Here is a 92,048-nt window from a genome sequence, read left to right on the forward strand (position 1 = left end):
GACCGGAGGTTTGCCGCTCGCTTCCTTCAGATTCCACGTCACCATGGACACCCTTGCGTTGAGCTAACTGTTACTTCTGCCTTCACAGTTCGGGACTTGCACCCTATAGACTACACCCATGCTGGGCGCACATTTAAAAAGAGACTCCCTTTAGGAAGTCTCTTTTTGTGAGCCGAAAGTTCTATTAACGTAGTAGTTGTAGAACGCCCTGCGGCTGCTGATTGGCTTGCGTCGCCCCTAATTATTTCCAATTAGGTCTAGACTATATCTCCATCCTTGTACCTAAATACCTAGGATGCTGGGCACTTCGAACGTCAATTGACGCCCTACGGATTTCATCGTCATAGCGATTTGCCTTAGACGGTATATCCTAGTCGTTGAACCTTCTCCAGAGTTTCCTCACAGGAGCTTGGCTGCTGATTGTCCAATTCCACTTTTTTTCAACCGTTCACGTTTGCCGTTTCCAGCTGCGTTGTCGGAAAGTGGACTTCAGGAGGTTCCAGCAATTCACCCAGTTATGCGTCCTATCCGTTACCGAATAGGCGTCCCTGAATCGTTTACCGTAGGAGTTGTAATACTCCGTTTGGAAGCTGATTCGATTGAGAAAGCATTGCTTGTGCTGCTTGAGTTAAGATGTTGTTCTTCGTAAAGTCCATCATCTCTTTCGCCATCGTGCGAACATTAGCTTTCACTAATGACTAGACTATATCTTCACCCTCCACTCTCGGTAGGGGCCGGGCACTTCGGATTCACAAGCTACTCAGTCTTGTGTTTCCTACGGATTTCATCACCATAGCTTGCGCCTTAGATGGTCTATCCTAGTCGTTGAACCTTCTCCACTCTTTCGAGACAGGAGCTTGGCTGCTGATTGCCCAATCTGTTCTTTTTTCAAGCATTCACGCTGACCGTTTCCAGTTACGTTGTAGCAAGAACAGTTTCAGGGGTTTCCAGCAATTCACCCGGTCGTACTCTCTGACCGTTACCAGTCAGGACGACTGTGTCTGTTACTGCTTAAGCAGCTAAGACATAATCCACGTCGCGGATACGTGATTCCGCAGCCGTTAAGTTTTCGGAAGAAGTTCCAAGGTTGTTGATTGTGTGTTCTAGACGGTTTTGGTTTGCACCTAGTTTAGAACGTTCTGCAGAAACTTTATCAATTGCATCTTGAATTATCGTTACAGCCTGTGCTGCCTGGGCATGAGTTGAAACGTCTAAAGCTTGCTCTGATGTGGCATTGCTTGTACCATCTGTAACTGCTAATTTGTCTCCAGAGCCAGCTGTTGTCAACCCTAAGGCAGAAGCCCTCATATCTGCAATATCCAGTGATAAACTTTGGTCCTGATTTGCACCTATTTGAAGCTTAAGTGTTTTGCTATCATCCGCTACTACAGCTGCTTTTGCTACAACTCCAGCAGTATTGGTAGTTACAGAACCACCTGCATTTATCACAGGAGCACTTGCTGATTCACTACCACTATTTTGAGTCAGTATCAATTTACCACTAGCAACAGATGCAGTGTAAGCACCACTTAAACCAGAAGTTCCATTAATTGCAGTAGCAAGTCCAGATAAAGTCATTGACCCGGAGCCAGCAACCGCTTTTCCGTCAATTGTAACTCCAGCAGATAGACTAGTTACACCGATTTCGAATTCACCTTGAACAGCTGTTACTGCTGCTGACCCTGCTCCATCTTTAGTACCGTTAAGTAATTTCTGAGTATTAAATTCAGTAGTATTACCAATTCTATTAATTTCAGAAGTTAAAGAGTTAAGCTCCTTCTGGATTTCTCCGCGATCCGATTCTGTATTCGTATCGTTACCTGCTTGGACAGCTAATTCCCGCATACGTTGAAGTATATCATGCGTTTCATTCAAAGAACCTTCAGCTGTTTGAATTAGAGAAATTCCATCTTGAGAGTTCTTAGCTGCCATATCCAATCCACGAATCTGTCCACGCATTTTCTCAGAGATTGCTAGACCTGCTGCATCGTCTCCTGCACGGTTAATCTTCAAACCTGAAGATAATTTCTCAATGTTGTTAGCTGCTGCTGCGTTGTTTGAACCTAGTTGGCGGTGCGTGTTCATCGCTGCCATGTTGTGGTTAATAATCATGTTAATTTCCTCCTTGAGTGTTTGTTGGGTACACGTCCTTGTGTCCCTTATTTGTACTACGGTTTTGAGTGCCGGCCGGACGCTCTCTGCCGCTTACACTACTAATATCGGATGAGTGACTAGAGTGTTTAGTAGTTTATTGAAATCTTTTTTCTATTTATTTGAAATGTGGAGATCACGTGACTTGCACTCACTTTTTGATTATTGACTTACGATTCACTTTTTATCTTTTAAATTTGTATACCAGTCCATATCCAGTTTCAATGATTCGGCATTCGTATCCTTAATAGACTGAATCAGTTCACCCCGTACAATATCCACTGATTTAGGCGCTTCAATCCCTATCCGCACCGTATCGCCTTTTACTTCCAAAATCTTCACTTCTATATTATCTGCGATTTTAATCGTATCGCCCGCTTTGCGTGAGAGTACTAACATATTATTCACTCTTTCCGCTAGTTGTTTTTTCTTTCATTTCATCCAATTTCTTTTTATCGATTGGATGTTTGATAAGATAGCGCTTATCATTCAATACCATTTGTTTGGCTTTTCTGTTATTTGTTTGGAATAGAAGAGGTGCTTGTAAATTGATTGTGGATTCTTCAAATGGTTCTTTAATGAAGACAATACCGAGTACCATCAATTCTTCTGGGCTTTTCACTTCTAGTAAATCAATTGTCGGATCATCTACTTTGAAGTCATACTCTTTCACAATTTTGTATGGATTCGCTACGACGAATGCTACAGCGGCATCTTTCGTCGACTGCAATACTTGAAATTGTTCATTCTCTCCGATTGGCAAGATGACGAATTCTTCTTCCTCTTCGAATCCTGGAAGTCCTTTCGGAAAGTGCCATGCTTTCGATAGATCGACTTCTATTTTACCGTGGAATTTTGTTGCGATTTCTTTTAGTGGTTGTGTCACTAGGTCTCTCTCCTTTTCAACATTTTGCTAGTTTATATTTTTCGTTCTATTTATTAAACTTTCCAATCAATTTGGATCGATCCGTACTGTTGCATCTCTACAGATACTTTCCCTGGTGTGTAATTATGGATTGGTTTATTTATTTGTGCGTCGATTTTCGGCTTCTGCGGTGTCACATTAATATCCAGTGAACCTTCTGAAAAACTCATTTTGATTTTGGTACGGTCACCTACGAATTTCACTTGAAGTTCGGCCATCGGTTTCTCTGTGTTCTGTTTCACGATATCTGCTATCGTTGAACCGTTCTCAATTTTCATCAGTTGCATACCTTCTTGCGCCCGACGAGCTGTTCCTTCTTGCACTTTTTGTATGCCGTATTGTGCATTTTCAGCCGTTCGACGAAATACACTTTTCAAATCGAGATCTGCACGATTCTCTGTTGTGTCGAGTGATAGTTGCGGTCGGGTTGTTGACATTTCCAATATGGCTGCTGGTTGTTCAATACTCAGCGTCGCTTTAGGTTGCTGAATTTCTTGAACAGGTTTCGTCACTTGTAGGTCAATCTTTGCCGGTGTCGTTTGAATTTGAAGCTGTGGAATGTTCACGTCAATCACTTCCTTACTTTCTTATATAAAAATAGCGGACACTTGCTTAGTGTCCGCCACGTCTTTTAGCGTAGGAAATCCATTAAAGAAGGCTGCATAATTCTAGCACCAACTGACAATGTTGCACGATGGATCGATTCTGATGTAATCAAGTCCGTAATCGTTTTTTCATAATCCACATCTTCGTTTTGAGAACGTTGCTTTTTCGCAGCGCCTTCTTGCATTTCCAGACGATTATGCATAAGTTCTGCACGATTGGAACGGGCACCGATGTCTGCACGTTTTGAAAGAACAACATCCATATGACCGTCAATATCCCCAATCAGTTTACCAAAACTTTCTCCTGTAGCCGTGGAACCTGTAGCTGTGAGGTCTTTTACTTTATCAAGCATCATATCAATATCTTTAAACATTTCACTTACATCTGTACTGACTCGTAAGTTTATGCCGTCGAATACTTCAATTTCTACATTATTCTTAAATGATTGTCCCTGTTCGTAACCGATAACATTTCCGTCTTTATCCTTTTCTTTATTGTACAGGGGTTTATCCGTCATACTTCCGCTGAATATGTGCTTGTCGCCCACTTTAGTATTGGCGACATCTTGCAAGTGTTCACGGAGCTGACCAATCTCTGTTGCAATTGCGTTCCGGTCTGTCTCTGTCATCGTGCCAGTATTAGAAGCATTTGTAGCTAGTTCTTTCATTCGATGCAATACTTGTCCTACCCCATCTAGCGCATCATCCGAACTATCCAGCCAGTTATTCACTTCGCCCATATTCTTTTGGTATTGTTCCACTTTGTTCACTTGCATACCGTAGCCCATGCCTTTCATGACGACGACGGGATTATCGGACGGGCGATTGACTTTTTTTCCTGTATTCAATTGTTCTTGTAGTTTTCCCATATTATTATAACTGCTTGATAAGTTGCGCAGCATGTTTTGCGATAGCATCGATTGTGTTACACGCATGAGAATTCCCCCTTCATTATCTGCCGGCTATACCCATTCCGTTGATGATTTTGTCGAGTGCTTCGTCCATCACGGTGATCATGCGGGCAGATGCGTTGTATGCTTGCTGGAAGCGGATCATGTCGGTCATTTCTTCGTCAAGCGAGACGGAGCTGATGGAGTCTCGGCGATTTGATACCGCTAATAGTAAAACACCTGAGCTTTCCGTCATTTTGATTGCTTGCTGTCCTTCGACTCCAAGTTGGCCGATCGTTTGCGCATAGTAGCTCTGAACGCTTGAGCCGTCTAGTCCGGGTAACTTCGCAAAAAATACATCGCCTAGTTTTTTAGCGTTTTGACCGTTACCGACTTCCGCACCCGTTTTTGCATCCGAGGCTGCCAGTTTATTCGGGTCTTTTCTAATTGCATCATTTACGGCGATGTTACTTGCAGAAAATTCGGTTGCGCCAGCTGGTAAGACAAAGAATGGCTCGCCTTTTACACCTTTTGAGTCCGTCCCATCTTCATGAACGGCATTAAACGCTTTCGCAAACTCATTCGCCATTTTATCCAGTTTTTCCATCATTTCTGGGTAAAGACCTTTTTCTTTTCCATCTAAATCTATATATCCATACGAATCCACAAGCGACTTCAATTCACCGCTTTTGACCATTTCGTTTACAGACAACTTACCGTCAGCAGGATCCGCAATCGGTCCGCCTTTGAATGTAAAACCTGTCATCAAATTTGGAAACGGCTTATCCGGATCCTTGCCGTCTACAGTAAGTTCAGCGACTTTGTCTTTTTGTACTACCGTGATCGTTTTTCCTGGAACATTCGTTTTAATTTTAATCGTCACCGTACCTTCTGCAATAGCAAGTGAACGTCCCCCCGATTTCTCATAGCTCGTTTCAATCGGTACATAACTAGACAACTTGTCCAGTAAGCTGTCACGCGTATCATAGAGATCGTTTGGCAAGTAGCCATTCGGTTCGACGTTGGCGATTTGTTTGTTTAATTCTCCAATTTGAGTTAGCAACGAGTTAATATCATTTGTACTAAAGTCAATTTGGTCGCCTAGATTTCCTTTAATTCCAGAAACAGACTTGTGAATATAGTTAAACGAGTCAGCTACCGCCACCCCGCGTTCCACAACAACCGCACGCGCCCCACCATTCTCCGGACTCGTCGCCAGTGTCTGCAATGATTGCCAAAAGTCGCTCATCGATTGCTGTAAACCATACTCTGAAGGTTCGCCAATCGCGTCTTCCATTTGTGCAATGGCATTCGTACGCGATTCCCAATACCCAAGCTTCGTTGATTCACTACGAAACTGATGATCGACAAATGAATCCCGAATACGCTGAATGCTCCCCGCTTCTACACCCGTCCCGAGAAATCCCGGAACCGTTCCCGCGTTCAGCCCAACGCCTGGAAAGCCAGACGTCGCCTGCATGTTGACACGCTGACGTGAGTAACCGGGTGTGTTCGCGTTCCCAATATTATGCCCTGTCGTATAAAGAGCGGATTGCTGTGTGTACAATCCGCGTTTGCTAGTTTCTAGTCCCATGAATGTCGAGCGCATGTTGTGTCCTCCTTAAGCTTGGGAGTCGAATGAGGAGAGCTTGGTTTTGGCTCCGCTTTGTGACTGCCCTTGTACTTCGTTTTTCGAATAGTTGACGGTTTCCGGACGCGGACGGACCATGTCCAGCGATAGATTCACAAATTGAAGAGATTGATAGGTCAGTTGCTGATTAAGTTCATTCTGCTGTTTCAACTCATGAATCGCATGCAGGAGACGGTCCCTCGCCTCTGCTAACTGTTCTTTGTCCGGAATGTTTGCTAGTTCGATTAATTGCGTCATTGTCGGTTCAGCAAGTACTGCACATCCTTGTGCGGCTATGTACTGCTTCACTTCCTGTACACGCTTTTGGTCCATTTGCATAATAGCTGCTAAGTGAGCTTGCTCCTCCTTCAACAGCTGGTCAATCCCGTCGACGTCGCCGCTTTTTAGCAATGCGGTCTTATCGTTCGACAGACGGAGCAAGCTCGTATGCAGTTTTTCTAAGTGATTGAGCGTTGTCAAAATTGGTTCAATGGACATGTGGAACCCTACTTTCCTTATAGCTTATTGAAATACGACAGCATAGTGGAAGCGAGTTTACCCGCATCTACTTGATATTCTCCAGATTGCACTTGCGCTTTTAATTCCTGTACACGCTGTTGTCTAGCCGATTCAACCGGTGAAGTAGCGGATAACTTTTTCGCCTCTGATGAAATCTCGAGCTTATCCGTTTTCACTTGTGCTGCTTGCTTCGTTTGATCGACTTTCATTTGTTGATTGCGGTACGGGTTGACGGCTTGTGGTTTAAATCCTTCTATTTTCATACGTCTCGCTCCTTTCGATTCTTATGTTGGATTTGGGTCCTACTCTTTACTTCGGCAGATTTCATGAAGTTTTTAGAGGCTTTTGTACGAAAAAACGAGCAGTACGAACTGCTCGTTTCGTATTTCATCATCTACCGTCTTTTTGCGTGTAGTATGTGCCTCTATCTTGTGCTTTGATCGCTTCACGAAGCTCTTGCGCCGCGTCAAATGTTCGTAAATCGGATTGAATCTCTTCCATACATTTGGCACAGATCTTACCTGTCGATGTTAATGCGCCACATTTATCACACGGATAGCCCAGGTTCGGGAACAATGCCGGTTGCAGTCTTCCTTTACGCACCCAGCGATGCAGTAATTCCTGTGTCACGCCTGTTACTTCCACAATTCGCTCGATATTCGCTGCACGGTTCTCTCGTTTGCGTAAAAATCGATAGACTGTTTCATACATTTCCTCTTCCGCTTGCGCGCACGTGCCACATACGTCCCGAAGTCCTGTGTAATTAAACATACTGCCACATGTCGGACAATTTCGTACTTCCGCCATCTCCATCACTTCTCTCTAATAGGTCTAAATAACGTCACTGCTTCCACTCGGTGTACACCGCGCTGTTTCAACGCTTCCGCTGCGTGACGCAATGTGGTGCCGGTCGTATAAATATCGTCAACGAGCACGTACACTGCTTCATAATAAAGTATATCGGCTGATACGTGGAATAGTTCAGTCATTGCGAGCCGTTCGCTGCGAGATTTTTCACCCATGACGGATTCCGTTGTTTTTTCAAGTAGCGATTGATACGAAATATTCGCGGCTTCTAATAACGCATCCACTTGCGAAAAGGTTCGTTTCTTTTTATTGAAAGGATGCATCGGAATCGGTACAACGATCTTTTTGGAATCGTTCAACACGTTACGTAATGTGGAGGCGAAAATTTGTGCGAGCGCGACGTCTTGCATGAACTTGAACTGATGCAAGTACTCTCTCGCTGCTTCATTATATGCATAGATGGAATGAACAGAATCGAGTACGTCATCTTGTATGACACTGTCGATGCGTTCGAATTTATCCATACAGATTGGACAGGCGGACGTGTCTTTTTGAATTCCGAGGAAGTGTTGCCAAGTGGGCTGGTCGTGTAGTGGTTTATCGCATAGTAAGCACGTCATTGCGGCACCTCTGTATTGTTTAGCTTGCGAATTTCTCGCTTCGCTTCGTCCATAGCATATGTGATGCCTTGATGGAATAGTACAAAGTCGCCCGACGTGTTCGGTACAGAGCGCCCCACTCGCCCACCGATTTGGATGAGTGCGCCTTTATTGAAAATCGTTTGCTCCGCTCCGACAACCGCCACTTGCACATTCGGAATGGTAATGCCTCGCTCGAGTATCGTAGTCGTCAGCAATCCAGGGACTGCTTTCTGTCTGAGTAACTGCACCCGTTCTTTCCGATCTTCATGTTCCGCATGGACTGCACAAATTCGCTCATCGAGTTTCTGGAATAACGGTTCTGCAATTTCCATCAGTTCAATCTGATGAAAGAAGATGAGAAACGGTTGCTGTTTCTCAAGACGTTCGGTTGTCCAGCGCAGTAATTTCGCCGGAATCCGTTTCTTTTTCAGCTGTTTCTCGTAATTCCATAGCGCAACGCTTCGCGGTACCGGTAACGGCTGACCATGATAGCGACGTGCGAGGACCGAAATATTGCCTTGCTTTTTATTCATAGCAAGCAACTGACGAGAAGGCGTTGCCGTCACGAAATGAATCGGTGCGTTCGGTTTTACCGCTTTCCTGACGGCTTGCTGTAACGTTTCATCCGCTGTGTAAGGAAACGCATCGGCTTCATCGACAAAGACCGCATCGAACGCCTCGTGAAAACGATAGAGCTGATGAGTCGTCGCAAGGATTAGCTGTGCGTCAAAGTGTTCTACTTCTGCCCCGCCATATAATGCTTCTACTTTCGTATCAGGAAAAGCGATCGTTAACCGCGGCAATAGTTCTAAGATGACGTCCACACGAGGCGCCGCCAGACAAACTCGCTTGCCTTCTTGTAATACATAATGAATCGGTTGAAACAGCATTTCCGTCTTGCCCGATCCGCACACTGCGTAGAGTAAATGAGATATGCCTTGTTTCGTACTTTCCAACAATTCACTCGTCGCTTTCTGTTGAGAAGGCGTCAAATTTCCTTGCCAGTTCATACGGTGGCTCGTTGGGAAAGTCGGCGGTGTGCCTGTCCACGTGAGTAAATTTGTACAACACGACACCCGTCCCATGTTGAGACAATTTCTACAGTAGGCGCAAGGTGCTTCGCATTGAGCGCACGTGAATACGGTGAAGCGTGCTTGATTTTCATTATGGCAACGCTGGCAAGCATAGTGTTTACCATGCCACGTCTTTTTTGTAGTAACACCTGGTTTTATATGAATATCACCTTGACGAATCGCTTCGTCAACGACTTCTTCCGAGAATGGCAAAAGATGACGCAACCAAATGCGGCCCGCCAAAAATTGCTTAAGTTGGTCTCGTTCGGACATGCAGTTCCCCCTGTTCAGGTTCCGCGTCGTTTCACCCAACCGAGCCCCATGGCCCCTTCACCAAGATGCGTGCCGATCACTGGACCAAAGTGGCTGATCGTGAAATCGACGTTCGGATGTTTTTCTTCTAATTGTTTCTTCCATTCTACTGCGTCGTCATAGCGATTCGCATGGATCACTACTGCGTCGAGCAATTGATTTTTCGCATCTTCCGACAGCAAGTCCGAAATACGTTTCATCGCTTTTCTAGACGTACGGATTTTTTCGAACGGCACGATAACTTTGTCTACGAAATGCAAAACCGGTTTCACTTGCAACAATCCGCCAACTAGCGCTTGTGCACCGGATAAACGACCGCCACGTTGCAGATGCGATAAATCGTCCACCATGAAATAGGCTTTGACGTCTTTCTGCATGTCATTTAATTCTTCGATGATCGCACGCGGATGTACGCCTTCATTCGCAAGCTGTGCTGCCCGGATCGCGTAAAAGCCTTGGGGATAGGCTGAAACTTCCGAATCAAACGCCAGCACTTCTAATTCCGGCACGAGCTCGGCAGCCTGTAACGCGCCCATGTAGGTTCCGCTAATGCCGCTCGACAAGTGGATCGTAATGACCGCGTCGTAGTCTTTTGCCAGTTCGCTAAATAATGCTTCGAAGTCTCCGATTGCGGGTTGTGATGTCTTTGGTAGCGGACCTTTGCCGCGGACCATTTCGTAGAATGCTTCGGTCGTAATGTCGACATCTTCTTTGAATTCTTTGCCGTCGATAGTAACGAGTAACGGGATCGTGTGAATCCCGAGTTCCGCTTTTATGTCATCCGGCAAATACGCCGTCGTGTCTGTCACAATCGCTGTTTTCAATATGATCAACTCCTGTAACTTATTCTACCTGAAATTGGTGGAGTTGGCATCTGTGAAGAGAGGATTGGTGAGGATGAATTGCGGGATGGGGGGGGATGGGGGATAGAGCGGATGAATGTCTTCATAGAGCGGTTAAGTGGTTGGATAGAGCGCCCACGGTAAAGTATGAGCGGGTAACACGCTACATAGAGCGGTAACCGAGCTGGGTAGAGCGGATCTCGGCCAACTATGAGCGCGGCTCAGCCATCGCCCCTTTTTAGTGAAGCAAGTGTTTTCAGGGATCATGTGAGATAGTTCGGGCTTCACAGCGTGGTCGATAGAGCGGCTAAACGTCTTCATTGAGCGGGTAAACGGTTGGATAGAGCGTTCGATCGGAATAATAGAGCGGAAAACTCACTTCATAGAGCGGTAACCGAGCTGGATAGAGCGGATCTCGACCATCTATGAGCGCGGCGCGGCCCGACCCAGCCACCGTCACCCCCATAAACAACAAATCCGTCCAACAGCATGAGTATTTCAATAAAAAAACCCTTCCGAATCACTCGGAAGGGTTTTTCATATTGTCGCATCGTGGGTTTCGCCCAACGATTCCCGCAGCCCACGCGACTTTTGTCAAGATGGCAGTGGCCCCTTGACGATCCGCTTCATGGACGGCACGGATATACGCACTGTTTGCTTCATCAACGACATATTGAGGTTTTACATTATTCAACGTCATCGCGAGTACGTCGTTCAAGCAATGCTCGCATGTACACGGTAAATGCAACTCGTCTTTATATTTGGATATCACGTCGCGTACTACGACTTCCATAATATTATGCACTTTCATAGTCGAATACTCCTTTGCGTCACTACGCAGGGTTTACGGATTGGTGACATGAGATAAGTAGAGACTGCACATACTCAACGTTGATTTCAATGTGTAGTTCACTAGCCCTAAATTTCTCTATACTAAGCCTAGCACGAAAAGTTCTAGTACATTCAATGAGTGTCTTCAGCTATCCACCTAGGGAATGGGGCGTAAGACGGGCGACTCCCGCGGGAATAGCAATTACTTCTGCGATTAAAAGCGAAGCGTTATGAGCATGAGCCTTGAGATCCCGCAGGTAGCGAAGCGGACGAGGAAGCTCAAGCCATGCCCGCAGGAAAGCGTCCCGTCTGGAGCCCCATTCCCAGAACCACAATCCCAGCCTTACTTAGAAAGAATAATTTTCTTCTTCAACAACTCTTTACCCGAAATACCAGGCTTTGTCATCTCGAATGGATGTAGAATCGTATCCAACTCTTCTGTCGACAAGATATTTCTCTCGATACAAATTTCACGGATCGACTTGTTTGTTAACAATGCTTCTTTCGCAATCTCTGACGCGACTTCATACCCAACGTGCGGATTGATCGCTGTGATGATTCCGATACTCTTCTCCACATACTCCGACAAGTGCTCGACGTTTGCCGTGATTCCATCTAAACAATAATCGCGGAATGCACCGAATACGTTGGTCATGATTTTCAGTGACTGTAGCAAGTTGAACACCAGCACTGGCTCCATGACGTTCAATTCGAACTGCCCCGCTTCCGATGCCAACGCAATCGTCATATCGTTACCCACTACTTGGAACGACACTTGATTCATGACTTCTGCCATAACCGGGTTCACTTTTCCTGGCATGATAGACGATCCTGGCTGTCTTGCAGGTAATGCAATTTCAGAGAGACCTGTGCGTGGGCCAGATGCCATCAAACGCAAGTCATTACAAATTTTAGACTGGTTCAGCATCGTGCCGCGTAGTGCTGCCGATACTTGCACGTACGAATCCGTATTTTGTGTAGCGTCCACTAAGTGTGTGGAAGACTTTAATTCAAAACCACTGTTTTCTGACAGGTAGCTCGCCACTTTTTTGATATATAGTGGATCAGCGTTCAAGCCTGTTCCGACAGCTGTTGCGCCCATATTGATTTCGTACAAGTAGACGCGTGATACACGAACGCGTTCAATGTCGCGACGTAACACCATTGCGTATGCTTCAAATTCTTGTCCAAGACGAATTGGTACTGCGTCTTGTAAGTGTGTACGGCCCATTTTCAAGACTGATTGGAATTCGATCGATTTTTTCAAGTAGGTTTTATGAAGGGATTCCATCACGCCAAGTAGCTTATCTACTTTCATTAGTGTAGCGATATGGATCGCAGTCGGGAACGCGTCATTTGTCGACTGTGCCATGTTGACATGCGTATTCGGGCTAATGATGTCGTATTCACCTTTTTTGTGGCCGAGAATTTCGAGTGCACGGTTGGCGATGACTTCGTTTGCGTTCATATTCACTGACGTTCCTGCTCCACCTTGGATTGGATCCACGAGGAACTGATCGCGCAATGCGCCATTGATCACTTCTTCAGACGCCTGGATGATTGCTTCTGCAATGTTCGCGTCCAATTGACCGATGTCACGGTTAGCTTGTGCTGCAGATTTTTTGACGATTGCAATCGCACGGATCAAGTCGCTATTGACGCGGTAGCCAGTGATAGGAAAGTTTTCCGCTGCGCGTAGTGTTTGTATACCGTAATACGCGTCTTGCGGCACCTTCTTCTCTCCGATAAAATCCGACTCTATTCTGTACAGTAATTGTTCTTCCATCATGCAGAACCTCTTCTCAAGTAGTTTTTATAAGTTTAATTCGTCTATCATTATACACACAATATTTCTCATGTATAGCCGTTTAGGCATACCTTCTCATCTTACCTTATAGATACCGTTTAAACCACCCGGTAATCTCTTCTAATCTCGCAATTCGCAAATTCGGTTTCCCTGTTCTCGACATATTATGATCGGATTCGGGGAAGCGAACAAATTCGGTTTCTTTGCCCAAATCTTTTAGTGTAATAAATAATTGTTCAGCTTGCTCGATTGGACAGACGAAATCACGTTCGGCATGAAGGATTAATAGAGGTGTTTCGATGTTCTCTGCATACTTTAACGGGGACTGATTCCACAGCGTATCGACATCTGTCATTCCAGCCTTCAGGTGCCAGTCAGTGAAGTAATAGCCTATATTGGAGACACCGAAGAAACTAATCCAGTTGCTGATCGAGCGTTGTGTGACGGCTGCTTTGAAACGGTTCGTATGCCCGACAATCCAGTTCGTCATGAAGCCACCGTAGCTACCACCTGTCACGCCAAGGCGCGTTTCATCAATCCAGTTTTCGGTTTTCAGTACTTCGTCCAGTCCTGCCATGATATCTTCGTACCCACCGCCACCATAATCGCCACGCACTGCGTCAACAAACGCCTGACTGTAGCCGTGACTGCCACGTGGATTGACATAGAGAACGCCATAACCTTGCGCCGCTAACACTTGCATTTCATGGAAATACGTATAGCCGTACATCGCATGCGGTCCACCGTGAATTTCCACAATGAGCGGATACGTTTTACCTTCTGTAAAGTTCGCAGGCTTCATTAGCCACCCTTGGATATTTACATGATCATTCGTATAATGAATCGTTTCCGGTTCAACTAACTCGACTCTCTTCAACCAGTCTTCATTAAATGAAGTGAGTTTTGTCCGTTCACCAGTCGCTATCGTTTGGCGATACAGTTCTCCGGGATTCGTCATCGTGCTAACCGCGAGCAACGCAAATTCCGCGTCTCCGGCTACATCATACCCGTAAACATGCTCTTCTTCACCTGTCGCGGGATAAATCGCGCCGTCCAGTGTAGCCGCGTATAAACGCACTTCTCCCATACTTGATAATTGGAAATACAGTTGCTCGTCTTCCGTCCACATTACGCCTGGCGCAATCACTTGTTGCAAGTGATCGGAAATACTTTCGTCTCCAACCGGCGCGTCAATTCCCGCTGTCAAATTCATCGTCTGACCATTCGTTTGGTCATAGACGAAAACATCTGCCTGCGTAACGTTTTGGAACGTCATGTCATACCCTGTATACGCAATATAGCGGTCGTCTTTAGAGAAAGCTACATCGCCGAAAAAGCCTTGTTCATTGAGAATGACTGTCTCTTTTTTAGTCTCTACATCCAACAGCACGAACGAAGTACTGAAATCATAATCGAGCTGCTCGTTGCGATTGATCCCGACTACCAATTGCTTGCCGTCATGTGAAACCGCCTTTAGCGAATGATCAAATGGTTCCATTGTGAAATTGCAAATAGTGCACGTGGCCAGTTCGACATAACCGATTTGTGTATATTCGTCTTGCGGTATTACGCCAATGAAATCTGCTTTGTATTTCATTTTCGTTACACGGATCGGTTGCGGTAATCCTTTCTCCTTCTGTACTGTAGTAGAAAATGTTTCGCCTGTTTTCAGCGTGCCTGTAAACCAAATTTTCTTACCGCACGGCGACCATTCGAATGAATCGATTCCTTTTTTACAGTCCGTTAGCGCATAGGCTTCCCCGCCCGCTTTTTGTATAATGTATAGTTGATTCGTTTCGCTGCGATTTGATAAAAACACTAATTTCTTGCCGTCAGGAGACCATTTTGGCGCACTAACTTGATGCTTACCATATGTCCACCGCGTAACATCACCCGTTTGCAAATCGATATGATGGATGGCTGAGTGATACGCATTGTCCTTTTTATTTAATTCCGTCACCGTAAACACCGCTTCTTGATCGTTAGGTGCCAATACGGGATTCGTTACAGACTTCGTTTCAAATAAATCTTCAATCGTTACAACTCGTTTATTCATCTCATACCTCCTGTTTTCCTACTATTCTCTCTAAACCATAACAAGTCCGTACTTGCTTTGGCAATACATGCGTAAAAAAAGAGTGACGGGTTATAATTCCCATCACTCCTTTCCACTATCAATAACTCTTAATTTGATCTTTCAATGAACGTCTTAAAATCTTACCTGTCGTATTTTTCGGTAATTCATCCAAGAACTCAATATACTTTGGTACTTTATACTTCACGAGACGCTTCCCACAATAATTAAGCAGTGAATGTTCCGTAGCATCCGAACCTTCCTTCAACACAACATAGGCTTGTACTTCTTCACCGAAGTTCGCGTCTGGCACGCCAACGACTGCTGCTTCTACAATATCACGGTGACTAAACAGCACTTCCTCTACTTCCCGAGGATACACGTTGAATCCGCCAACGATGATCATATCTTTCTTGCGATCTACAATATAAAAGTAACCGTTTTCATCTCGTCGCGCCAAGTCGCCTGTATAGAGCCAACCGTCACGTAGAACAGCCGCAGTTTCTTCTGGCATTTTATAATACCCTTTCATGACGTTGGGGCCGCGTACAATTAATTCACCGACTTCATTGACAGGAACTTCTTCACCATTTTCATCAACGACTTTATTCTCGACATTCATAATATTTGTTCCGATGGATCCAGGCACACGTTCACGATCTAACGGGTTGAAACAGGTCACTGGTGATGCTTCTGACAAGCCATACCCTTCCGAAACACGCACATCGAATTTCTCTTCAAAGTCATGAAGCAAGGATACAGGCAATGAAGATCCACCTGAAACTGCCAATCTGATGGATTCAAAGTCTTCTGTTTTACCTTCCGGATATTGATAAAGGAAGTTATACATAGTAGGAACTCCGGCAAATATCGTGGCCTTTTGTTCACGAATGATGTGGAATATTTCACCCGGACTAAAGCGTGGCTCAAGTAATATAGTAGCGCCTTTAACGAGTGGTGCGTTCGCTACAACCGTTAAGGCAAATACGTGGAATAAAGGCAATGTCGCCACCACTTTATCATTTTCCGAGAAGCTTAAATAGTCTCCTACGTCACGTGCATTGGAGTAGATATTCTTATGTGTTAACATCGCACCTTTTGGCTGTCCCGTTGTTCCTGACGTATAAAGTATGACAGCGCTTTCATTTTCGTCAACTGCTACCGCTTCCATCATCGGTTTCGATTGCTTGATGAGCAAGCTAAATGGATGCACCTTCGCCTTCACTGTGTCATTCAGCGTAGCTAATTTCTCTCCTGCATCCGGACTCATTTCACAGACGACATAGTTCTCAATCGTCGGGAAAGACTGGCTGGCTACTTCTACAAGTGGTAATAATTGATCGATCGCAATAACGGCTTTGGCTTCACTGTTTTCTAAAATATAGGAAATCTCGTCAGGTGTATAGAGTGGATTGATCGGCACAGCTGTGGCTCCGATGCGCATAGTCGCATAGAGAGAGATCAGGTAATGCGGCGTATTACCAAGTAAAAATGCCACTTTGTCCCCTTTGTTAACCCCTAGGTTTTGTAGCGCGTTGGCGAACATGGATACGGACATGTCGAACTCTGCGTACGTCGTGTCTTTTCCCATAAAACGATAGGCAATTTTACTTGGCTTGCTCTGTGCTGTCTGTTGAACACTAGAAACTAAATTCATGCTTTCATCTCCCTAACAAGTGAATGAATAACCATTCAGTATTTTGTTCATTATACTGACAAAATAATTAATTGGCAAGAGTTTACTGGGAATTTTGTTTATTTACTTTATTGGGATAGGCTGGCAGGGTGTGGGGTTGGGGATTTGCGCTCTAGGCGGACGCTTTCCCATGGGCCCGCGGTGAGCCAACTAGGTCGCAAGCTCCCTTTAGTTGTCTCACCTGTCGAGCTGATCCATTGGGAGTCGCCGCCTGCCGCTCCAAACCCTTGCAATGTTAGTGGGTGATACTTATTGTTGTGCATTGAAGTTTGGCTAGTAATCAGTGAATCACTAAAACTTGAATTAGATTTGAACTTGAACTACATAACGTGTAAAGACAATACAATTCACACACTAGCTGCAGTGATTGACCTACGTACCTCCCCTATCAATGTAGGATTGAGGCGGAGGCTGGGGCGACTCCGGGAGGATAAGCGTGCGCCTTGAGACCCCGCAGGGAGCGAAGCGGACGAGGAGGCTCAAGCCACGCCCTCCGGAAAGCGTCCCCAGCTGGAGCTTCAATCCCCTTATGCTAACTACGCTCACTCCCACTAGAACTAGAACTAGAACTAGAACTTCAACAAGTTCTAAGACAACAACAATTCACACACTATCTACAATGATTGACCTACGTACCTCCACATCAACGTAGGATTGAAGCGGAAGCTGACGGGGAGTGCAAAGATGTGCTCCTAACGCTGCGCTTTTACTCGCAAAAGCCGTTCTTCGTTACGGCTCTTCCCGCAGGATCAGCGAAAGCTTGAGACCCTAGACTGAACGTAGTGAGGGAAGCGGCTCAAGCCGAGCCCATGGGAAAGCGTCCGGCAGCTGGAGCTTCAATCCCCACCCACTCACTCCTTCCACTAATACTTGAACTTGAACTTGTACTTGAACTTGAAATTAAATAAGTTCAATCCCCTTATACTCACCACGTAACTCACCAGTCAAAAAAGACACCCCTCCCTAGGAAGTAGGTGCCTTAATATGTGATATATAGCGCCAGCGGATCAGATAGAAATAGCAAATCTGCATCAGCGCAAAGCCCGCCAGCACAAGCGCCAGCTCCTTGACAATGGAAATCTCAGCAAGCGCATCCCAAATCACCTGCAACGCCATAAACGCAAACACGCTGTGGATGAACGACACACCCCACGGAAAGAAAAACTGTGGAATCAACTGCCGGTTGACGATCTTCGTAAACTCTCTATCCGTCATTCCAATCCGCTGCAACACCGCATACTGCCGTCGATCATGACTAAGCGATGTATACAACCGGAAGTAGATGAAGCTGCCAGACGCAAGGAAAAATACACCCGCAAGTAATAATCCAATAAACAACAGTAACGAAAACGTCATCCGGATATGCGAATAATTTAACCCAGGATTCTCAAACTCGTAGCGCACGGGATCACGGTGTTCGAGCATAAGCCCCGCCAACACTTGGGCATGGATAGACAATCCGATTTCCCTCGTCTTCTGCCAATCCCTTACGTTAAACGCATAATAATTAAACGCCAGTGCATTGACATGTGCTTGTTCTTCAATGCGATCGAAATCCAAATGATTCACAACGATCGTATTGAGCCCAAGTGCGTTTGGCGGAAACAATTTATACGTATACACGCCTTCAATCTTGAGTGAGACGCCACTGTCACCTAGTTCGGTGCTGACCGATTCCGTCGACAACTGATTGGCCGCAGCAGCTGTTGCGGGTAAGAACAACGCATGTCCTCTGTGTAATGAAAGTGGCTTTTCTCCGAAAGTTGCGGCCAGTTCATTCAGATCAGACAGCTTGACGATATTAACTTTATTCTTCGTGTAAGAAGATTGCTGTTCCAGCACACGAAAACGTACAGCCCAGTAATCAAGACCCGCTTGATCGAGTTCATTGGTCAATTGTGCGATATGTGGATACTCGAATTCATTATGTGGCAAACTTTTATAAATGAGCCCGAGCGGATTTACTTCCCGATATTGCGAAGCGAATGACGTTAACGATGCCAAAATGCCGACGGACATGAACGCTATCGTCGAAACGAGCGTGACAATGAAGAACATCCGCGCATTTTCTTTTAAACGTACGATGCTTTCCGAAATCGAGATCATCCAATAGTCGCGCCAGAAGATATTCTTTTGCCGTCGCAATGCATGCAATACGAGCGGCAAGGTATCGGTGAAAAAGTAATAGGTCCCGATTGTGATAAGTGGCGGTAGTAGGAAGAACAGACTGATGATGCTTGAACGTGATACGAAAGCCGCCATGGCGTAGGCGAGCAACAACAGCACCACTCCGAAGATCCCACGGCTTTTCGAGTACGAATACACCGATTGTACGGCTATATCCCCATGTAACAAATCCGATACTTGTCCTTGCTGAATGAATACAGGAGCGATATATGAAATGATAGCGAATAAACTGAGGAATGCCCCCATCGTCAGCACGAATGGTTTCCAGGATAAATAAAGCGGTAATACCGGAATTTGCACGATCGCTTTGACGATCATGAAAAAGAATTTCGAAAACATGAAGCCGAGGAAAATTCCACTTATGATTGATGCGAAGCCAAGCAACATCGTTTCGATGAAAATGAGTCGATGCAACTGACGCTTTGCCATTCCGAGAAGCAACAGCACCCCAAACTCTTTCGATCGCGCCTGCAAAAATGCACGCATCGAATAGAATAGGAAAAACAGCGTAAATATGAATAGGATGATTTCCGCTATTCCCATCCCGAGAGCTGAGATCTCTTTTAGGAACGTGTTTTCAATCGATGGATGGAACAGCAGCATCGAGTAAAGGAAAAACACCATGACGGAAAACACACTAGCCATGAAGAAGGCTGCATAAACCCGGCGGTTACGAACGACATTACGGTAAGCGAACTGTCGAAAAGTCATTCACATTACCTCCAAGTAATGACAACACATTCAAGATACGCTGGAAAAATGTTTGCCGGCGTTCATCTTTATAGATTTCATTGAAAAACTCTCCATCTTTAATAAACAGGACACGGTCACAATAGCTCGCAGCAATCGGGTCGTGCGTCACCATAATAATGGATGTCTGTTCATGTTGGTTAATATGTTCAAGTAATTCGAGCACATCTTTCGCTGAGGTTGAATCAAGATTCCCTGTCGGCTCGTCCGCTAACAGAATGCTCGGTTGATGGATGAGCGCCCGTCCTATCGCGGTTCGCTGTGCTTGTCCACCCGATAGTTCATCCGGTCTGCGTTCCAAAATATCTTCCAAATTCAACTTTTGCGCCATATCTTCAACTCGTTTTTTCATTTCTTCAACAAGTAATCCGTCAAGAGTTAACGGTAACACCAAATTTTCTTCCACCGTCAACATTTGCAGTAAATTGATTTCCTGAAAGACGAAACCAATTTGCCGTCTACGGAATAAGGCGATTTCGTTTTGACTGAGCTTTTCCGGTTCCACGCCTCCGATGACAATCTTGCCATAGGTCGGAATATCCGTGGCCATCAATAAGTTCAACAACGTCGTCTTACCACTTCCGGACGGCCCCATAATTGCAACGAACTCCCCTTCTTGCACATCGAAGTCTAATTTATTCAATGCACGATGTATGACTTTTCCTTCATAGATTTTCGTGACATCTTCCATCTTAACGACCGGTTGCGTCATCTACTTTTTCACCCGCCTCTCCGTCTTTAAATAATAATGCGATTGTCGTGCCTTCTCCTTGTTTCGAGGAAATCGTCAGTTCGTGACCGAGTTTCTCACAGACTTCGGATGCGATATACAGTCCCATACCCGTCGATTCTCCAGATAATCTACCGTTTTCTCCTGTGAAGAAAGCTTTCGTCACCCGGTGTATATCAGATGCCGGTATGCCGATTCCCTCATCCTTAATTTCAAGACACAGTCCTTCTGGTAGCTGGACTGCATTCACATGTATTTTCTTACCTTTTTCAAATGTATATTTCACTGCATTCGTAATGAATTGATTGAGCATAAACTTGATCCACTTTCGATCCGTCGCGACGGTTAAGTGTTCATCCACATTCAGCACAGGAAACAGACCGTTCGCAATGAAAAGTCGTTTGTTCTCATTTAGCACTTCTTGCAAAATTTGTCTCAGCAATAGCCGCTCAATTTGCATATCTTCTTCAAATGTTTCAAGCCGTGCATTGACAAGGACGATATCCAATCCATTTTGGATGCGTCCCACTTCCTGCTCGAGACTCTTCTTGTCCACTTCCTCTTCTTGCAATAATAAATTAATGACCGAAATCGGTGTTTTCATTTGATGCACCCATTGATTCATGAAATGTAAATGACGATTTTGTCTATCATATAATGTCTGTACTTCATGTTGGTACAGGCGATATAATTCACGCGTAAATGCTGTCGTCTGTCGATGTTCGGGCGTCATAATGTGCCGTATCAAAGCATCTTCCATTTGCTTCGGTTTTTCGACGATCTTTGCATAATACGTACGCCGCATGATGAACTTCGCTCCCAAATAGCCCGCCGTAAGTAAAATACTCATCGCGACCGAATAGATGGCCGTATTCGGATTGCGAAAGCCGTCAAGCCAAAACAATAGTAGTATGAACGATACGAGTCCGATCTGAAACAACATGAACGATACATGCTCTTTAACGAACAGTGTAAATGCCTTCATTTGACTTCTGATTCCGGCATGAAACGATACCCCGCGCCACGCACCGTTTCAATCCAAGAGTGCACATCGTAATCGGTCAATTTCTTACGCACACGAGCCATATTAACGTTAAGCGTATTTTCGTCGACAAATGATTGATCATCCCACAATTCTTCGAGTAACTTTTCGCGCGATACGACTTTCGGCGACTCGCCCATCAGCAATTCTAGAATGACGCATTCTTTCTTCTGAAGTGGAATTTCTTCTTTGCCTTTTTGTAACGTCATTCGTTCTATATATAACGTCAAATCACCCGATACAATCATGCGCTCCGACTGATTTGGTGAATACTCACCGAATGATCGACGCAAATGGCTTTTAATTTTCGCCAATACAATTTCATAATGGAATGGCTTCGTTATAAAATCATCGCCTCCATTTTCAAGCGCAAACACTTGATCCATATCACCTGAGCGCGCCGAAATAAAAATAATCGGACACACCGTATGCTGTCGTAGCTGACGGCACCAATAGTAGCCGTCATAAATCGGCAAGTTAATATCTAAAAGCACCAGATGTGGATTATACGCATTGCATTCTTCCACGACTCGATCAAAATCCTGTATAATTGCGACTTCATATTGATATTTCTCAAGCGTTCCCGCTAACAATTTCGCGATTTTTATATCATCTTCTACAATAAATATTCGATGTTTCACCGTGACCCCTCACTTTCTGATTATGTTAAGTATAGCGCATTTCCCACCACACATAAATGAATCCTCGTACACAAAAGCGCATGCCCCGCAAGACATGCGCTTCCCCTTAATAGATTACATTTACAAATTCTTCGAGCTGAATACCACCAAGGATTTTTTCAACGTCCATAGACTCCATTGCGTCTGTGATCGCCTTGCGCTCATATTTCACACCTTTTAAACGATTTTCAATTTCTTGGACATCGCCCACACCGAAAAAGTCCCCGTATATATTCACGTTCTCTATACTACCTTTTTCCACTTGCAAGCGAACATCAATTCCACCAACAGGAAAACGTTTAGTCTGCTGCAAGTTGAACTTCGGTGAACGGCCGTAATTCCACTCCCAGTTGCCATAGCGCTCCGCAGACAATTCACGGATTTTTGTCCAGTCTTCATCCGTCAACACACGATACTCAATATTTTCTTCACCGTCGAACATCGAATTCAAGATTTCTTGTCTAAACTGTTCAATTGAAATAGGCTCTTCCAAGAATTCCGAAATATTCGCGACACGGCTACGAATCGACTTGATCCCTTTTGACTCAATTTTGTCTTTCTTCACTTTGAGTGAATTCACGACACCTTCCATATCTGTATCAAACAACAACGTCCCATGGCTAAACATGCGATCCTTTGTTGCGAATTGTGCATTTCCGGAGATTTTGCGTCCATCAATCAAAATGTCGTTACGCCCAAGCAACTCTGCTTTAATCCCCATTTTCGCAAGCGCATCTGTTACAGGTTCCGTGAACTTTTTAAAATTACGGAACGACTCCCCATCATCTTTCGTAATGAAACTAAAATTCAAGTTTCCTTTATCATGATACACCGCACCGCCACCTGACAGTCTTCGTACGACGTGGATACCATGACGATCGACAAACTCTGTATTGATTTCTTCCACTGTATTCTGGTTTTTCCCAATAATGATGGAAGGTTCATTGATATAAAACAGCAAATACGAATCTTTGTCTACGTCCATCGTGTTGAGTACATATTCCTCAATCGCCAAGTTAATACGTGGATCTGTAATGCCTTGATTATCAATAAATTTCATATTTCTTCTCTCCTCACAAAATTGTCACAATTTATTTTCAGTCAATTCTCACAATTGGAAGCACTAAAATAGCTCAAAAGCGCGTCATAATGGGCCTGAATCCATTTTAACAGAAAAATAAATGAAATGTTGACTTCTGATATCTGTTATAATACAATGTGTATATACCAAATAGTTATACAACAAACAAAAGGGGATGGATGGATATGGTAGAAAGCATCGTAGAGTTTTTCAAGAACTTGCCGGCGAAGGTTTGTGCGACATGTGGAACTGAAATTGAAGAGCAGCACGAGTGTTACTCTAATCAATGTAATCATTGCAACGTAAAATAAAAAACTTTCATTCGGCGAATATTCCTATATTCGCTTTTTTTTTTGCGTAGATACATAGATGTGGTATTTTTCGCAGTTTGCTAGGCAAACCGCGCCATTGTGGTGAAACATTGCGCTAAAACAAACGATGACCGCGCTATTCCTCTAGCAAACCGCGCTAAACTCACCGACAACCGCGCTATTCCTCTGACAAACCGCGCCTTACTCGCTGACAACCGCGCTATTCTCCTGACAAACCGCGCCATAATCGCCGACAACCGCGCCATTCCCCTAACAAACCGCGCCTCCCACTCAAATCCACTTACTATACAACATAAAAAATCCGTACAACGAGTGTTGTACGGATTTTATCATGTTACGTAAATAGCTTCGCCAGCACTTGATCTTTCGCTGCGACTCCTTGATCGATACAGTCAGGTAAACCGACTCCATTATAGGATGCACCCGCAAGCTCGACCATCGGGAACGCGAATTGCATTTCCTCCCGCGCGCGTAAGACTTTCTCTTTATGGCCAACGCGGTATTGCGGTCTGTCCTCTTTCCAGCGTGTTATGATACAGAAATCCGGTTCACCTTCAAGCTTGAGAATATCTTCCAAATCTTTTCGAACGATTTTCTCTATTTCAGCATCTGGTAAGTCGACAATCGCTTCTTCCCCAACGCGTCCGACGAATGCACGCACCATCACTTTTTCGTCAGGCGTAGTTGTCGGCCATTTACGGTCGACAAGTGTACAAGCCGTAATGGAATGATTGCTACTGCGTGGTACTAAGAAACCCGTCCCATCAATATCGCTTTTCATCGCCTTTTTTGGATAACCTAAAGCGACAGTTGCGACCGATGTCGTCGGAATCGTTCCTAGCTCTTTCAACAGACCATGTGGTTCAAACAAATGGCTCGCTACGGTATGGCTCGTTGACATGATGACCGCATCCGCTACGATTTGCTGTTGATCATTCAATGTCAGAACGGCGCGGTCGCCTTGTTTCATTACGCTAGTGACACGCGTACCTTTCATAACGTGGACATCTGTCAACTGTTCTTCGAGGGCTATTACCAATGAATCCAGACCATTTTTAAGAGTATGGAAAGCTCCCGTTTTCTTCGAACTATGACTGTTCTTTTGCGGCAGTTGTTTGGGAGTGGTCTTTCTCATTCCTAAAATTAAGCTGCGGTGATTTTTTTCCACTTCATAGAACTGTGGAAAAGTTGATTCCAGACTCATATGATCGATATCGCCTGCATAGACGCCCGACAATAATGGCTCGATTAGATTTTCCACCACTTCAGTACCAAAGCGACGCCGGAAAAACTTGCCGAGCGACTGATCTCCAGTTATTTCAGAACGTGGTAATACAAAGTCGCCCGCCGCACGTATTTTACCGCTCAAACTAAATAAACCGGATGTAATGAAAGGTTTGATTTCTGTCGGTACACCCATAACAGCACCTGCTGGGATTTTGTGCATTTGATTATGCAGATAGATATACGCTTGCCCTGTTGCGTTGCGAACAAGCTGATCTCCAATACCCAGTTCAGTCGCTAATTGGTCTACACTTTGTTTACGGATCAAAAAGGAGTCCGGACCGCGTTCGATTACATAGCCATCTCGACGGACTGTTTGGATTTTTCCACCAAGTTCTGTTGATGCTTCGATCATGATGATATCTATGGGAAGTCCTTGTTCACGGGCATCTTTTTGCATATAGTACGCTGCAGCGAGACCCGTGATTCCGCCGCCGATTATGACTACTTTTTTTCGTTCACTCATGTCCTTTTTCACTCCGATCCAATTGAATTCATTTTGTTGCGTGTAATTGATCCATTACAGCATCAGCCATCGCATCAATGAATAAAGGATCGGTATTCGGCATGGCAGGTCGGTGGTACGCTGCGCCGATATCGTCACATACTACTTTACACTCGTAGTCGTTATCGTATAGAACTTCCAAGTGGTCCGATACGAAACCAACTGGTGTGTAAACGAATGATGTATATCCTTTTGTTTCAAACAAGTCACGTGTTAAGTCTTGTACGTCCGGACCTAACCAAGGTTCAGGTGTTTGCCCTTCACTTTGCCAACCGAGTGCATATGTTTTAACGCCTGCTGCTTGTGTGATCATTTCTGCTGTTTCTTTCAACTGATCAGCATATGGGTCACCATTAGCCAGAATCTTTTCTGGTAACGAGTGAGCAGACACGATCAAGCAAGAATTCTTACGCTCTGTCTCGTCCATCGCATCATAGGTTTGACGCAATTGGTTCGCCCAGTACTCGATGAATTTTGGTTGCTTATACCAACTTTCAACAGAAGTAAGTGTAATCCCGTGCTTGTCCGCTTCCTCTTGTGCACGACCGTTGTATGATTTAACGGAGAACGTAGAGAAATGTGGTGCCAATACAATAGATACTGCTTCAGTAATCCCATCATCATGCATTTCTTGTATTGCATCTTCGACGAATGGCGCAATATGCTTTAGACCGACATAGACTTTAAATTCTATTTCGTCTTGTGCTTCATTCAAACGTGCGCCTAATGCATCCGCTTGATCATCTGTAATCCGCGCAAGTGGTGAAATGCCTCCGATTGCTTCATAGCGATTGCGAAGATCTTCCACTTGTTCCGGAGCCGGCGGACGGCCTCTACGGATATGCGTGTAATACGGAACTAGATCGTCATAGGAGTTTGGCGTTCCATACGCCATAACGAGTAAGCCCATTTTCTTTTTCGTCATCATTTTCACCTCATGGTTGGATTGTTATTTCGAACGTAATTCTCTACTATAGTCATGTACGAAAGCTGTTAAGCGTTTCAATGTTGCAGGTTGTACTTGAGGGAATACGCCGTGACCTAAGTTGAAGATGTGGCTACCGTGCTCTACACCTTGTTCAACAATAAGCTTTGCACGTTCTTCGATGACTGACCAGTCCGCTAGTAACATCGATGGATCCAAGTTACCTTGCACTGGTTTTGTGATACCGCGTTCACCAGCTTCTTTTATAGACAAGCGCCAATCCAATCCAACTACGTCGACTGGTAGGTCATGCCATTCATTCGCCAAGTGGCTTGCACCTACTCCGAATGTAATCAATGGAATATTTAATTTACGAAGTTCTGAGAAAATACGAGTCATAGTAGGTTTAATGAAGATTCGGTAATCCGATACATTCAATGCGCCTACCCATGAGTCGAATATTTGCACGGCTTTCACGCCCGCTTTAACTTGTGCTTGGATATAACTAATCGTCATATCGGCTAATTTATCCATTAGTGCAAACCAAGCTTGTGGCTCAGATACCATGAAGGATTTTGTCAGGTTATAGCTCTTTGAAGGGCCGCCTTCGATCATATAACTCGCAAGTGTAAACGGTGCGCCTGCAAAACCGATCAAAGGTACATTCAATTGTTCTTGTGTCAGCATTTTGATCGTATCCAAAACATAAGGAACTTGCTCCTCTGCTGAAAACTCACCTAAGTTTGCGATGTCTTGTGCAGAACGAATTGGATTGGAAATAACAGGGCCTACGCCTGATTTAATCTTTACGTCTACTCCAATACCTACAAGTGGTGTAACAATATCTTTATATAAAATAGCTGCATCTACATCATATTGATCTACTGGAAGTTTTGTTACATACGCACATAGTTCTGGCTGATGCGTAATTTCTTCCAAGGAGTATTTTTCTTTGATTTTAAGATATTCCGGCTGTGAACGTCCTGCTTGACGCATGAACCAAACTGGCGTGTGTTCAATTTCTTCGCCTCTCGCAGCACGTAATAGCGTATCGTTAAAAGTTGACATATTCAGAGATACCTCTTTCCATATTTTTAATTTCTTTCACGTAACTCTTATACGTTCTCATGATAAACCGTTGACAGGTCAATGTATAGTGAATTGCGCCTTTGTCATAATTTTGTGCTAGGATACCCCTCACTTCTGCCATGCTTTAGACAATCATTCCTAACTTGCTTGCAATTAGTGTTTGATTCGGGAGATTTAAGGGAATTACTCTAGGTAGAATCATACACTGGTAAAGAGTGCTTTTAATCAAACTTAGCACACAGACGATCGTTACTAGCCAAAGGAGGAATTTTATATGAATATTTATATGACAACTGGCACGATGGGTTTTATGGAGAAAATCAAAAACCAACATGCTGATGAGTCAATACTTTTAATGAATGGCGGCGGCAATACGCTGTTGCTACATGAGACGAACGGCAAGAGCATATTTCAAACGCCGAGGAAGTTCGAAGTGGTAGGTTCTTACGGTAGCCTGACAGAACCTGGATTCTTCGCAATGGACAACGTCGCGGTGACAGATGAAGGCAAACCTATTTTCGAACATCAGTACAAGCACCTAGGAGAAAAACTGCAAAACATGCCCGGTTTCGTAGCATACCGCTTACTGCGTCCAATCGGATCAGATACGTATACATTGCTGACACAATGGACAGAGCGACGTTTGTATGACATCTGGTATAACTCCCCTGGTAATCAATTATCCGATAAGACGGTTTTTAAGGATGCAGGTGGTGCTACACAACATATCTTCACAAGCGCTCCATATACTACACATTATAAAACACCTACTGAGGAGGTTTGACGTTTTGACGTCAGACCTTCTTTTTTATGTTGAAAGTTGTCAACCCTATAATTTACACACTCTATTTAGTCACTTCATTTACCCAAAAGTTTAAAACACGTAGTTTGCGATGTGGCCTACTGCTTGCTATACTGAACGAGTTGATTGACTTATTTGTCTATTTGAAAGGGGTTTTATTAATGAGAGAACAATTATTTCAGAAACTAGAACAATCTTATGACGATATGGTAGAGATCCGCCGATATTTACATATGAACCCCGAAGTGTCATTTAAAGAAACGAAAACCGCAGCTTATATCGCTGACTTTTATAAACGTCTCGGAGTAGAAGTACGTACTGGAGTAGGCGGCAATGGTGTCGTAGCAAGAGTCAAAGGTACAAAGCCAGGAAAAACAGTTGCTTTGCGAGCAGACTTTGACGCATTACCTATTCAAGATCAAAAAGATACATCATATGCATCCACTATACCTGGTGTCATGCATGCATGTGGACACGATGGTCATACCGCCACGCTCCTTCAATTAGCAAAAGCTATGAATGAAATGCGTGATGAGCTTTCTGGCGAATACGTATTTATCCATCAACACGCAGAAGAATTGGCTCCAGGTGGCGCCATTGCAATGATCGAAGACGGTTGTTTAGAAGGAGTCGATGTCATTTTCGGCACGCATCTGTGGTCACTTTTCGAATCAGGTGTCATCTATTATGCTTCAGGCCCGATCATGGCTGCAGCGGATCGATTCAATATTACCATTCAAGGAGCTGGCGGCCACGGTGCATCTCCCCATCAAACGAAAGACGCTATCGTAATCGGTTCACAGCTTGTGATGAACTTACAACAAGTCGTCTCAAGACGTGTTGACCCCATCGAATCAGCTGTACTATCCATCGGCTCATTCGTCGCAGAAAACGCTTTTAATGTCATCGCTGACCAAGCTGTTCTGGGCGGAACTGTTCGTACATTCACCAATGATGTACGCAACCTCATGGAATACGAAATAAAGCGTGTAGCTGAAGGTACAGCCTTGGCTCACGATTGTGAAATTACTGTAGAATACTTCCGTGGATATCCGGCAGTGATCAATCACGAAAAAGAAACAACCTACCTGAAAACTGTTGCTGAATCCATTGCGGATCTAAGTGGTGTAGAAGAAATGCAACCACAAATGGGTGGAGAAGATTTCGCCTACTACCTTGAAAAAGTTCCGGGTACTTTCTTCTTCACAGGTGCCCGTCCGGCAGAAGCCTATCCTCACCACCATCCACGTTTTGACATTGATGAAAAAGCTATGATTGCAGCAGCTAAGACGTTAGGCGCAGCGGCTATTGAGTATCAAAACTGAAGTGAAGTCATACACTGAAGATCACGCCTACGAAGGTAGCGTTGTCTTCAGTTTTTTTAATTTCACTGTACGATTACTATTTGAATTGGCTCACCGCAGTATTTCCCAAACGCGTCCGCCTGCTACATCAATCCACATCATTTCTTCACCTATCCATTACTAATCGATAAAATTCACCATATTAATAGAGTATTTACTATTTTCCAACATTACAGTTGATTTTAGTTTTTTCTATACTATAATTAATACGTATATGGTCCTATAAAACTGGGGGGAACAACATGGCTAATCCACATTATCTATCATCTTATATTGTTACATTTCATACTTTTGCATTACTTCATGGACAACATGCAAATCCGTACTATACAAAAGTAGTAGAAAGCGACCGGACTTTTATTGTCGAGAAAACACCACTAGAAATTATGAGAGATTCTTGTGCACATTACCGTTCCAACTTTGAATCCATTATTAACAGTTCCAAAATTGATTTGAAAAATCGTCCAAAGCCACCGATCATGCTGACCCATTCAAATGACCGGCCTTTATTATTTTTCCCTTTGCTGTCCCCCACTTTACATAAAAACTCATGGGTAGCTTATCATGCAGTAAAAGACGTTGTTCAACACGAGGACGGCGTGACCGTTATGTTAAAAAATGATACGCAAATGCAATTGGATACTTCGATAGCTACTGTTTATCGCCAAATGGCGCTATCACATATTTTGTTTCAACGATTTGAAAACGCTCAAGAGGAATTGCGAAGTTCCTATTATATGATCATGGAGCCGAAGAGTTCTGATTCGACAATTTCCTAATATACAGATTCAGTAACTCTTCTGACCGGTTACGTAAGCGAACATTTAAATAACGACGCATATCTTGATAGCCATCATATAAAAATACATATTCCGTAAATAGTTCATCTGTTGAATGGCGTATCACTCGCATTTTATGCTCTTGTAAATACAAAGCAGTGGTTCGTAAATCAGCAGAAACTGTGTTCATCGTTTCGTCTAACAAATTAAGATATGGACTTTTCAATTTAAACGGAACCTCCTCCAGTAACCGACGGTCTCGTTCCATAATCGTCAATAACATAGGAAGGTAAATGTAGTTTTCCAAATATGGCATTGCCTCTGCGGGGATCAAAGGCATTGATATCGCCTCCTAATAGAACATATGTTCCTAAAATGATTATAATTCCTTTAGCGAAGAAAAGCAAGCGCTATTAGTATGGCTTTTTCGCATAAAAAAACTCCCAGTTGTACGAACTGGAAGTTTTGACACTCAATCGATAGTTAAAACAAGTTTATTCGTTTCCTGGTTCATCACCAATAAAGTGGATAGAGAACACTTTCCATGTCCCATCTTCTTTCGTGAAAACAGTTACTTGGCGACCTTCGGGTGCATTTTCTACTCCTGTCTCACTGTCCGTGAATGTCGTTTTCAACGTAGAAAATACCTGTGCGCTATCCTTTGAATACTTTACAATCGTTTCATTATCTGTTTCACGTTTCATCGTAGTATTCTCAAGCATTTCTTCCATAGCCTGACGCTCTTCTTCCAGATCATAGCCTTCGGTAGAAAGCGTAGCAAGATAACCTTCTACGTCTTGATTGTTCAATGTTTCGATATAGCGTTCAAAAGCCGCTAGAATTTCATCTTTATCTTCTTTTGGCACATCTATAGCTTCTTCCACTTGGTCGCCTGACATGCTGAACCCTACTTTTTTATCGTCTACTCCATGATCGATAGCACCATTGCCCGGTGCAGCTTCGCTAGTTTCTGGATGGTTCTCGTTTGTTTCATCTGGGTTATTACATGCGCCTAATACGAACGCTAAAGCCATGGACGCGACTGCCACTTTTTTCTTCATATGCTCCTCCTACGTAGAGAAAAAGGCCTTCTACGTACAAAGACCTTTTTCATTCTATTATTATTTTACTTCTACCCAACCATTTTTGATTGCTGTAACAACAGCTTGTGTCCGGTCATTTACGCTCATTTTTTGCAAAATGCTGGAAACGTGGTTTTTCACCGTTTTTTCCGAGATGAAGAGCGTTTCACCAATCGTCCGGTTACTCTGGCCATCTGTTAATAATTGTAGAACTTCACACTCACGCTTCGTCAATAAATGAAGGGGGCGACGAATGTCGTTCTGCTGGAAGGATCCTTTATGTTCTCTCTCACTCAAACGTCGGAATTCTGTTACTAGATTATGCGTGATTTTTGGATGTAAGTATGATCCACCATTTGCTACTACTTTGATTGCTTGAATAATTGCGTCTGCATCCATTTCTTTTAGCATGTAGCCGAGAGCGCCTGTTTTCAAAGCATGTGTAACATAGGACTCGTCGTCGTGAATGGATAGCATGATAACGCGCGCATTTGGAAACTCTTTCACTAATTGCTCCGTCGCGTCTACACCATTCATGCGTGGCATATTAATATCCATCAGCACTACATCTGGCTCATACTCTCTATACAATTCAACTACTTCGACACCATCGTCGCCTTCTGCTACTACGTTAAACGATTCTTCAAAATCCAAAATTCGTTTAACTCCTTCACGGAATAATTGGTGATCATCTACTATCAAAATTTTTGTCGCTTCCATTTCCTATTCCTCCCAGTAATTACCTTACTTACAGATCTTCGTCCAATGGAATTTGAAAAAGAATCGAAGTGCCTTCCCCGACTTTCGAGGTGACTTTCATTTTTCCTTTCAATAACTCCACACGTTCTTGCATTCCAATGAGACCGAATGATTTCTCTTTTACTTCATTTGTATCAAAGCCGAGGCCTTGGTCTTTAATCAATATATTAACCGATTCACGTAACCATTCGATTTTCACCCATATTTCATCAGTTTTCGCATGTTTAATACTGTTATTTACTGATTCTTGTATGAGACGGAAAATACCTACTTCAAAATTGGAAGCAAATCTTTTTTCTGCTCCGTTACTTTGAAAATGAATGATTAGCGGCGCCTCGTACTCGCTAATGGTCAATAAATACTTTCGCAATGTCGGAACAAGCCCTAAGTCATCCAAAGCCATTGGTCGCAAATTATAAATGATACGACGTACTTCAGATAACGCTCCCCTAACCATTTCTTTTAGGTAAGACAGCTCTTGCATTGCTTCTTCAGGACCTTGCCGAACAAACGTTTTTTCGATTAAACCGGAACGCATCAAGACATTGGCTAGCATTTGCGCGGGTCCATCATGAATATCACGTGATAAACGTTTACGCTCTTCTTCTTGGGCCTGGATAATCTGAATTGCAAAGTCTTGTTTATGGCGTGCAGTTTCCAGTGCTGTAGTTACATTTTTCAAATCAGATGTTAAATATGTCATCACAGTGGTTACTTGGTTAACAAGCTGGTCTGCCCTTTCAATTGTCGAGAGCAGCAACATAAGTCGACGTTCAAGTTCATCCCGTCTTTCACGAAGTTGTTTCTCTTCCATTTTATTAATGGAGGCGCGTACAAGCAAGTCATTTGCCACACCATAAGCTTGTTTAACTTCTTCTTCACTATATGTTACAAAGTCTTTTGATACAGTAGCAAGACGCTTTCTAGAATGGCGTGATAGGTTCTCTAGAGAATCCCCTTCAGTTATCACATGAGAAATACTTTCTTTCACTTCTGCTAACTCTGTTTGCATTTCTTCATAACTTCTGCGGCTTTGTTCACTAATTAAGAAGATATCGCCTTTTGAACGATCCATTACATTAACCATGTTGCCAAATATTTTCTCCATCTGTTGAATGTCAATTGCCTTGTCGTTCAAATAACTCCCTCCCGCACTTGTTTATGTGAAAATTTGCAAAGTGAGCATTATTGCAGTTTAGCCTAAATACTTATACACTTCTTATACAGTATATCATTTTAATGATGAGAAAGTATTATAAGTATATTACAAATGTAGGGGGAACGACAAATGCGAGCTAATTATAAAACCGTAAAACTGTACGGAGAGAGTGAATTCGTCATCCAAAAATCCCGTTTTCTGTCATTTGTCAAGAGAGTCGAGACAGAACAAGAGGCATTGGACTTTATTCAGGACATCAAAAAGGACCATCATACAGCTACACATAATTGTTCAGCTTATATCATAGGAGAACATGACCAGATCCAAAAAGCGAACGATGACGGTGAACCTTCTGGTACAGCCGGCTTTCCTATTTTAGAAGTTCTAAAAAAGCAACACCTAAAAGATACCGTGATTGTCGTCACTCGCTATTTCGGTGGCATCAAACTCGGTGGTGGCGGATTAATCCGCGCTTATGGCAAAGCAGCTTCTGAAGGCATTGCCGCAACAGGTGTTGTGGAAAGAAAATTACAAGCACAAGTTAAAGTTTCTATTGATTATACATGGCTAGGTAAAGTAGAAAACGAAGTAAGGCAATCCGACTACCCGTTAAACGACATCATCTATGAAGAGGACGTTGAACTCTTTTTATATGTTCCTGAAGAAGATCAAGAGATTTTTGTGAAATGGATGATGGAATTAACGAACGGCCAGGCAATCATCGCCACAACCGGACATAAATTCCTAGAGTTCGACATCTGACTATACGTCCAATCGAAAAGCGGGTATAATGGTAGAAGGTGGATCCTATGAGCATTAGGTCTAATTTTATTTGGTCACTATGGATTTTTATGTGAAGATGTGTAACTTATCACCAGAATCAACTTCCCATAGATTCGCCATTGACGGTTTTTTTCTGCCGTACACCCTGGAGGTTTAAAATGAAAAGAGAAGAATATCGGAAAATGAAGGTTTCTAAAACGAAGCGCTTTTTAAAAATAGCATTTTGTACGTTCATTATCGCAGCCGTAGTTATTTCTACTTATGCATTCAAGCTTCATAACCAAGCAATGAATGTACTAGATCGTTCGTATGAACCTATCGCCAAGCAAGATCCGCCAGAAATATATGTAGAACCTGCAAAAGATAAAGTGTCGATTCTATTGATTGGCGTAGACGAAAGCGAAGCACGCCAGGATCATGAAGTGCACGGAAGATCAGATGCTTTAGTGCTTGCAACTTTGAATCCTAGAACCAAAAGCATCAAACTCGTCAGCATACCTCGTGACTCCTATGTTTATATTCCACAGGTAAACTATAAAGATAAAATTACACACGCCCATGCGTACGGTGGAACGAAAGCTTCTATTGATACAGTTGAAGAACTATTTGATGTTCCAGTCAACTATTACGTCAAAATGAACTTTAATGCATTCATCGATGTTGTAGATGCACTTGGCGGTGTAGAAGTTGAAGTTCCATACGAGCGTATCGAGAAAGATGAAAATGATAAAAATGCGATTCATCTAATGCCAGGACTTCATCGCCTGGACGGGCGCCACACATTGGCTTTAGCACGTACTCGTAAACTAGATAATGATATCGAGCGCGGTAAACGTCAGCAAATGATTCTTCAAGCCATGATCAAAGAAGCGACATCGATTACATCCATTACAAAGTACGGGGACGTCATCAATGCACTTGGCGATAACATGAAGACCGATATGACATCCAAGCAAATATTGTCGTTTATTCAGTATATAAAAAGCGGACTACCGGACGTGGATACCATCACATTAACAGGCTATGACGATATGTCGACAGGTACGTACTATTACAAATTAGATGAGCAGAAGCTAGAAGAAGTAAAGCAGATTTTAAAATCCCACTTAGGGTTCATCCCTGACTCCTCTTCTCTAACCGAGCTAGACACGGATCAATCCTCCGCATCCGTTTACACCAATTATCAATAGCTTATTCAGAAGCGATGAAGCCCTTTCCGGTTTCATCGCTTTTTTGTGGAGAATGAAAGGTAGGGGGTTGTGGAATCTAGGAGAGTTAGTAAAGGAAACTTAAGGTTTTGATTTTACATCTTTAAATCCAGAAAACACCACAAAGTTAGTCGTATGCGTTAGTTTTTCACTTATTACATTCAAGTTCATATGACTAGGACCGTGATATCTTAATCTAAAATCATTAATTTCAGAAAACCACACTAGTTGATCGTAAGTGGAAGGCGGCGAGTGCAAAGATGTGCTCCTAACGCTTCGCTTTTACTCGCAAAAGCCGTTCTTCGTTACGGCTCTTCCCGCAGGATCAGCGTGCGCCTTGAGACCCTGGACTGAACGAAGTGAGGGAAGCGGCTCAAGCCACGCCCTCGGGAAAGCGTCCGCCTGGAACGTCGATCAACGGTACCCTCCCCCTCAACAATCACTTCTTCTTTAAACATTTCAGCATAAAAAAAAGCCCTCATCCGCTTCGCAGCAGACAAGGACACGTTTTTCTTATTTACCAATCATGCGTACTAAATTTAACAACGGACGATAATTCGCTCCTGCCAGACCAATCAACTCTACAAACAGTTCAATCACAATCAGCATGACGAAGACCAGAAGCAATGCGCCCCACACTGTTGCTTGTGAGAACAATACAGCGGCTGCTCCGAAAAGAATTGCAATACCATAAATCGTAAGCACAGCTTGTCTATGCGAGAAACCTACGCGCAATAAACAGTGATGCAAATGCGACTTATCTGCTGCTGTAATAGACTGTTTCATGCGAACGCGTCTAACAATCGCGAAGAATGTGTCTGAAATCGGAACGCCTAGCATGATAATAGGAATAACAAGTGATACAACGGCGACATTCTTAAAGCCGAGTAATGCCAGTACCGAAATCATAAATCCGAGGAACAGCGATCCAGTGTCGCCCATAAAAATTTTCGCTGGATGAAAGTTGAACACTAAGAATCCAAGCGAACTAGCTGCCAATATGGAAGCTGTTGCAGCAACAAAGACATCTCCCATTAATAAAGCCATTACCGTAATGGCAATGAGCGCAATAGTGGAAACACCTGCTGCTAAACCATCTAATCCATCAATCAAATTGACAGCGTTCGTGATTCCGATGATCCAAATGATCGTGATCGGAATACTGAAATAACCAAAGTCAAGCTGACCTAGAAACGGCAAGTTGATGAATTCAATTTGTAATCCGCCCCATAGAACCACAACTAACGCAGCCGCTAGTTGGCCTAACATTTTTGCTTTTGCTGTGATTTCCAGCATATCGTCTAAAAAGCCAATCATGACGATCAGTACCGCACCGATTAGGATGCTTACTGCGTGCTCGTCTTTCGGCAATAATATAGCATATCCAATAATAAACGCTCCGAAGATTGCGAGCCCGCCGATTCTAGGCATGATTCTCGCGTGAACTTTCCGATAATTGGGGCGGTCAACCGCACCGATCCGATACGCGAATTTGATGACTAGCGGTGTTAGTATGATTGCAGCGATAAAAGCTACAGACATTGCAATGAATAACATGTCTTTCCTCCCCAAATAGCATTAAGTACATATCTCCTTGTAGTATAACATAATTTTTGCTAGAGTTCATCATTTAGCATGCATTACTCATCTATTCCCTTACTCGCTTACTTGCAAACCCTAATTAATACCGCCACAACGAGGATTTAACCATTTTACATGTGGTACATTGTGATCAATCTATTGTTCTTCTCTATCTATATATAGATAGTCTTTTATCGATCCTTTTGGTAAAATAGATAGGAATCTCTCATTTAAGATAGAGATTTATAAAGGAGCGTCTAATTCATGTTAAAAATCTTTAAACGTAGAACTGGAACGAGTGAACGACAATTGCGTAAATACCGCAAAATTGTGGAGCAGATTAATTCACTAGAACCTAAATATATCGCTATGTCTGATGATGATCTATCTGGAATGACAGATCAATTCAAACAACAGTTGGAAGACGGCGCAACTGTCGAGACCATTATGCCGGATGCATTCGCAGTCGTACGTGAAGCATCTAAACGGGTTCTCGGTATGCGCCATTTTGATGTGCAACTAATCGGTGGTGCTGTATTAACAGAAGGTAATATTGCTGAAATGCCGACCGGTGAAGGGAAAACACTCGTCGCTTCTCTCCCATCCTATGTACGCGCGCTTGAAGGTAAAGGCGTTCACGTCATTACAGTCAATGATTATCTGGCAAAACGAGACTTTGATCAAATCGGTCAAATTCATCGCTTCCTTGGATTGACTGTTGGATTGAATGTTCCGATGATGCAAGGACCAGCGAAGCAAGCCGCCTACGAAGCAGATATTACGTACGGTGTTGGAACAGAATTCGGCTTTGACTATTTACGGGATAACATGGTGCAACACACTTCTCAAAAAGTGCAGCGGCCTTATCACTTCGCTATTATCGATGAAGTCGACAGCGTCTTGATCGACGAAGCGAAAACACCATTGATTGTAGCAGGCAAAACGCAAGCCGATGCGGATCTTCACCATATCGCAGCTCGCCTAGCCAAACGCTTTAAAGTAGATGAAGATTTTGACTTTGACGAAGCAACAAAGGCAACTTCCCTTACCGAAAAAGGTATTGAAAAAGTCGAGAAAGCATTCGGTATTGGGAACTTGTACGATTTAGATCACCAAACACTTTACCACTACGTCATCCAGGCTGTCCGTGCGTTCGTCATCTTCAAGCGTGATGTCGATTACATCGTACGAGACGGAAAAATTGAATTGGTAGATATGTTCACTGGCCGCATTATGGAAGGTAGAACCTTATCAGATGGTCTTCACCAAGCAATTGAAGCAAAAGAAGGCGTCGATATTACAGACGAAAATAAAGCACAAGCTCAAATTACCATTCAAAATTATTTCCGTATGTATCCAAAGCTTTGCGGAATGACAGGTACTGCAAAAACTCAGGAGAAGGAATTCCGTGAAGTCTATAATATGGATGTAATCCAAATCCCGACGAACCGCCCACGTGCACGAATCGATGCTCCTGATTGCGTTTTCAGAACGACAGAGGAAAAGTATAAAGCAGTAGCAAAAGAAGTAGCCTCTCGTCACGCAAAGGGACAACCTGTATTGGTCGGTACTACATCTATTCTCCAGTCCGAAGCAGTCGCCAAGTATTTACGTGATGAAGGATTGAAGTTCCATCTATTAAATGCGAAAAGTGTCGAACAGGAAGTTTCATTGATTTCCGAGTCTGGACAAGCGGGCAATATTACCGTCGCTACGAATATGGCAGGTCGCGGAACGGATATCGTCCTAGGTGAAGGCGTGGAAGAAAACGGTGGACTATTTGTATTAGGTACAGAAAAACATGAAAGTCGTCGTGTAGATAATCAGTTACGAGGCCGTTCAGGTCGTCAAGGTGACCATGGAGAAAGTCAATTCTATCTTTCTTTAGAAGATGAAATGTACATACGCTTCTCTCCTGAAGAACTCGAGAAATTCTTGACGAAAGTCCGTACGGATGAGAATGGTAAAGTACTAAACCCTGAAGTAGATGAACTAACGGAACGCACACAACGTATCGTGGAAGGCGCGCACTTCTCAATGCGTGAGTATAATCTAAAATTAGATGATGTCATTAATGATCAACGTGAAGTAATCTACTCTTTACGCAATCGCGTACTTGAAGGCGAGGACATTTTCGATAAACTCAAGACGATGTTGTCAGAAACAGTGGAGTTCGTTGTGTTAGATAGTTGCCCAGATAATGAAATTGCCGATAACTGGGATTTTGATCGTATCGAGCGGACTATGAACGCACTTTTACTGACGCCTGTAAGTCTTCCCAATTCATTAGATAGAACCGCAGATATAATGAAAGAGTACGATGAAGAAATGGCAGAGTTGTTTGCATTTATTGACACTTTCACTGATAATGAACAAGTGAGCCAACTGTTGCCACAAGTCATGTTGAGCTATATTGACACGATGTGGGTTAAGCATTTGGAAGTAATGACTCGTCTAAAAGAAGGAATTGGATTGCGTTCATACGGACAAGAAGATCCTATGCGTATTTACCAGCGTGAAGGCTTGCAATTATTCGCCAAGCACTATCAACGCCTACGCCGGGATATTGCGTCTGAGATTATCGCATTCATGAAGCAACTCAATACAGAACAGGAGGTTTCCCAATGAAACTCTTCAATTTATTCAAAAAAACCGAAAAAACCGGATTGGACAGTACAGTTGAATCCGAAGAAATTTTAGAAAATAGTCAAGCTGTTTCAGGCGATGAAGATATCGAAACAGAACTATCTCTTCATGAGCAATGGAATCTTACACAGGAGCAGGAATATGTTTTTCGTTTCCTAGCAAATGAACTAGAGCCTTTAAAACCAAATCAAATCTCCTTATCAGGTATCGATATCGATTTGGAACCTGCAAACGGTAGCTGGTTAGTTAAAGCATTCTTCCGTTCTTCCCTTGATCAAGCGATCACTGTAGGCGAAATCGAGTTATTATTACTTGATGAAGAGGGCAATACAGCCGCATCTGCGGAGTTCGATTTGAATGAGTTAGGTGAAATCCCAGCGCGCAGCGCACGTCCATGGGTATTCGTTTTCGAAAAGAAAGATCAATTAGTAGAAGAAATCCCTGCAGCGAATTGGAAGCTTGCATTCAACGTTCACTCGATGATGCCACATCAATTAGAATTAGCACCAACATGGGAAGAACAACTCCCTACTGAGCAAAAAGAAGCGTTATCAAAAATAGTCAACGATCTTCCGAAATTAAAGCCACGCGAAGTAAATATCGCCGGTTTCCAAATCCAATCACAAGATGAAGGTACGATTGCAGCATCCGTTTTCGTTCGTAACGGCCACTCTAAACAAATCAATATTGAAAAGTTACCGCTTGAATTGATTGACGCAACAGGAGAATTGGTAGCTCGGGGAACATTCGACCTTAATCCTCCACTTTCCGTGAAAGCAAACAGCACAACTCCTTGGACATTCATCTACCCTAAGGAATTAGTGAAGAAAGAAGAACCGGATTTCTCTCGTTGGACAATCCGCGTTCCACAAGACGCAACTAATTAATACTTGCCGGATAAGATGGGGACTCCCCCTCTCTATCCGGTATTTTTTCGCAAAAAAAATCGATCCTCCAGGTAGGAGGATCGATGTCTCTTCTATTAAATACCCGCAACACGCTTCGCACCTATATAGCGCTTGCCCCAATACGTATCATTTACTCTATCAACACGCACACCTTTTGATGTAGAAGCATGTGCGAACTTGCCATTTCCAACATAAATTCCAACGTGAGAAACACCGCGTCCTGTCGTGTTAAAGAAAACTAAATCACCATTACGAAGGTTTGATTTCTTTACAGCACGCCCTGATGCATACATCGCGCTTGAAGTTCTTGCTACTTTTAAACCATTTTGCTTGAATACATACCCAACATAACCTGAGCAATCAAACCCTGCTCTAGTCGTACCGCCATAGCGATATTTGATTCCCGTTAAACTAGTTGCTGTCTTTGTGATATTTGTTGTTTTACCCGCTGCATCTGCTTGTCCCGCAAATGGTGAGACGATTAAAAGTGTGGAAAGTGCTAGGACTGAAATAATTTTTTGTAATAGATTCATAAGTTCCTCCATAATAGTATGTATTTTCCATTGTGTACTTGTTTATTTATGTATCCATATCTTAGCATTTTCCAAACTCTAGATTTATTACAGTAATGTAACAATATTATTTCAAAAACAAACACTATGTTACGCTTGAAATATACATGTCTAAAATTGGCAAAGCCATGTACCAGGTTGATTGTATTGTACAAAAAAAGACTACCCTAGAAGTCAGCTTGCACTTCCAGGATAGTCTCTAATAATACTCTATTCTACTCAATCAAGCTGTAAATCAGTGATCACAACTACATCCTTATGACGCAATAGCTTTGTAATCGGCCACTCCGTTGTGACCTCTCCAGCTTTCAATTTCTCCATCGCCGGACGCTTCTTCTCACCAAACGCCACCATGATCAACTTCTTCGACTTTACAATAGAAGAGATCCCCATCGTTAATGCGTTATTCGGAATCTTATCATCGTTTTCGAAGTACTGACTATTAACGCCCAGTGTAGAGTCTGTCAGCGTCGCAACATGTGTTACAGAATCAAATGGTGTTCCTGGTTCGTTGAACGCGATATGACCATTCTCCCCTACTCCAAGAAGTTGAATATCTAGCGGGTGAGAATTCAATTTATTCTCGTAATCTTTACACTCCTGATCTAAATCTTCAGCCATGCCATTCGGAATATGCGTTTCTTTGAACGGCTTTTTACTGAATAGATGCTGATTCATAAAGTATGCATAGCTATTCGGGTTTTCCGCGTCAATACCGACGTATTCATCTAAATTGAATGCAGTAATATTTGAAAAGTCTAACGACGAATTAGTCCATTCATTGTAAATCGGAATCATCGTGCTGCCTGTAGCCAATCCCAGTACATGCAATCTATTATTATGAAGTTCTTCAGAAATCAGTTTAAATACTTCTTTGGCCCCTTCATTGGGGTTTTCTACTGTTATCCATTTCACATTTTCCATTTCACACACCGGCTTCCTAGGTTTTACCTAATTATATTGTAATTTCAATCCAACATACGGTCAATATTGAACCCCTGTTACCTCACTCTTTATTCCCCAATTTACTCACTGTTACACTTGAATTTTTATGCATCTGACATATTTCCTTTAGTTCCTTCAACCTAGTCCAAATCGCAAATACAACGAAATGTATATGACAAAAGCATGTAAAGTGGTTGAACATATTGTGAACATAACGTTTAATCTTCTATTCATAGGGATTTCCCTAATACTTTATTCCCTCGCTAGTATTATGATAAAAGTATGAATTCCATTTAGACGAGGAGGTGGCCGTATTGAGCAAGAAGATATCTTCTACAAATCAACCAAAAGAAGAAGCGAATTTAAAAGGTACCCTGATCATGGTGATGATCATCGGGATCGTCATTCTTGTCATGTGGTTCGGCGCTTACGGATTATTCTTATCTAGATAATAACTAGCATTAAAGGAGGAAACACTATGCATTTGCATAAGTATGAAAAAGTATGGATTGTGTTCGGTTTAGCATCATTGGTTTTATTCTTACTCATTATTGGCTTTGCTGCATTCTGGAAAGGAACACATCCACAAAGTCATATCGAAACAATCGATCCACAAAACGTCGAAGCGAACGAATCATTCCAACCTGACAATCTCGGTTTGACAGAAGTTGCTGACGGTAAATACGTTGTCAATATGGTCGCTTCCGCTTTTAACTATGACCTCGGCAAAGAAGAAGATGGAACCGCTACTAAGACGATTCGCGTACCAAAAGGTTCCACAGTTCTTTTCCAAGTAACAAGTAAAGACGTCGTCCACGGATTCCAAGTGGCGGGTACAAATGTCAACATGATGGTTGAACCTGGACACATCAGTCGCTTCGAATCAGTCATGAAAAACAACGGCGAATTCACGGTAGTTTGTAACGAATATTGCGGCATCGGTCACCATTTGATGTTCGGCACAGTGGAGGTGTACTAACCCATGGAATTATTTAATTTCTCAAAAAAAGAATCCAGATTGTATATGGCTTTTATGCACGTCACATTTATCTCTCTTTTAATCGGTGGATTGATGGGACTGCTTCAGACATTAGTTCGTTCTGGTAAATACACATTACCTTTCAACATTGATTACTATACGATTCTCACAACGCACGGTGTCATACTCGGTTTAGTTTTAACTACGTTCTTCATCGTCGGTTTCCAATTCTCTCTTATGGGAAAAACAGTTGGCATTTCAGATAAACAATTAATGTGGGGCTGGATTTCATTCTGGGTCATGTTGGTTGGTACAGTGTTATCTGCATGGATGATCTTAACAGGTGAAGCTTCTGTATTGTATACATTCTATACTCCGCTTCGCGCACATCCTATTTTCTACATCGGTCTAACATTCGTCGTTGTAGGGAGCTGGATTGCCGCTTTCACTAACTTCCGTCAACTATATGTATGGAAGAAAGCCCATAAAGGTGAAAAGTCTCCTTTACTAGCATTCATGGTAGTCATCAATATGATTATGTGGTTCGTCGCAACACTTGGTGTAGCGTATTCAGTCATCGTATTGATCTTGCCTTGGTCACTCGGCTACGTCGCAACAGTTAATGTCTTGTTGACACGTACATTATTCTGGTACTTCGGTCACCCGCTTGTATACTTCTGGTTGTTACCTGCCTACATGGCCTGGTATGCAATTATACCGAAAATCATCGGTGGAAAGCTATTTAGTGATCCGTTAGCAAGACTGGCGTTCATTTTATTGTTGATGTTCTCGATTCCAGTCGGATTCCATCACCAATTGACTGAGCCAGGTATTGATCCAACTTGGAAGTTCATCCAAGTAGTCTTAACGTTCATGGTAGTCATCCCTTCTTTGATGACTGCATTTTCATTATTCGCTACATTTGAAATCACAGGCAGAAGAAAAGGTTATACATCTCTATTCGGTTGGTTCAAAAAACTTCCTTGGAAAGATGTTCGGTTCTTGGCACCGTTCGTTGGTATGGTGGCATTTATCCCTGGTGGAGCAGGCGGTATCATTAACGCTTCTCACCAAGTAAACTCTCTTGTTCACAACACGATTTGGATAACAGGTCACTTCCATTTAACAGTTGCAACAACCGTTATTTTGACGTTTTTCGGTATTGCGTATTGGTTGATCCCTCACTTGACCGGTCGTCGATTGACTCCTTCATTAAATAAATTAGGTATCATTCAGACGTTCATTTGGGCAATCGGTATGACCATCATGTCAACTTCCATGCATATTCAAGGGCTAATCGGTGGACCACGTCGTTCAGCATTCTCTGAGTACGCAGGTGGAGATCAAGTTTCTACATGGATCAGCTATCAAATGTGGCAGGCTGTCGGCGGAACCATTTTATTCGTTGGTATTCTACTGATGTTCTACATCTTCATTCAATTGGCATTCTTCGCTCCACGCGGTTACGAAGAATATCCAATCGCTGAAGAAGAAGTAGATGCTGAGAAATCACCGAAAATATTGGAGAACTGGTATGTATGGGTTGGTATTACAATCGCATTAATTTTATTCGCATATACGATACCGATGATCGATATCATTAAGCACTCTCCTCCTGGATCCATTCCATTTGACTGGCCTATTGGACGTTCTTAAACAGCAGAAAAGCCCTGAAGAATCCGTCGTATTATTCGGATTGTTCACGGGCTTTTTTCCACAATTTACACGATGCGATAAAATAAACCGCAGCAATTTCTTATAAAATATATAATCGTCATGAACAAGTAACAAGACTTCAGAACTGTTTCGAGGTCGCAAAAATAAATTTCAGGGTATTTACACACGCATTAAATCTAACTAACTATTAAACTATTGGCAAAGATAGTTCCAAAGATACGTTTAATATCCAATAGTGTATTGTATGATAGGTTTATAGGTTTAATAACAAATTAATACTCTGCAGTACAAAGTACCAAATCTAGTATACTAAAAGGAGATACGTCGAAATGAAGAAAATTGCCCTAGCCGCGATCGCCTCTTTTTTGCTTGCAACAAGCATCTCAATTGGCAGTGTTGCCGCCGCATCGAAAACGCATGTTGTGCAAGCAGGAGATACTCTTTACAAGATTTCCAATCAGTACAAGATTACGGTAACCGAACTAAAACGTCTGAATTCTCTTACTTCTAATGATATCAAAGTTAAACAGAAACTAATAGTAGAAAATAAAGCAACCTCTTCAAAAACTGTTTCTTCTACTAATTCATTGGGTACAGTATCATCTAGCAAGCCAGTGACACAGCCAAATACTTCTATTACTAGCCAGGCGCTAGGTAAAAAACTAGTAGATATTACGCAACCTTTGCTAGGAACTCCATATGTATGGGCAGGTGTAACACCGGCAGGATTTGATTGTAGCGGATTCATTTTTTATGCATTCAACGAAGCTGGCGTTAAAGTTCCACGATTAGATACAATCGGTTTCTATAACCGTTCTCTATTCATAAAAGATCCGGTAGTAGGAGATTTGTTATTCTTCCAAAATACATATCGCCCCGGCATCTCACATATCGGTATTTATCTCGGAGACAATAAGTTCATTCATGCGGGGACGAAAGCTATTGAAGTCGCCTCACTAGATTCTTCCTATTGGAACGCACATTTCATGGGCTTTAAACGCTTTGTAGACGTAAAATAAATAACGGGTTGTCTTGTAAGTCATAATGACTTGTAGGACAACCCGTTTTATTTATTGTTTTACTCAACGTGCAGAGTAACCACCATCAATCACAAGCTCTGCGCCTGTAATATAAGACGCTTCATCCGATGCCAAGAAGAGTACCGCATTCCCTACATCTTCCGGTTGACCTAAACGTTGTAGTGGAGTCATTTTAATCAACATATCAAGTTGAGCCTTAGACTCTTCAAGATTTGCAACCATCGGCGTTTCTATAACTCCCGGGAACACCGTGTTTACACGGATTCCTACCTGTCCATATTCCGCCGCCGCTGCTTTAGAAATTGCACGTACCGCACCTTTAGATGCAGAATATGGATTCAAGCCCATACCAACCAACGCAGTATAAGAAGAAATATTGACGATTGCACCTTTTTTCGCTTCTTTCATATATGTTGAGGCATGTTTCATACCTAGGAATGTACCGAAGCTATTAATATCTGAAAGTCTGCGCCAATCTTCAATCGTGATTTGATCTACAGTTTTTTCAGTTGAGATCCCGGCATTATTCACAAGAATATCAATTTTACCGAAATGATCGACAGCCTTTTTCATAGCATCTTTCCATTCTGCATCTTCAGTCACATTCAATTTGATAGTTAGAATATCGTCCTGACCGCCCCACTTCTCTTCAAGTGCTGCTGTATTGATATCAGCCGCAATTACTTTCGCACCTTCTGCCGTGAATTGCTTTACCATCATTTCACCCATACCGGATGCTCCACCTGTAATGAATGCTACTTTGTCTTGTAATCTGCTCATCCTATATCTCTCCTTTATTGTTGTTACTAGTATATACTTTAACATTAAAGTATATTGGATTCAATTATACGGTTTGATACTATCTTCTTCAATGACGGAATATTTATACATCCCCTTCTTTATACACTCCTTGTATAGACCTTATGCATACGGTATAATTAGTGTTGTATATATACTCTAAAAATGGAAGAAGTGAACAAACATGTTCAAAGATCCACGTTATCTACATTATAATGCAGCGGGCTTCCGGCAGGATTTGATTGCAGGGATTACTGTTGGAATTGTAGCCATTCCACTTGGGATGGCTTTTGCAATTGCTTCCGGTGTGAAACCGGAATACGGGCTTTATACTACGATTATTGCTGGACTTTTAGTCGCGTTGCTAGGCGGTTCACGTTACCAGATCGCTGGCCCTACTGGCGCATTCATTCCCATATTACTAGCTATTGTACTGCAATACGGTTACGAAGATCTTCTGATCGCCGGATTTCTCGCTGGTATTCTTCTGGTCATTATGAGCTTTCTCGGTGTCAGTAATCTCATTCATTTCGTCCCGCGATCGGTGACAATCGGATTCACTGCCGGTATAGCAGTGATTATTTTTACTGGACAATTCCAAAACTTCTTTGGATTGACGGGAGTAGAGAAAAAAGAGTTCTTCCATGAAAGCATGGTGGAAATCGCTCGTCAATTTCATACCGTCAATACCTTTAGTATCCTGACTGCCGCAATCGGTCTCGTTGTCATCTTCCTATTACCGAAACTCGCTCCCAAAATTCCGTTGCTCCTTATTGCGCTGTTGGTTCCTACTATCTGCTCGATGTTGTTCTTCCCAGGTAAAGTAGAAACGATTGGGACAGCATACGGGGGCATTCCGCAACATCTGCCCAGTTTTCATTTTCCTGAAATCACGTTCGCTAAGCTAGTGAATCTATGGCAACCCGCTTTAATCATTGCTGCACTCGGTGCAATCGAATCGTTGCTTTCCGCAGTCGTTGCAGATGGAATGAAAAGTAAGGTACCCAAGCATGATTCCAAGAAAGAATTATTCGGTCAAGGTATCGCCAATATCATTACACCATTATTCGGTGGAATCCCAGCTACAGGTGCCATCGCACGTACCGCCACAAATATCGGTTCTGGCGCGGTCAGTCCAATCTCCGGTGTTGTGCAAAGTTTATTTGTCTTAGCTTTCTTATTACTATTTGCACCTTATGCTTCTTATATACCGTTGGCTGCAATGGCACCCATTCTAATGTTCGTCGCGTGGAATATGAGCTCACGAAAAGCCTTCGCTCAAATTGCTTCGTTACGCTCAGGAGATTCACTTGTGTTACTGACAACTTTTCTTTTGACCATATTCGTGAATCTAACAATCGCAGTCGAAGTCGGAATCTTGCTTGCCGCCCTGTCATTCTTACGCAAGATGAGCGGCTCATTGGATATTAAAAAGAGTAAACTATCCGAGGTTGAAAAATTCAAGTTATCTACGGGAAATGAATCTGAGCTGATCAAATTTAAACTCTCTGGTCCTCTGTTCTTCGGTACAGCCAAACATTTCGAGGATCGATACCCTGAATTATTGAATCTTGAACAGAAGACGATTATTTTGGACATGAAAAATCTGACAGCCATCGATGCAACTGGTGAAGCAGCCCTTTCCGCTATGCTCGACGAAGCAGATCGCCAAAACAAGCGACTCATCTTTAAAAGAGTACCCCCTGAGAAAGTGAGCTTGTTCAAACGTAGTGGTTTATATGACAAAATTGGTGAAGATAACTTCTTTATGCAATGAGTCTTGGATTTGAGCTAGTAAGCGGTCAGTATTTCGGCTGTGGTTCTGCCAACACAAAAAGCTTCCACTCAACTGAGTGAAAGCTTTTTTTCATATTATTACAACTTCCATTTAAACCGAGCATACCCCGCAAGTAGAAGGAAGTTCACTGCAGCACTGATGACAGTACCATATGCAATGGCCTGCGCACCCATCTGATCAACAAACGCAAAAATAATACCAATATTAATTCCAAACACGCTGATCAAACTAAAGATAATAGGTGTGATCGAATTGCCTTTTGCATAATAAAAACGAGTGACATACGTATTGGCCGCTAAGAAAAACATCGACAAAGCGAATACTTTAAACACCGGCACCGTCAGCATAACGGACTTCTCATCGAAATTCCCATAACCGAATACTAATCGGATGAGCGGCTCGGCTAGGAAGTAGCAGAACACCGTCGCTGGCAATAGTAACGCGACCATGTAGAGCATGCCTTTCTTGTAAAGCGCCTTGACCGTATTTGTATCCCCCTCGCCTTCTTTCTTCGCGAGCATCGGATAGATAACCGTCGTCACAGCCGTCATAAGAATCGCTTGTGGGAAGCCTGTTAGTTTCGATGCGTAGTTAATAGAAGAAATCGCACCTTCCCCTAATCCACCCGCTGCAATACGGTGAATAATGAAGTAGAACTGCAATGATGCGCCACCGAATAAAATGGGCAGGGCGAGCCACCACATTCTTTTAATATCCGTCGGCATGCCGAATGAAGGTTTCAGCGAGGAAAGATCTGCACGTTTAATACCCCAATACAGGAAGAGCCCCATCAGGATCGCACTGACCATCGCGCCTACGCCATAGGATTCGGGACCAAGCCATTTTGTTAGCGCAAAGCCCACCGCAACAAATGCTGCGTTATACAATAAGATGGCGAGACTTGATAACTGAAAGCGGTCATTGATATTTAATAATCCACTCATCCATGTTGACATGACCAATACAATAGAAGAAGGCATCATCCAAAGGAAGAGATTTCTTACCAATGTGTAGTCTTCATCACTTAACTCTTTAAAGAATAGATTCAGAATTGGATTCGTCAAGACGATAATTCCTAGTGTGACGAGTGTAGCGGTCATGACGACTGTCGTGAATGCTTTGCGTACAAATAATGGTCTATCCATATTCGACGAATGGTAGATCGATATAAAGGCAGTCGTCAACGCTCCACCGAGCACTAGATAAATAAAGTTCGGAATCGTATACGCAGTCGCGATGGCATCCGCTACTGTCGAAGTACCATATTGTATGCCAATCACGACTTCCCGCCCGAAACCAAACAGTCTGGCGACTATATTAATGATAGCGACAGTGCCAATGATTTTGAATAATTTACTCATTTGGAAGATCCTTCCCATTCTGTTCATAGATATCGTTCAACCTTTGGACGATTACTGTTGAAGAATGTTGCTGAATCACTTGTTGTGTGACTTCATGTTGCTCTCTTGTCACTTCATTCGCAAGTGCTTCTTCGAGTCCAGTAGCCAAGGCTTGCGCGTTACGTGGCTCGACTAACGTTCCGACATCGTCTTTTAACAAATAAGGAAGGCCTCCCACATTCGTTGCTACGACTTTGGCTCCCGAGGCAAGTGCTTCGAGCGCCACCAAGCCAAAACCTTCATGATAAGAAGGTAACACGAGAATATCGGTTGCTGACATCCATTTCGCGAGTTCAGTCTGGCTGACAGGCTCTTTAAAGCGAATGCCTGAATTGTTGCCGACTTTTTCTATCGCTTCCGCTGTAAAACGCTGGTCCTTTTGCGAACCTACTATATATAGAAGAAGATCGTCATAGGTCTCTTGTAATTGTGTAAATGCATTGATCAATTCCATGACACCTTTTGCTTCAATAACGTTTCCTACAAAAAGCACTACACGTTCATTCAACGGCACGTCCAGTAAAAGCCGAACTTCCTCTTGAGCCATTGGCTTGAAGACACTCGTATCCACCCCCATACTCATAATTTCTACTTTGCTAGGGGCTATTCCATAATCCGTAATGACATCATTTCGCAACTTCTCTCCAACGGTAATCACCCCTGAAGATTCTTGTAAAATGCGTTTCGTAAATTTTGCGATACGTTCACTTTTTTTTGCCATTTTATCTAAATCCCCACCATGCACCGTCACAACGTACGGGATCTTCCATAATTTCTTTGCAAGCAACGATACTATTCCAGTAGGAAACGCGTAATGCGCATGTGTGATACTAATTTTCTTTTTATGCTGTAAAACATATAGAAGGGATTGTATTCCCCATGAAAGATAGTTGGTTATCTTCCCGATTTTTCCTTTACCGGGATCATGTATGGCGATAACTTTCACATCTACGCCATCATTTTTTAATTGTTCCACTTGGTTTCTCACAAAAATTCCATAGGTTGGATGCTCCGTGGAAGGATACATATTACTAAATACTACTACTTTAGGCACGCATAACTCATCCTTTATTACTTACTGTCATAATCTACTAAGCACTTTGATATGTTGAATGATTATACCACATACTACGCGTATATAACGTCATAACGTCCATAAACTGACTATCTTATTTATTCTGACTAGGGGAAATGTCGTGAGTTATTCATATGAACATTTCATTCATATGTCAGCGTGTAATTTTCTTGTAATATAAATGTAATAATTCCTATGTTTATTCGTGCTAACATATTCCTAGAATACAAAGCGCAACAGTGATTGCGTGAAAGGGGAATTTGAGCACAGCATGAAACGTCTATTAACTCTAATCATGGCAAGTCTACTATTCTTTTCATTTGTACCAGAACTTGCTTCTGCGAACTCACCAACATCATTAGTAAGCACAGCAAAAAAATATATGGGAACACCTTATCGTTTAGGTGGGACAACCCCAACAGCTTTTGATTGTTCAGGATTCACGCAATACGTATTCAAAGAAGAAGGCATTTCTATTCCGAGAACGACTGGTCAGCAAATGGCAATCGGCACTCCTGTTACTAAAAGCGAACTAGAAGTTGGAGATTTAGTATTCTTTAATACATCAGGTCGCGGCGTATCACACGATGGCATCTATATAGGTAATAATAATTTTATCCATGCTTCTGTGAGCCAAGGCGTCATGGTATCCTCATTGGATGATCCATACTACTGGAAGAGTCGTTATATCGGTGCACGTCGCGTAGCGAACTTCACTGATAATGTAGGTAAAGAAGATAAAGTGGCTGCTTCTGCTCCTGTTAAAGAAATTGTTTATGCAACTCGCGGTGAAATAGCACAGGTACTTGCAGAAAAGTTAGATCTTGATATGACAACAGTTAATCTTACATTTAAAGACGTAGATGAATCAAATCCTCACTACAAGGCAATATCCGCAGTCGCTGAAGCGAATATTTTCTCGGGTGATGCAGGTAACTTCAATCCAAATAAAGAATTAACTCGCGCTCAAATGGCAAAAGTTTTAGTGGGAGCATTTGAATTAAGAGGTTCTGCTATTGCGAATTTCTCTGATGTTCCTTCTGGGCACTGGGCAACAGAATATATTAACATTTTATTCTATCACGAAATTACAACTGGTTACCTAGACGGTACATTTGGATTGTCAGATAAAGTATCAGTTGGACAACTAAATAAATTCATCGATCGTATCAATAATTGATGATCCTACCGAATGTTCAAACTCGAACATTCGGTTTTCTTTGATTTCAACTCTATTCCCCCTTATGTACCACAATCCCTTAAATAGTAATGAAGAATCATAGTAATAATATTGCTAATTTACGAACCATGACGAAAATATCTAGTAATTAGTTTTCATAACTGGTAAAATGAACCTATGAGTCTAGTAATACATTATATATTAAGGAGGATCTCATGAAACAAATTAAATGGGCAACAGTCGGTCTGTTGCTGCTAACTATCTTAGCTCTCTCACCTCTCCAGTCATTTGCAAGCTTCAAGTTTTCCGACGTCCCCGCCAACAGTGAATATTTCAAAGAAGTCCATTACATAGCGGAAAAAAATGTTATTAATCAAACACCTAAATTCAATCCTCAAGATAACTTACGACGTTCACATGTTGCGAAGATGCTCGTCATGGCAACTGGTACACAAAATACACAATTAAAAAACATGGAAATTAACGGACTGAAGCCGACTAGTGAACAATACAAGTTTGCTAACATTGCTCTTCAAAAAGGATACTTCCCCAATACTGACGCAAACAACTTCAAACCGAACGAAGAAATTAAACGGGATGAAATGGCATACGCGATGTCAGTGGCGTTTAACTTATCCGAAAAAGTAACGAGCCAAAAACCTCTAGGTATGGATGATGTGAAAAATCACAAATACGCTGACCGTATCAATGGTTTGTATTATGCAGGTATTACACAAGGCGACAATAAGAAATTCTTACCGAATAATTTATTAACACGTAAACAATTTGCATTATTCGTTGCACGTGCGATGGACAAGCAGTTCGCATTGACTGTTAAAACTCCAGACCAACAATCAAGCGTGAAGTATGTGCGCGTAGCCACTGGCGATGATACAGATCCATTGAACGTGCGTAGCGCACCTTCTGAGTCTTCTGCTATTATCCATGTGTTGCCTAACGGTACAGTAGTAGAAGTAACAGGCAATCAAGGCATTTGGTTGAAAGTAACTATCAATGGTGTAGAAGGTTATATCCATGAATACTTTACGACAACTAATCTAAATGAAGCGAAACCGAATACACCAGTAGCAACAACACCGCCTGTTACTACACCGAAACCAACACCTGTTGCGAAAACAATGGGTAAAGTGACTGTAAATAATTTAAATATGCGTTCTGCAGGCAATTCCAGTGCACCTACTGTCAGTAAGCTTCAATCAGGTCAGAAAGTAGAAGTCTTGTCCGTTTCGGGATACTGGGCAAAGATTCGCACTGGTAGCACAACCGGTTATGTGCACAAAACATATTTGAAATTGTTGAATCAAACAGGTAATCCATTGAAAGATCGTATCATCGTTATCGATGCTGGCCACGGTGGACATGATCCGGGCGCAGGTAAAAATGGCCAATCCGAAAAAACGATCACACTGAACGTTTCAAAGAAAGTCGAAGCGAAGTTAAAAAATGCTGGTGCTAAAGTGTTAATGACGCGTTCCAATGATACGTATTATTCACTCCAAGCACGTACGGATTTCGCCAAGAAGAATTTTGCAGAAACATTCGTTTCCATTCATGTGAACGCAGCAGGTTTTGCTGCAAAAGGAGCAGAAGTTTTCTATGATTCTTCTTCCAACGTAAATGCAACAGAAAGTCGCGATTTGGCTTCATTCATCCAGCGTAATATTGTGCAAAAGGCGAATATGTCTGATCGTGGTGTAAAGAATAAAGGTTTCTATGTAATCAAAAATAATAACGTAGCTGCTGTGCTTGTGGAGTTAGGCTTCATTACAAATTCTCAGGACTTTGCGAAGTTGACAAGTGAACAGTATTTGAATATTTATGCTGATGCGATCTACACAGGTCTATATCAATATTACAGCAAGCAATAATGTCATCCACCTCCTAGATATATTCTGGGAGGCTTTTTATATGTTACTATTGTTGGACGACTGGCGATTCTGCGCTAATATGAGCCAAGTTATGGTTCATTACCCAACTCCTCACCCCACTTCTCAAGCAAAAAAACCGTTATAAGAAGCAAGCTCCCCATAACGGATCAATTCATTAGCCAATCAGCTGATTAACCTCTTTAGCAAAAACATTTTGTGCCTTAGAAATATCTACTTTATGACCCATCTCGTTCAATGTTTCACCAATTTGCATGACTGCTTTCTCCAACATATCCGCTGTCGTATTCCCCATATGTCCGATACGGAACGCCTTTCCAGCCAAATGAGCGAGTGAGCCCGATAGAACCGTGCCCTTCTCCGCCATAGCCGACCGGAACTTTCCGTCATCAATACCTTCAGGATACAAAATACAGCTCAATGTTGGTGCCGCTACTTCTTCTGACGCAATCGCCTTCATACCATAGACTGCTAGACTCTGTCGAACAGCACGACCGAATGCCTGATGGCGTTGAATACGTGCGTCTAGCCCTTCTTCTAATACGATACGTAGTCCTTCTTCAAGCGCATACACTAAGTTTACAGCAGGCGTCGCGAAATATTTTGAAGGATCGTGCATGATTGGAATCCAATTATAAATATCACAATAGTAAGCTTGCACACGCTCCATAGCGGCACGAGCTTCCAAAGCTTTCTGATTAAACGCGACAAGCGCAATACCTGGTGGAACACCAATGGCTTTCTGCGACCCAGTTAAGACAATATCAATCGTGTTCCCTACTCCACCGTATTCTTTACTCATATCCTCATCCATCGCAGTAGTTGCACAAACGCCGTCTACGATAACAAGAGCGCCATGCTTCTTAATAACCGGCACAACTGCTTCCAAATCAATCCTTACTCCAGTCGAAGTATCTGCATGTGTCACAGTAACTGCTTTATACCCACCTTCAGACAATTTCTTGTCAATTTCTTCAGGAGAAACTTGTTGACCCCATTCAGATTGCAATACGTCTACTTGAATACCGAATGCTTGTCCCAATTTAATGAAGCGGTCACCGAAATATCCTTGGCTAACGACGAGAAGTTTTTCCCCTTCCGCAATCGTATTGACAATCGCCATTTCCATTCCAATCGTGCCTGAACCAGCGACTACAAATACCTCGCCGTCTGTATTAAAGATTTCCCTCGTCTGATCAATAGTATGTTTATAGATTTTGACAAAGCGCGGATCCGTATGCGACCATGTCTCACTCGCCATTGCATCATAAATAGAATCCACTACTGGCGTGGGTCCAGGGATTAACAGCATCTCTTTATTTCTCATTATTTAATTCCTCCTCTGAATGAAGTACATATCTCTTATACTATACAAACTATCTAAATTTTTCAAATAAAAGAAAAGGAGGGAATTGGATGTAAATATCCAATTCCCTCTACATTTCACATCATCTGATGAAAGATGGTGTGACCCCGTTATCATATGAATACCCCTTTGTTACAACGAACGAAGCTTTCTCCCAAAAGTCACGTTCGGTAAAGCAATGCCGCTATTAGAACTGTGCTGTTTCAGTTGAACCAGACATAGCAGTTGTTGAAGATTGACCTTCAGAGATAACTTGTGTAACTTCGTCGAAGTAACCTGTTCCAACTTCACGTTGGTGACGAGTAGCAGTATATCCTATTGATTCGTTTTCAAACTCTGCTTGCTGAAGCTCTGAGTAAGCAGCCATTCCGCGAGTTTTGTAACCGTGTGCCAATTCGAACATGCTGTGGTTTAATGAGTGGAAACCAGCAAGTGTTACGAACTGGAACTTGTAGCCCATCTTACCAAGTTCAACCTGGTACTTCGCGATTGTTTCTTGATCAAGATTCGCTTTCCAGTTGAATGATGGTGAACAGTTATAAGCAAGCATTTTTTCTGGGAATTTCGCGTGAATTGCGTCAGCGAATTCTTGAGCTTCTTCAAGTGATGGGTGAGAAGTTTCACACCAAACTAAGTCAGCGTATTCAGCATAAGCAAGTCCACGTGCGATTGCTTGTTTGATACCTGGTGTAGTTTTGAAGAATCCTTCGTTCGTGCGCTCTCCAGTGATGAATGGAGCATCAATTGGATCGATATCACTAGTTACCATGTCAGCAGCGTCAGCATCAGTACGAGCGATGATTACTGTGTCAACGCCTAGTACGTCAGCAGCTAGACGTGCAGCTGTAAGGTTGCGAACTGCGTTTTGAGTTGGAAGAAGTACTTTACCACCCAAGTGTCCACATTTCTTTTCAGATGCTAATTGATCTTCCAAGTGAACACCAGCAGCTCCAGCTTCGATCATGCCTTTCATCAGTTCAAACACGTTCAATGGACCACCGAAACCAGCTTCCATGTCCGCTACGATTGGAGCGAACCAATCAAATCCGTCTTCACGGCCTTCAGCGTGGTCGATTTGGTCAGCACGTTGAAGTGCTTGGTTGATGCGTTTAACAACTGCAGGTACAGAGTTTGCCGGATATAAACTTTGGTCAGGATACATTTGTCCTGCAAGGTTTGCATCAGCAGCAACTTGCCATCCGCTTAGGTAGATTGCTTGTAGACCAGCTTTAACTTGTTGAACTGCTTGGTTACCCGTAAGTGCACCTAGTGCATTAATGAAATCTTCTTCATGAAGAGATTTCCAAAGGCGAGCAGCACCCTTTTCAGCTAGTGTATTTTGAATTAGAAGTGAACCTCTTAGTTTAACTACATCCTCAGCAGTGTAGTTACGTTTGATCCCTTTCCAACGGCTATCTTCGGCCCAGCTTTTCTCCAGTTGTGCAATTTGTTCTTGTCTTGTTGACATTATCTTCACACCTTCCCAATTTTTCAACGGCTAACTGTTACAATCTGTTTCATAACAGCTATCTTCGTTATGTATTACTATATAACAGTACTTCAGAATTGTCAGTCCATTTTGACAAAAAGGCTTTTTTAGCGGATGAAAGAATGATAGAATGGATGAAAGGGCATACATTGAACTATAACTATATAAAAAGGGGATTTTATGAAGATTATGGAAAATAAAGATATCCCAAAGAAAATTCTGAATCAATACGCTTCTGTGTTAGAGGACTGGGTTCCAAAAGATGCTTCTATAGCTATCGCAGTTTCCGATCACTATATCTACTACGTTCCAGGCATGCATGATATTCATTTGAGAGAAGGACAGCATATCCAAACCGGCAGTATCGCCGAAGTTACGATCAAAGATCAGCGCAAAGTGGAAGTAATCATGGATAACTCTCTTTATGGTACATCCTACTTCGGTATTGGTTATCCTATTGATGTACAAGGAGAAGATGGCGCGTTAATCATCATCCTTCCGCCTAACTTCCACGTACTGAAAAAAGATCAGTTACAGTTCCTAACAGGAAAGAAAGAGGATGAGTGGTTCCCAATCCCTTTAGATCAAGTCAGTTATATAGAAAGTTTACATAAAAAAACGTGGTTTTACACAGCGGGTGAGAATTATAATATTAGTTTTACGCTGAAAGATTTACACCTTCGTTTGCCGAGATGTTTCCTACGTATTCATCGTTCATACATTATTAATATGAATTGTATCGAGAAAATTTCTCGGGATTTTTCTTCGAATCTGGTCATTAAGCTCGTCGATGGTACGGAGTTGCCGGTTAGTCAGACATATCTGAATGAAGTGCGAGCGCTTTTAGGATTTTAATATAAAAAAGACTGAAGCCCCTTCCTAGTAATTAAGGATCGGTCTTCAGTCAACGCATATGATTCATTTCATATGCTATTTTTATTTGTTTTTTTAATCGCATCTGTAAATTGTTTGGTCCCTTTCATCGCTTTCTCATATAAGGAAGCGGAAAGTTTTGCGGTTTTTGTACACGTATCGTTCCAGTCTGCCGCTAACGAGTCAAAAGCTTTGGAGAAGTGGTCGTTCGCTTTATGCATTTCGCCAATTGGAATAGCCACTTCTGATAGATCTGCAAGTTTCATGAAGTCCGTCACTTTGTGGTGATAGCACACTGCGATAACAGGTGTTGCCGTACATGTTGCTAGGATCAGCGAATGCAGTCTTGTGCCAATTACTATATCTTGTTCAGCAGAAATTTGCAGTAAGTCTACTGGTAATAAATTTCGATCGATTACTGTAGTTTTTTGAGCTTCCTTCATTAAGGATTGAATATCTTTCGTAACATCAGCGTCTTGAGGGAACTTGGTAGCGAAGAATGTGATTTCAACGGGGTGTTTAGCCGCTAATTCATCTAAATTTCTCGCCATTCCTTCTATATATTGTTGATAAATATCTTCTTTGCTCTCCGGCCAGTAGCCGGCATGATAATATGGTACAGCTGTAATGCCGACTTTCAGCGGACGATCAGCTGTAGCCTTGCGCTCACGTTTTAATGAAAATGCCGGATCCCCTATGACTTCTACAGATTTTTGTACACCAACTGACTTCAAAAGTTCAGCTGATTCAGGATCTCTCACTGAAATACTTTCCGCATGTTTACCCATGTACCGGATGAACCATTTGCCTAACTCACTGCTAAGGGGCCCTGCTCCACAGCCATAAATAACATAAGGAACACCAGAATTCTTAGCCATCATAGCGTACGATCCGTATAATGGTGCTTCACGTTTATACAGATCCATTAAAATGCCGCCACCGCCTATAATCAGCAAGTCGAACGTTTTAACAATCTTTTTGTTTTGAAGATACGTAGCACCGAATGTTTTCACTGCGTTACCTTTTTTATAATATAAAGGCGCACTCATCACCTGATAGCGCTTCGCTGTTTGCTTCGGATTATTGCTGAATACCGTAATAACGTCACTTGGGACATTAAAGGTCGATGTAATTTGTGAAATAAGACTCAATAAAATGGCTTCATCGCCGTTATTATCATTTCCATAGTTCCCTACTATTCCTATTTTCAATTTATACCATCCTCTGCAGTTCGTTTGCTATAAGTATAGCAGAGTGACCTTTTATAGTGTATTCAAAAGACAGAGAAGCCTTCCAATCCAGGAATACGTCAAGGATGGGAAGGCTTCTATACTTACTTTTCTATACTCCTATATAGGAACGCACTGAATTGAGCACGGTTGACCGGCTTACCTGGCATGAATTCCCCGTTTTCATTTCCAGTAGTAATCCCGTGGTTTGCCAGAATATGAATCTGCTTGTAAGCACCATGCTGCGGTGAAACGTCTATGAATTTCTTCGCAGACTCTCCTTCTAAACTATAGGCTTTAACTAAAATCATCGCCATTTGTGAACGAGTCAACTGTCCTGTCGGATTAAAGGAACCGTCGGAATAGCCGCCTACAATATTGGCATTGGCGATCGCACTGATTTCATTGTAATAACGATGGGTCTTTGGCACATCAATGAATTCTCTACGCGCTTCTTCAGCCGGTGGTAAATTGAAGGCTCGGCTTAAAATCAAGGCCGCGTGTTCTCTGGATAACGTGTTACCCGGATTGAAAGTTCCGTCCGTATCTCCATTGATAATACCACGATCACGTAAGTAATAGATTTCTGTCGCGTAAGCATACGACAATGGTACATCTTTGAACAGTTCTTTATTCGGAGTATCTACAATAGGTGGCACGGGCTTAGGCGATTCAATCACAGGCGGAGCTTCGGTTGACTTCACTTCAATTGGCACAGAAATCACTTTCTTGCCGAGAGTCGCCTGTACATGTCCTTTACCTACTTTTGTTGCTGTAAACGTCCCAGCAGAAGTGATGGAACCAATAGCATCTGTAACGCTCCATACTAATTGTTGCGGTTGATAGATAATCGGTTTACCGGAAGCATCTGCCGGAGTAGCAGTAAATGTAATGTTCTCACCCGGCTTGACGCTTGTTGCAGAAGACTTCACATCGAGTCTTGCAGGCTGGTCAATGACCGTGATGGGGAAAGATTGTTCAGCTAATCCGTAGTTGACGCTGATGCGATCTTCACCTGCCCGAACCGCTTTATAGGTCAGACCTGTTCCTTCAACCGTTCCTTTTGCAGATGTTGTTTTCAATTGAGAAGCATTCGGCACAATGGGATTATAATGCGTATCCAATACATGATTGATTTTCAAATCGGCGGTTGCACCGACCAATATTTCTCCCATTTGTGAACGAGAAACACTCACGTATGCTGGTTGTCCAGTTGGGGCGGTACTTACCGCTTCGAGGATAGCTGAGATATTCCGTTGAGTCGAATTGGATGTACGATTCGCCAACACGACTTGGTTACTACCGTAGTTGCGAATTCCCATCGTAGTGGACCCCCCACCGTCAAAGTTCAACGCGCGGTCATATCCTTGAGATACAAGATAATTTGCAAATTGGGTTAATGTCATTCCGTTACTATATCCAGCCCTTGAATCAACTGTCACCATATGAACTTGCTTTTTATCTTTACTGATCGCAATAGCGGTTCTTGCCGTCTTTGCTGTTGCACGCCAGTTATTCGTATCCATTGTAATATGCCGTTGACCGTCTTTCACAAGCATCGGGCCACTCGCCATCATAAATTCAGAGTCTTTCCATTTATCATCGATTGATAGACTCAATGATAGCGGATCTCCAACAGCGACGGATTTGAATCGTTCCAATCCTTTTTTTCCATGGATAGATACGACAAAACCATTTTTCGGTATCGTTACAGCCTGTTTATCTCCATATCCTCGTACTTTGACTACTTTACCTTGGAGTTGCTGTCCATAATGTGTCGATGTGATCGGCGCACTCGTTTCAACAACTAATTCAATACCATATTCATTGGAACCCGTCGTGTTTTTCACATGTTGCGGAGTGAAGATAATGGTTTCATCCGCCTGACGCTCACGGTTGAGGCCGGTCATTTGAAAGGTATTACCATTGACCCCCACTTCAATTCCTAAATTGAAGTAATCAATTTCTGAAAGACCGTTACGCGTCACACCAAATGCAATCGGATGGCTGACATAGAATGAGCTCGCACTCGAGATTACACCGCCATTCACGATTTCATTACCTTCAGACAACAGATACATTGGCATCCCTGTGTTCATATCGAAAAACGAAGTATTTACTGCACCCACAACGCGATGGCCCTCTTTTGAATCCCGATTTGCCAATGTCAATGTAGGGGCAGTTTTCGAAATAGGCGCAGGAAGACCCATTTTTAATTTCGTGAACGGATCACTGAGATCCACGCCTATGTGATTGATGTGACTACTTGCTGCATATGTATAGTGAGAATACGTAACACCTGAAGACACGGGGTAACTGGAAACGACTTTCGTGCTGGCTGCCGCAGAGAATGGCAATGAAATTAGCATAGCTGCCGACATAGCGGTAACGACTACTTTCCGCTTCGTGCGAGACAGCAAAGTATTTTGTACGATAACACAACTCCACCTTTCCTACTCCTATCAATCTCTAGTCTATCAAATAAGGCCTATTTTTTCATGTACCGTTTGAACGAAATAAGTCAGGAAAAGAAGAATTATGGAGTTTTAGAGAGATTTTGGGTTTGTTATGAGCGGATCTCGAACAACATTGAGCGGGTGCGGCGTAGCTTAGAGCGGATCTCAAACAACATTGAGCGGGTACACCGCAGTTATGAGCGAATCCCAAACAACATTGAGCGGGTACACCGCAGCTATGAGCGAATCGCAAACAACATTGAGCGGGTACACTGAAACTATGAGCGAATCTCGAACAACATTGTCCAATCCCCCCATCTTCACCCCATTAAAAAAAACCTACGAATGGATTAGCCATTCGTAGGTTTCGTTGTGTCTTGCTGCTTGCTAAACGCGACAAATGCGCCTAGCAAGATAAAGTAGAACAATGTATACATTTTAAGTTCCCAAATATTATAGTACATTCCGGAAACGCCTGTTGAAAACCATAGTGCAATCATAAACACACCGAAATTCGTATGACGTGATTTCCAGAAGTATCGCAACATACTTAACAGGAAGAGCGCGAAAATCAATACTCCAATGATGCCGGTTTCTGCAATGACTTGAATATATTGATTGTCTGAATAAAAATACTTCCCGCCATAGATATCCGAACTGATACCATAGTGATCATAAATCGGTGATCCATACGATAATGTGGCGGAACCGCCGAATGAACCGAATCCTGTACCCGTTATAGGGTGATCACTGAAGATCTCAAACCCTTTACTAATATAGAAGAATCTTCCGCTCTCAGTCATGAGGGCTAAGTTCTTTTCATCAAACGTTTCGCCGAAGCGTCCCCCAATACTTCCAGCTCCGCTAGGCTTCTGGTCTACTGTCACACCTAGCTCCGCAATGTATTGTACAGCCAAGTTCACTGGATAATAGATCAAGATAATTGATGCGACACCTGCAATTACTAGTCGTTTCAGAAGATACCATTTTCTCGTCATCAGGATAAAGACAATACCGAACACTACTGCTGAAATCCAAGTTCCTCTTGAATAAGTCAGAACTAGAATCCCAAAGAACAAAACAAGCAATACACGGAATGTCCATTTGTATTTATTCTGCTGGTAAACATGTTGCAAATAAATGATCCCGATAATTCCGAAAAATAGAGACAATGCCAAAGAGTTCGGATTACCCGTTAGTCCGTAAATACGCACTGCATTCGTTGCAGATAAAACTTTATACTTCCATTCTTCAGGAAGCAGTAACTGACGCAAAGAGAGTTTTTCCACCAAACCATGAAGTGACATCACAATGTTCAACCATACCGTCACCCACGCAAGTTGTTGTAGCCATTTGTTCGTCAACGTCATTCTTGAAATGATGTAATAAAGCAAATACATAATCAAAAATGTTCGGACTTGGAAAATAATAGAAGTTGGAATGACATCGTTCAGGAATCCTATGATCGAGCCAAATAAAATAAATGCGAAGTAAGACCACTCAAACCATTTGAATGTAAATAGTGAACGGATATTATATCGGTAACGGAACAATGTCCACGCAAATACGACAAAAATAATTAAATCTCCTATTAACTTCATTCCACTATTCACTTCTAGCAAAAATGGTCGTATATTGACGTAGATAATAAGAAATAAAATACTTTGCTGCGGTTTAATAATAGAAAATAGGACAAAAAATAAGGCCGTTCCGAGTAATGCTATTTTTGACGGTAGCAATAATGCAATGAGCATCACAGCTACTGCAATCAGTATGGTACTTGTAGATTGTTTTTCTAATCGCTGTTTCCATATATTCATTAGTCTATAAAACCCTTTCTACGCTTGCTAGTTCCTTGTTGCATTATATCACTATCTAGGACGGAATAGTGAAAGCATTCGTTGCATCTTTTCAAATTATTGTAGTTTGTCGTTTATTGCTATATGTGGCTTCTACACTTTCATGCGTATTTTTCATAATTTGTATGCCCTCTCATCCTATTGGTCTAGTAACACTACGACATATATAGGGATTTATTATATCAATAGTCTATTAATATACCAAATGGTACTTACCAATAATAGTCCTATCTGCTACAATAGTAGGAGATTCTATAGGAGGTTTTGATTTGAAACGTTTGATTACATTACTGACACTTTTGCTTTTGGTTGCTTCTCCTATCTTTACACCGGTGGCAAGTGCAAATGATTTCACTGGTCATCAAATGCAACAAGAGCTGACATTTTGGATAGATAAAGGTGTGATCCAAAAGGACGCAAAAGGGAATGTTTATCCGAACCGTGCAGTTACAAGAGGAGAATTTGCTTCGTATTTGGCACGTTCACTCGAATTACCTGCTTCGACAAGATATACCTTTACGGATTTAAAGGCAAATCATTCCCGCACAATTGAAATTCAAAACGCTGCCGGCGCTGGAATTTTGGCAGGTTATCCCGATGGTACATTCAAGGCGAATCAGCAGATTACCCGACAGCAAATGGCGGGAATGATATTTAAAGCATTCCGCTTCCTTGATATCCCTGTCAATTCACCTACTGTCCAATTTAAGGATAGCAAGAAAATCTCGTCGAACTTCATTCCTGCTGTATCCGCGGCTTCTTCATTGAACATCATACGTGGAGATCAAGGGTATTTCAAACCGACAAGTAACGCAACGATTGCTCATGCTTCGGCATTTTTATACCGTATGTTTGCAGTCGCTGACGGAAAAGGCAATACTCGTCCCCCAACGGATGTTGGCGGTACGGAAAACCCTAAAGTGCATAAAGTCAGCTCAATTTCCAACAATCAACTGAATGTAACAAATGAATCATACCTCACGTTTGAAGATGCATTGGCAGCATATAATGCTTCTTCAAACATTCAGGCGATTTCCGTTAATAATACTATCATCAAAATGAAGTCAGGCCAGGCATTTGCCTCAGAAAACCCAAAGCAGTATACGTCACTATATAGCGACCCTGCGTTAAAAAACGAAGTGACATATGTTCAGAAAGGGTATGAACTGGACTATGTTGGCAGTAGCGCAGAGCGCGTTGTAGTGGACGTAGGCGGCTATACCTATTATGCAAAACACGAGGAAATCGATCTAGTCCCTTCACCATTATCTAAAGGTGCAAGCCAGTATAAAGTAAGCAGTGACGGCTTACTCATTCACCAACCCTATTATCGTACATACGATGCCAATACGAAACAATATAAAGGTAGTTACGCAGAGTATACAGTAGGTCCAGCTTCTCCTGCAATGAAAAAAGGACAGACCTATACAAGTAACGATGGAGTTCACTTTAAGGAATTGAATGGTTCGGCAACGATTACCTATTATCCGTATTTCCAATTCCAATCAGTACGCCAGCCTTCTACTTACACAGGACAGGAACTGGATCGTTTTATTTCTGATGCATTACAAGCGAGACAAAAAACAGGTATTGCACGCTATAAAAACGCTACAACCAAGTCGAAATTAATCGGACTTGGTACGTATGTGAAACAAATGGAGAAACAGCATAATGTGAATGCGATGTTTATCTTAGCAACAGCTATACATGAGAGTGATTACGGAATGAGTGGCAATGCACAGCAGAAAAATAACATTTTCGGTATCCGCGTATTCGACTCTTCGCCAGATAAAGGTGAAGTCTATGGTAATCCTACAAGAAGTGTCGATGCATTCATCACTCGCTACATCAACTTAAACTATGCGAATCCACTCGGCGCTTATGCCAATGGCGCCGCTCCAGGAAATAAAGCTGTCGGCTTCAATATGAAGTATGCATCCGATCCTTTCTGGGGGAGCAAGATTGCAGGCCATATGTGGCGTATCGATCAGTTTCTCGGTAAGAAAGACGCAAACCAAGCGCAATTAGCCGTGATTTCCTATACAGGCAATACAGCGGTGAATATCCGGACAAGCCCTGAGGCAGTGAATAGAAATAATATTTTATTCTCCTACAAGCCCAAGCATCCAGGCAGTCTGGCGGCATTCGGCTATCCACTGATTGTTGCGGATCGTACGACAGGCGCAGATGGCTTTGTTTGGTACAAGGTGCGTATGGACATCAATCCAGGAACGCAACCAATCAACGAACCATACGGCTGGATCCGTTCCGATCTAGTCACGCTTGTTAATTAAATAGTTAGATAGAGAAACCACCGCCTCCTGCTTAGGAGATGGTGGTTTTTAGTATGATGAATGAATTCAGAAGACAGATGCTTCTCAAGACGCACGCAAATCGATCGACATTCGCCGCCATCTACTTACAATCAACTTCATGTTATTTCTTTAAGACAAAAACGATCATAGTTCCACGATATCCGCTTATAAATCTTCAGAAGTGCTCTATGACCCCTCGAAAGCGCTCTATCAAACTATTTACTCGCTCTATAAACCCCGGCAAGCGCTCTATGTCCGTTAGTAACCGCTCTATTCATCTTCTCAAGTAGGATAACGCCCGCTCCATCGAAGAACATCCATCAACTTCCCCTTCCCAATTACTCACCAAACAACAAACCACCATCTCCAAACTAACGGAGATGGTGGCTTCATTATTATAATGCGTCCGTATACTCTTTACCTGCTGGCAATAAGTTAGACATATTGATACGTTTCAGACCTTCTTTGATCTTGGTTGTGTAACCTTTTTTCGTACTGTTTAAATAACCGGCTTTCGATTTAATCATCCGCTCAAATACTTTAGCTTTCGACGGATCGATTTGTGACCACTTTTCATAAGAATGAATCAAGTCTTCTAATGTCAGATGAACATAATCTGTACCTGAAAATTGACCATTTGGTGCACGTTTGTACCAAATGTCTCCATTTGAACGGGTCCAGTTCTTTTCTTCGAAACGTATTGCCTTTTCAATAGCACTTGCATTTTCCAAATAGACTGGATCATTAAACTCCTGGAACGCAAGCAAGAGAATATTCATACCGCCAAGTAAATGGTTCATTGACGTATGCGTCTTCACTTGAGATTTCGCCGGGAAGTAGTCAGGAATATAATATGCAGTAGGAGACAAGAAGTTTACGTTCCCTTTTCTATGTTGCTGTACAAGCAAGTTCGCATAGTTCCGCAAACCTTCATTGTAGTCTTTATGATTGAATGCTTTTCCACCACGATAAAGGAATAATGCAATCTGTTCATTGAAGCGTGTATCGACGAATGGTGCTGTAAAGTTATATAAATTCGTCAAATACGTACTAGTCACTTCAGTTTCCCAATAAGGCTTACTTCCTCTGAAGATAGCTAGGTTTGTAAAGGAGTTATGCAAAATATCTTCATAATAACGTTCTTTCGTTTGATCGTACAACAACATGACACGATCTTCTTTTACTAAAAGTAAATTACGACCATATCCTCGCCCTGAAGCAGGCATAGGTTCAATAGTTGTTGCCATCTTATTGTATGGCCCTTCTGCTGTATACCATTTATTGCGCTTTTTATAGTTGGTAATGGACTCCCGAAGCCATGAATCCAATCTTTCTTTTGACGAAAAGAGTTTTTTATTGGATGAAAGATACCATTGATCCACCACATCGTATCCTCTAGAGTTTAACTCATACACTGATACACGAGTATCGCCCATTAGAATATTGCTGTACGATTCTTTCTCTTCCTGTAGTTCTCGCGTTCGGCTGACCGCACCATTACGATACTTTAACTCAAGCTCACGCGAACGGTAAGTTTTTGAGATCATTTGCTGTCCAGTACCTTGTTGCGAAATCGTTTCAAGGACACCAACTGGCGAAGTGGCAATATCGAATCCGAATGTATCATCCACATCTTTTTTCATTGGGAATTTGTCGAAACGTTCCATTGCATTCGTTTTAATATCTCCATCAATTCGTACCAAGTCCACACGAATCGGCAGACGGTCAGGGTTTCTCAACTCGACGAATGTAAAGTAATCACCGTTTGGCAATTCGCGTTTGGTTACAGTGACTCTCGTACTTTTTCTTTCACTGACACCATAGACATAAATATAATCGGTTGCATGTCCGTGTGCTTTTACTCGTTTAGCTGATAAAGACAAGAAATGGTTTGAACGCAAGTACGTCTTACCTTCTTGTGTCTTGGGTACTTCTGTAATAAATTGCTCAAAACGAATAGGTTCAAATTTCCCCATCGTTTGTGTTTTATTGAAAACAATCGGTTGCTTTTTTTCGAGCATTCCTGCTTGTATCATTGCTCTATGTAGAAATACAGCGAATGAACCACGGTTAACGGAAAGTTTCGGTGCAAAGGATCCGTCTTCTTTACCCGTTGTAATGCCGTGCTGCATAAGTACCTTTACGCCATATCTGTGAGATTCACTAATTTTATGCTCATCAGTAAAATGTACTTTTTCACCTGTATCTTTTAATTTAAATGCATTAACCAACACACTTGCCATCTGTTCACGTGTTAATTCATCACTAACACCGAAGTTACCATCGGGCTTCCCCCTAAATATTCCTTCCTGATAAGTAGACATTGCACCACGTAAGTTAGACGACTTTGCGCTGACGTCCTTGAATATCGGCTGATAAGGAGCTTCAGGTAATTGCAGTGCAGCGGTTAGTAAGTTTGCCGCTTGCCCACGTTTGATGCTGACACCTGGACGGTATTGTAGATCTTGATAACCGTTAATGATTCCTTCTTCCACGAGCTGTGTTACTTCATCTTTTGCCCAATATTCATTGCTTACATCGGTGAAACGCTGGTTTACCGTTTCTGCTTGCGCATTTATTGGTAGTACAATGAAGTATACGAACACTGCGATAAGTAAAGAATGGAAAATAGCGAATGTACTGTTCTTTGATGCGCTGAACATCTTTAAAATCAACCCCCGTCTTTGAATTCATTAGTTTTAGTATGCAGTTTCCTTCGACAATTATAGCATATCAATCCATTCATTTGGACTTTCATCGCAAAGGAAGATTTCTCCATACTGTAAAGCCGTAATACGTACAGAACTACTTCTCCATTCTGCAAACTGACACCGTACAGACGCAGAAAAACAAAAATAGTTTCAAAGTTTTACACTTTACTTTTACTATTTCTATTTACATGAAAAAACAGTTCATGCTGAGTAAGCGATGAACTGTTTGGAGTTATGCATGCTTTTGTTCGTACTCTGTAATCTTGTCTTCATATTGGAAAGTCAGAGAAATTTCATCCCAACCGTTCAACAACATCTTTTTTGAATACGGATCAATGTCAAAGCTATACACCGAACCGTCTTCTCCCGTTACAGTCTGATCTTCAAGACTAACTGTTAATGTATACGGGGCTTCTTTCCCTTTTTGTAGAAACTCATCAATTTCCGCAACTGACAACTTAATCGGTAAAATCCCATTCTTGAAGCAATTACTGTAGAATATATCTGCGAAGCTTGGAGCAATGACTACACGGAATCCGTAATCCAAAATTGCCCAAGGTGCGTGTTCGCGAGATGATCCACAACCGAAGTTATCATGTGCAACTAGGATAGTTGAACCATCATATCGAGGGTCATTTAACACGAACTCTTCATTTTTTGTACCATCTGCATGATAACGCCAGTGATAGAATAAATATTCACCGAATCCAGTGCGCTCAATACGTTTCAAAAATTCCTTGGATATGATCTGATCAGTATCTACGTTGTTTTTATCTAAAGGAGTGAGTACACTCTCTATTTTATTAATTGGTTCCATCTGAATACCCTCCTCAAATTTGCACAGCTGCTTCAATTTTACGAACATCTACGAAATGTCCGTGTAGGGCAGCGGCTGCAGCCATGGATGGGCTGACTAGATGTGTGCGTGAGCCTGCACCTTGGCGTCCTTCAAAATTCCGGTTAGATGTAGAAGCACAACGCTCGCCAGCTGGTACAACATCATCATTCATAGCCAAGCACATACTGCATCCTGACTCTCTCCATTCAAAACCTGCATCTGTAAAGATCTTATCAAGCCCGATCTCTTCCGCCTGTTTTTTCACTGTACGTGAACCAGGTACGACAATTGCAGTCACAGTTGGATGAACGTGTTTACCTTTTATCACTTTCGCCGCCGCTTCTAAATCGCTAAGACGGGCATTTGTACATGAACCGATGAAAGCGTGCTGAATTTCAATATCGGTTAATGCCATTCCTTCTTCAAGTCCCATATATTCCAATGCAGAACGAAGTGCGGACTTTTCTGTTTCCGATACATAGTCTGCAGATGTCGGAATGTTAGCCGAAATTCCAGATCCCATCGAAGGGTTCGTTCCCCATGTAACAAATGGTTCGATTTCATCGGCATCAATTTCAAGCACTTGATCATATTCTGCATCTTCATCCGTATTCAGTGCAAGCCAACGCTCAGCTGCTGCTTCGAATTCTTCGCCCTGTGGTGCATATCGACGACCACGTAAATAATTGATTGTGGTTTCGTCCGGACCAATTAAACCTGCTTTTGCTCCCGCTTCTATTGACATATTACAAATGGTCATACGTTCTTCCATTGTGAGTCCACGAATTGCTTCTCCTGTGTACTCGACAATATGTCCAGTACCCACGCCAATTCCAAACTTTGAAATGATTGCAAGAATGATATCTTTGGCTGTTACACCAAAGCCGATTTGACCTGTCACGCGAATCTCCATCGTTTTCGGTTTACTTTGCCATAATGTTTGTGTAGATAGCACGTGTTCTACTTCGCTTGTCCCAATGCCGAACGCAATCGCTCCGAACGCACCGTGTGTTGATGTATGGCTATCACCACAAACAATAGTCTTTCCTGGTTGTGTCAATCCTAGCTCAGGACCGATAATATGCACAATACCTTGATCAGGATGTTGCATATCTGCTAATTGAACGCCAAACTCTTCACAGTTTTTTTCAAGTGTCGTGATTTGTTTTTTGGCAATCGGGTCATTGATTACCGGTAAGTTCTTTGTCGGGACGTTATGATCCATAGTGGCAAAGCATAGATCCGGGCGACGCACTTTACGGTTCGCTAGACGTAAGCCTTCAAACGCCTGTGGTGATGTCACCTCATGAATCAAATGAAGATCAATATACAATAGGTCAGGCTTTCCCTCTTCTTCGTACACAATATGCTCATCCCATATTTTCTCAATAATTGTTTTAGCCATAATTGTTTCCCCTTCCAAGCCATTACCATAATAATGTGTGGCATCTTCTTCAACTCGTCAGTCTTTTCTCTAGCTACACATAAAGGGCGCACCAGTTTCGGTATGCCCTCATGTGCATGTCGAGACGAAGACAGCAGTATTTTTTAAATATACGAATACATAATACTATTCGAAACGAACTGAAGATCCAATTCATCTACAATCTTATCTGTCCATTCTTTAGTCGTTAATGAACGTTGGTCTTTGCCAGCTAAATCTGCTGTAAAGTGACCTTCTTCAAATACTGTATTCACTGCTTTCTCAATTGCTGCTGCCTCAGTTTCTAATCCAAATGAATACTTCAGCATCATAGCAACGGAAAGAATGGTTGCTGCTGGATTTGCTATACCTTGCCCTGCTACATCCGGTGCCGAACCGTGCACTGGCTCGTATAAACCTAAACCATCTGAACGGACACTCGCTGAAGGTAGTAATCCAAGTGAGCCTGTAATTACAGACGCTTCATCACTCAAAATATCTCCAAACATATTTTCTGTAACGATTACATCGAAATATGCAGGATTTGTAATTAATTTCATTGCTGCGGAATCCACTAGCTGATGTTCTACTTCCACATCTGGATACTGCGCTTTTTTCTCTTCTACAATCTTTCTCCAAAGCTTACTGGATTCGAGCACATTCGCTTTGTCCACAGAAGTTACTTTGCCTCTACGCAGGCGAGCCAACTCGAAACCTTTGTCGACAATACGTTCGATTTCTTCACGTGTATATACAAGTGTGTCAACGGCTGACTGATCTGTATGACGGCTCGGTTTACCGAAGTATAGACCTCCAGTTAATTCTCGAACAATCATCATATCGACTTCTTTGACGATGTCTTCTTTTAAAGGAGAAGCTTGGATCAAAGAAGGCACAGCTGCAACAGGACGAAGGTTTGCAAATAGATCGAAATGTTTACGTATCGCAAGCAACCCTTTTTCTGGTCGTAATTCAGATGGATTCTGATCCCATTTAGGACCACCCACTGCTCCTAGAAGAATGGCGTCGCTTGACTCACATAACTCAATTGTCTCTTGAGGAAGTGGATTATTCTTTTCATCAATCGCCGCTCCACCAATTAGTCCATATTCTGTATGGAATGTATGGTTAAAACGTCTGCCGATCACTTCCAATACTCTAACTGCCTCTGCTACTACCTCGGGTCCTATGCCGTCTCCGGGTAATACTGCTACTTTCTTTTCCATAGAACTTCTCCTCCTTGATCAATCTCGTATCACTCGATCGAATACTCTATCCCTTTGATCTATGTTACTTATTTCATTATCTCTTCTTTCCGCAATTGTTCGCGAACTAGTTGACGATTGATAGCATTCAAGTAAGCTTTTGCAGACGCTTCTAGTACGTCTTGCGCTACGTCTCGGCCTGTAAGCTCGAGTCCGTTATGTCTTAAATTGACTACTGCCTCTCCCAGTGCATCGCGGCCCTTACCGATCGATGTTACACGATAATCCAGAATGAGTACTTCACCTTTAATGGCCAATTCTAGTGCATTAAATATGGATTCAACAGAACCTGCACCAGTCGTTGCCACTGTAACTGTTTCCCCGCTAGGCACTGTCGCTGTAACGGTAGCAGTCGGAATATTATTCGTTCCGTATTGAACTTGAACATTATGCAATTCATAAATAGGTGTATCCGTATCAGCCAATTGCTGTCCTGTAAATAGAACAAACAAATCGTCTTCTGTGATTTCCTTTTTACGGTCTGCTAATTTTTTGAAGTCATCAAATGCTTCATTTAATTGGAGATCAGTCAGTTCAAACCCCATTGTAATTGCCCGGTCTTTGAACGCAGCGCGCCCAGAGTGTTTACCAAGCGCTAGTGGTATATCCGTTTCACCAATTAATTCCGGTGTAATAATTTCGTATGTCTCACGGTTTTTCAGCATGCCATCCTGGTGAATACCAGATTCATGAGCGAATGCATTCTTACCGACAACTGCTTTGTTTGGCTGGATGACTACCCCTGTCAAGCGGCTAACAAGCTGACTAGCTTTTTTGATTTCTTTCAAGTTGATTCCGGTCTCCATATTGTAGAAGTCATTACGAATGTGCATAGCTACAGCAATTTCTTCTAATGCCGCATTACCTGCACGTTCTCCAATACCGTTAATTGTACATTCAACTTGATCTGCACCATTCTCGACTGCTGCAATAGAGTTTGCAACGGCCATACCTAGATCATCATGACAATGAGCGGAAAGCTTAACGTTTTCTATTCCTGTTACGTTCTCTTTCAAGTACTTGAATAGAGCGCCATATTCTGCAGGTGTTGCATAGCCTACAGTATCCGGAACATTAATGGTTGTAGCCCCTGCCTCAATTACTTTATTAATAATACGTACTAGATATTCCTTATCAGAGCGGAAAGCATCTTCTGCTGACCACTGAACGAGTGGAAAGTACTGTTTGGCATATTTGACCGCATCCACTGCAATGTCCACCACTTCGTCTGGAGATTTTTTTAACTTATACTCCATATGAATCGGTGATGTAGCTAAAAACACATGGATATGCGGCTGTTCTCCGCCCCGTAATGCTTCCCATGAAATATCAATGTCATTCTTCATCGCTCTAGCAAGACCCGTGACAGTAGAGTTTTTCACTGTATTGGCAATGCGTTGAACGGCTTCGAAATCGCCTGGGGATGAAGCAGGAAAACCTGCTTCAATAACTGCTACCCCTAGCTTTTCCAGCTGACGAGCGATCTCTAATTTTTCTACTGTATTTAAATTAATACCTGCAGATTGCTCACCGTCGCGAAGAGTTGTATCGAATAGATCAATTTTTCTCACTCGCAACCACTTCTTCCTCTTTTGATTTAGCTCCTTCGTTGATGAATGGCATCATAGAACGAAGCTTCTGTCCTACTTCTTCGATTTGGTGCTTAGCTTCAGCTTCTTCGATTGCATTGAATTGAGGACGTCCGTTTTTATTTTCTTCAATCCATTCTTTTGCGAACTTACCTGATTGGATATCCGTAAGAATATCTTTCATACGTGCTTTTGTATCTGCATCAATTACACGTGGTCCTGAAACGAAATCGCCCCACTCTGCTGTGTCAGAGACTGAATAACGCATTCCAGCCATACCGCCTTCATACATCAAGTCAACAATTAGTTTCGTTTCGTGCAATGTTTCGAAATAAGCTAGTTCAGGCTGGTATCCAGCTTCTACTAGTGTTTCAAATCCAGCTTTAACTAATGAAGTCAATCCGCCACAAAGTACTGCTTGCTCTCCGAATAGATCCGTAACTGTCTCTTCTTCGAAAGTAGTTTCCAAAACGCCGCCACGAGCAGACCCGATCCCTTTTGCATACGCAAGAGCTACATCTTTTGCTTGGCCAGATACATCTTGATACACTGCGAATAGTGCAGGAACTCCGCCGCCAGCTTCGAATGTTCTGCGCACAAGGTGTCCAGGTCCTTTTGGAGCTACTAGGAATACATCTACATCAGCAGGTGGTTTGATTTCACCAAAGTGTACGTTGAATCCGTGAGCGAATACTAACGATTTACCTTTAGCAAGAGCTGGTTCGATTTCTGCATCGTAGATTGCTTTTTGGTTTTCATCTGGAAGTAAGATCATGATTAAATCTGCTTTTTCAGAAGCTTCTTTTACTGACAGTGTTTCTAGGCCGTCCGCTTTTGCTTGATCGAATGATTTTCCAGCACGAACGCCTACTACAACGTTGAAGCCTGAATCTCTCAAGTTACGTGCGTGTGCGTGTCCTTGTGAACCGTATCCGATGATTGCGATAGTTTTACCTTCTAATAGTCCTTCATTGATATCCTGGTTATAATACATTTTCGTCATTTTAATTTCCCCCTAAGTGTGTGTGTTATTGTTTTAAAATCGACAGCTGTGGTGCTTGAACTTTTTGCATATCGCGGGCAAAGCCGGTTGCGCCAGTTCGTGTTAATTCTTTGATGCCATATGGTTTCAGCAAATCGATAAACGCTTCGATTTTATCTGGGTCACCCGTTACTTGGTACGTTACTACATTCTTTCCGGAATCGACTATAGTCGGACGGAAAGGTTCCACAATACTATTCATTTCAGAGCGAATCTGTGGTGGTGAGATTACCTTTACTAGCGCTAACTCACGTAACACGATTGCTTTGTCTGTTATATCTTTCACTGTAATAACATCAATCTGCTTTTGCAGCTGTTTTACAAGTTGTTCAATTTTGTTTTCATCTTCTACGTGAACTTGGAATGTCATCTTGGATCTGTTCGGCTGTTCTGTAGCACCAACGGTAATACTTTCGATATTGAATTGACGCTTCATCAGCAGTCCCGTTACACGGTTTAATACACCGCTCTGATTAATTACTGTTACTGTAATAATTCGTTTCACTGAGGACTCACTCCAATCATGTCTTGTAATCCTTTACCTGGCGCAACCATCGGATAGACGTTTTCACGTTGTTTGACCCGGCAATCGATCAGCACTGGCTCGTCAGATAATAGCGCTTCTTTAAATACTTTTTCAGCTTCTTCTAAATTGTGAATGCGATATCCTTTTAGGTCATATGCTTCCGCCAATTTAATAAAGTCTGGTTGTACAGGGACAAGTGACTGTGAGTAGCGTTCTTCATAGAATGTCTCTTGCCACTGCCGTACCATACCAAGTGCTCCGTTATTTAAAATAATCACTTTTACAGGAATGCGCATCTCTTGAAGAAGTGAAAGCTCTTGTGCTGTCATTTGGAAACCTGCGTCTCCAACAATGGCAACTACACGTTCTTTTGGTCTTGCAAGTTGTGCACCGATTGCTGCTGGGAAGCCGAAGCCCATTGTTCCCAATCCGCCTGAAGTTACCCAGTTATCGGGATTATTGAAACGATAATATTGAGCAGTCCACATTTGGTGCTGTCCAACATCCGTCGTAACAATTGCATCACCATTTGTAATACGATGTATGATCTCAAGTGCTTGTTGAGGTAATAAAGCTTCCTCATCCGTTTCATACCAAAGCGGATATTTGTCTGCTAAATCATTCAAATAGCCAATCCATTCTACTGTATCCGGTGATTTGAAATCTGCCTTTAGTAATGCTGTTAAAGCTTCTTTCGCATCCGCTACGATAGGAATTTCAGTCACAACGTTTTTACCAATCTCTGCCGGGTCGATGTCAATATGAATGACACGAGCATTTGGCAAGAATGCATCCAAGTTACCTGTTAAACGGTCATCAAAACGAGCACCAACATTGAGTAATAAATCACATTCGCTTAGTGCGTAGTTGGCAGTTGCTGTACCGTGCATGCCAGCCATTCCGTAGAATAGTTCATGTTCTCCATGAATTGTACCTAAGCCAAGTAATGTATTGACGATTGGAATACGATGCGTTTCGACAAGCTCTTTCAGCTCAGCTGTTCCTCCTGCATGGAGTACACCTGCACCTGCAAGAATCATAGGCTTTTTCGCACCAGAGATAGCTTTCGAAGCTTTTTGAATTTGCAGATAATTTGGTGTGGTAGTCGGCTGATAACCAGGTAAATTCACTTCTTTATTCTCTTTTTCGACAGGAACAAAGATATCTGTTGCGACATTTTTAGGTACGTCAACAACGACTGGTCCCGGTCTTCCGGTAGAAGCAATATGGAAAGCTTCACGCATAATACGTGGAATGTCCGCTACACTTTGCACTTGATAATTATGTTTTGTAATAGGTTGAGTAATCCCTATGATATCCGCTTCCTGGAAAGCATCCGACCCAATAACAGTACTAGCTACTTGGCCCGTAATAACTACTAGTGGAAGGGAGTCCATCATAGCATCCGTAATTCCCGTTACTAAGTTCGTTGCACCAGGACCAGATGTGGCAATGACCACCCCTGTTTTGCCGGATACTCTTGCATATCCTTCTGCTGCGTGGATTGCGCCTTGCTCGTGACGTGCTAATACATGTGGAATCGGGTCGTTATATAGCGCATCATAGATAGGGAGAACAGCTCCTCCAGGATATCCAAAGATCACTTCTACGTTCTGTTCTTTAAGAGATTGAATCAAGATTGCAGAACCATCTGCAAATTTATTCTTAGTTTGTTCCTTTGGCATAGATGCGGTCTGTTTTTCTTGTACTTCAGCACTCATACTGAACTCCTCCTTACAATTTTCAACTATATTTATGTTGACCAGTGACATTTTCTCCTAAAAAAAAACCTTTTCATCCCACGCAAAGAATTCTTCTCTCTTTACATAGGGATGAAAAAGCTTTCATGGTACCACCCTAGTTCGTGACATTTGTCACCTTATGAAAAAGCAAGCCAAGGCCGTACTTTCTCATTGTTAACGAGCCCGAATATCAAGCCCGGGACTGCCTAATCGGTATACCTTTTAGCAATCCACTCCGAGGGGATGTCGCAAATAGTTGTATTGCCGGCTCGCAGCACCGCCGGCTCTCTGTGAATACGATTTCTATCTACTTTAACCTCATCAACGTTTTGTCTATTAAATTTTCATGACTCCGCCAGTACTTGCTGAAGTGACTAGCTGAGAATATCTAGCAAGATATCCTTTTTTAATTTTAGGTTCGAACGGTTTCAGTGCATGGCGCCGTTCTGCAAGAACTTCATCAGACACTTTAAGTTCAATTGTACGGTTTGTCAGATCAATTTCTATAATATCCCCGTTCTCTACAAGAGCAATCGGTCCACCGGATGCCGCTTCTGGTGAGATATGTCCAATAGAGATACCTCGTGATGCTCCAGAGAAACGACCATCCGTGATTAATGCAACTTCTTTACCAAGCCCTTTCCCCATAATTGCTGAGGTCGGTGCTAGCATTTCTGGCATTCCAGGTCCGCCTTTAGGGCCTTCATATCGAATGACGACCACATGGCCTGCTTTAACAGTGTCATTATCAATATTTTCTTGGGCTTCTTCTTGTGAGTTAAAGACAATCGCTTCGCCTCTGAATTCCTTGATAGAGGGATCCACTGCCCCAACTTTAATGACGGAACCTTCAGGAGCGATATTACCAAATAGAATAGATAGACCACCTACTGGACTATATGGATCGTCTTTCGTTCGAATGACATCAGTATTTGTAATTTCATGTCCTGCAACATCTTCTGAAATGGTTTTACCAGTGATTGTAATACGATCTTTGTGGATCGCTCCATCGATTTTACACAATTCATTGATAATTGCACTCACACCACCGGCTAGATGAATGTCGTGCATAGAATAATCAGATGCTGGCATGATCTTGGATAAGTAAGGTACTCGTTTAGCTACATCATTTACATCCTCGATGTTGTAATCAATTTCTGCTTCGTGCGCAATCGCCAATGTGTGAAGAACTGTATTAGTCGAACCACCCATTGCCATATCGAGTGCGAATGCATCGTCGATTGTTTCTTTTGTGATGATGTCTCTTGGTTTAATATCTTTTTCGATACAATTCATCAAATGTTTCACTGCATCTTTGATTAGTACATGACGTTCGTTTGAAGTTGCAAGGATTGTCGCATTCCCTGGAAGAGCCATACCGAGCATTTCCATTAGAGAGTTCATAGAGTTCGCAGTGAACATTCCTGAACATGATCCACATGATGGACATGCATTTTGTTCAATGTCGAGCAACGCTTCTGCTGTCATGTTCCCACTCTTGTACGCTCCAACACCTTCGAACACGGAAGTTAGTGAAAGTGTCTCGCCTGTCGCGGAAACACCTGCTTCCATTGGTCCTCCGGAAACGAATACTGAAGGGACGTTTGTGCGAACAGCTGCCATCAACATGCCTGGCGTAATTTTGTCACAGTTAGGTATATAGAAGACTCCGTCAAACCAGTGCGCATTAATGACTGTTTCTGCCGAGTCTGCAATTAGCTCACGACTTGGTAATGAGTAACGCATACCAATATGCCCCATGGCGATTCCATCATCTACACCAATTGTATTAAATTCAAACGGTACGCCGCCCGCTTCCCAAATGGCTTCTTTAACTACTTCCGCAAATTTGTTTAAATGCATATGTCCCGGAATGATATCTATATAAGAGTTACACACTCCGATAAATGGTTTGTTCATATCTTTCGTTTTAACACCAGCTGCATATAGTAAGCTACGATGTGGTGCACGATCGATTCCTTTTTTAATCATGTCACTTCTCATTTGCAATCTCTCCTAAACTAATTGAACGAATCAATTGCTAATTACATTAATTGCATTCAGTTGAATATTCTGAACAGCCAGTGAAACATTCACCGCTATGAACTAGATTGCTGTAATCATATCTTGTATATGAATAAAGGTCAACCGTATTTTTAAAGTTTTTAATTAATTGTGACTAATTTAAAACGTCTGAATACGCTTACACACCCTTTATATAGCGATATATTGCATATCGAAATTTCTAATTTTTTTTGATTCGACCTTGTCTCTTTTATTAAATATAAAGAAGGGACAGGTAATATCTTTACCCTACAAACAGATATCCGTGCTTGTACCTTCTATAGAGATTCTATCTTTATCCTTTTATTTCGCATAGTTAAAGTAGATTTATTGCCCTGTTTAATTCAAATGAACTTATCTATTCATTGATCAATTGTTGTAGATTTTAACCAATACTCTACTATTCTTATTCAAAGAGTGGATACTTATTCATTGAATATGTAGGGTATTAGTAGTTCTATGACAAGTTTCGCTCGACAGTATTCGACATTTACATTTTGTTTATAACTCTATACACATTATACACCGCGTATCTTAGCAGTTTATGTAAACCATTCACATATTACCCACAGCTTACCCACTAGTACTGTGGACAGTTAGAACGCTTGTTCTTTTTGTGAAAGTTTGGTAAAGTAAGAAATAACATCTAGAGAGAAACATGCAGACTGATTACAATCAATTCATCCTAAAGGAGGCGGTTCTACTGTGTTGCATTTATCAGATCAAATGTTACTGTATTCCTACCAACAGGCGCAAAAGCATCATCTAAATGTGGAGTTCATCCAAATGTTAGAACGCGAGATACGTAAACGTGCCTTGGAATCGATAATACTCAGTAGCTGATCTTTCGGATACAATAAAACGGACATGCCTTTTAACATAGGCATGTCCGTTTTCCATTCTATATGTACATCTCCTTCTATTAAAGAAGATATATTTTATGATAACGCTTTGAGTCCAACTACCCCGATGACGATGAGTATGAGACTCACAACTCTACCTGTACTCTTCGATTCACCAAAGAATAGCATATTGATGAGTACGGCACCTGCTGTTCCTACACCAATCCACACAGCATACGCTGTACTGACTTGCAAATACTTAAAGGAGTTATATAGAAAGAAGAATGCTATACCGAATCCACCATAGTATAGTAAGCCGTTAAACCATGTTTTATTTTCACTAAATTTTTTTAGCCCTATGACACCAGCAAACTCACTTAGTGCTGCCAAAAACACTAGAACCCAACCCATCGCTTTCCACTCCCCTCAGCGCTTTCTTTTCATCCAGTCCATCCGCTACCTTTAATCCCGCTACACCCATAACTAGAATGAAGATGAAAAGGATCTTCTCTATACTAATATGTTCACCAAAGAACAGGACGTCCATCAAAGTAGTACCCATTGTTCCAATTCCGGCGAATACGGCATAGACCGTTCCCGTTGGTAAACCTTCACATGCTTTCGTGAGGAAATGAAAATCCACAAATATAAAGCCTATGATCAATATCCAATGCCACCAGTGAGTCGCAGTATTAAAGCCAAAGATCCACACTAATTCAAAAAAGCTAGTTAACGCAACATATAGCCATGCTTTATTCATACTATCCGCTCCAATTTAATTTAATTTAATTTAAATCGTTTGACTGATTGTCATTCATTTTATCACAAAGGCTAACATTTTGCTATGTTAACCTTTCACTGTTTGAAATTGCAGTGCATGAGACATGAAATCGAGGACTTCTTCTTTCTGTCTATCCGCTTCATTTTCATCATGATGGGCATAAAGAAATACTTGCTCAGCCGTCGATTCGATTAAACCGATAATAATCTTCGCTGTCCGGTCAGGTTTGATCGATTGGCGAATTGCACCTGCTTTTTTTGCTGTATCAAGTTTTTCACTGATCCATTCATAGAATGGCGCGTATACCGATTCCCACTCACGAATATGCTCGGTTGAAGCTAGACCGGAATATATAACGGCTAATATTTCGTAATACTCTTTGTTCACTTTATATATTGCATCTACCATCTGTTCAAACTGTTTGGCATACGACGCATTGTCATCGACAGTGAGTTTGACGATATCCATCGTTTTTGCCACCATTACCTCAGCAATCGCAGGCATTAAAGATAATTTTGAAGGAAAGTACAAATAAAATGTGCCTTGCGCAATCCCTGCACGTTTCACAATATCGGAAATTTTGGTCTTTTCAATTCCTTGTTCCTGAAACACTTCTATAGCTGAATGTATAATAGCCGTTTTTTTTCCCAAATGAATTCCCTACTCTCTATCTATAGATTCTATTATTGTATCGCAAGCATACTTTTCTGACAATCCGTGATGAATTCCTTACCTTTCTTACATTCAAAATTAAATATATAATTTCACTTGACCATTAAATAATAATTCAGATTTTTCACCGAAATACACTTGACATATGACTCATATTCATTTATTGTGAGTAAACAAGAGATTGAGCGTCACGAATATGTCACATTTTATAGTCCTTTCAAATATATCGTTTTACTGCCTATAGTTTTACTATCAGTAAGCGCTTTATTTTATCAAGCAATGAAAACGCTTACTACAACCCGACTATAATACTGTGTGACTGATATTCATTCATTTTTTCACTCAATCACAATATCATTTCTATCTGGAGGGATATCTATGAAAACAGGTTATATTTTTGATGAAAGTTATTTTTGGCACGACAATGGAAGCGGAACGCTCTACTTACCATCAGGCGGCTATATGCAGACAGACGTATTTGTCGAACATCCAGAAACTAAAAGGCGTGTAAATAACTTACTCGCACGTTGCGGACTAATGAAAAAACTGAAACAGATCGAACCTCGTTCTGCTACTAAAGAAGAAATTGAATTATTTCACACAGCCGAATATGTGGAAAAGGTAAAGCTACTCAGTGATACGACAGGTGGCGATGCAGGCGATCATGCCATTGTAGGAAGAGGGTCTTATGAAATCGCGCTTTTATCTACCGGTGGCGCGCTTCGGGCAGTCGATGCTGTCATGGAAGGCGAAGTGGATAATGTCTACGCGATGACTCGTCCACCAGGTCACCATGCTGAACGTGATAAAGGTATTGGATTCTGCATTTTTAATAATGTCGCGATTGCCGCAAAATACGCACGAAAAAAATACGGGTTAAAACGTGTCCTCGTTCTAGACTGGGATGTGCATCATGGTAATGGTACTGAGCAGGCATTTTATGATGATTCGAATGTCTTGTTCCTGTCTATCCACCAAGACTTGAGCTTCCCTAGTAATACTGGTTATAAAGAAGATGTCGGTATTGGAGAGGCTCGCGGTTACAATGTCAATATTCCATTGCCTCCTGGGACAGGTGATGCAGGATATATTCATGCCTTTGAAACAATCATTGAACCAATTGCAGCAGAATTCCAACCCGAACTGATTATTATTTCAGCAGGACAGGATCCTGGCATGTTCGATCCACTCGGCCGTATGATGATGACCGCCGAAGGTTTTGGAAAATTGACCGATATCATGCTACGTATTGCAGATGCCCATTGTGGGGGTAAAATTATCTTATGCCACGAGGGAGGATACAGCAATGCATATGTACCATTTTGCACACTAAAAATTATTGAGCGCTTGAGCGGGTTGGCTACAGACGTAACTGATCCTTACACAGCAGGTGCGCAGGGATATCCTGACAAACTTTATTCCAATCAAAAAGAGGCTATTGACGACATTATAGGAATACAGCAAGAGTTTTGGCAAACATTACGTCCGGTAATCAGGAAATAGGAAAGGTCATATTACATTGGTTACTAACGAGGGTCCCTTCCCTTTTTTACTATATTAAGGAGGCGTTTAAATGGGTACAAAACAACAGTCAATTGAACAAGTAGGATTTGAATTTATCCCTGAAAGTGAGAGGAAAGGTAATCCGAGAGAATTGTTCTTTACTTGGTTTGCCGCAAGTACTGTATCCACGACGCTAGTAACAGGGGCACTCGCTGTCATGATCGGACTTAGTTTCTGGTGGGCAGCGCTGGCAATTCTATTAGGTCATGCAATTGGTTCCGTAATTATGGGACTGCACTCCGCGCAAGGTCCGAAATTAGGTATTCCCCAAGTCTTGCAAAGCCGCGCACAGTTTGGTTATTTTGGTGTTATTTTACCTATGTTAATTATTCTGACGATGTATTTCGGCTATGGCGCGATGAATACCATCTTAGTAGCACAGGGTATACAAGAAACACTTGGATTTAATATCAATGTTACTGTCCTTTTCAGTTTGATTCCCATGGTTTTACTAGCTATTTACGGGCAAAACATTATTCAGAAGTATATGAAACTTTACACAATCGTATATACAATTATTTTTGTAGTGCTTTCAGTAATAGTTATGAGTCAATTGTCGATGGATTTATTGAGTCAAGGTACATTTAATTGGACACTTTTCATCCTAGCGACTTCCATTTGTGTAACGTGGCAGATTACATATGGCCCATATGTATCTGATCACTCTCGATTCATGCGTTCTGAAGAAGCCCGTAAAACATTCTTCTATACAGCGGGCGGTAGCTTTCTGAGCTCTGCCTGGTTGATGTTAATCGGTGCAGCGATTGCAACAATGGTTGTCAACGGCAATGTCATGGCAGAAATTAAAGACATGGGTGCAACAGGATATGTCATCGTCATTTTACTGTCATTAGGTGTTTTAATCATTAATTCTTTAAATATCTATGGCGCGGGTATTATCGTGTTATCAATCGCCAACAATTTTTGGGCTTTTCGGACTTCCGCACGTTTACGTATCCTCACCTCCATCGTTATCGGAATTATTATTGCCTTTGCCGCCACGGCAGGTGCAGGTAACTTTATGTCTAACTTTCAAATTTATCTAGGTTTCGTTTTATTCTTTATCATTCCTTGGAGTGTTATCAATTTAACAGATTTCTATGTGTTGAAAAGACGCTTTCACCATGAAGAATTTATGAAGAAGGACGGACAATTCGGTAGGCTGAATAACAAAACAATGGGAATCTATTTATTAACAATAGTATGTCAAGTCCCTTTTATCAATACAGAAATATATCAAGGATCACTTTCTAAGGCTATGAACGGTTTAGATATCGCCTGGATTGTTGGTATCATCGTTGCTTTCACATTCTACATTTCTGTTGCAAAAATTAGTAATCGCTATTCTAGTAAAGAAGTTTCATCTATTCGTGTAGCGAATCCAGCTGAGTAGAGGGTAACTATCTGAATAGTATTAAATGTTTACTGATGAATAGATATCGTGTCGAATGTTAATTACCAAACAAGCAACCTGCAGAGACCATTCCCTGCAGATTGTTTGTTTCATAAAAAATACCGTCCTACAGTAAGGACGGTATTTTTTCTTTCATTATTTAGTTGCTTTTGTTTCTTGTACAAATGTTTCTCCGCTTTTGCGTGCTTGGATATCAACGCTATGTTCTGGGTATTCTTTTTCAAGACGTTCATAGTATTTTTTACTTATCTTTTCAGCATCTTCTTTTTTCATGTCTTCCGTTACTTCAAAGTCTAGCAAGACGAAGCCACCTGCATCTTCAGTAATGATTAAACTTACTTCTGATACCCCTTCTTCTTTCTCAAACTCTTCTTTTAACTCATCATTAGTAGTTGTTGTTTCAGATTTATCTACAGGCTCTTTCACAACATTTTCAGTTGGTTCGGTTTGTTCCTTGTCCACATCTGTAGCTTTTTCAGTATCCGCATTACAAGCTCCTAATAATAGAAGTGATAGACTTAGCGGAGCAATAATTTGTCTTTTTTTCATGGTAAACCGACCCTTTCTTTTGTTAACTATACTGTGTATCCTATCATATCTGTAAAACCTTGACAAATAAACCGATACTATGAAACGTGCAGTCAACCAGTTATGTAACTATATGATCAGACCCGAATATGAGTCCTTTTCTTCACATCTATTCCAATTGACCGATATAGAATGTATACGATTATTTTTGGAGGTGGGACAAATAGTAAATAGTAAATGGTGTGCTATTTTCACATGCTATATTGCAATTATCATTGGGTTCCTATTTAGTGTAGCAAACTCAGCGGAAGCAAGCGAACGGATTACTGGCACATTTATCAAGGCTAATTATGAAGATGTAGTAGTAGATAAAGCCACTACCAAGAAAGAATTACGCAGTGTGACAATCAAAAACGATGCAGGAGTTGCAGCTACTTATACAATCGATCGATACACAAGGTTATCCGTGGACACAATCGCTGTTAAAATCGATGCTTTTAAGTTAGGTATGATAATAGAAGCGGATCTACAAATTCGCCATCTTAAAACTCTTCATGGTAAAACGGATACACCAAGTGCGGTCATTGAACCAAACGCTAAAGCCTATAGCGGTATGGTCACGTATGTGGATAAGAACCGAAAAGGTCTAACCATTACATTAGATGACGGCCGTGTAAAGAATGTCTATATTAATTCAGAAACTCAGTTTTTTAAGAAAGGGAAACTTACGACTAGTAGCTCTTTATATGAAGGAGATCGTGTCAACATTAAGTTCTCCAACTATAATTCTAACTACATTACAATGTTAGAAATTTTAGATCCAGGCGTTCAAGTTGCAGGCTTATATAAAGGAACACTTCATCAAATCGACCCGATCAATCGTAAAATTATCGTGCGTAACGAGACGAAATTTCTAAACTGGCACTGGTATGAAAACAATGTCAAAAGCACTTCTAGCTATTACTACTCTGCCAAAACACCTATTTACTTTGAAAATAAACCAGTTCCCCATAATCAGTTGCGGAAGTATGCAAACCTGAAAGTCTACCTAGCAACTGTAAATAAACATGGCAAAGAACAAGTAGAACGTCTCATTATACAAAAAAATGCGGAACGTACTTTTTACGAACCATTGAGAAGCTTTAATGGAAAAACAAAAGAAATTAGCCTGATGGATTCACACCGATTCCGCTATCACGATGGATCTATTCTGATCCGCAACGGCCGCTTAGTCTCGCCTGAATCATTAGGCGCTTATGGAACAGCCTTTGTTGCGGCATCCGGACCGATCAAAACACAGTACGCAAACATTGTACATATTAGCAATGACGGATTAGACAGTCCGAACTTATCTGATCAGTCTATTTACTTCGGCAAAATTGCTGGAGTGCTTGGCTATAAGTTACGTCTGTCAGATGCTTATGAACTAAAGAATAATGTTTGGTCTTCTATGAAAGAAAAAGATGTAGATTTTAATAATGAGACGTATGCAGTGCAAGAATATAGTAAACAATTTATCACACTTATCCCCCAAATGGACCTGCGCTTCATGATGGACTATTACGGATATTTCTATATTTCCGATGACAATCAAGTGACTGCTATCCACTTAACAGACAGCAACAAAGCACTCGCTACTATTACGTTAGTGGGACGTTTATCCAAGTTAGACCCTGTACCAAAAGGAAAGGTCACTCCTACGAAAATCAGTGTACGGAATGTAAGTAGATGGATGAACGGTGCATGGGCTGATCAAGCCGAAGTGAAGGATATGAATATTCAACAAGCTACCTTCATCAAGGATGGTGTAGTCATTCAACCAAGTGATTTAGAAATTAATGACCGACTATTTATACTTGCTGAAAGTATCGTCAAAGGAAAAATTATTCTAGTAGATTAAAAAATCAGGCAGTGAAAGTATCATCTCCCTGCCTAATAGAAGGTGTTGTATTAATGAAGTTCTTTAAAAAAATAAGCGTATGTACTCTTTTCTCTCTTCTTCTAGTCATAACCTCACTTCATGTTAGACCAACATTCGCAACCCCGATCGACGTAAATGGCGGGGTCATGAACGAATATGAGTATAGCGAAGTATTTTTCCTGACAGGTGAGCCTATAACCTTTTCTGGAAAAGCGAGTATCACAGAAAAAGAAAGTAAAAATATTCTTACTCGTACTTACCGCTTTACGTTAACCGGTGATAAAGAGAATCCGAAGTATAAGGATGCAAAACTTACTAGAAGCTTAAACTATGTAGCCAACGTTAATGAACACGAAGGTAAAGGCCAAACTACTTCCCAATTTGAAGTGAAGAGCTATTCCGAGAAAGTAACTATCAGTAAGGATACGTATACACTTGCTGACTATCAGTATTCGGAAGGAATGGTGGCAGACAATCTACCTGCTTCCACTTTTTATTCAGGCAATATGGTTGGCCGGAAGATATACAAATATGTAAATGGCTCAACTAAAGATGAAGAGATCATTACCGTTCACTTAAATGGACGTAATATGGGCTATAAAAACTTCTGGGGGGCTACTGAAACGCAGTTGATGGATTCAGAGATTGTTACGCCTAAAGGTTCTGCTTTCATTACAAGCAAAGCTTCCGACAGCAAATCTCGCGTCATGGTATACGAACCATTCGACCCTTCCATATCGAGCTTTACAGGTGGACATTCCGTAATCAGCTCTTCCGATATGGTAAGTGAATATACGTATAACATTCCTTTCGGTGCAGGTAAAGGAAAACTGGAATTGCAGAAAAAGAATTTACCATTGGTAGAGCGCTTAATCGTGCCTAAATTCCGTGATCTAAATCGGCACAAAGCAAAAGATTCCATTGAAAAGCTTTATTCACTTGGTATTTTCGATGAAAATTCTCAATTCTTCTCCCCGAATACACCCATGCAGCGCTATCAATATACAATCGGCATTTTAAAAGCAGTGGACCTTCGTGTTCTGGAAGAACCAAAGAAAAGCAAAGTACCACGAATTCCAATTTTCAAAGATCTGTCCACAAAAGATCCTGACTATATGTATATCGAAAGTGCAGTAGAGCAAGGAATCATTACCGGGGTTACACCAGACCTATTCGAACCTGATAGCCCCATCACACGTGTACAAGCGATCGCCATTCTCGTTCGGGCACTTGGAATGGAAGGTCGTGCTCCAAGTCCAGGCTTCAAAACACATTATGTTGACGACTATAAGATTTCCGCATGGGCTAAAGATAGTGTCTATGTTGCAACAGAACTTGGATTGGTAAAAGGGACCGAACAGAACTACTTCAATCCGAAGCAACCCCTGACAAGAGCACAGGCGGCATTGCTAACATCCCGTTTCCTGGATTTTCTGGAAAATGACTTAAAACAAAATTATCGCGATGATATCTTATTCCAATAAGAAAGGAGCTCTACCCTATTGAATCGACGCACTATCTATATATGGAGTTTATCACTTGTACTATGTGCACTTTTGCCACTACAAGTTTCTGCTAAAACTCCTTTCACAGATGTAAATGATCGCTACTGGGCTAAAGATGCTATTCAATGGGCTTCTGAAATCGGCTTAACATCCGGTTATCCAGATGGGACATTCAAGCCGGAACAATCCATTACGGAAGCCCAACTCGTAACAATGCTCGTTCGCTTTGATCTCAACTCCCCTCATTCATTCCTTTCAAAAAAGGGTGAGCATAAGGCGATGGGAAATTATCGTTACCTAACTAAATACCACTTACCGTTACGCGGGCTTAACAGTGGTTCTGCAAGAAACATGGCCTTACAGCGATCATTTGCAGCGAAGATTTTCGCCGCGTATCAAGGAAAAGATTTGTATGCACAGGAAGCGATCTATTATCTTTACACACATAATTTGGCCAATGGAGTAACAGGTAAGAATGATTATCAAGATTTTGCGCCAAAAAGAAATCTTACGCGTGCTGAAGCGGTTCATATTATGTATCAAATGTTCCTTAATCAAGGCCGTTATATTCAAGGTCTTTCATCACCCGCAACAGGTAAGGATAATGCACAATATGCAAAGCCTCCCCTGTTCGTTGAAGAGGATGAGCTAGAATTCGAGCGCCCAGTCCCACCTTCCCTACCCGGAGTTAATCCTGGCAAGCCTTTTGAAAGAGTGGATGTGGATATCGAAAAGCCAACCTTAACCGCGAATGGTCGAGATGAAACATTCATTACATTTACATTTAAGGATTGCAACGGTAAGCTCATTCCTTATGAACAAGAGATGGAATTTGAAGTGACTTCCAAAGAAGGTGCGGCAATTGAGGTAGATATACCTATCCCACAACCCGATAAGCCACTAATTTCGCCCACGCCTAAACCCGAGCCGGTGCCGGAGCCTGAACCTAAACCTGAACCAACACCTGTTGACTCGCAAAAATCAGATGAAGATCCTGATCGTGCGTTTCCAGAAAATGAAAATGCAGTGAAATCGGCTGCTACAGTTGCTGCTGCGAACCCTTGGTATCGACATGCGATTTCAGATGGCCCAGAAGTTACGGTGAAAGTGACTGCGCCCCATACAACGACTCAAACCGTAGACGTGATTACTTTGACGCCTATAACGAAAATAGGATCTTGCTCACTTCCTAGAGCAACCGCAACTATTACGTATGTCCCTAGAGCTGAAATTCAGTTAGATATTTATGACGGAAAATATAATGACTTAGGAAGAACTTTCATTACTGCTACACTAGCACGTCCAGGTGGTGCACAGATTACGAATTTCAATGGGTATTTAAAAATAGACTCTTTATATCATCTACCATTTGAATCATCATTCGTAAAGTTTAGTCATGGTCAAGCCACGACTTCTTTCATTACCCCCACTACTTTAATGAAGAATGAAATCATTGTTACAGCAATAGCAAACACGTCGGTAACTGACAGTGCAGTGCAATCTATACTAGAGAAAAAATTTAGTGCACCCGTTTCGTATGCACCACCATTATCAGCAGATAAGACGTGTACAAATCAAAAGCCTGAAATCGGTTTCCTAATAGATTCTTCGGGCAGTATGAAGCGTAATGATCCTCAGCGATTGCGTGTTACTAAAACAGAAGAGTTCATTGACACACTGCAAGCAGATGTCAATATAGCAACGCATTTCACTACTAGCGGAATGTTTTTAGAGAAAGGTACACCAAATCCTGTTATCAAGTCTTTGGAAAAAGTGAAACAAAGTGGCGGTACAAATATTGCTACTGGTCTAAAAGTAGCTTTTGATAAATTTACGACCGTTCAACCAAAAACGCTTATACTTTTGACCGATGGCAAATCCGCCAAGGCACCTATTTTAAAAGAAGTCGAGTATGCCAAAAATCATGGCATCAAAATCTATACGATTGGACTTGGACAGAATGTAGATACTGATCTATTGAAACAAATAGCCTTGGATACGGGTGGGAAATACTTCTCTATTAAAGAGAATATTGAATTACCTCTTGTATATCAATCGATTTTACAAGAAATTAATTGTGGCATACCAATTGAATCTTGCTCACTGAGTGCATCCATTTTCGAGTCCCCTTCTGTAAAACTGGAACATAACGATATCCGAATGAACACCGAACTGTTGACTGCATGCGGTCCTATTAGCAAAGTAATCGTCCGCTTCTCTTCACAAGACGGTAATTTGGATTATGAACTTACGCACAGAAGACAAGGAATTTATATGCTGAATAAAAAGCTTTATGAAATTCAAGACTTCTTACTAAATCCCAATGCAACATTCATAGCATACGACAGTGCTGGGAAAGAAATCGGCCAGCAAATAGTGCAAATTGAACAATAATAAGTAAGCGTCGCTGCAGAGTTCCTACACTCTGTAGCGACGTATTTTGTTTACACTATGTTTTACATTTCATACACCAATCCCCTGTCAACGTTCACCAGGTTTTTGAAGAACGATAAACGGGTATGCTATATAGCAACTATAAAGAAGGAGGCTATATAATGGATGAACTGATAAGCAAAACATTTATTGGTGTGTATTACAACGACGCTGACCTTCTAAGCAAGATAGAAGAATTAAAAGTGACCGGCTATCTCGATGATAATATTTATGTAATTGCTAAAAATGAAACTGACGTAGCTATGCTGCGTAGTAGAACAGGTGCAGATGTGTACTCCGCATATGATACGTGGAAAGATCGCTTTATGGATTTCCTAACAGGTGAAAATCATATTAAACAAATGATGTATGGCATCGGGATGGATACGGATCAAGTAGACCGCTATTACGAAGAAGTTCAACACGGTGGCATGATGTTATATGTAGATGAAGGTTGGGCTTTCAGTGTATATTCGAAAGACAAGACGTTCCAAACAGATAGATTATCAAATCATACGCCTAGACCTGTCACCGATTCCACTAAAACAACAATTCCATTCATTGAAGATATAGAATCTGAACCGTCTTATGGAGGATATGAACCACTGCAAAACCCTGCACATCCTGAAGTGTTGAAGTCAACTAGCCAAGCTGGGAGCATTCAGACAAATAATTTAACTTCTAAAGAAGAGCGTACCGTATTGTCCGAACAAATCGAGCATGAAGATTCTGCTGCTTTCCCTAGAGAATGAGTACTTTCGTGATGGGCCTTCCTTTCCTACAGGAAGGCTTTTTTGCTTTGTTACAATCTGTTTACAAAACGCTATTCTTGTAACCTCTTCTTAATATGAACGTAATGTTTACTCTGTAAGCTGTCGTGTAAGATATAACTTGCAGCTAGAGAGTGATATATAATGTTTCGGAGGAGAATTATTCATGAAAAAGTTTTTATGTTCAATTTTGATGGCATCCGCCATGTTCGTCGGATTCACTGGCGGGACAGCCGATGCAGCAGGTAAAGCGACAGCTAAGAGTGGTACATACATAACAGTACATAATGCGAATGTTCGAGCAGATGCTGGAACCAAACATAGAAGAGTCTTTACATTGAAAAAAGGTACACGTGTCCAACTGACACATCAAAAATATGCAGATAAGCAATTGTGGTATAAAGTAAAGATTAACGGTAAAATGGGATATGTTTCAAGTTCCCTGTTAAAGAGATCTACAGGCAAGGCAGTAGCAGCAGCTTCTAGTGCTAAAAGTGGAGGATCTGGTGTTGTGAAAACAGCAATGAACTTGCGCGGAATTCCGTACCGTTTCGGCGGCACTACAACTAGAGGATTCGACTGCAGTGGATTCATTCAGTATTCATTCAAGAAAAATGGTAAGTCTGTATCTAGAACAACAACTGGGCAATTCAATCAATCGTCTAAAATTAAATCCCCAAGACCTGGAGATCTAGTATTCTTCCACAACACATATCGCAAAGGGATTTCCCATGTAGGAATCTATGTTGGAAACAACAAATTTGTTCATGCTGGTGGCAAGAAGTCAGAGGTTGTCAGCCTAAACAATCCGTACTGGAAATCTAAATTCAATAGTTTCAGAAGAATATAATCGAGTAGGAGGGAGTGATTAACTCCCGACCTCTCACACCACCGTACGTACCGTTCGGTATACGGCGGTTCAACTAAGATTGATGACGCAAAGTTTCGTAACGTGATAATAGACTTTTGAGCCCTTGGGAAC

Annotated in this window: 79 protein-coding genes and 1 other annotated feature; of the genes, 25 read left to right on the plus strand and 54 right to left on the minus strand. The window is 42.0% G+C overall.

Annotation, left to right across the window (positions count from 1 at the left end; translation table 11 throughout):
• Positions 1–557 precede the first annotated feature (557 nt).
• From CSV60_RS11980 to lplA, 23 genes are all read right to left on the minus strand, one after another.
• Positions 558–671 (minus strand): flagellin, encoded by a 114-nt coding sequence (locus CSV60_RS11980; protein WP_099629383.1) that lies wholly within the window; start codon positions 669–671, stop codon positions 558–560.
• A gap of 340 nt (positions 672–1,011) precedes the next feature.
• Positions 1,012–2,112 carry a flagellin N-terminal helical domain-containing protein gene (locus CSV60_RS11985; RefSeq protein ID WP_099637152.1) on the minus strand — a complete coding sequence of 367 codons (1,101 nt, stop codon included), beginning with the start codon at positions 2,110–2,112 and terminating at the stop codon, positions 1,012–1,014.
• Positions 2,113–2,328: 216 nt separating this feature from the next.
• Positions 2,329–2,550 carry a carbon storage regulator CsrA gene (csrA, locus tag CSV60_RS11990; RefSeq protein WP_099637153.1) on the minus strand — a complete coding sequence of 74 codons (222 nt, stop codon included), beginning with the start codon at positions 2,548–2,550 and terminating at the stop codon, positions 2,329–2,331.
• 1 nt (position 2,551) lies between these two features.
• Positions 2,552–3,037: a flagellar assembly protein FliW gene (gene fliW, locus CSV60_RS11995; protein WP_099637154.1), complete on the minus strand. Its 486-nt coding sequence runs from the start codon at positions 3,035–3,037 to the stop codon at positions 2,552–2,554.
• 53 nt (positions 3,038–3,090) lie between these two features.
• Entirely contained in the window at positions 3,091–3,642 is a 552-nt protein-coding gene (locus CSV60_RS12000) for a DUF6470 family protein (RefSeq protein ID WP_099637155.1), read from the minus strand.
• A 65-nt stretch (positions 3,643–3,707) separates the two neighbouring features.
• On the minus strand, positions 3,708–4,616 hold the full coding sequence (gene flgL, locus CSV60_RS12005; RefSeq protein WP_099637156.1) for a flagellar hook-associated protein FlgL: 909 nt from the start codon (positions 4,614–4,616) through the stop codon (positions 3,708–3,710).
• 16 nt (positions 4,617–4,632) lie between these two features.
• Positions 4,633–6,180 (minus strand): flagellar hook-associated protein FlgK, encoded by a 1,548-nt coding sequence (gene flgK / locus CSV60_RS12010; protein WP_099637157.1) that lies wholly within the window; start codon positions 6,178–6,180, stop codon positions 4,633–4,635.
• A gap of 12 nt (positions 6,181–6,192) precedes the next feature.
• On the minus strand, positions 6,193–6,699 hold the full coding sequence (locus CSV60_RS12015) for a flagellar protein FlgN (RefSeq protein WP_099637158.1): 507 nt from the start codon (positions 6,697–6,699) through the stop codon (positions 6,193–6,195).
• A gap of 17 nt (positions 6,700–6,716) precedes the next feature.
• Entirely contained in the window at positions 6,717–6,983 is a 267-nt protein-coding gene (flgM, locus tag CSV60_RS12020; RefSeq protein ID WP_099637159.1) for a flagellar biosynthesis anti-sigma factor FlgM, read from the minus strand.
• 127 nt (positions 6,984–7,110) lie between these two features.
• Positions 7,111–7,527: a TIGR03826 family flagellar region protein gene (locus tag CSV60_RS12025; RefSeq protein ID WP_099637201.1), complete on the minus strand. Its 417-nt coding sequence runs from the start codon at positions 7,525–7,527 to the stop codon at positions 7,111–7,113.
• 5 nt (positions 7,528–7,532) lie between these two features.
• Positions 7,533–8,147 carry a ComF family protein gene (locus tag CSV60_RS12030; protein WP_099637160.1) on the minus strand — a complete coding sequence of 205 codons (615 nt, stop codon included), beginning with the start codon at positions 8,145–8,147 and terminating at the stop codon, positions 7,533–7,535.
• Positions 8,144–9,514, minus strand: a complete 1,371-nt coding sequence (locus tag CSV60_RS12035; RefSeq protein ID WP_199175283.1) for an ATP-dependent helicase ComFA — start codon at positions 9,512–9,514, stop codon at positions 8,144–8,146. Before CSV60_RS12035 ends, CSV60_RS12030 begins: the two co-directional genes overlap by 4 nt.
• 14 nt (positions 9,515–9,528) lie before the next feature.
• Positions 9,529–10,377 carry a DegV family protein gene (locus CSV60_RS12040; protein ID WP_099637161.1) on the minus strand — a complete coding sequence of 283 codons (849 nt, stop codon included), beginning with the start codon at positions 10,375–10,377 and terminating at the stop codon, positions 9,529–9,531.
• Between the two features lie 325 nt (positions 10,378–10,702).
• A complete protein-coding gene (locus tag CSV60_RS15880; protein WP_158233177.1) occupies positions 10,703–10,849 on the minus strand; it encodes a hypothetical protein in 147 nt (48 codons plus the stop codon).
• Between the two features lie 66 nt (positions 10,850–10,915).
• On the minus strand, positions 10,916–11,206 hold the full coding sequence (locus CSV60_RS12045) for a late competence development ComFB family protein (protein WP_099637162.1): 291 nt from the start codon (positions 11,204–11,206) through the stop codon (positions 10,916–10,918).
• Between the two features lie 363 nt (positions 11,207–11,569).
• Positions 11,570–13,015 (minus strand): aspartate ammonia-lyase, encoded by a 1,446-nt coding sequence (gene aspA / locus CSV60_RS12050; protein ID WP_099631126.1) that lies wholly within the window; start codon positions 13,013–13,015, stop codon positions 11,570–11,572.
• A gap of 103 nt (positions 13,016–13,118) precedes the next feature.
• Positions 13,119–15,089, minus strand: a complete 1,971-nt coding sequence (locus CSV60_RS12055) for a S9 family peptidase (protein WP_099637163.1) — start codon at positions 15,087–15,089, stop codon at positions 13,119–13,121.
• Positions 15,090–15,207: 118 nt separating this feature from the next.
• Entirely contained in the window at positions 15,208–16,764 is a 1,557-nt protein-coding gene (locus CSV60_RS12060; RefSeq protein WP_099637164.1) for a fatty acid--CoA ligase family protein, read from the minus strand.
• Between the two features lie 1,002 nt (positions 16,765–17,766).
• A complete protein-coding gene (locus tag CSV60_RS12065; protein WP_199175284.1) occupies positions 17,767–19,701 on the minus strand; it encodes an FtsX-like permease family protein in 1,935 nt (644 codons plus the stop codon).
• Positions 19,673–20,452, minus strand: coding sequence for an ABC transporter ATP-binding protein (locus CSV60_RS12070; RefSeq protein WP_099637165.1), 780 nt, complete (start codon positions 20,450–20,452; stop codon positions 19,673–19,675). Before CSV60_RS12070 ends, CSV60_RS12065 begins: the two co-directional genes overlap by 29 nt.
• Positions 20,433–21,455, minus strand: a complete 1,023-nt coding sequence (locus CSV60_RS12075; RefSeq protein WP_099631130.1) for a sensor histidine kinase — start codon at positions 21,453–21,455, stop codon at positions 20,433–20,435. Before CSV60_RS12075 ends, CSV60_RS12070 begins: the two co-directional genes overlap by 20 nt.
• Positions 21,452–22,153, minus strand: coding sequence for a response regulator transcription factor (locus CSV60_RS12080; RefSeq protein ID WP_099637166.1), 702 nt, complete (start codon positions 22,151–22,153; stop codon positions 21,452–21,454). The genes CSV60_RS12075 and CSV60_RS12080 overlap by 4 nt, the downstream gene beginning before the upstream one ends.
• A 106-nt stretch (positions 22,154–22,259) precedes the next feature.
• Complete coding sequence (gene lplA, locus CSV60_RS12085) at positions 22,260–23,252, minus strand: lipoate--protein ligase (protein ID WP_099637167.1); 993 nt, start codon at positions 23,250–23,252, stop codon at positions 22,260–22,262.
• Positions 23,253–23,458: 206 nt separating this feature from the next.
• Between lplA and yhfH the strand changes: the two genes are divergently transcribed.
• The gene (yhfH, locus tag CSV60_RS12090; RefSeq protein WP_083035173.1) at positions 23,459–23,584 is read left to right on the plus strand and encodes a protein YhfH; all 126 of its coding nucleotides are present in this window, start codon (positions 23,459–23,461) and stop codon (positions 23,582–23,584) included.
• Positions 23,585–23,939: 355 nt separating this feature from the next.
• On the opposite strand, the gene hemY is transcribed toward yhfH, so the two are convergent.
• Genes hemY through hemE form a run of 3 tightly spaced genes read right to left on the minus strand, consistent with a single transcriptional unit; the run spans position 23,940 to position 27,387 of the window.
• Positions 23,940–25,355 carry a protoporphyrinogen oxidase gene (gene hemY / locus CSV60_RS12095; RefSeq protein ID WP_099637168.1) on the minus strand — a complete coding sequence of 472 codons (1,416 nt, stop codon included), beginning with the start codon at positions 25,353–25,355 and terminating at the stop codon, positions 23,940–23,942.
• A 28-nt stretch (positions 25,356–25,383) separates the two neighbouring features.
• Positions 25,384–26,319, minus strand: a complete 936-nt coding sequence (gene hemH, locus CSV60_RS12100; RefSeq protein WP_099637169.1) for a ferrochelatase — start codon at positions 26,317–26,319, stop codon at positions 25,384–25,386.
• Positions 26,320–26,343: 24 nt separating this feature from the next.
• Positions 26,344–27,387 (minus strand): uroporphyrinogen decarboxylase, encoded by a 1,044-nt coding sequence (hemE, locus tag CSV60_RS12105; protein WP_099637170.1) that lies wholly within the window; start codon positions 27,385–27,387, stop codon positions 26,344–26,346.
• Positions 27,388–27,682: 295 nt separating this feature from the next.
• Here hemE and CSV60_RS12110 point away from each other — a divergent pair, with 295 nt between their 5' ends.
• From CSV60_RS12110 to CSV60_RS12120, 3 genes are all read left to right on the plus strand, one after another.
• Entirely contained in the window at positions 27,683–28,192 is a 510-nt protein-coding gene (locus CSV60_RS12110; RefSeq protein ID WP_099637171.1) for an antibiotic biosynthesis monooxygenase family protein, read from the plus strand.
• A 179-nt stretch (positions 28,193–28,371) separates the two neighbouring features.
• Positions 28,372–29,535 (plus strand): M20 family metallopeptidase, encoded by a 1,164-nt coding sequence (locus CSV60_RS12115; protein ID WP_099637204.1) that lies wholly within the window; start codon positions 28,372–28,374, stop codon positions 29,533–29,535.
• Between the two features lie 281 nt (positions 29,536–29,816).
• A complete protein-coding gene (locus CSV60_RS12120) occupies positions 29,817–30,353 on the plus strand; it encodes a competence protein ComK (RefSeq protein ID WP_099637172.1) in 537 nt (178 codons plus the stop codon).
• On the opposite strand, the gene CSV60_RS12125 is transcribed toward CSV60_RS12120, so the two are convergent.
• The 4 genes from CSV60_RS12125 to CSV60_RS12140 form a co-directional block, all read right to left on the minus strand.
• Complete coding sequence (locus CSV60_RS12125) at positions 30,316–30,693, minus strand: YhjD family protein (RefSeq protein WP_099637173.1); 378 nt, start codon at positions 30,691–30,693, stop codon at positions 30,316–30,318. The genes CSV60_RS12120 and CSV60_RS12125 overlap by 38 nt on opposite strands.
• Positions 30,694–30,847: 154 nt before the next feature.
• Positions 30,848–31,414, minus strand: coding sequence for a nuclear transport factor 2 family protein (locus CSV60_RS12130; RefSeq protein ID WP_099637174.1), 567 nt, complete (start codon positions 31,412–31,414; stop codon positions 30,848–30,850).
• Positions 31,415–31,474: 60 nt separating this feature from the next.
• A complete protein-coding gene (locus CSV60_RS12135) occupies positions 31,475–32,155 on the minus strand; it encodes a response regulator (protein ID WP_099631140.1) in 681 nt (226 codons plus the stop codon).
• 28 nt (positions 32,156–32,183) lie between these two features.
• Positions 32,184–33,332, minus strand: coding sequence for a sensor histidine kinase (locus CSV60_RS12140; RefSeq protein ID WP_199175285.1), 1,149 nt, complete (start codon positions 33,330–33,332; stop codon positions 32,184–32,186).
• A gap of 150 nt (positions 33,333–33,482) precedes the next feature.
• Here CSV60_RS12140 and CSV60_RS12145 point away from each other — a divergent pair, with 150 nt between their 5' ends.
• Positions 33,483–34,115: a YigZ family protein gene (locus CSV60_RS12145; protein WP_099637175.1), complete on the plus strand. Its 633-nt coding sequence runs from the start codon at positions 33,483–33,485 to the stop codon at positions 34,113–34,115.
• Between the two features lie 179 nt (positions 34,116–34,294).
• On the plus strand, positions 34,295–35,326 hold the full coding sequence (locus CSV60_RS12150) for an LCP family protein (RefSeq protein ID WP_099637176.1): 1,032 nt from the start codon (positions 34,295–34,297) through the stop codon (positions 35,324–35,326).
• Positions 35,327–35,857: 531 nt separating this feature from the next.
• Here CSV60_RS12150 and CSV60_RS12155 read toward each other — a convergent pair.
• Positions 35,858–36,901, minus strand: a complete 1,044-nt coding sequence (locus tag CSV60_RS12155) for a glycosyltransferase family 4 protein (protein WP_099631143.1) — start codon at positions 36,899–36,901, stop codon at positions 35,858–35,860.
• Between the two features lie 288 nt (positions 36,902–37,189).
• Here CSV60_RS12155 and secA2 point away from each other — a divergent pair, with 288 nt between their 5' ends.
• Together secA2 and CSV60_RS12165 are read left to right on the plus strand one after the other, a co-directional pair.
• Entirely contained in the window at positions 37,190–39,553 is a 2,364-nt protein-coding gene (secA2, locus tag CSV60_RS12160) for an accessory Sec system translocase SecA2 (RefSeq protein ID WP_099637177.1), read from the plus strand.
• A complete protein-coding gene (locus CSV60_RS12165) occupies positions 39,550–40,458 on the plus strand; it encodes an accessory Sec system S-layer assembly protein (RefSeq protein ID WP_099637178.1) in 909 nt (302 codons plus the stop codon). Before secA2 ends, CSV60_RS12165 begins: the two co-directional genes overlap by 4 nt.
• A 95-nt stretch (positions 40,459–40,553) precedes the next feature.
• Here the strand turns inward: CSV60_RS12165 and CSV60_RS12170 are convergent, their stop codons facing one another.
• Complete coding sequence (locus CSV60_RS12170) at positions 40,554–41,012, minus strand: C40 family peptidase (RefSeq protein WP_099637179.1); 459 nt, start codon at positions 41,010–41,012, stop codon at positions 40,554–40,556.
• Between the two features lie 258 nt (positions 41,013–41,270).
• Complete coding sequence (locus tag CSV60_RS12175; protein ID WP_099637180.1) at positions 41,271–41,975, minus strand: glucosamine-6-phosphate deaminase; 705 nt, start codon at positions 41,973–41,975, stop codon at positions 41,271–41,273.
• Positions 41,976–42,310: 335 nt separating this feature from the next.
• On the opposite strand from CSV60_RS12175, the gene CSV60_RS12180 reads away from it, so the two are divergent.
• The 4 genes from CSV60_RS12180 to CSV60_RS12195 all read left to right on the plus strand — a co-directional run bounded on the left by CSV60_RS12180 (position 42,311) and on the right by CSV60_RS12195 (position 45,671).
• A complete protein-coding gene (locus tag CSV60_RS12180; RefSeq protein WP_233189615.1) occupies positions 42,311–42,448 on the plus strand; it encodes a cytochrome c oxidase subunit 2A in 138 nt (45 codons plus the stop codon).
• A gap of 26 nt (positions 42,449–42,474) precedes the next feature.
• Positions 42,475–42,975, plus strand: coding sequence for a cytochrome c oxidase subunit II (locus CSV60_RS12185; RefSeq protein ID WP_099637181.1), 501 nt, complete (start codon positions 42,475–42,477; stop codon positions 42,973–42,975).
• A gap of 3 nt (positions 42,976–42,978) precedes the next feature.
• Positions 42,979–44,631, plus strand: coding sequence for a b(o/a)3-type cytochrome-c oxidase subunit 1 (locus CSV60_RS12190; protein WP_099637182.1), 1,653 nt, complete (start codon positions 42,979–42,981; stop codon positions 44,629–44,631).
• Positions 44,632–44,981: 350 nt separating this feature from the next.
• Complete coding sequence (locus tag CSV60_RS12195; protein WP_099637183.1) at positions 44,982–45,671, plus strand: C40 family peptidase; 690 nt, start codon at positions 44,982–44,984, stop codon at positions 45,669–45,671.
• A 63-nt stretch (positions 45,672–45,734) separates the two neighbouring features.
• On the opposite strand, the gene CSV60_RS12200 is transcribed toward CSV60_RS12195, so the two are convergent.
• Entirely contained in the window at positions 45,735–46,472 is a 738-nt protein-coding gene (locus CSV60_RS12200) for an SDR family NAD(P)-dependent oxidoreductase (RefSeq protein WP_099631151.1), read from the minus strand.
• A 202-nt stretch (positions 46,473–46,674) separates the two neighbouring features.
• Here CSV60_RS12200 and CSV60_RS12205 point away from each other — a divergent pair, with 202 nt between their 5' ends.
• On the plus strand, positions 46,675–48,267 hold the full coding sequence (locus CSV60_RS12205; protein ID WP_099637184.1) for a SulP family inorganic anion transporter: 1,593 nt from the start codon (positions 46,675–46,677) through the stop codon (positions 48,265–48,267).
• Positions 48,268–48,365: 98 nt separating this feature from the next.
• On the opposite strand, the gene murJ is transcribed toward CSV60_RS12205, so the two are convergent.
• Both murJ and CSV60_RS12215 read right to left on the minus strand, forming a co-directional pair.
• A complete protein-coding gene (gene murJ / locus CSV60_RS12210; protein WP_099637185.1) occupies positions 48,366–49,649 on the minus strand; it encodes a murein biosynthesis integral membrane protein MurJ in 1,284 nt (427 codons plus the stop codon).
• Positions 49,642–50,742: a glycosyltransferase gene (locus CSV60_RS12215; RefSeq protein ID WP_099637186.1), complete on the minus strand. Its 1,101-nt coding sequence runs from the start codon at positions 50,740–50,742 to the stop codon at positions 49,642–49,644. The genes murJ and CSV60_RS12215 overlap by 8 nt, the downstream gene beginning before the upstream one ends.
• Positions 50,743–51,034: 292 nt before the next feature.
• On the opposite strand from CSV60_RS12215, the gene CSV60_RS12220 reads away from it, so the two are divergent.
• Positions 51,035–51,943, plus strand: a complete 909-nt coding sequence (locus CSV60_RS12220; protein ID WP_099637187.1) for a C40 family peptidase — start codon at positions 51,035–51,037, stop codon at positions 51,941–51,943.
• 215 nt (positions 51,944–52,158) lie between these two features.
• Positions 52,159–53,832, plus strand: coding sequence for an N-acetylmuramoyl-L-alanine amidase (locus CSV60_RS12225; RefSeq protein WP_099637188.1), 1,674 nt, complete (start codon positions 52,159–52,161; stop codon positions 53,830–53,832).
• Between the two features lie 175 nt (positions 53,833–54,007).
• Here CSV60_RS12225 and CSV60_RS12230 read toward each other — a convergent pair whose 3' ends face one another.
• Both CSV60_RS12230 and aceA read right to left on the minus strand, forming a co-directional pair.
• Complete coding sequence (locus CSV60_RS12230) at positions 54,008–55,177, minus strand: pyridoxal-phosphate-dependent aminotransferase family protein (RefSeq protein WP_099637189.1); 1,170 nt, start codon at positions 55,175–55,177, stop codon at positions 54,008–54,010.
• Between the two features lie 226 nt (positions 55,178–55,403).
• On the minus strand, positions 55,404–56,684 hold the full coding sequence (aceA, locus tag CSV60_RS12235) for an isocitrate lyase (protein WP_099637190.1): 1,281 nt from the start codon (positions 56,682–56,684) through the stop codon (positions 55,404–55,406).
• Between the two features lie 201 nt (positions 56,685–56,885).
• Between aceA and CSV60_RS12240 the strand changes: the two genes are divergently transcribed.
• Positions 56,886–57,560, plus strand: coding sequence for a LytTR family DNA-binding domain-containing protein (locus CSV60_RS12240; RefSeq protein WP_233189616.1), 675 nt, complete (start codon positions 56,886–56,888; stop codon positions 57,558–57,560).
• A 68-nt stretch (positions 57,561–57,628) separates the two neighbouring features.
• Here CSV60_RS12240 and CSV60_RS12245 read toward each other — a convergent pair whose 3' ends face one another.
• From CSV60_RS12245 to CSV60_RS12255, 3 genes are all read right to left on the minus strand, one after another.
• On the minus strand, positions 57,629–58,789 hold the full coding sequence (locus tag CSV60_RS12245; RefSeq protein ID WP_099637191.1) for a polysaccharide pyruvyl transferase family protein: 1,161 nt from the start codon (positions 58,787–58,789) through the stop codon (positions 57,629–57,631).
• Between the two features lie 122 nt (positions 58,790–58,911).
• Positions 58,912–61,188 (minus strand): S-layer homology domain-containing protein, encoded by a 2,277-nt coding sequence (locus CSV60_RS12250; protein ID WP_143565344.1) that lies wholly within the window; start codon positions 61,186–61,188, stop codon positions 58,912–58,914.
• Positions 61,189–61,613: 425 nt separating this feature from the next.
• Entirely contained in the window at positions 61,614–63,083 is a 1,470-nt protein-coding gene (locus tag CSV60_RS12255; RefSeq protein ID WP_099637193.1) for an O-antigen ligase family protein, read from the minus strand.
• 308 nt (positions 63,084–63,391) lie between these two features.
• Between CSV60_RS12255 and CSV60_RS12260 the strand changes: the two genes are divergently transcribed.
• Positions 63,392–65,416 (plus strand): S-layer homology domain-containing protein, encoded by a 2,025-nt coding sequence (locus tag CSV60_RS12260; RefSeq protein ID WP_099637194.1) that lies wholly within the window; start codon positions 63,392–63,394, stop codon positions 65,414–65,416.
• 416 nt (positions 65,417–65,832) lie between these two features.
• Here CSV60_RS12260 and CSV60_RS12265 read toward each other — a convergent pair whose 3' ends face one another.
• From CSV60_RS12265 to ilvD, 9 genes are all read right to left on the minus strand, one after another.
• The gene (locus CSV60_RS12265; protein ID WP_099637195.1) at positions 65,833–68,100 is read right to left on the minus strand and encodes an S-layer homology domain-containing protein; all 2,268 of its coding nucleotides are present in this window, start codon (positions 68,098–68,100) and stop codon (positions 65,833–65,835) included.
• A gap of 280 nt (positions 68,101–68,380) precedes the next feature.
• Positions 68,381–68,965, minus strand: a complete 585-nt coding sequence (gene leuD, locus CSV60_RS12270; RefSeq protein WP_099637196.1) for a 3-isopropylmalate dehydratase small subunit — start codon at positions 68,963–68,965, stop codon at positions 68,381–68,383.
• 13 nt (positions 68,966–68,978) lie between these two features.
• On the minus strand, positions 68,979–70,391 hold the full coding sequence (gene leuC / locus CSV60_RS12275) for a 3-isopropylmalate dehydratase large subunit (protein WP_099637197.1): 1,413 nt from the start codon (positions 70,389–70,391) through the stop codon (positions 68,979–68,981).
• Positions 70,392–70,534: 143 nt separating this feature from the next.
• Positions 70,535–71,635, minus strand: coding sequence for a 3-isopropylmalate dehydrogenase (gene leuB, locus CSV60_RS12280; protein ID WP_099631166.1), 1,101 nt, complete (start codon positions 71,633–71,635; stop codon positions 70,535–70,537).
• 68 nt (positions 71,636–71,703) lie between these two features.
• Positions 71,704–73,245, minus strand: a complete 1,542-nt coding sequence (locus CSV60_RS12285; protein WP_099631194.1) for a 2-isopropylmalate synthase — start codon at positions 73,243–73,245, stop codon at positions 71,704–71,706.
• Positions 73,232–74,266, minus strand: coding sequence for a ketol-acid reductoisomerase (gene ilvC, locus CSV60_RS12290; protein WP_099637198.1), 1,035 nt, complete (start codon positions 74,264–74,266; stop codon positions 73,232–73,234). Before ilvC ends, CSV60_RS12285 begins: the two co-directional genes overlap by 14 nt.
• 25 nt (positions 74,267–74,291) lie before the next feature.
• A complete protein-coding gene (ilvN, locus tag CSV60_RS12295) occupies positions 74,292–74,810 on the minus strand; it encodes an acetolactate synthase small subunit (protein WP_083035136.1) in 519 nt (172 codons plus the stop codon).
• Entirely contained in the window at positions 74,807–76,552 is a 1,746-nt protein-coding gene (ilvB, locus tag CSV60_RS12300; protein ID WP_099637199.1) for a biosynthetic-type acetolactate synthase large subunit, read from the minus strand. The genes ilvN and ilvB overlap by 4 nt, the downstream gene beginning before the upstream one ends.
• Positions 76,553–76,656: 104 nt before the next feature.
• Positions 76,657–76,907, minus strand: a binding site (T-box leader).
• 2 nt (positions 76,908–76,909) lie between these two features.
• Positions 76,910–78,577, minus strand: coding sequence for a dihydroxy-acid dehydratase (ilvD, locus tag CSV60_RS12305; RefSeq protein ID WP_099631169.1), 1,668 nt, complete (start codon positions 78,575–78,577; stop codon positions 76,910–76,912).
• A 786-nt stretch (positions 78,578–79,363) separates the two neighbouring features.
• On the opposite strand from ilvD, the gene sda reads away from it, so the two are divergent.
• The gene (sda, locus tag CSV60_RS12310; protein ID WP_233189617.1) at positions 79,364–79,480 is read left to right on the plus strand and encodes a sporulation histidine kinase inhibitor Sda; all 117 of its coding nucleotides are present in this window, start codon (positions 79,364–79,366) and stop codon (positions 79,478–79,480) included.
• A 95-nt stretch (positions 79,481–79,575) separates the two neighbouring features.
• Here the strand turns inward: sda and CSV60_RS12315 are convergent, their stop codons facing one another.
• The 3 genes from CSV60_RS12315 to CSV60_RS12325 form a co-directional block, all read right to left on the minus strand.
• Positions 79,576–79,890, minus strand: a complete 315-nt coding sequence (locus CSV60_RS12315) for a DMT family transporter (protein WP_099631171.1) — start codon at positions 79,888–79,890, stop codon at positions 79,576–79,578.
• Positions 79,853–80,239, minus strand: coding sequence for a DMT family transporter (locus CSV60_RS12320; protein ID WP_099631172.1), 387 nt, complete (start codon positions 80,237–80,239; stop codon positions 79,853–79,855). The genes CSV60_RS12315 and CSV60_RS12320 overlap by 38 nt, the downstream gene beginning before the upstream one ends.
• A gap of 87 nt (positions 80,240–80,326) precedes the next feature.
• Complete coding sequence (locus CSV60_RS12325; RefSeq protein ID WP_099631173.1) at positions 80,327–80,911, minus strand: TetR/AcrR family transcriptional regulator; 585 nt, start codon at positions 80,909–80,911, stop codon at positions 80,327–80,329.
• Between the two features lie 399 nt (positions 80,912–81,310).
• Between CSV60_RS12325 and CSV60_RS12330 the strand changes: the two genes are divergently transcribed.
• Complete coding sequence (locus tag CSV60_RS12330; protein ID WP_099631174.1) at positions 81,311–82,435, plus strand: class II histone deacetylase; 1,125 nt, start codon at positions 81,311–81,313, stop codon at positions 82,433–82,435.
• A 70-nt stretch (positions 82,436–82,505) separates the two neighbouring features.
• Entirely contained in the window at positions 82,506–83,888 is a 1,383-nt protein-coding gene (locus tag CSV60_RS12335) for a purine-cytosine permease family protein (RefSeq protein ID WP_099631175.1), read from the plus strand.
• 156 nt (positions 83,889–84,044) lie between these two features.
• Here CSV60_RS12335 and CSV60_RS12340 read toward each other — a convergent pair whose 3' ends face one another.
• Complete coding sequence (locus CSV60_RS12340) at positions 84,045–84,458, minus strand: cation transporter dimerization domain-containing protein (RefSeq protein WP_099631176.1); 414 nt, start codon at positions 84,456–84,458, stop codon at positions 84,045–84,047.
• Positions 84,459–84,651: 193 nt separating this feature from the next.
• On the opposite strand from CSV60_RS12340, the gene CSV60_RS12345 reads away from it, so the two are divergent.
• The 5 genes from CSV60_RS12345 (at position 84,652) to CSV60_RS12365 (ending at position 91,916) form a co-directional block, all read left to right on the plus strand.
• A complete protein-coding gene (locus CSV60_RS12345) occupies positions 84,652–86,337 on the plus strand; it encodes a hypothetical protein (RefSeq protein WP_143560698.1) in 1,686 nt (561 codons plus the stop codon).
• A gap of 53 nt (positions 86,338–86,390) precedes the next feature.
• Positions 86,391–87,842 (plus strand): S-layer homology domain-containing protein, encoded by a 1,452-nt coding sequence (locus CSV60_RS12350; RefSeq protein ID WP_099631178.1) that lies wholly within the window; start codon positions 86,391–86,393, stop codon positions 87,840–87,842.
• Between the two features lie 18 nt (positions 87,843–87,860).
• Positions 87,861–90,257 carry an S-layer homology domain-containing protein gene (locus CSV60_RS12355; RefSeq protein WP_099637200.1) on the plus strand — a complete coding sequence of 799 codons (2,397 nt, stop codon included), beginning with the start codon at positions 87,861–87,863 and terminating at the stop codon, positions 90,255–90,257.
• A gap of 161 nt (positions 90,258–90,418) precedes the next feature.
• Positions 90,419–91,048 carry a YflT domain-containing protein gene (locus tag CSV60_RS12360; protein ID WP_158232905.1) on the plus strand — a complete coding sequence of 210 codons (630 nt, stop codon included), beginning with the start codon at positions 90,419–90,421 and terminating at the stop codon, positions 91,046–91,048.
• 184 nt (positions 91,049–91,232) lie between these two features.
• On the plus strand, positions 91,233–91,916 hold the full coding sequence (locus CSV60_RS12365; protein ID WP_099631181.1) for a C40 family peptidase: 684 nt from the start codon (positions 91,233–91,235) through the stop codon (positions 91,914–91,916).
• Positions 91,917–92,048 lie beyond the last annotated feature (132 nt).

It is taken from the genome of Sporosarcina sp. P7 (genome assembly GCF_002743425.1).
Taxonomy (GTDB): domain Bacteria; phylum Bacillota; class Bacilli; order Bacillales_A; family Planococcaceae; genus Sporosarcina.

Coding starts and splice junctions, on each gene's coding strand:
- CSV60_RS11980 (WP_099629383.1), bottom strand. CDS start 671: ATGGCGAAAGAGATGATGGACTTTACGAAGAACAACATCTTAACTCAA.
- CSV60_RS11985 (WP_099637152.1), bottom strand. CDS start 2,112: ATGATTATTAACCACAACATGGCAGCGATGAACACGCACCGCCAACTA.
- csrA (WP_099637153.1), bottom strand. CDS start 2,550: ATGTTAGTACTCTCACGCAAAGCGGGCGATACGATTAAAATCGCAGAT.
- flgL (WP_099637156.1), bottom strand. CDS start 4,616: ATGCGTGTAACACAATCGATGCTATCGCAAAACATGCTGCGCAACTTA.
- flgK (WP_099637157.1), bottom strand. CDS start 6,180: ATGCGCTCGACATTCATGGGACTAGAAACTAGCAAACGCGGATTGTAC.
- CSV60_RS12015 (WP_099637158.1), bottom strand. CDS start 6,699: ATGTCCATTGAACCAATTTTGACAACGCTCAATCACTTAGAAAAACTG.
- flgM (WP_099637159.1), bottom strand. CDS start 6,983: ATGAAAATAGAAGGATTTAAACCACAAGCCGTCAACCCGTACCGCAAT.
- CSV60_RS12025 (WP_099637201.1), bottom strand. CDS start 7,527: ATGGCGGAAGTACGAAATTGTCCGACATGTGGCAGTATGTTTAATTAC.
- CSV60_RS12030 (WP_099637160.1), bottom strand. CDS start 8,147: ATGACGTGCTTACTATGCGATAAACCACTACACGACCAGCCCACTTGG.
- CSV60_RS12035 (WP_199175283.1), bottom strand. CDS start 9,514: ATGTCCGAACGAGACCAACTTAAGCAATTTTTGGCGGGCCGCATTTGG.
- CSV60_RS12045 (WP_099637162.1), bottom strand. CDS start 11,206: ATGAAAGTGCATAATATTATGGAAGTCGTAGTACGCGACGTGATATCC.
- aspA (WP_099631126.1), bottom strand. CDS start 13,015: ATGATGGAAGAACAATTACTGTACAGAATAGAGTCGGATTTTATCGGA.
- CSV60_RS12055 (WP_099637163.1), bottom strand. CDS start 15,089: ATGAATAAACGAGTTGTAACGATTGAAGATTTATTTGAAACGAAGTCT.
- CSV60_RS12060 (WP_099637164.1), bottom strand. CDS start 16,764: ATGAATTTAGTTTCTAGTGTTCAACAGACAGCACAGAGCAAGCCAAGT.
- CSV60_RS12065 (WP_199175284.1), bottom strand. CDS start 19,701: ATGACTTTTCGACAGTTCGCTTACCGTAATGTCGTTCGTAACCGCCGG.
- CSV60_RS12070 (WP_099637165.1), bottom strand. CDS start 20,452: ATGACGCAACCGGTCGTTAAGATGGAAGATGTCACGAAAATCTATGAA.
- CSV60_RS12075 (WP_099631130.1), bottom strand. CDS start 21,455: ATGAAGGCATTTACACTGTTCGTTAAAGAGCATGTATCGTTCATGTTG.
- lplA (WP_099637167.1), bottom strand. CDS start 23,252: ATGAAATTTATTGATAATCAAGGCATTACAGATCCACGTATTAACTTG.
- yhfH (WP_083035173.1), top strand. CDS start 23,459: ATGGTAGAAAGCATCGTAGAGTTTTTCAAGAACTTGCCGGCGAAGGTT.
- hemY (WP_099637168.1), bottom strand. CDS start 25,355: ATGAGTGAACGAAAAAAAGTAGTCATAATCGGCGGCGGAATCACGGGT.
- hemH (WP_099637169.1), bottom strand. CDS start 26,319: ATGACGAAAAAGAAAATGGGCTTACTCGTTATGGCGTATGGAACGCCA.
- hemE (WP_099637170.1), bottom strand. CDS start 27,387: ATGTCAACTTTTAACGATACGCTATTACGTGCTGCGAGAGGCGAAGAA.
- CSV60_RS12110 (WP_099637171.1), top strand. CDS start 27,683: ATGAATATTTATATGACAACTGGCACGATGGGTTTTATGGAGAAAATC.
- CSV60_RS12115 (WP_099637204.1), top strand. CDS start 28,372: ATGAGAGAACAATTATTTCAGAAACTAGAACAATCTTATGACGATATG.
- CSV60_RS12120 (WP_099637172.1), top strand. CDS start 29,817: ATGGCTAATCCACATTATCTATCATCTTATATTGTTACATTTCATACT.
- CSV60_RS12125 (WP_099637173.1), bottom strand. CDS start 30,693: ATGCCTTTGATCCCCGCAGAGGCAATGCCATATTTGGAAAACTACATT.
- CSV60_RS12130 (WP_099637174.1), bottom strand. CDS start 31,414: ATGAAGAAAAAAGTGGCAGTCGCGTCCATGGCTTTAGCGTTCGTATTA.
- CSV60_RS12135 (WP_099631140.1), bottom strand. CDS start 32,155: ATGGAAGCGACAAAAATTTTGATAGTAGATGATCACCAATTATTCCGT.
- CSV60_RS12145 (WP_099637175.1), top strand. CDS start 33,483: ATGCGAGCTAATTATAAAACCGTAAAACTGTACGGAGAGAGTGAATTC.
- CSV60_RS12150 (WP_099637176.1), top strand. CDS start 34,295: ATGAAAAGAGAAGAATATCGGAAAATGAAGGTTTCTAAAACGAAGCGC.
- CSV60_RS12155 (WP_099631143.1), bottom strand. CDS start 36,901: ATGTTATTCATTGCAATGTCTGTAGCTTTTATCGCTGCAATCATACTA.
- secA2 (WP_099637177.1), top strand. CDS start 37,190: ATGTTAAAAATCTTTAAACGTAGAACTGGAACGAGTGAACGACAATTG.
- CSV60_RS12165 (WP_099637178.1), top strand. CDS start 39,550: ATGAAACTCTTCAATTTATTCAAAAAAACCGAAAAAACCGGATTGGAC.
- CSV60_RS12170 (WP_099637179.1), bottom strand. CDS start 41,012: ATGAATCTATTACAAAAAATTATTTCAGTCCTAGCACTTTCCACACTT.
- CSV60_RS12175 (WP_099637180.1), bottom strand. CDS start 41,975: ATGGAAAATGTGAAATGGATAACAGTAGAAAACCCCAATGAAGGGGCC.
- CSV60_RS12185 (WP_099637181.1), top strand. CDS start 42,475: ATGCATTTGCATAAGTATGAAAAAGTATGGATTGTGTTCGGTTTAGCA.
- CSV60_RS12190 (WP_099637182.1), top strand. CDS start 42,979: ATGGAATTATTTAATTTCTCAAAAAAAGAATCCAGATTGTATATGGCT.
- CSV60_RS12195 (WP_099637183.1), top strand. CDS start 44,982: ATGAAGAAAATTGCCCTAGCCGCGATCGCCTCTTTTTTGCTTGCAACA.
- CSV60_RS12200 (WP_099631151.1), bottom strand. CDS start 46,472: ATGAGCAGATTACAAGACAAAGTAGCATTCATTACAGGTGGAGCATCC.
- CSV60_RS12205 (WP_099637184.1), top strand. CDS start 46,675: ATGTTCAAAGATCCACGTTATCTACATTATAATGCAGCGGGCTTCCGG.
- murJ (WP_099637185.1), bottom strand. CDS start 49,649: ATGAGTAAATTATTCAAAATCATTGGCACTGTCGCTATCATTAATATA.
- CSV60_RS12220 (WP_099637187.1), top strand. CDS start 51,035: ATGAAACGTCTATTAACTCTAATCATGGCAAGTCTACTATTCTTTTCA.
- CSV60_RS12225 (WP_099637188.1), top strand. CDS start 52,159: ATGAAACAAATTAAATGGGCAACAGTCGGTCTGTTGCTGCTAACTATC.
- CSV60_RS12230 (WP_099637189.1), bottom strand. CDS start 55,177: ATGAGAAATAAAGAGATGCTGTTAATCCCTGGACCCACGCCAGTAGTG.
- aceA (WP_099637190.1), bottom strand. CDS start 56,684: ATGTCAACAAGACAAGAACAAATTGCACAACTGGAGAAAAGCTGGGCC.
- CSV60_RS12240 (WP_233189616.1), top strand. CDS start 56,886: ATGAAGATTATGGAAAATAAAGATATCCCAAAGAAAATTCTGAATCAA.
- CSV60_RS12250 (WP_143565344.1), bottom strand. CDS start 61,188: ATGTCGGCAGCTATGCTAATTTCATTGCCATTCTCTGCGGCAGCCAGC.
- CSV60_RS12255 (WP_099637193.1), bottom strand. CDS start 63,083: ATGAATATATGGAAACAGCGATTAGAAAAACAATCTACAAGTACCATA.
- CSV60_RS12265 (WP_099637195.1), bottom strand. CDS start 68,100: ATGTTCAGCGCATCAAAGAACAGTACATTCGCTATTTTCCATTCTTTA.
- leuD (WP_099637196.1), bottom strand. CDS start 68,965: ATGGAACCAATTAATAAAATAGAGAGTGTACTCACTCCTTTAGATAAA.
- leuC (WP_099637197.1), bottom strand. CDS start 70,391: ATGGCTAAAACAATTATTGAGAAAATATGGGATGAGCATATTGTGTAC.
- leuB (WP_099631166.1), bottom strand. CDS start 71,635: ATGGAAAAGAAAGTAGCAGTATTACCCGGAGACGGCATAGGACCCGAG.
- ilvC (WP_099637198.1), bottom strand. CDS start 74,266: ATGACGAAAATGTATTATAACCAGGATATCAATGAAGGACTATTAGAA.
- ilvB (WP_099637199.1), bottom strand. CDS start 76,552: ATGAGTGCTGAAGTACAAGAAAAACAGACCGCATCTATGCCAAAGGAA.
- ilvD (WP_099631169.1), bottom strand. CDS start 78,577: ATGAGAAGTGACATGATTAAAAAAGGAATCGATCGTGCACCACATCGT.
- sda (WP_233189617.1), top strand. CDS start 79,364: ATGTTACTGTATTCCTACCAACAGGCGCAAAAGCATCATCTAAATGTG.
- CSV60_RS12315 (WP_099631171.1), bottom strand. CDS start 79,890: ATGGGTTGGGTTCTAGTGTTTTTGGCAGCACTAAGTGAGTTTGCTGGT.
- CSV60_RS12320 (WP_099631172.1), bottom strand. CDS start 80,239: ATGAATAAAGCATGGCTATATGTTGCGTTAACTAGCTTTTTTGAATTA.
- CSV60_RS12330 (WP_099631174.1), top strand. CDS start 81,311: ATGAAAACAGGTTATATTTTTGATGAAAGTTATTTTTGGCACGACAAT.
- CSV60_RS12335 (WP_099631175.1), top strand. CDS start 82,506: ATGGGTACAAAACAACAGTCAATTGAACAAGTAGGATTTGAATTTATC.
- CSV60_RS12340 (WP_099631176.1), bottom strand. CDS start 84,458: ATGAAAAAAAGACAAATTATTGCTCCGCTAAGTCTATCACTTCTATTA.
- CSV60_RS12350 (WP_099631178.1), top strand. CDS start 86,391: ATGAAGTTCTTTAAAAAAATAAGCGTATGTACTCTTTTCTCTCTTCTT.
- CSV60_RS12360 (WP_158232905.1), top strand. CDS start 90,419: ATGGATGAACTGATAAGCAAAACATTTATTGGTGTGTATTACAACGAC.
- CSV60_RS12365 (WP_099631181.1), top strand. CDS start 91,233: ATGAAAAAGTTTTTATGTTCAATTTTGATGGCATCCGCCATGTTCGTC.